Source organism: Pseudomonas sp. BF-R-26, assembly GCF_019947395.1.
Taxonomy (GTDB): Bacteria; Pseudomonadota; Gammaproteobacteria; order Pseudomonadales; family Pseudomonadaceae; genus Aquipseudomonas; species Aquipseudomonas farris.
In genome coordinates this window covers 1-111,073 of record NZ_JAGYGK010000016.1, presented here as the reverse complement: position 1 = coordinate 111,073, position 111,073 = coordinate 1, and the positions used below count along the sequence as shown (strand labels likewise).

General features: G+C 58.9%; 111 protein-coding genes, 2 tRNA genes and 1 riboswitch. Of the genes, 47 read left to right on the top strand and 66 right to left on the bottom strand.

Features of this window, described 5'->3' with window-relative positions:
- Nucleotides 1-10: 10 nt before the first annotated feature.
- From KGB18_RS23390 to KGB18_RS23375, 4 genes are all read right to left on the bottom strand, one after another.
- Entirely contained in the window at nucleotides 11-928 is a 918-nt protein-coding gene (locus KGB18_RS23390) for a biotin-dependent carboxyltransferase family protein (RefSeq protein ID WP_223570534.1), read from the bottom strand.
- A complete protein-coding gene (gene pxpB, locus KGB18_RS23385; protein ID WP_223570533.1) occupies nucleotides 925-1,629 on the bottom strand; it encodes a 5-oxoprolinase subunit PxpB in 705 nt (234 codons plus the stop codon). Before pxpB ends, KGB18_RS23390 begins: the two co-directional genes overlap by 4 nt.
- Nucleotides 1,626-2,378 (bottom strand): 5-oxoprolinase subunit PxpA, encoded by a 753-nt coding sequence (locus tag KGB18_RS23380; RefSeq protein WP_052966466.1) that lies wholly within the window; start codon nucleotides 2,376-2,378, stop codon nucleotides 1,626-1,628. The genes pxpB and KGB18_RS23380 overlap by 4 nt, the downstream gene beginning before the upstream one ends.
- Nucleotides 2,379-2,456: 78 nt before the next feature.
- Entirely contained in the window at nucleotides 2,457-3,740 is a 1,284-nt protein-coding gene (locus KGB18_RS23375) for an MFS transporter (RefSeq protein WP_223570532.1), read from the bottom strand.
- Nucleotides 3,741-3,913: 173 nt separating this feature from the next.
- On the opposite strand from KGB18_RS23375, the gene KGB18_RS23370 reads away from it, so the two are divergent.
- From KGB18_RS23370 to KGB18_RS23355, 4 genes are all read left to right on the top strand, one after another.
- The gene (locus KGB18_RS23370; RefSeq protein ID WP_123721916.1) at nucleotides 3,914-4,837 is read left to right on the top strand and encodes a LysR family transcriptional regulator; all 924 of its coding nucleotides are present in this window, start codon (nucleotides 3,914-3,916) and stop codon (nucleotides 4,835-4,837) included.
- Between the two features lie 117 nt (nucleotides 4,838-4,954).
- Nucleotides 4,955-6,877, top strand: coding sequence for an IucA/IucC family protein (locus KGB18_RS23365; protein ID WP_223570531.1), 1,923 nt, complete (start codon nucleotides 4,955-4,957; stop codon nucleotides 6,875-6,877).
- The gene (locus tag KGB18_RS23360; protein WP_123721918.1) at nucleotides 6,867-8,078 is read left to right on the top strand and encodes an MFS transporter; all 1,212 of its coding nucleotides are present in this window, start codon (nucleotides 6,867-6,869) and stop codon (nucleotides 8,076-8,078) included. The genes KGB18_RS23365 and KGB18_RS23360 overlap by 11 nt, the downstream gene beginning before the upstream one ends.
- A 14-nt stretch (nucleotides 8,079-8,092) precedes the next feature.
- On the top strand, nucleotides 8,093-10,204 hold the full coding sequence (locus KGB18_RS23355; RefSeq protein ID WP_223570530.1) for a TonB-dependent receptor: 2,112 nt from the start codon (nucleotides 8,093-8,095) through the stop codon (nucleotides 10,202-10,204).
- Nucleotides 10,205-10,284: 80 nt separating this feature from the next.
- On the opposite strand, the gene KGB18_RS23350 is transcribed toward KGB18_RS23355, so the two are convergent.
- The 3 genes from KGB18_RS23350 to KGB18_RS23340 are packed head-to-tail and all read right to left on the bottom strand — an operon-like array spanning nucleotide 10,285 to nucleotide 12,147.
- Nucleotides 10,285-10,827 (bottom strand): DUF2937 family protein, encoded by a 543-nt coding sequence (locus KGB18_RS23350; protein ID WP_008067554.1) that lies wholly within the window; start codon nucleotides 10,825-10,827, stop codon nucleotides 10,285-10,287.
- Nucleotides 10,828-10,840: 13 nt separating this feature from the next.
- The gene (locus KGB18_RS23345; protein WP_007898710.1) at nucleotides 10,841-11,617 is read right to left on the bottom strand and encodes a class II glutamine amidotransferase; all 777 of its coding nucleotides are present in this window, start codon (nucleotides 11,615-11,617) and stop codon (nucleotides 10,841-10,843) included.
- A gap of 32 nt (nucleotides 11,618-11,649) precedes the next feature.
- Complete coding sequence (locus KGB18_RS23340; protein ID WP_223570529.1) at nucleotides 11,650-12,147, bottom strand: MFS transporter; 498 nt, start codon at nucleotides 12,145-12,147, stop codon at nucleotides 11,650-11,652.
- 287 nt (nucleotides 12,148-12,434) lie between these two features.
- Here KGB18_RS23340 and KGB18_RS23335 point away from each other — a divergent pair, with 287 nt between their 5' ends.
- Nucleotides 12,435-14,489 carry a S9 family peptidase gene (locus tag KGB18_RS23335; protein WP_123721921.1) on the top strand — a complete coding sequence of 685 codons (2,055 nt, stop codon included), beginning with the start codon at nucleotides 12,435-12,437 and terminating at the stop codon, nucleotides 14,487-14,489.
- 222 nt (nucleotides 14,490-14,711) lie between these two features.
- Complete coding sequence (locus KGB18_RS23330; RefSeq protein WP_123721922.1) at nucleotides 14,712-15,185, top strand: cyclic nucleotide-binding domain-containing protein; 474 nt, start codon at nucleotides 14,712-14,714, stop codon at nucleotides 15,183-15,185.
- Nucleotides 15,186-15,221: 36 nt separating this feature from the next.
- Here the strand turns inward: KGB18_RS23330 and KGB18_RS23325 are convergent, their stop codons facing one another.
- Nucleotides 15,222-15,512 carry a hypothetical protein gene (locus KGB18_RS23325; RefSeq protein ID WP_095920352.1) on the bottom strand — a complete coding sequence of 97 codons (291 nt, stop codon included), beginning with the start codon at nucleotides 15,510-15,512 and terminating at the stop codon, nucleotides 15,222-15,224.
- Between the two features lie 96 nt (nucleotides 15,513-15,608).
- On the opposite strand from KGB18_RS23325, the gene KGB18_RS23320 reads away from it, so the two are divergent.
- The 4 genes from KGB18_RS23320 (at nucleotide 15,609) to KGB18_RS23305 (ending at nucleotide 18,131) form a co-directional block, all read left to right on the top strand.
- Entirely contained in the window at nucleotides 15,609-16,295 is a 687-nt protein-coding gene (locus KGB18_RS23320; RefSeq protein ID WP_007898703.1) for a spermidine synthase, read from the top strand.
- A 315-nt stretch (nucleotides 16,296-16,610) separates the two neighbouring features.
- The gene (locus tag KGB18_RS23315) at nucleotides 16,611-16,982 is read left to right on the top strand and encodes a YajD family HNH nuclease (protein WP_007898702.1); all 372 of its coding nucleotides are present in this window, start codon (nucleotides 16,611-16,613) and stop codon (nucleotides 16,980-16,982) included.
- 208 nt (nucleotides 16,983-17,190) lie between these two features.
- Nucleotides 17,191-17,661 carry an RNA methyltransferase gene (locus KGB18_RS23310; RefSeq protein WP_123721923.1) on the top strand — a complete coding sequence of 157 codons (471 nt, stop codon included), beginning with the start codon at nucleotides 17,191-17,193 and terminating at the stop codon, nucleotides 17,659-17,661.
- A 92-nt stretch (nucleotides 17,662-17,753) separates the two neighbouring features.
- Nucleotides 17,754-18,131, top strand: coding sequence for a DUF2892 domain-containing protein (locus KGB18_RS23305; protein ID WP_123360401.1), 378 nt, complete (start codon nucleotides 17,754-17,756; stop codon nucleotides 18,129-18,131).
- Between the two features lie 231 nt (nucleotides 18,132-18,362).
- Here KGB18_RS23305 and KGB18_RS23300 read toward each other — a convergent pair whose 3' ends face one another.
- Both KGB18_RS23300 and KGB18_RS23295 read right to left on the bottom strand, forming a co-directional pair.
- Nucleotides 18,363-19,592 carry a hypothetical protein gene (locus KGB18_RS23300; RefSeq protein WP_223570528.1) on the bottom strand — a complete coding sequence of 410 codons (1,230 nt, stop codon included), beginning with the start codon at nucleotides 19,590-19,592 and terminating at the stop codon, nucleotides 18,363-18,365.
- 56 nt (nucleotides 19,593-19,648) lie between these two features.
- Nucleotides 19,649-20,098 carry a YcgN family cysteine cluster protein gene (locus KGB18_RS23295; protein WP_038979355.1) on the bottom strand — a complete coding sequence of 150 codons (450 nt, stop codon included), beginning with the start codon at nucleotides 20,096-20,098 and terminating at the stop codon, nucleotides 19,649-19,651.
- Between the two features lie 278 nt (nucleotides 20,099-20,376).
- Here KGB18_RS23295 and KGB18_RS23290 point away from each other — a divergent pair, with 278 nt between their 5' ends.
- Entirely contained in the window at nucleotides 20,377-20,970 is a 594-nt protein-coding gene (locus KGB18_RS23290; RefSeq protein ID WP_123721925.1) for a nitroreductase family protein, read from the top strand.
- A 175-nt stretch (nucleotides 20,971-21,145) separates the two neighbouring features.
- On the opposite strand, the gene KGB18_RS23285 is transcribed toward KGB18_RS23290, so the two are convergent.
- The 6 genes from KGB18_RS23285 to KGB18_RS23260 form a co-directional block, all read right to left on the bottom strand.
- The gene (locus tag KGB18_RS23285) at nucleotides 21,146-22,078 is read right to left on the bottom strand and encodes a D-2-hydroxyacid dehydrogenase (RefSeq protein WP_123721926.1); all 933 of its coding nucleotides are present in this window, start codon (nucleotides 22,076-22,078) and stop codon (nucleotides 21,146-21,148) included.
- Between the two features lie 120 nt (nucleotides 22,079-22,198).
- Nucleotides 22,199-22,492 carry a YcgL domain-containing protein gene (locus tag KGB18_RS23280; RefSeq protein ID WP_007898694.1) on the bottom strand — a complete coding sequence of 98 codons (294 nt, stop codon included), beginning with the start codon at nucleotides 22,490-22,492 and terminating at the stop codon, nucleotides 22,199-22,201.
- On the bottom strand, nucleotides 22,489-23,622 hold the full coding sequence (gene rnd / locus KGB18_RS23275; RefSeq protein WP_123721927.1) for a ribonuclease D: 1,134 nt from the start codon (nucleotides 23,620-23,622) through the stop codon (nucleotides 22,489-22,491). The genes KGB18_RS23280 and rnd overlap by 4 nt, the downstream gene beginning before the upstream one ends.
- Nucleotides 23,623-23,745: 123 nt before the next feature.
- The gene (locus KGB18_RS23270) at nucleotides 23,746-24,408 is read right to left on the bottom strand and encodes a class I SAM-dependent methyltransferase (protein WP_123721928.1); all 663 of its coding nucleotides are present in this window, start codon (nucleotides 24,406-24,408) and stop codon (nucleotides 23,746-23,748) included.
- Nucleotides 24,409-24,480: 72 nt separating this feature from the next.
- The gene (locus tag KGB18_RS23265) at nucleotides 24,481-26,130 is read right to left on the bottom strand and encodes a phosphoethanolamine transferase (RefSeq protein WP_223570527.1); all 1,650 of its coding nucleotides are present in this window, start codon (nucleotides 26,128-26,130) and stop codon (nucleotides 24,481-24,483) included.
- A gap of 167 nt (nucleotides 26,131-26,297) precedes the next feature.
- A complete protein-coding gene (locus KGB18_RS23260) occupies nucleotides 26,298-27,680 on the bottom strand; it encodes a glutamine synthetase family protein (RefSeq protein WP_223570526.1) in 1,383 nt (460 codons plus the stop codon).
- A 476-nt stretch (nucleotides 27,681-28,156) separates the two neighbouring features.
- Between KGB18_RS23260 and KGB18_RS23255 the strand changes: the two genes are divergently transcribed.
- Together KGB18_RS23255 and KGB18_RS23250 are read left to right on the top strand one after the other, a co-directional pair.
- A complete protein-coding gene (locus KGB18_RS23255; protein WP_052966445.1) occupies nucleotides 28,157-29,344 on the top strand; it encodes a cyanate transporter in 1,188 nt (395 codons plus the stop codon).
- A 114-nt stretch (nucleotides 29,345-29,458) separates the two neighbouring features.
- A complete protein-coding gene (locus KGB18_RS23250) occupies nucleotides 29,459-30,370 on the top strand; it encodes a DMT family transporter (RefSeq protein ID WP_123721932.1) in 912 nt (303 codons plus the stop codon).
- Nucleotides 30,371-30,376: 6 nt separating this feature from the next.
- On the opposite strand, the gene KGB18_RS23245 is transcribed toward KGB18_RS23250, so the two are convergent.
- The 6 genes from KGB18_RS23245 to KGB18_RS23220 are packed head-to-tail and all read right to left on the bottom strand — an operon-like array spanning nucleotide 30,377 to nucleotide 37,288.
- Nucleotides 30,377-31,792, bottom strand: a complete 1,416-nt coding sequence (locus KGB18_RS23245) for an amidase (RefSeq protein WP_223570525.1) — start codon at nucleotides 31,790-31,792, stop codon at nucleotides 30,377-30,379.
- A gap of 2 nt (nucleotides 31,793-31,794) precedes the next feature.
- Nucleotides 31,795-33,135, bottom strand: coding sequence for an aspartate aminotransferase family protein (locus KGB18_RS23240; protein WP_201059766.1), 1,341 nt, complete (start codon nucleotides 33,133-33,135; stop codon nucleotides 31,795-31,797).
- A complete protein-coding gene (locus KGB18_RS23235; RefSeq protein ID WP_123721935.1) occupies nucleotides 33,113-34,240 on the bottom strand; it encodes an aminotransferase class III-fold pyridoxal phosphate-dependent enzyme in 1,128 nt (375 codons plus the stop codon). Before KGB18_RS23235 ends, KGB18_RS23240 begins: the two co-directional genes overlap by 23 nt.
- A 9-nt stretch (nucleotides 34,241-34,249) precedes the next feature.
- Nucleotides 34,250-35,131, bottom strand: a complete 882-nt coding sequence (locus tag KGB18_RS23230; RefSeq protein ID WP_201059768.1) for a TauD/TfdA family dioxygenase — start codon at nucleotides 35,129-35,131, stop codon at nucleotides 34,250-34,252.
- Complete coding sequence (locus KGB18_RS23225; RefSeq protein ID WP_123721937.1) at nucleotides 35,106-36,674, bottom strand: AMP-binding protein; 1,569 nt, start codon at nucleotides 36,672-36,674, stop codon at nucleotides 35,106-35,108. Before KGB18_RS23225 ends, KGB18_RS23230 begins: the two co-directional genes overlap by 26 nt.
- Entirely contained in the window at nucleotides 36,671-37,288 is a 618-nt protein-coding gene (locus KGB18_RS23220) for a thermostable hemolysin (protein ID WP_007898678.1), read from the bottom strand. The genes KGB18_RS23225 and KGB18_RS23220 overlap by 4 nt, the downstream gene beginning before the upstream one ends.
- Before the next feature lie 174 nt (nucleotides 37,289-37,462).
- Between KGB18_RS23220 and KGB18_RS23215 the strand changes: the two genes are divergently transcribed.
- Nucleotides 37,463-38,398, top strand: coding sequence for a LysR family transcriptional regulator (locus KGB18_RS23215; RefSeq protein WP_123721938.1), 936 nt, complete (start codon nucleotides 37,463-37,465; stop codon nucleotides 38,396-38,398).
- Between the two features lie 308 nt (nucleotides 38,399-38,706).
- Nucleotides 38,707-39,621 carry a LysR family transcriptional regulator gene (locus KGB18_RS23210; RefSeq protein WP_123721995.1) on the top strand — a complete coding sequence of 305 codons (915 nt, stop codon included), beginning with the start codon at nucleotides 38,707-38,709 and terminating at the stop codon, nucleotides 39,619-39,621.
- 17 nt (nucleotides 39,622-39,638) lie between these two features.
- On the opposite strand, the gene KGB18_RS23205 is transcribed toward KGB18_RS23210, so the two are convergent.
- The 8 genes from KGB18_RS23205 to dapA all read right to left on the bottom strand — a co-directional run bounded on the left by KGB18_RS23205 (nucleotide 39,639) and on the right by dapA (nucleotide 45,360).
- Nucleotides 39,639-40,004, bottom strand: coding sequence for a 5-carboxymethyl-2-hydroxymuconate Delta-isomerase (locus KGB18_RS23205; protein ID WP_201059770.1), 366 nt, complete (start codon nucleotides 40,002-40,004; stop codon nucleotides 39,639-39,641).
- 57 nt (nucleotides 40,005-40,061) lie between these two features.
- Nucleotides 40,062-40,988, bottom strand: coding sequence for a LysR substrate-binding domain-containing protein (locus KGB18_RS23200; protein WP_223570524.1), 927 nt, complete (start codon nucleotides 40,986-40,988; stop codon nucleotides 40,062-40,064).
- 150 nt (nucleotides 40,989-41,138) lie between these two features.
- Nucleotides 41,139-41,330 (bottom strand): YegP family protein, encoded by a 192-nt coding sequence (locus KGB18_RS23195; RefSeq protein WP_008074435.1) that lies wholly within the window; start codon nucleotides 41,328-41,330, stop codon nucleotides 41,139-41,141.
- 340 nt (nucleotides 41,331-41,670) lie between these two features.
- Nucleotides 41,671-41,760: transfer RNA gene (locus KGB18_RS23190), tRNA-Ser, on the bottom strand.
- 83 nt (nucleotides 41,761-41,843) lie between these two features.
- A complete protein-coding gene (gene purC / locus KGB18_RS23185; protein ID WP_007898671.1) occupies nucleotides 41,844-42,557 on the bottom strand; it encodes a phosphoribosylaminoimidazolesuccinocarboxamide synthase in 714 nt (237 codons plus the stop codon).
- A gap of 28 nt (nucleotides 42,558-42,585) precedes the next feature.
- Complete coding sequence (locus tag KGB18_RS23180) at nucleotides 42,586-43,344, bottom strand: MBL fold metallo-hydrolase (protein ID WP_123721941.1); 759 nt, start codon at nucleotides 43,342-43,344, stop codon at nucleotides 42,586-42,588.
- A gap of 4 nt (nucleotides 43,345-43,348) precedes the next feature.
- Nucleotides 43,349-44,464, bottom strand: a complete 1,116-nt coding sequence (bamC, locus tag KGB18_RS23175) for an outer membrane protein assembly factor BamC (protein ID WP_123721942.1) — start codon at nucleotides 44,462-44,464, stop codon at nucleotides 43,349-43,351.
- A gap of 17 nt (nucleotides 44,465-44,481) precedes the next feature.
- Nucleotides 44,482-45,360: a 4-hydroxy-tetrahydrodipicolinate synthase gene (dapA, locus tag KGB18_RS23170; protein ID WP_048394063.1), complete on the bottom strand. Its 879-nt coding sequence runs from the start codon at nucleotides 45,358-45,360 to the stop codon at nucleotides 44,482-44,484.
- A 325-nt stretch (nucleotides 45,361-45,685) separates the two neighbouring features.
- Between dapA and KGB18_RS23165 the strand changes: the two genes are divergently transcribed.
- Both KGB18_RS23165 and KGB18_RS23160 read left to right on the top strand, forming a co-directional pair.
- A complete protein-coding gene (locus tag KGB18_RS23165; protein ID WP_007898662.1) occupies nucleotides 45,686-46,246 on the top strand; it encodes a glycine cleavage system protein R in 561 nt (186 codons plus the stop codon).
- A gap of 10 nt (nucleotides 46,247-46,256) precedes the next feature.
- Nucleotides 46,257-46,730: a peroxiredoxin gene (locus tag KGB18_RS23160; protein ID WP_038979335.1), complete on the top strand. Its 474-nt coding sequence runs from the start codon at nucleotides 46,257-46,259 to the stop codon at nucleotides 46,728-46,730.
- Nucleotides 46,731-46,856: 126 nt separating this feature from the next.
- On the opposite strand, the gene KGB18_RS23155 is transcribed toward KGB18_RS23160, so the two are convergent.
- Both KGB18_RS23155 and KGB18_RS23150 read right to left on the bottom strand, forming a co-directional pair.
- Nucleotides 46,857-47,927 carry an AI-2E family transporter gene (locus tag KGB18_RS23155; protein WP_223570523.1) on the bottom strand — a complete coding sequence of 357 codons (1,071 nt, stop codon included), beginning with the start codon at nucleotides 47,925-47,927 and terminating at the stop codon, nucleotides 46,857-46,859.
- Nucleotides 47,928-47,958: 31 nt separating this feature from the next.
- Nucleotides 47,959-48,198 (bottom strand): sulfurtransferase TusA family protein, encoded by a 240-nt coding sequence (locus tag KGB18_RS23150; protein WP_007898654.1) that lies wholly within the window; start codon nucleotides 48,196-48,198, stop codon nucleotides 47,959-47,961.
- Nucleotides 48,199-48,296: 98 nt separating this feature from the next.
- Between KGB18_RS23150 and KGB18_RS23145 the strand changes: the two genes are divergently transcribed.
- Nucleotides 48,297-49,730, top strand: a complete 1,434-nt coding sequence (locus tag KGB18_RS23145; protein ID WP_123721944.1) for a M48 family metalloprotease — start codon at nucleotides 48,297-48,299, stop codon at nucleotides 49,728-49,730.
- 89 nt (nucleotides 49,731-49,819) lie between these two features.
- Here KGB18_RS23145 and KGB18_RS23140 read toward each other — a convergent pair whose 3' ends face one another.
- The 4 genes from KGB18_RS23140 to rpoE form a co-directional block, all read right to left on the bottom strand.
- The gene (locus tag KGB18_RS23140) at nucleotides 49,820-51,250 is read right to left on the bottom strand and encodes a DegQ family serine endoprotease (RefSeq protein WP_008014849.1); all 1,431 of its coding nucleotides are present in this window, start codon (nucleotides 51,248-51,250) and stop codon (nucleotides 49,820-49,822) included.
- Between the two features lie 248 nt (nucleotides 51,251-51,498).
- Nucleotides 51,499-52,461: a MucB/RseB C-terminal domain-containing protein gene (locus KGB18_RS23135; protein WP_223570522.1), complete on the bottom strand. Its 963-nt coding sequence runs from the start codon at nucleotides 52,459-52,461 to the stop codon at nucleotides 51,499-51,501.
- A gap of 8 nt (nucleotides 52,462-52,469) precedes the next feature.
- The gene (locus KGB18_RS23130) at nucleotides 52,470-53,057 is read right to left on the bottom strand and encodes a sigma-E factor negative regulatory protein (RefSeq protein WP_007898648.1); all 588 of its coding nucleotides are present in this window, start codon (nucleotides 53,055-53,057) and stop codon (nucleotides 52,470-52,472) included.
- 30 nt (nucleotides 53,058-53,087) lie between these two features.
- Nucleotides 53,088-53,669: an RNA polymerase sigma factor RpoE gene (gene rpoE, locus KGB18_RS23125; RefSeq protein WP_003172477.1), complete on the bottom strand. Its 582-nt coding sequence runs from the start codon at nucleotides 53,667-53,669 to the stop codon at nucleotides 53,088-53,090.
- A 557-nt stretch (nucleotides 53,670-54,226) separates the two neighbouring features.
- On the opposite strand from rpoE, the gene nadB reads away from it, so the two are divergent.
- On the top strand, nucleotides 54,227-55,843 hold the full coding sequence (gene nadB / locus KGB18_RS23120) for an L-aspartate oxidase (RefSeq protein ID WP_123721946.1): 1,617 nt from the start codon (nucleotides 54,227-54,229) through the stop codon (nucleotides 55,841-55,843).
- Here the strand turns inward: nadB and KGB18_RS23115 are convergent.
- Nucleotides 55,812-56,264, bottom strand: coding sequence for a protein YgfX (locus KGB18_RS23115; protein ID WP_201059779.1), 453 nt, complete (start codon nucleotides 56,262-56,264; stop codon nucleotides 55,812-55,814). The two genes, nadB and KGB18_RS23115, sit on opposite strands and share 32 nt — an antisense overlap.
- Nucleotides 56,248-56,502: a succinate dehydrogenase assembly factor 2 gene (locus KGB18_RS23110; RefSeq protein WP_007898624.1), complete on the bottom strand. Its 255-nt coding sequence runs from the start codon at nucleotides 56,500-56,502 to the stop codon at nucleotides 56,248-56,250. The genes KGB18_RS23115 and KGB18_RS23110 overlap by 17 nt, the downstream gene beginning before the upstream one ends.
- Nucleotides 56,503-56,650: 148 nt before the next feature.
- Here KGB18_RS23110 and KGB18_RS23105 point away from each other — a divergent pair, with 148 nt between their 5' ends.
- A complete protein-coding gene (locus KGB18_RS23105; protein WP_223570521.1) occupies nucleotides 56,651-57,592 on the top strand; it encodes a YgfZ/GcvT domain-containing protein in 942 nt (313 codons plus the stop codon).
- Nucleotides 57,593-57,627: 35 nt separating this feature from the next.
- A complete protein-coding gene (locus tag KGB18_RS23100) occupies nucleotides 57,628-58,449 on the top strand; it encodes an HDOD domain-containing protein (RefSeq protein WP_123721949.1) in 822 nt (273 codons plus the stop codon).
- A 135-nt stretch (nucleotides 58,450-58,584) separates the two neighbouring features.
- On the opposite strand, the gene KGB18_RS23095 is transcribed toward KGB18_RS23100, so the two are convergent.
- Both KGB18_RS23095 and KGB18_RS23090 read right to left on the bottom strand, forming a co-directional pair.
- Nucleotides 58,585-59,973 (bottom strand): sensor histidine kinase, encoded by a 1,389-nt coding sequence (locus tag KGB18_RS23095; protein WP_123721950.1) that lies wholly within the window; start codon nucleotides 59,971-59,973, stop codon nucleotides 58,585-58,587.
- Nucleotides 59,966-60,637 carry a response regulator gene (locus KGB18_RS23090; RefSeq protein ID WP_007898613.1) on the bottom strand — a complete coding sequence of 224 codons (672 nt, stop codon included), beginning with the start codon at nucleotides 60,635-60,637 and terminating at the stop codon, nucleotides 59,966-59,968. Before KGB18_RS23090 ends, KGB18_RS23095 begins: the two co-directional genes overlap by 8 nt.
- A gap of 234 nt (nucleotides 60,638-60,871) precedes the next feature.
- Here KGB18_RS23090 and KGB18_RS23085 point away from each other — a divergent pair, with 234 nt between their 5' ends.
- The 5 genes from KGB18_RS23085 to KGB18_RS23065 are packed head-to-tail and all read left to right on the top strand — an operon-like array spanning nucleotide 60,872 to nucleotide 66,251.
- Entirely contained in the window at nucleotides 60,872-62,164 is a 1,293-nt protein-coding gene (locus tag KGB18_RS23085) for an OprD family porin (protein ID WP_223570520.1), read from the top strand.
- Between the two features lie 43 nt (nucleotides 62,165-62,207).
- Nucleotides 62,208-63,185: a Bug family tripartite tricarboxylate transporter substrate binding protein gene (locus tag KGB18_RS23080; protein ID WP_123721952.1), complete on the top strand. Its 978-nt coding sequence runs from the start codon at nucleotides 62,208-62,210 to the stop codon at nucleotides 63,183-63,185.
- Nucleotides 63,186-63,243: 58 nt separating this feature from the next.
- Entirely contained in the window at nucleotides 63,244-63,702 is a 459-nt protein-coding gene (locus KGB18_RS23075; RefSeq protein ID WP_123721953.1) for a tripartite tricarboxylate transporter TctB family protein, read from the top strand.
- 1 nt (nucleotide 63,703) lies between these two features.
- Complete coding sequence (locus KGB18_RS23070) at nucleotides 63,704-65,218, top strand: tripartite tricarboxylate transporter permease (protein WP_123721954.1); 1,515 nt, start codon at nucleotides 63,704-63,706, stop codon at nucleotides 65,216-65,218.
- Nucleotides 65,211-66,251, top strand: a complete 1,041-nt coding sequence (locus KGB18_RS23065) for an AbrB family transcriptional regulator (protein WP_223570519.1) — start codon at nucleotides 65,211-65,213, stop codon at nucleotides 66,249-66,251. Before KGB18_RS23070 ends, KGB18_RS23065 begins: the two co-directional genes overlap by 8 nt.
- A 130-nt stretch (nucleotides 66,252-66,381) precedes the next feature.
- On the opposite strand, the gene ung is transcribed toward KGB18_RS23065, so the two are convergent.
- Nucleotides 66,382-67,074 (bottom strand): uracil-DNA glycosylase, encoded by a 693-nt coding sequence (gene ung, locus KGB18_RS23060; RefSeq protein ID WP_008074486.1) that lies wholly within the window; start codon nucleotides 67,072-67,074, stop codon nucleotides 66,382-66,384.
- 132 nt (nucleotides 67,075-67,206) lie between these two features.
- On the opposite strand from ung, the gene KGB18_RS23055 reads away from it, so the two are divergent.
- The gene (locus tag KGB18_RS23055; RefSeq protein ID WP_123721956.1) at nucleotides 67,207-68,319 is read left to right on the top strand and encodes an enoyl-CoA hydratase/isomerase family protein; all 1,113 of its coding nucleotides are present in this window, start codon (nucleotides 67,207-67,209) and stop codon (nucleotides 68,317-68,319) included.
- 53 nt (nucleotides 68,320-68,372) lie between these two features.
- On the opposite strand, the gene KGB18_RS23050 is transcribed toward KGB18_RS23055, so the two are convergent.
- The gene (locus tag KGB18_RS23050) at nucleotides 68,373-68,852 is read right to left on the bottom strand and encodes a hypothetical protein (protein ID WP_123721957.1); all 480 of its coding nucleotides are present in this window, start codon (nucleotides 68,850-68,852) and stop codon (nucleotides 68,373-68,375) included.
- Nucleotides 68,853-69,061: 209 nt separating this feature from the next.
- Entirely contained in the window at nucleotides 69,062-69,295 is a 234-nt protein-coding gene (locus KGB18_RS23045; protein WP_123721958.1) for a hypothetical protein, read from the bottom strand.
- Nucleotides 69,296-69,588: 293 nt separating this feature from the next.
- Nucleotides 69,589-69,689: riboswitch (guanidine-I (ykkC/yxkD leader) on the top strand.
- 62 nt (nucleotides 69,690-69,751) lie between these two features.
- Here KGB18_RS23045 and KGB18_RS23040 point away from each other — a divergent pair.
- The 13 genes from KGB18_RS23040 (at nucleotide 69,752) to KGB18_RS22980 (ending at nucleotide 84,903) form a co-directional block, all read left to right on the top strand.
- Nucleotides 69,752-70,819 carry a putative urea ABC transporter substrate-binding protein gene (locus KGB18_RS23040; protein ID WP_123721959.1) on the top strand — a complete coding sequence of 356 codons (1,068 nt, stop codon included), beginning with the start codon at nucleotides 69,752-69,754 and terminating at the stop codon, nucleotides 70,817-70,819.
- A 17-nt stretch (nucleotides 70,820-70,836) separates the two neighbouring features.
- A complete protein-coding gene (locus KGB18_RS23035; protein WP_223570518.1) occupies nucleotides 70,837-71,652 on the top strand; it encodes an ABC transporter permease in 816 nt (271 codons plus the stop codon).
- 19 nt (nucleotides 71,653-71,671) lie between these two features.
- Nucleotides 71,672-72,460: an ABC transporter ATP-binding protein gene (locus tag KGB18_RS23030; RefSeq protein WP_223570517.1), complete on the top strand. Its 789-nt coding sequence runs from the start codon at nucleotides 71,672-71,674 to the stop codon at nucleotides 72,458-72,460.
- Between the two features lie 12 nt (nucleotides 72,461-72,472).
- A complete protein-coding gene (locus tag KGB18_RS23025; RefSeq protein ID WP_223570516.1) occupies nucleotides 72,473-73,198 on the top strand; it encodes an urea amidolyase associated protein UAAP1 in 726 nt (241 codons plus the stop codon).
- Between the two features lie 11 nt (nucleotides 73,199-73,209).
- On the top strand, nucleotides 73,210-73,863 hold the full coding sequence (locus KGB18_RS23020) for an urea amidolyase associated protein UAAP2 (protein ID WP_048394033.1): 654 nt from the start codon (nucleotides 73,210-73,212) through the stop codon (nucleotides 73,861-73,863).
- Nucleotides 73,864-74,166: 303 nt separating this feature from the next.
- Nucleotides 74,167-77,808 carry an urea carboxylase gene (gene uca / locus KGB18_RS23015; protein ID WP_223570515.1) on the top strand — a complete coding sequence of 1,214 codons (3,642 nt, stop codon included), beginning with the start codon at nucleotides 74,167-74,169 and terminating at the stop codon, nucleotides 77,806-77,808.
- Nucleotides 77,809-77,823: 15 nt separating this feature from the next.
- The gene (gene atzF / locus KGB18_RS23010) at nucleotides 77,824-79,602 is read left to right on the top strand and encodes an allophanate hydrolase (protein WP_223570514.1); all 1,779 of its coding nucleotides are present in this window, start codon (nucleotides 77,824-77,826) and stop codon (nucleotides 79,600-79,602) included.
- A 91-nt stretch (nucleotides 79,603-79,693) separates the two neighbouring features.
- On the top strand, nucleotides 79,694-79,912 hold the full coding sequence (locus KGB18_RS23005) for a cysteine-rich CWC family protein (RefSeq protein ID WP_123721966.1): 219 nt from the start codon (nucleotides 79,694-79,696) through the stop codon (nucleotides 79,910-79,912).
- Nucleotides 79,913-79,957: 45 nt separating this feature from the next.
- Nucleotides 79,958-80,650, top strand: coding sequence for a pseudouridine synthase (locus KGB18_RS23000; protein WP_123721967.1), 693 nt, complete (start codon nucleotides 79,958-79,960; stop codon nucleotides 80,648-80,650).
- Between the two features lie 315 nt (nucleotides 80,651-80,965).
- Entirely contained in the window at nucleotides 80,966-81,850 is an 885-nt protein-coding gene (locus tag KGB18_RS22995; RefSeq protein ID WP_223570513.1) for an alpha/beta fold hydrolase, read from the top strand.
- Nucleotides 81,851-82,031: 181 nt separating this feature from the next.
- A tRNA-Gly gene (locus KGB18_RS22990) sits at nucleotides 82,032-82,105 on the top strand.
- 329 nt (nucleotides 82,106-82,434) lie between these two features.
- Nucleotides 82,435-84,000: a Fic family protein gene (locus KGB18_RS22985; RefSeq protein WP_223570512.1), complete on the top strand. Its 1,566-nt coding sequence runs from the start codon at nucleotides 82,435-82,437 to the stop codon at nucleotides 83,998-84,000.
- A gap of 342 nt (nucleotides 84,001-84,342) precedes the next feature.
- A complete protein-coding gene (locus KGB18_RS22980; RefSeq protein ID WP_223570511.1) occupies nucleotides 84,343-84,903 on the top strand; it encodes a magnesium transporter in 561 nt (186 codons plus the stop codon).
- 30 nt (nucleotides 84,904-84,933) lie between these two features.
- Here the strand turns inward: KGB18_RS22980 and KGB18_RS22975 are convergent, their stop codons facing one another.
- The 5 genes from KGB18_RS22975 to KGB18_RS22955 are packed head-to-tail and all read right to left on the bottom strand — an operon-like array spanning nucleotide 84,934 to nucleotide 89,966.
- A complete protein-coding gene (locus KGB18_RS22975; RefSeq protein ID WP_030132679.1) occupies nucleotides 84,934-85,251 on the bottom strand; it encodes a cytochrome C oxidase subunit IV family protein in 318 nt (105 codons plus the stop codon).
- Between the two features lie 13 nt (nucleotides 85,252-85,264).
- On the bottom strand, nucleotides 85,265-85,978 hold the full coding sequence (locus KGB18_RS22970; RefSeq protein ID WP_223570510.1) for a heme-copper oxidase subunit III family protein: 714 nt from the start codon (nucleotides 85,976-85,978) through the stop codon (nucleotides 85,265-85,267).
- Nucleotides 85,979-85,984: 6 nt separating this feature from the next.
- Nucleotides 85,985-86,677, bottom strand: coding sequence for a cytochrome c oxidase subunit 3 (locus KGB18_RS22965; protein ID WP_123721972.1), 693 nt, complete (start codon nucleotides 86,675-86,677; stop codon nucleotides 85,985-85,987).
- On the bottom strand, nucleotides 86,674-88,449 hold the full coding sequence (gene ctaD / locus KGB18_RS22960) for a cytochrome c oxidase subunit I (RefSeq protein ID WP_123721973.1): 1,776 nt from the start codon (nucleotides 88,447-88,449) through the stop codon (nucleotides 86,674-86,676). The genes KGB18_RS22965 and ctaD overlap by 4 nt, the downstream gene beginning before the upstream one ends.
- A gap of 50 nt (nucleotides 88,450-88,499) precedes the next feature.
- Nucleotides 88,500-89,966: a c-type cytochrome gene (locus tag KGB18_RS22955; RefSeq protein WP_223570509.1), complete on the bottom strand. Its 1,467-nt coding sequence runs from the start codon at nucleotides 89,964-89,966 to the stop codon at nucleotides 88,500-88,502.
- Between the two features lie 341 nt (nucleotides 89,967-90,307).
- Between KGB18_RS22955 and KGB18_RS22950 the strand changes: the two genes are divergently transcribed.
- On the top strand, nucleotides 90,308-90,643 hold the full coding sequence (locus KGB18_RS22950; protein WP_201059800.1) for a hypothetical protein: 336 nt from the start codon (nucleotides 90,308-90,310) through the stop codon (nucleotides 90,641-90,643).
- A gap of 377 nt (nucleotides 90,644-91,020) precedes the next feature.
- A complete protein-coding gene (locus KGB18_RS22945; protein WP_223570508.1) occupies nucleotides 91,021-91,428 on the top strand; it encodes a type II toxin-antitoxin system HicB family antitoxin in 408 nt (135 codons plus the stop codon).
- A 56-nt stretch (nucleotides 91,429-91,484) separates the two neighbouring features.
- On the opposite strand, the gene tam is transcribed toward KGB18_RS22945, so the two are convergent.
- Both tam and KGB18_RS22935 read right to left on the bottom strand, forming a co-directional pair.
- Complete coding sequence (gene tam, locus KGB18_RS22940) at nucleotides 91,485-92,255, bottom strand: trans-aconitate 2-methyltransferase (RefSeq protein ID WP_123721975.1); 771 nt, start codon at nucleotides 92,253-92,255, stop codon at nucleotides 91,485-91,487.
- 66 nt (nucleotides 92,256-92,321) lie between these two features.
- A complete protein-coding gene (locus KGB18_RS22935; RefSeq protein WP_123721976.1) occupies nucleotides 92,322-92,651 on the bottom strand; it encodes a YXWGXW repeat-containing protein in 330 nt (109 codons plus the stop codon).
- A 445-nt stretch (nucleotides 92,652-93,096) separates the two neighbouring features.
- Here KGB18_RS22935 and KGB18_RS22930 point away from each other — a divergent pair, with 445 nt between their 5' ends.
- Together KGB18_RS22930 and KGB18_RS22925 are read left to right on the top strand one after the other, a co-directional pair.
- Nucleotides 93,097-93,600: an inclusion body family protein gene (locus KGB18_RS22930; protein WP_007903283.1), complete on the top strand. Its 504-nt coding sequence runs from the start codon at nucleotides 93,097-93,099 to the stop codon at nucleotides 93,598-93,600.
- Between the two features lie 124 nt (nucleotides 93,601-93,724).
- Nucleotides 93,725-94,264: an AidA/PixA family protein gene (locus KGB18_RS22925; protein WP_201121234.1), complete on the top strand. Its 540-nt coding sequence runs from the start codon at nucleotides 93,725-93,727 to the stop codon at nucleotides 94,262-94,264.
- A 180-nt stretch (nucleotides 94,265-94,444) separates the two neighbouring features.
- On the opposite strand, the gene KGB18_RS22920 is transcribed toward KGB18_RS22925, so the two are convergent.
- The gene (locus KGB18_RS22920; protein WP_008074520.1) at nucleotides 94,445-94,591 is read right to left on the bottom strand and encodes a hypothetical protein; all 147 of its coding nucleotides are present in this window, start codon (nucleotides 94,589-94,591) and stop codon (nucleotides 94,445-94,447) included.
- A gap of 198 nt (nucleotides 94,592-94,789) precedes the next feature.
- Here KGB18_RS22920 and KGB18_RS22915 point away from each other — a divergent pair, with 198 nt between their 5' ends.
- Nucleotides 94,790-95,191 (top strand): low affinity iron permease family protein, encoded by a 402-nt coding sequence (locus KGB18_RS22915; RefSeq protein WP_123721979.1) that lies wholly within the window; start codon nucleotides 94,790-94,792, stop codon nucleotides 95,189-95,191.
- Nucleotides 95,192-95,243: 52 nt separating this feature from the next.
- Here the strand turns inward: KGB18_RS22915 and KGB18_RS22910 are convergent, their stop codons facing one another.
- From KGB18_RS22910 to yiaY, 10 genes are all read right to left on the bottom strand, one after another.
- A complete protein-coding gene (locus tag KGB18_RS22910; RefSeq protein WP_123721980.1) occupies nucleotides 95,244-95,735 on the bottom strand; it encodes a DUF4142 domain-containing protein in 492 nt (163 codons plus the stop codon).
- Nucleotides 95,736-95,808: 73 nt separating this feature from the next.
- Nucleotides 95,809-95,964 (bottom strand): KGG domain-containing protein, encoded by a 156-nt coding sequence (locus KGB18_RS29925; protein WP_008014777.1) that lies wholly within the window; start codon nucleotides 95,962-95,964, stop codon nucleotides 95,809-95,811.
- A gap of 116 nt (nucleotides 95,965-96,080) precedes the next feature.
- The gene (locus tag KGB18_RS22905) at nucleotides 96,081-97,433 is read right to left on the bottom strand and encodes a diguanylate cyclase domain-containing protein (protein WP_123721996.1); all 1,353 of its coding nucleotides are present in this window, start codon (nucleotides 97,431-97,433) and stop codon (nucleotides 96,081-96,083) included.
- Nucleotides 97,434-97,536: 103 nt separating this feature from the next.
- Complete coding sequence (locus tag KGB18_RS22900; protein ID WP_052964797.1) at nucleotides 97,537-98,175, bottom strand: LysE family translocator; 639 nt, start codon at nucleotides 98,173-98,175, stop codon at nucleotides 97,537-97,539.
- 64 nt (nucleotides 98,176-98,239) lie between these two features.
- The gene (gene fos, locus KGB18_RS22895) at nucleotides 98,240-98,656 is read right to left on the bottom strand and encodes a fosfomycin resistance glutathione transferase (protein WP_123721981.1); all 417 of its coding nucleotides are present in this window, start codon (nucleotides 98,654-98,656) and stop codon (nucleotides 98,240-98,242) included.
- A gap of 201 nt (nucleotides 98,657-98,857) precedes the next feature.
- Entirely contained in the window at nucleotides 98,858-100,189 is a 1,332-nt protein-coding gene (locus KGB18_RS22890) for an MFS transporter (RefSeq protein ID WP_123721982.1), read from the bottom strand.
- 186 nt (nucleotides 100,190-100,375) lie between these two features.
- A complete protein-coding gene (locus tag KGB18_RS22885; protein ID WP_223570507.1) occupies nucleotides 100,376-101,302 on the bottom strand; it encodes a hydroxymethylglutaryl-CoA lyase in 927 nt (308 codons plus the stop codon).
- A complete protein-coding gene (locus KGB18_RS22880; protein WP_123721984.1) occupies nucleotides 101,299-102,492 on the bottom strand; it encodes a CaiB/BaiF CoA transferase family protein in 1,194 nt (397 codons plus the stop codon). Before KGB18_RS22880 ends, KGB18_RS22885 begins: the two co-directional genes overlap by 4 nt.
- A gap of 234 nt (nucleotides 102,493-102,726) precedes the next feature.
- A complete protein-coding gene (locus KGB18_RS22875) occupies nucleotides 102,727-103,635 on the bottom strand; it encodes a LysR family transcriptional regulator (RefSeq protein ID WP_223570506.1) in 909 nt (302 codons plus the stop codon).
- Nucleotides 103,636-103,705: 70 nt separating this feature from the next.
- The gene (gene yiaY, locus KGB18_RS22870) at nucleotides 103,706-104,854 is read right to left on the bottom strand and encodes an L-threonine dehydrogenase (RefSeq protein ID WP_123721987.1); all 1,149 of its coding nucleotides are present in this window, start codon (nucleotides 104,852-104,854) and stop codon (nucleotides 103,706-103,708) included.
- A gap of 156 nt (nucleotides 104,855-105,010) precedes the next feature.
- Here yiaY and KGB18_RS22865 point away from each other — a divergent pair, with 156 nt between their 5' ends.
- Complete coding sequence (locus KGB18_RS22865) at nucleotides 105,011-106,030, top strand: DUF4917 family protein (protein WP_223570505.1); 1,020 nt, start codon at nucleotides 105,011-105,013, stop codon at nucleotides 106,028-106,030.
- Nucleotides 106,031-106,203: 173 nt separating this feature from the next.
- On the opposite strand, the gene KGB18_RS22860 is transcribed toward KGB18_RS22865, so the two are convergent.
- The 3 genes from KGB18_RS22860 to KGB18_RS22850 form a co-directional block, all read right to left on the bottom strand.
- A complete protein-coding gene (locus KGB18_RS22860) occupies nucleotides 106,204-106,548 on the bottom strand; it encodes a YegP family protein (protein ID WP_008010829.1) in 345 nt (114 codons plus the stop codon).
- 200 nt (nucleotides 106,549-106,748) lie between these two features.
- Nucleotides 106,749-107,054, bottom strand: coding sequence for a ribbon-helix-helix domain-containing protein (locus KGB18_RS22855; protein ID WP_007903755.1), 306 nt, complete (start codon nucleotides 107,052-107,054; stop codon nucleotides 106,749-106,751).
- A gap of 14 nt (nucleotides 107,055-107,068) precedes the next feature.
- Entirely contained in the window at nucleotides 107,069-107,650 is a 582-nt protein-coding gene (locus KGB18_RS22850) for a DJ-1/PfpI family protein (protein WP_123721989.1), read from the bottom strand.
- Nucleotides 107,651-107,953: 303 nt separating this feature from the next.
- Between KGB18_RS22850 and KGB18_RS22845 the strand changes: the two genes are divergently transcribed.
- Complete coding sequence (locus tag KGB18_RS22845; protein WP_201059810.1) at nucleotides 107,954-108,844, top strand: DMT family transporter; 891 nt, start codon at nucleotides 107,954-107,956, stop codon at nucleotides 108,842-108,844.
- 151 nt (nucleotides 108,845-108,995) lie between these two features.
- Here the strand turns inward: KGB18_RS22845 and KGB18_RS22840 are convergent, their stop codons facing one another.
- Both KGB18_RS22840 and KGB18_RS22835 read right to left on the bottom strand, forming a co-directional pair.
- Nucleotides 108,996-110,210: a class I SAM-dependent methyltransferase gene (locus tag KGB18_RS22840; protein WP_223570504.1), complete on the bottom strand. Its 1,215-nt coding sequence runs from the start codon at nucleotides 110,208-110,210 to the stop codon at nucleotides 108,996-108,998.
- A 179-nt stretch (nucleotides 110,211-110,389) separates the two neighbouring features.
- Nucleotides 110,390-111,007 (bottom strand): TPM domain-containing protein, encoded by a 618-nt coding sequence (locus KGB18_RS22835; RefSeq protein WP_123721991.1) that lies wholly within the window; start codon nucleotides 111,005-111,007, stop codon nucleotides 110,390-110,392.
- Between the last annotated feature and the right edge of the window lie 66 nt (nucleotides 111,008-111,073).

Here is a 111,073-nt window from a genome sequence, read left to right as displayed (position 1 = left end):
CTCGCCACAGTTAAAACCGCCGAAAATACTCAACGTGTTCCCGATGCGCGACGTCCTGCACCACCGGCTTCAACCGCACCTTCGCCCCCGGCAGACACTGCGCCAATCGCGCCAATGCCAACGGCGTCAACGCCCCCAACCGCGGATAACCGCCAATGGTCTGCCGATCATTGAGCAGCACAATCGGCTGCCCGTCCGGTGGCACCTGGACTGCGCCCAGCGGGATGCCTTCGGAAATCATCGGCTTGCCCTGATACTGCAGCGCCGTTCCCAGCAAGCGGATGCCCATCCGGTCGGCGCGGCTGTCGAGGGTCCAGACGCTGTTGAACGCATCGAACAGACTCTGCCCGCTGAACTCGCCGATCTGTGCACCGAGCACCAAGTCCAGCGGCGCATTGAGTTTGAAATTCGGCACTTGTTCGGGCGCCAGCGCCCGCAGCAGTAACAGCGAGCTCCCCGAATAGCTCAACTGCGCATCTTTGGCCAACGCCCGACCCATGCCATCCAGCCCACCGAGCTCCTCACGGAGCACCGTTGCGCTACTGCCCAACACCTTTGGCGCATCAAATCCGCCGGGGGCCGCCAAATAAGCCCGAGCGCCAAGCAGCGGTTGAGTGAATTGCAATTGCTGACCCTTGTTCAGCCTGAAACTGCGCCACGGTGCCAATGCCTCGCCATCCACCTGCGCCCCCAGATCCGCTCCGGCCAACGCCAGCACGCAATCTTCCTGGGCAACGACCGTAAACCCGCCGAGAGTGATTTCGATCACCGATGCATCCAGCCCATTGCCCAGCAACCAATTGGCCCACGACATCGATCGCCAATCCGCCGCCCCGCCCTGGGTCACGCCCAGATGCCGCACGCCAAATCGCCCGGCGTCCTGCAACAGGCACAGCGGTGTACTTGCTTCAATCGTCAGTCGGCTCATGCCAGGGCCTCCAACGGCGTGTCATCACCGCCCAGATTGATGAACTCGGCATGGCTGACCGCTTCGAAGCGCACGGTGTCGCCCGGTTGCATAAGGCTGTAGCCGTCGCGCTCGCGGTCGAACAATTTGGCCGGGGTGCGGCCGATCAGGTTCCAGCCGCCGGGGGACACCACCGGATAAGCCGCCGTCTGGCGTTCGGCGATACCAACACTGCCGGCAGCCACTTTTTTACGCGGAGTATTCATACGCGGTGCAGCCAATATTTCCTCTACCAATCCCATGAAGGCAAACCCCGGCGCGAAGCCTAACGCGAACACTTGGTACTCGCGACCGCTGTGGCGGTGGATCACCTCTTCCACCGTTAATCCACTGCGCTGAGACAGCAACGTCAGTTCCGGACCGACACTCAGGTCATACCAGACCGGCAACTCATGGCATTTACCACTAGTGCGAGCGTTGGGGGACAGATCGATCAAGGCTTCAGCGATCAATTCCCGCGCCTGGGCCGGATTCAGCGCCATCAAATCGTAATGCACCATCAACGTCGTATAGGACGGCACCAGATCGATCAAATGGCTGGCGAACGCCTCTCGCAGACGCTCGCTGGCGGCGAGCATCCACGGCATGTTGGCTTCGCTGATTTCATCGAACAGACGCACCATCAGGCAATCCAGCGCCACCACTTCCACCCGTGGTTTCATGATGCACTCTGCTGATTCAAGGCTTCGCGAATGCGCTGCACGGCGGCCACCGAACTGGCGTTATCGCCGTGTACGCACAAGGTGTTGGCCTGCAGATGCAAGGCGCTGCCATCGCTGGCCGTAAGATTGTCACCGCGAGCAATGATCAACGCCTGTTCGATGATTTTCTCGGGATCGTGATGCACGGCTCCCGGCAGTTGCCGCGAAACCAGCCTGCCTGCGCTGTCGTAAGCGCGATCGGCGAAGGCTTCAAACCACAATGTCACGCCATATTCATCGCCAAGTTGCTGCGCGGCACTGTTGTCGCGGGTCGCCATCAGCATCAACGGCAAGCTCCGATCATAGGCTGCCACGGCCTGAATCACCGCGCGCAGTTGCGCCGGGTTGGCCATCATGTCGTTGTACATCGCGCCGTGGGGTTTGACGTAACTCACCCGCCCGCCCTGAGCCCGGCAAATGCCGTCGAGGGCGCCGATCTGGTAATGCAACAGGTCCTGCAGTTCCTGGGCGGTGTAAGCCATGGATCGGCGACCGAACCCCACCAGATCCTGATAGGCCGGATGAGCACCAATCTGCACGCCGTGGCCCAGAGCCAGGCTGACGGTCTTGCGCATGATGCTCGGGTCGCCGGCGTGGAAGCCACAAGCGATGTTGGCGCAGTCGATGAAGGGCATGACCTCGGCGTCCAGACCCATGGTCCAGTTACCGAAACTCTCGCCGATGTCGCAGTTCAATAGCAGGCGGTTCACGGTGAACACTCCTGTAGGCTTTTATCTTCTTAGCTGAAGGACATATGCCCCTCAGATTATCAGTTACCGGATATTCGGTTATTGAGCGTCGAGTTGCTTGCCACGGGTTTCCGGCAGGCTCAGGGCCGCCAGGATCACTACCCCGTAGGACACCGCCGCGAAGGCCCCGATTCCCACACTCAGTGGCACCTTCTGGCTGAGCAAGCCGATCAACAGCGGGAACAACGCCGCCAATGCCCGACCGATGTTGTAGCAAAAACCTTGGCCCGAGCCACGTATCCGCGTCGGAAACAGCTCAGTCAAAAACGCGCCCATGCCGCTGAAGATCCCCGAAGCGAAGAAGCCCAGGGGGAAACCCAGCCAGAGCATCACGCCGTTGCTGACCGGCAATTGGGTGTACAGCAGAACAATGGTGAACGAGCCGACCGCGAACAGAATGAAATTCTTTTTACGACCGAGGATGTCAGTCAAATACGCGCTGATCACGTACCCGATGTAGGACCCGACGATCACCATCGCCAGATAACCACCGGTGCCGAGTACGCTCAAGCCCCGTTCGTTTTTCAGAAACGTCGGCAGCCAGGAAGTGATCGCGTAGTAACCGCCGAGCGCGCCGGTGGTCAGGATCGAAGCGCGGATCGTGGTGAAAAGGATGCCCGGGGCAAAAATCTCGTAGAACTTGGCCGGGTTGCTTGGCTCTTCCTTGGCTTTGGCTTCGCGGTAGATTTCCGGGTCCTTGACCAGGCGACGGACGAAGATCACAAAAATCGCCGGCACGATGCCAAGGATGAACAATGCTCGCCAGGCGTCTTCCGGCGGCAAAACCGAAAATAGCAGCGCATACAGAATCGCTGTCAGCCCCCAACCCAACGCCCAACCCGATTGCACCATGCCAACAGCTTTGCCACGGTCCTTGGCACGAATCACTTCGCCCATCAACACCGCGCCAGCGGTCCATTCACCGCCGAAACCAAAGCCCATCAACGTGCGGCTGATCAACAGTTGTTCGTAGTTCTGGGCAAAGCCGCAGAGGAAGGTGAAGAAGGCGAACCAGAGCACCGTCAGTTGCAGGGTGCGCACCCGGCCGATGCGGTCAGAGAGAATCCCCGCCACCCAGCCACCGATAGCCGAAGCGATCAGGGTGCTGGTGTGAATCAGCCCGGCTTCGCCAGTGGTGATGCCCCACATGGCAATCAGGGTCGGCACCACGAAGCTGAGCATCTGGGTGTCCATGCCGTCCAGGCCATAGCCGATCTTGCAGCTCCAGAACGTACGACGTTCCTGCTTATTGATGTTGTGGTACCAATCGAAGGGTCCCGGGCGAGCCGTGGCTTTTGAAACGAGGGTGTCGGGCGCACTCATGGCAAGTCTCCGTGCAAATTTTATTGGTATTGTTCTGAGCCCCGACGACGCCTATCGTGGGAACCGGATGTGCCGATTTTTGGGCTGCTGGCCCTGCTGCGTCCAACTAATAAAAACCCGCCCTAGACATAAGAAAACCTTATCCGACGGGCTAAGCCCCAAGAGCTGATCCCATGAACCTGAAGTTTCTCGAGACCTTTGTCTGGGTCGCCCGCCTCAAGAGTTTCCGCCTGACGGCAGACAAACTCTTCACCACCCAGGCGTCGATTTCCAGCCGTATCGCCGTGCTCGAAGGCGAGCTCGGGGTGAAGCTGTTCCTGCGTGATTCTCGCGGCGTGAGCCTGACGCCCGAAGGCCTGAAGGTGCTCGAATATGCCGAGCAGATGATGGACACAATGCAGGCGCTCAAGCAGTCGATCGAGACGCGTTCGAGTAAGGTCGGGCGGGTCCGGATCGGCGTCATGGATACCGTGATCCACACCTGGCTCAGCCCGTTGGTGGCGCAGATGATGGATCACTACCCGCTAGTGGAAATCGAACTGGTGGCCGATACCGCGCTCAACCTCTGCGATCAGCTGCAAAAAGGCTTTCTCGATCTGATCCTGCAAACCGACCTGCTGCGCCAGGAAAGCGTACGTAGTCTGGAGCTGGCCAGTCATCCGATGGGCTGGATCGTCGCCAGCAATTCCATCTACAACCGCGAGTATTCAGGTGTCGCCGATCTGGCGCGGGAGCGGATCATCACCTATTCGAAAAACTCCCATCCTCATCAGGATATCTTGAGCCTGATGCAGGCCAACGGGGTCATGGCGCCACGGCTGAACTGTGTGAATTCAGTGTCGGCGATTACCCGATTGCTGAGGGACGGTTTCGGCATTGGCGCGCTACCGCCGGTGCTGGTGGCCGAAGAATTGGCGCGTGGGGAATTGACCTTGCTGGCCATCGATCAGCGGCCGCCGAACTTGCAGGTGGTGGTTTCGTGGCGGGTTGGCGTGGAATGGGTCGAAGAAATCGTGGCGTTGTGTCAGCAAGTCGTGGAGCGCTATGCGCAGAAAGTGGGCGAGCAGTACATCGTCTTGAGCAAACCACAGGCCTGAGTCTGAAGGATACCCCCCAAATTCTAAATATGAACCACTATCATTTGCATTATTTTTTCAAGCCGGTATTCTCAGCGCGCTTTCAGCTAATCAATTGTCCAGAAGGAGTCGGACCTGATGCGCGGCTATACGCAAAAACAGCAACAATTGCTCGCTCACTGGAGCGAAGCTCTTGGCACTCAGGCTTTCCAGTCCCACCGCATCACTCTCGATCATTTGAGCAACGCGCTGGAGCCCGCCGCCCAACGCTGTTTCCAACGCCTGATCCAGGCGCTGTTTCGTGAAGATCTGATCAACCCTGACACCTGCGAATACGACGACTCTAGCCGCTGCTGGCTGCCACTTGGCGATGGCGCGCATCTTTGCTTCGAGCACTTGTCCGGCGGCAGAATGAACAGCTGGGACGTACGCGGCAGCATCGTCCTGCACACTCCCGACAGACTGCCCCAAAAAATCCAGTTGCCCAGCGAACTGCTCGCACACCTCAGCACTCAGCTCAACCCGCCAGCCTCCCCGCAAGTACTGGAACGTCTGGCCCGGGAGCTGGATGACAGCTTCAGCAACGACACCCTGTGCCTGGCGTTTCACCATGGATGGACCGAGCGCCTGAGAGAGCAGATCGATACCGAGTACGACGACAATCTGCTCGCTTGGCTCAAAGCCGGCCCCAGCCACCAGAACCCTACGTCATTGCTCGAACAGTGGGGCACTCTCGGCCATCCGTGGCACCCGAACTACAAGACCAAACTGGGCTTGAGCGCCGCTCAGGTCATCGCTTTCTCGCCAGAATTCGAAGCGAGTTTTCCGATCGTGCTGTGCGCCCTGCACCGCCAGTACGCACACGTCGAAGCGCTGGCTGGCACCACCGACTACTGGGACTGGTGGCAAGGTCACTTCCCTCAGGCTGCCGAACAATTGCAACGCCATTTGCAGCAACTGGGCCTGGATGCAAAGGACTACCTCCCGCTCCCGTCGCACCCATGGCAAGCCCATGAAGAGCTGCCACATTCGTTCGCCAACGAGATCGCTGACAACCTGCTGATCGTCACTGACATCGTGGCTTTTACCGGCCACCCGACCATGTCTTTCCGCACGGTCCTGCCGCAGGCCAGTCGCGTGGCGCCGATGGTCAAACTTCCGGTGGCTTTGCGACTGACCAGCGTGCAGCGCACCGTGTCGCCGCGCTCCGCCCGGATGGGTCCGCGCATCAGCCAACTGGTATTGGATATTCTCGATCAGGAGCCGCAGATTCAGCGTCTGCTGAACATCGTTCCCGAGCGCATCGGCGTGCATTACGCACCACTGCCGGTCGATGACGAGCGCTCCCGGCATGTTGCTGTGCTGTATCGCGATAACCCGCTTACCCTCCTGCAAGAAGGCGAATTGGCGGTGCCGGTCGGCAGCCTGTTCGCCGTCAACGAATTCGAACAACCGCTGCTGCGTGATTGGGTAAGACTGGCTCAGGGCAGCGACGACAGCGAGGCCATGTTGGCGTTCTTCGATGATTACCTGTCGATTGCCGTACCGAGTCTGCTGGGCATTTACCTGATGTATGGCGTGGCGTTCGAAGCGCATCAGCAAAACAGTTTCATGGTGATGGGTGCTGACGGGCAGTTGAATCGGCTGCTATTACGTGATTTCGGCGACGTTCGTATCGATCGCAAAACCCTGCACGCCAAGGGTCTGGATATCCAGTTGCACGATCCGAAAATGACCCTGTATGACGACTCCGGCTTTGTCCGTGACAAACTCCTGCACACCACCTTCATGTGCCATCTCGGTGAGCTGACGTTGCTCTGTGCCCGCCACTGGAATGTGTCGGAGAGCATCCTTTGGGAGCGATTGGCATCGCACGTTGCGCAGTGCTTCGAGACCTTGCGCGAGCACGTTGAACCGGCACGTTGGGAAAGCGAGCGCCGGGCCTTGCTGGAACAGGATTGGCCCGCCAAATCGTTCATGCGCATGCGCTTGCTAGACAGTCATGCCGACATCGTTGGACGCCTGAGTAACCCGCTGCGACCCAATATCCATGCTCGCTGACGGTCGCGCTTTGCGACTGCTGATCGTCATCCAGTTTGTCTCCATGGGCGCAATGGAAATGAGCGGTCCGTTCTGGCCCTTGCAGATCCAGCATCTGCTCGGGCCGGAGGGCGCCGGCTACACAGCGCTGTTATCGGCGATGGTCTATGCCGGTCCGATGCTGGCGGCCATGCTCCTGACGCCCATGTGGGGCCGGTTGGGGGATCGCACCGGACACAAACCGATGATTGTTCGGGCGTTGTTGGCACTCGCGCTGTGCCAAGGGTTGGCGGCGATCACCCTCGACCCGTGGCTGCTGGTGGGTATTCGCGTGATGCAAGGCGCATTGGCCGGTTTTCTCGCTGCCGCGCAAGCCTATGCCTTGGCCTGCTGCGACAGTTCCAGACGTGGTCACACCCTGGCGCGCCTGCAATCGGCCACCGCCGTCGGCTCATTGATCGGCCCAGTACTGGGTGGCTGGCTGATGGACGTCTCGGGGTTTGCCCTGCTCTGTTATGGCGCGACGGCGATTTGCCTGCTGTGCGCACTGGGGAGTTTTTTCCTGCCGGCCGACAAGGCTCGGACCTCGAAGAAAAAAGCTGTTGAACCGGTCGCCCTGCCCAAAGGCTGGCTCGGTGGAATCCTGTTGGTGATCGTCTTGATTCAGGCCGCGAAGATGATGCCGCAGTCGTTCTACGCGCTGTACGTCGCGAGCATTCTGCATGCCCCAAGCTGGCTGATCGGCGCCACCTACGCGGCGAGCGCCGCGACCCTGGCCATTTCCGCACCGCTGTGGGGACGCCTGTTCGACCGCTGGCAGCCGGCCCACACCTTGCGCGTCATCGAAGGCGTGGCCTGGCTGTGTGCCCTGACGCTGGCGGCCACGGCATTGGCCAACGAATGGCTGGGGTTTCTCGTCAGTCGCCTCGTCTGGGGCCTCTGGCAAGGCGCCCTGCTGCCCGTCGCCTATGCACTGATCGCCAACACCATTTCCGAAAACCAGCAGGGCTTCGCGCTCGGCCTGGGCAACAGCGCGGCAAAGGCTGGCGCTCTGCTCGGTGTCGTCCTTGGCGGGATCGGCATGGGCCTGGTCGGCCTGGCTCACAGCTTCTGGCTGGTGGCGCTGACTTACGCCATCGCCGCCATCGGGATCCGCTGGGTACGCTCGTTCAACGCCACGCCTGACCGCTCGACCTTATCTCCCCACACTTATCACAACTAAAAAAAGACCACGTCATGATCCGAACCAAGCTCTCCCTTCTGATCCCGCTGCTCGGTACCTTCAGCGCCCAGACCTGGGCCGAGGATACCGAGCAGCAGCCCGGCACCTTGAACATGCAAGCCACCGTCGTCTCCGCTACTCGCAGTGAAGCGAGCATTGCTTCGATTCCGGGCTCGGTCCAGGTGATCGACGAACAGCAGGTCCGTGAGCAGAGCGGCGCGGGCCGCCGGGTCTCCGACATCCTCGGGCAATTGGTCCCCGGCCTTGCGCCGTCCAGCGGCGGGATGAGCAACTTCGGTCAGACCCTGCGCGGGCGCAACATGCTGGTGTTGATCGACGGCGTATCGCAGAACGCCACGCGCGATAACTACCGCCAGCTCAACAGCATCGCCCCGGCCAGCATCGAACGCATCGAAGTGATTTCCGGCGCCAGCAGCATCTACGGTGCCGGTGCTTCAGGCGGCATCATCAACATCATCACCAAGCGCAATCAGGGCCAGGATATTGCCTACAGCAGCAAACTGGGCCTGACCAGCGGCAACAACCTCAACCGAAAAGGCTTCGCCTACGAAGCCTTTCAGAGTGCGACGGGGCGCAAGGATGCCCTGGACTGGTACGTCTCCGCCGACCTGACTCAGCGTAACGATCAGTTCGATGGCAACGGCAATCGCATCCCTCAGGACACTTCCCAGGGCAGCAACATGGACACCGAAACCTATGACCTGCAAGGTCGTTTCGGTTACGAACTGGATGCCGACAAAAAACTTAGCCTGTCGCTGCAGGACTACAAGGACCAGCAGGACACTGGCTACACAAAAGACCCGACAAACCGGCAGGAAGCCGTGGCGGTCAAAGGGCTGAAACTCGACGACCAGCCCTATACCCATAACCAGGCGGTCAACCTCAACTACACCGACAAGGACTTCTACGGTCAGGGCCTGCAACTGGAAAGCTACTGGCGCCGCGCCGATGCGTTGTTCTTTCCGGACCTGTCGCGAGGCAGGGCCGGGATCTCCGACAACAACAGTGTGCAGGATGTCTACGGCCTGCGCGCGGCCATCGACACGCCGCTGCCGGCGATCGGGAGTGCCACGGGCAATCTGGTCTGGGGCGCCGACTATGATAATGAGCGCTCTCGCCAACGAGGTGATCAATACAGGCTCAATGGCCTGAACTACACCAAGACCGGCACCACCTACGAGCTGGGCCCGGACATCGAAACCACCACCAAGTCGCTGTTCGGGCAGATGTCCTGGGACATCGGTGACTGGACCTTGCGCGGCGGTGTGCGCCGCGAATGGATTGAAAGCGACGTCTCCGACAGCATTGCTTATGGTCAGATCGTCCAGACCGGCGTACGCGCAACCCTGCCCGGCGACACCCTCAAATACGATGCGACTCTGTACAACCTGGGGGCGGTCTACCACCTGAGTGAAAACCAGGATGTCTTCGCCAATTACAGCCAGGGGTTTTCGCTACCGGATATCCAGCGCTTCATGCGTGATGTCAGCAGCACCTTCGACATCCAGAGTCTCAACGCCCAGGCCATCAAGGTCGACAGTTACGAGCTGGGCTGGCGCGGTAACTGGGACCAGTGGCAGGCCGACGTCACCGTGTACGAAAACACCTCGGACGTGACCCAGTTCTACGATGCCAATGATCGCGTATTGTGCCTGATCAACCAGAAAGAGCGGGTTCGCGGCATCGAAAACAGCCTGACCTACCGCGCCACCGATCGCTGGTCGGTGGGTGGCACTTATGCCTGGGCCAAAGGCGAGACCGAACAGAACGGCAAATGGATCGATCTGCCGGCTACGCGCATCTCACCGGCCAAGACCACACTGTTCGTTGGCTACACCGAAGACGACTACACCCTGCGCCTGCAAGGCATGCATTTGTCCAGTTACGACGCCGCCGCCAAGGACAACAACGGGCGCGAGATCGAAGGCTATACGCTGGTGGACCTGCTCGGGTCCGTGCAACTGCCGGTCGGTCGTCTTGAAGGCGGCGTGTACAACCTGACCAACCGCACGTACCAGAACCTGTTCACCCAGGCCAACGCCAGAGCGCCGTATGCCAACGCCGAAGGCCGTACGCTGAGCATGAGCTACTCGGTGGATTGGTAAAAACAGGAGCCAGCTTGCCAGCGATGCGATCTGCCAGGCATTCGTGTCGCGGCAATCGCCGGCAAGTTGGCTCTACAGGGTTACAGCCCCCGCACATCCCGGTCTTCAATCGGCCGGCTCTGGCGCAAACGCTTGCCGCCCAGCACCACCCAGTCGATCAGTCGGAACAGGCATTCAATGCCGAACGACAGCAGCAACGCGCCGCTCATGCCCCAGATCATCGCTTCCGGCGTCAGCAGGATCTGGTAGCTGTAGCCGTTCCAGGTTTCCTTGCGAATATCCGGGTCGGCGGCCAAGGCCACTTGCAGGACGCGGATGTACCACGGGCCCTGCATGGCCTGGAATTGCTTGTCGAGGGCCAGTTGACGGGTGAGCAAGGTGCTCAGGCTGTCGGCATCGCTGCGAAAGATCGGGTCTTCGCTGGCACGGTAATGGGCCACGAGCGCCTGCATGTCACCCTTGAAAAACTGATTGGCAGTGCCCTGAAAACCGCTCAAACCGGTCTGCGCCTCAATCAGATGCGCCTCGACCCGCTTGGCATAGTCACTGATGAACCCAGGCACCTGGACACCGATCAACAGGCCCGCCGCGAACAACACCAGCCGTAGATAACTGAGCAACATGGGGGAGAGATCCTTATTCGGTCTTGCCCTGGCTGACGCATTCACCGCGTCGCCAGAGGCTCCATTGGCCCGGTTCGTAGCGGGTCCAGGTTTCGTTTTCGGTCAAGGGTTCGGTGGCAATCACCGTGACCACATCGTTGGGCGTGGTTTCGGCCTGGAAGTCGACGATCACATCGACGTCCTTCAAACGCGCCGGGCCAAACGGTGCACGGCGGGTGATCTGCGCCAGTTTGCTCGAGCAGTAGCAGAACAGCCAGTCGCCGTCGCTGAGCAAGCAGTTGAACACACCTTTGCTGCGGTACTCGGCGCAGGCGGCCACCAGGTCTGGCAACAGTGCTTCGATCTCTACCGGCTCGGGGAACGCTGCACGCACCCGGTTGAGTAAATCGCAAAACGCCGCTTCGCTGTCGGTATCGCCAACGGGGCGGTAAAAACTGGCGGTCGGGTTGAAATCGGCCAACTGGCCGTTGTGGGCGAAACACCAGTTGCGCCCCCACAACTCGCGCACAAACGGGTGGGTATTGGACAGGCACACTTTGCCGACGTTGGCCTGGCGGATGTGGCCGATCACCACTTCGCTTTTGATCGGATAGCGCTGCACCAGGTTCGCCACTTCCGACTCGCTGCTCGCCGCCGGGTCCTGGAACAGCCGCAGGCCACGGCCTTCATAAAAAGCGATGCCCCAACCGTCACGGTGCGGCCCGGTGCGGCCGCCTCGCTGCATCAGCCCGGTGAAGCTGAACACGATATCGGTCGGGACATTGGCGCTCATGCCCAATAACTCACACATGCTCGGACTCTCGATTCAGTACAGGGGCACGGTTACAGACGCGGTTCGACCCGCGAACGCTGAGGGTTGCTCGGCACCGGTGGCCGGCCGTAACGATCATCGCCGGCACCGCCGAAAGGCTGATCGTCGTCAGGCTCGTCGGCCTGCGCCGCTGCCTTGGCGGCAGCCGCCTGTTCCTTGCGAGCGTTGGAGGCACGCTCGATGGGAAAACGGATGGCCACGAACACCAGGTAAATGCCGAAGACAATCATGCCGTACATGAACAGATCGGAAACCGCGCGCCAGGCGTTGTTGCCGACCTTGAACAGCAAGTCGAGGGCAGTAATGGCAATGGCCGGGGCGACCTTTTCTTTCACCGGGTCGATGATGGTCGGGCTGAACAGTAACACCGCGACCAGCAGCCGCAGCGGCTCACGCAGCCAACGCCACATCCAGCGGGTGATGCGCATCCACACCAACAGGCAGCCTAAAGCGGCAAAGGCGTAGAGGCCCCAAGCGATCAGATAGTCGTTCTCGGTCATGGTGTCCATGGCAAGGCAGGCAAAGAGGCGCTTATAGTAACGACTTTTCGCACGTCAGGCTTGTCCCAATACCAGTCGGGCAAGACACAGACCCTGTGGGAGCGAGCTTGTGTGGTGAGGAGGCTTGTCTGTGGCGAGGGGGCTTGCCCCCGTTGGGCTGCGAAGCGGCCCCAAAAAAGGAACTGCTGAGCAGTTCAACGGGGGCAAGCCCCCTCGCCACAGACAAGCCCCCTCACCATAAGCCCGCTCCCACAGGTTGCGAAGCCCCTATTCCGTACATTGTTCGAGAGCCATTCATGCCCCTATCCGCCAACGTCACCAGCGCTCCGATTGCCCACAAGGCCGACGGTTCTGACCCGTATGCCTGGCTGCAGGAGCGCGACACCGACGCGGTGCTCGATTACCTGAAAGCTGAAAACCGCTATCAAGAGGCACAAACCGCCGATCAGGCCGGCCTGCGCGAAACCCTGTTCGAAGAGATCAAGGGGCGGATTCTCGAAACCGACCTGTCGCTGCCCTCGCCCTGGGGCCCGTACCTGTATTACACCCGCACCACTGCTGGCGACGAATACGCCCGCCACTACCGCTGCCCGCGTCCGGTCGATGGCAGCCTGCAGATCGACGAAAGCCAGGAACTGCTGCTGCTTGATCCGAACGTGCTGGCCAAGGGTGGCTTCTTTTCCCTGGGCGCGTTCAGTATCAGCCCGGACCACCAGCGTCTGGCCTATAGCATCGACTCCAGCGGCGAAGAGATTTACACGCTGTTCGTGAAGGAATTATCCAGCGGCCGCGTCAGCGAACTGGAATTCCAGGATTGCGACGGCAGCATGACCTGGGCCAACGACAGCCTGACGCTGTTTTTCGGCGAACTCGACGACACCCATCGCCCGCACAAACTGTTCCGCTATCGGCTGGACGGCACCGCGGCCGAAGAAGTGTTTCATGAGCCAGACGGCCGATTCTTCCTGCATTGCTACCGCTCAAGCTCCGAACGGCAACTGCTGTTGTCGCTGGGCAGTAAGACCACCAGCGAAGTCTGGGTGCTCGATGCTTCGCTGCCACATCAGGCCTTTACCTGCCTGGCGCCGCGGGTCGAAGATCATGAGTACGATGTCGACCACGGCAAACTCGATGGCGAGTGGACGTGGCTGATCCGCACCAACCGCGACGGTATCAACTTCGCCCTGTACCAGGCCGCCGATACCGGCGTCGCGCCGACCGAAGCCGACTGGCAGAACCTGATTCCCCACAGCGACACGGTGATGCTCGAAGGCATGAGCCTGAACGCCGAGGCCATGACCCTGAGCTTGCGCGAAGGTGGCCTGCCGATCATCGAAGTGCGCCCACGGGACTTGGTGCCCTATCGCGTGCAATTGCCGGACGCGGCCTACAGCCTGCACGTGCAGAACAGCCTGGAATTTGTCAGCGACCGGATCCGTCTGCGCTACGAAGCCTTGAACCGTCCGGCGCAGATCCGCCAACTGATTCTGACCACCGGCGAGCAACAAGTCCTCAAGGAAACCCCGGTGCTCGGCCTGTTCGACGCCGATGCGTATGTCAGCCAGCGGCTTTGGGCGACGGCACCGGACGGTACGCAAGTGCCGATCAGCCTTGTGGTCAAACGCGAGTTCCTCGGCAAGCCGACGCCGCTTTATCTGTACGGCTACGGCGCCTACGGCGAAAGCCTCGACCCATGGTTCTCCCACGCCCGCCTGAGCCTGCTGGATCGCGGCATGACCTTTGCCATCGCCCATGTACGCGGTGGCGGTGAGCTGGGCGAAGCCTGGTACCGCGCCGGCAAGCAGGAACACAAACACAACACCTTCAGCGACTTCATTGCCTGCGCCGAACACCTGATCGCTAACGGCTTCACTAGCCCATCGCAGCTGGCGATCAGCGGTGGCAGCGCCGGTGGTTTGCTGATCGGCGCGGTACTCAATCAGCGGCCAGAGCTGTTCGCTGCGGCGATTGCCGAAGTGCCGTTCGTCGACGTGCTCAACACCATGCTCGACCCGGAACTGCCGCTGACCGTCACGGAATACGACGAGTGGGGCAACCCGCAAGAACCGGATGTCTATGATCGGATCAAGGCCTACGCCCCGTACGAAAACGTCACTGCGCAAGCCTATCCGGCAACGCTGGTGATCGCCGGCTACAACGACAGTCGCGTGCAGTACTGGGAAGCGGCCAAGTGGGTGGCGAAATTGCGCGCGACCAAAACCGACACCAACGCCTTGTTGCTCAAGACTGAACTGGGTGCCGGCCATGGCGGGATGAGCGGTCGTTATCAGGGATTACGTGACGTAGCCCTCGAATACGCATTTGTTTTCAAGGTTTTGGGCATCGCCTGAGGAACTTGGCCCGGTGTACCGGTCTTAACACCAGACACCGGGGCCCGAGACAACACACATCTCCTGTGGGAGCGGGCTTGCCCGCGATGAGGCCATCACATTCAATATCAACATTGGCTGTGACATCGTCATCGCGGGCAAGCCCGCTCCCACAGGGGATGATGGGTGACTTAAGGCCTGAAACAGACACAGACACAGACACAAGAAAAAGACCGTGACGACATGTCAGAACCGACCTTACTGAACAACGAAATTCGCGACTGGCTGATGGACTGCGGCCTGTTCGATCAACTGTTGCCGGCAGACTTCGTGGCGGCTTCGGGTTACTTCAGCATCAGCACCATTCCCGAAGGCGAAGAGATTTTCCATGAGGGCGATGCCGGCAGTTTCATGTGCATCATCCACACCGGCCAGGTCGCGGTGCAGAAGACCAACAGCGACGGGCAACGGGTGACCATGGCCACCTTGCGCAGTGGTCGGGCGTTCGGCGAAATGGCTGTGCTCGACGGTGAACGGCGCTCAGCCAGTTGTGTGGCCGCGAGCAATTGCCAGTTGCTCAACCTGGGCAAGGACTCTCTGGAAAAGATGCTCAACGACGCGCCGAAAATCGCCGCCAAGATCATCCGCGCCCTCGCCGTCTCCCTTTCCAAACGCTTGCGCATGGCCGATGGGCAACTGCTCTCGCAGCAGATTTAGTGTCTTGTCTCACAGACAGTATTTGTAAAACAGACACTACCCGCCCGGCGTTTTGATTTTCGTCGTGCTTGGCTCAAGGCCCGGCAGGGTTTGATCCTTGGGTGGATTGGGCATTTCGATCGGCGGCAACAGCGGTGGCCCGCCACTACCGGAACCGGCCTTGGGCACACTGGTCGGGGTGATCTGCGGATACGGCGTCGGAGTGGCGGTGCCGGGTGAGCCGGGCATCGGCACGGGGCTGGTGGGGATGGTTTGCAGCTCCTGGGCCTGCACTGCAGTTATCGAGAGCGCGGCCAGGGCAATGACCGTTAGAATGGTGCGCTTCATCAATGGCTCCGTTGGCCTTGTTGTCTTTTTGCAGGCTACTCCCAACTGCGCGTGTTTGCCTTCCTCCGTATATCAATTTCTCCTCAAGAGAGCCCCATGAAACGTTTCGTTCTGCTCGACACCACCCCCATCCCTGAAAACGGCGGTGCCCTGTGCCTGTTCGAATACGGCGAGGACTTCGTCATCAAGATTCAGGGTGGCGACGGCGGGCAGTTGATGAACACCCGCATGCACGGCTCCGAAGATGCCCTGGCCGAAATCCCCTGCCGCAAGGTCGCGGGCCGGCCGAATTCGCGAGTATTGATCGGTGGCCTGGGCATGGGCTTCACCCTCGCCTCGGCGCTCAAGCACTTGGGCAAGACGGCTGAAGTGGTGGTCGCCGAATTGGTGCCCGGTGTGGTTGAGTGGAACCGCGGGCCGCTGGGCGAGAAAGCCGGCAACCCGCTGCTCGACCCGCGCACGGTGATCCGTATGGAAGATGTGGCCAAGGTGCTGCAAGCCGAGCCGCAAGGTTTCGACGCAATCATGCTCGACGTCGACAACGGCCCCGAAGGTCTGACCCAGAAGGCCAACAGCTGGCTCTATTCCGCTGGAGGCCTGAGCGCCTGCGCCAAGGCCCTGCGGCCAAAAGGTGTGCTGGCGGTGTGGTCGGCCAGCGCCGACCGGCAGTTTTCCGACAAGCTGAAAAAAGCCGGCTTCAAGGCCGAGGAAGTGCAAGTCTTCGCCCACGGCAACAAGGGCACCCGCCACACCATCTGGATTGCCGAGAAGCTCAAGGGCTGAGCGTGGGCCTGTCATCACTTATTTACTAGGCCGCGTTGCGCCTGAAAACGAGCCAGGCAAGGCGCAGTCCGCTGGTAATGGTCGCTCCCTTGCCAAGGACTGCAACGCAGCCTGGCTCGTTTTCAGGCACAACCCGAAGGGCCGGTCTGCTGTGGCGCAGGGCTGCGTTGCTCGGAGCTCGTTTGGAATGACCAAACCACGCTCCTCGCGCCTTGCCCTGCGCCACAGCAGACCCGGCGCGGCCTAGTAAATAAGTGATGACAGGCCCTACACTCACGTCATAACCGTCACTAGTCTTTTTACAAAGGTGAACCCATGAGTTCGTCCACCCCAACCAACACATCGAAGCTGGACCGCATCCTCGCCGACAACCAGCGCGACAAGGAAATGGGTTACCGCGACAAGGCCCTGAAGATGTACCCGCACGTGTGCGGCCGCTGCGCCCGTGAGTTCTCCGGCAAGCGCCTGAGCGAACTGACCGTGCATCACCGCGACCACAACCACGACAACAATCCTCAGGATGGCTCGAATTGGGAGCTGTTGTGCCTGTATTGCCACGACAATGAACACTCGCGTTATACCGATCAGCAGTATTTCGATGAAGGTTCGCTGAGTACGCCGAAGATTGCCAAAGCGACACACAATCCGTTTGCGGCGTTGGCGGGGTTGATGAAGAAAGAAGACTGAAGACCTTCAGCGCCTGCACCGGCCCCATCGCGGGCAAGCCCGCTCCCACAGTGATTGGCGGTGAGTACAGATGTTGTGTACGCCGCAGCCCCCTGTGGGAGCGGGCTTGCCCGCGATAGCATTTGTCCGGGCACCACCAATCTACAACCTGACCACCCTCCCCCAATCCCCGTATAATCGCCGTTTTTTCCCCGAAGGCACCCCGCTCGTGGCAGATAAACGGTACAGCTGCATTGGTTTGTATAACCCCAAATCACCGGAGAACGTCGGTTCGGTGATGCGCGCCGCCGGCTGCTATGGCGTGGCGTCGGTGTTTTACACTGGCAAGCGCTATGAACGCGCCGCCGATTTCGTCACCGACACCAAGAAGGTCCACTGCGACATTCCGCTGATCGGCATCGACGACCTGAAAAAAATCCTGCCCCTGGGCTGCGTCCCGGTTGCCGTGGAACTGGTCGATGGCGCCCGCTCGCTGCCGGAATACACGCACCCGGATCGCGCGCTCTACATCTTCGGCCCCGAAGACGGTTCGCTGGATAAAGAAATCCGTGACTGGTGCGAAGACGTGGTCTACATCCCGACCACCGGCTGCATGAATCTGGCGGCCACCGTCAACGTTGTGCTGTACGACCGCATGGCCAAGGGCAACAACACCCGCTCCGGGCCGAAATTCCGCTGAATTGCCGCATATTCGATGGAACGAGCCGCGCGCCCAGGCAGTCAGCTAAATATCTATTGCTGAAGCAACCCTTCCCTGCCTGGAGACAGATCATGCGCGAGTTCAATCCTGTAGAACGTATCGAAACCACCCCGTTCCAGAGCCCTTCCGTACAGAACGTTCATGGTTGGGAACGCGCCGGTTCCCTGGCGGGTGGCGTGGTCATGCTGAGCAAGGGCCTGCGACGCGGCGGCGTGTTCGGATTGATTGAAATAGCCATCGGCGGCATGGCCCTGGCCCGGGGAATCACTGGGCATTGCTCAGCGAAAAGGCTGTTGGAAAAGAACCGTCAGGACATGAAAAACGCACGCGCGAGAATCGAGCGCGCCGGGGATGAGCTGGCCCGAATGAAAGCCAATGCTGAAGCAGCGACCAGCACGGCGACCGTGACGGGAAATGATTCGTTGAACTCGCCGAAGGCTGGGGTTTGATCCGAAATCAATGCAGAGGTTTAGGGCCTCTTCGCGGGCAAGCCCGCTCCCACAGGGTTATGCGGTGTACACAACATTTTTGATCACCGCCAGTTACTGTGGGAGCGGGCTTGCCCGCGATGACGGCAGCACATTCACCATTGATGTGTCAGATAGGTCGCTATCGCGGGCAAGCCACGCTCCCACAGGTTCTGATCTGACTGGCATCGAGGTTTTCCCGCGATGGCGGTGCTACTGAAGCAACCCGGTATCAAGCACCTTGGAAGACTCGCCAATAACGCTTTCCGCGAGCTGAATGAATTCCTTGGTATCCACACTTTCCAAATGCATCGCCCCACGCATCACATCATCGAGCGAGCGCTTGTTGCGGGTTTTCAGGCGAATCTCGCGATCCAGTTCCTGTAGCAACACCACCGCTTTGGCCACCTGCGCCGGGTTGATCTGCTCACCGCGCAACGTGCTGACCTTCTGGCTGTCCTTGACCAACTTGCTGTGTAGGCTTTCATACCGCTCATCACTCATGCCGCCTGCGCGGCGCACCAGTTCGATGGCGTAATACTCGGCAAACCCTTCGCTGATCCAGTCGCTGCGCTGGCTGTCGTTGATCCGCCCGAACACCTGAGCCAATTCACGCACCAAGGCACTGCTGCCGCTTTCGCTGACCAGCGGCAGACGCGTGTTCAGATAGATCGATTCATGCGCGGCCGAGCTGCCGCGCCACATCGGGTCGTTGGCGCCGACAATCAGCAACTTGCTGGGATGACGCGGAAAAGTTTCCTGCACTTGCGGCCAGACAAAGGTCAGCAGCGTCAGCACGTCCATGCGGCGCATGCCCTGCCCCTGTGGCGAGGCGACGGTGACTTCGGTTTCCCCCAGCCGCGTGCGACGGCTGCCTAGATGGCCGGCGAGCATCCAGCCAGTGGGGCGGTCGAACAGACGCGAGACGTTATCGATCCGGAACTTGTTCTTGCCGATCCGCGGCCAGGCGGTTTCGACGCTTTTCCAACCGGTGGGCAATTCGAATTCAAGGCGTGAAACCAGTTCGATGCCGTCCTGCTGATCGAGTTTGGCCGCGGGCACCAGGTCATCGCCGCGCATCAGCGCCCAGTTCGGCGTCATTCGGGTGTCGAAGCTGCCGCTCTTGCGCCCATGGCTGATGCGCACGCGGTAGGTCAGGCTGGCCTTTTCGGCGGTCGGACGCCAGACACCACGGGCCTGTTTGCCCGGTGTGAGCTGCCATTGGCCATCGGCCTTGAAATCACTGTAATGACTGCCATCGCCCAAGTCGAAATCCAGACTGCGCACCGCCGAGCCCTGGGCCAGGGTCAGCCGCACTTCGGCCTGATCGCTTTGCGGCAACAGGCGCACGTGATAATCCAGATCGACTTTCTTCGCCGCCCACACGGGCGAACTCAGGGCCAGCAGCCCGACAACCAACGCCCGCCGCACTCCCACAGCCATACACACTCCTGGTGTGGCGAGCGAGCAACCTCCCTCACCACCATAAGCAATGGGAATCAACCCGCGCGAAAAATCAGATGGTCTTCCCAATCGTCTTCGGCCACGCTGCCTTCGGCGAGCATGCGCCCGGACTGGGAAATACGTTCGTGATGCACCGCCTCGCGATCACCGCACACCAGATGATGCCAGAGCGGCAAATCCTTGCCTTCGCTGACCAGTCGATAACCGCAGGTCGGTGGCAGCCATTTGAACTCATCGGCCTTGCCCGGCGTGAGCTGGATGCAATCGGGCACAAAGTCGCGGCGGTTGGGGTAATCGGTGCACTGACAGGTTTTGAGGTCCAGCAGTTTGCAGGCGATACGCGTGTAGTAGACGGAGTTGTCGTCTTCGTCCTCGAGTTTTTGCAGGCAGCACAGGCCACAGCCATCGCACAGCGATTCCCATTCCTCTTGATCGAGTTGATCGAGGGTTTTGCGTATCCAGAACGGTTCGACTTTGGCGGCCATGGTTCAAGCATCAACATCAGGTGGTGAAAAGGCCGCCAGTCTAGTGCCAAGGCACCGGCGGGCCAAGCATTGGCGACTGCCGGTACACGGCACTTGTGAGTTTTTGCGCCGCTCGGTAGCTTTGCCAGTCGCAAAGAGCCCTAGCCACGTGCCATTAACGCTCAACCGCGTTGCATTCAGGTGAACGGCCCAGGCTCTCGGAAAACCCCATCGCTCAGCTCAACTGCGCTCGCCGGTTTTTAGACGACCCTCACTTTCAAACGTAAAGGAATCTCTTGATGAGTGCTAACCCACGCGTTGCCGATTACGCCATTCACCCTCAGTTCACCGATCGCTGGTCGCCCCGTGCCTTCACCGGCGAAACCATTGCCGAAGAGACCCTGCTGAGCTTCTTCGAAGCCGCACGCTGGGCACCATCGGCGTACAACTCGCAACCTTGGCGGTTTCTCTATGCGCGTCGCGACACGCCGAACTGGGAGCGTTACCTGGGTCTGCTGAACGAGTTCAATCGCAGCTGGGCCCAGCATGCCTCGGCGCTGGTGATCGTGGTCTCGAAAACCACCTTTGCGATACCTGGCGCCACCGAAGAAACACCGGCGCTGTCGCACACCTTCGACACTGGTTCGGCCTGGGGCCACCTGGCGCTGCAAGCGAGTATCAGTGGCTGGCACACCCACGGCATGGCCGGTTTCGATCAGGAACTGACCCGCAAAGAGCTGAATATTCCTGAGGGCTATGCGCTGCACGCGGCGGTGGCGATCGGCAAGCTGGGCGACAAGGCGACGCTGGCCGAGTACCTGCAAGCGCGCGAAGAGCCAAGCCCGCGTCGTCCGCTGAGCGAGTTGGCGGCTGAAGGTGATTTCACCCTCTAAGCCACAATGAAGACCTAATGTGGGAGCAAGCCTGTGGCGAGGGGGCTTGCCCCCGTTGGGATGCGAAGCAGCCCCAAAATCTCTGGTGTACCAAAGATCTTATGAGTGCTACGCACTCAAACGGGGGCAAGCCCCCTCGCCACAGGCCAGCTCCCACATTTTGATCGGGGTGAATTCAATACCCGCGCGAGAAATCCACTTCCCCACGCAACGCTTCGCCCGCCTGATACGCCCGCAGGTTTTCGACGAACAACTTCACCATCATCGGTGGCGAAGTCGGTGCCGAACTGTGGCCAGTCAGCAGCAGGCCCCACGCGGTCCAGAATGGATGGCGTTGCGGCAGCGGTTCCTGACGGCAAACGTCGATCACGGCCCCGGCCAGATGGCCTTCCTTCAAGGCTTCCACCAGATCCGCATCGACCACCGCCACGCCGCGCCCGACGTTGATGAACAACCCCGTCGGCTTGAACTGCTTGAACAGTGCGGCGTCGTACAGGTCGTGAGTATTCGGGGTGTTCGGCAGCAGATTGATCACGTAATCCACTTCACCGACCAGACGCGGCAGATCAGCCAGGCTTCCAACTTCGACAAACGGCGTCTGCTCGCGGGCTTCGCTGGCGATGCCATACAACTCGACGCCAAATGGCACAAGGAACTGCGCCACGGTCTGGCCGATGTCACCGGTGCCGACGATCAACACCTTGCGCCCGGCCAGGCTTTGACCCTGGCGATTGTCCCATTTGCGCTCGACCTGGCTGACCAGTCGCGCCAGTACTTCGCGCTCGTGACCGAGCATGTAGGTCAGCACGTATTCGGCCATGACCTGACCGAAAATCCCCACCGCCCGGGTCAGGCGATAGTGCCGAGGCAAGCCGTCGGCCAGCAACGGCGTGATGCCGGCCCAGGTCGACTGCAGCCATGCCGGCATGTGGCCTTGACGCAACAGCGTCGCCAGCAGGTCCGGCTGACCGAGCCAGACCTGGCATTCGGCGGCCTGACGGGCCAGTTCGGCGGAGTCGCCGCTGGTCAGTACTTCCAGATCAGGCGCTGCCTGACGCAACAATTGGGCATACACAGGGTGGTCGTGTTCAGCAATCAGAACGCGCATGGTTCAAACCTTTCAAAAACAGTGCAGACAGCCGCCGACGGAGTATCACTCCATCGCCCTGGCCATCGCCAAAATCATTCCAGTGTTTCATAAAGGCTCTGAACAGAGCCTGTCTGCCGATTACATCGGGTCGTTGCGTCGCAGCAATTCTTCCGGCAAATGCTCGATGTATTCGTCTTCGGCCGGCGGCATTTGCAGGTGGTAACCCTGCTTCTCGAGGTTTTCCAGCACCACAGTGATGTCTTCGCGCGACAGCTTGCGCTCGGGTGTCAGCACCAGATCGAAAGCGTGATGCGGTTTGCCGAAGGCCGCCATCAGACTTTCCGGAACGCGCTCCAGTGCATCGCTTTTGAGCACATAGAGGTACATCTCGTTTTTCTTCAGGCTTCGATAGATGGAGCAAATACGTTTCAAGGCTGTTCTCCGGCGGTGGCCAGGCTGTCGAGCAGCGCCTGGCCCATCAATTCGCGGCGCCAGCCACGCAGCGAATCAGGCAATTGGTAAGGACCATTGGGGAAGCCGCTCTTGAGCAGCGCTTCCAGGGTTTTCTTGCGCAGCATCAGCTCCGGCGCGATGTTCAGGCGCTCGGCTTCGGCCTGGCCGATGGCGCGCAGCTGTTTGACCAGCGCAGCGGCGTCCACCGGCAACGGCTCCGGCACCGCAGGTGGCCATTGATCAGGCGACACACTGCCAGAGCGCTTGATCAGATCAAGCAGAAATTCGCCGTCCTGACGCACGGTACGCGGGTGCATGTCTTCGATTTTCGCCAGCGCGCCAAGGTTGTCCGGTTGCGTGCGAGCCAACGGCCACAGGGAATGTTCACGGACGATGCGGTTGCGCGGCAGATCACGGGCACGGGCCTGCGTCTCACGCCAGGCGCAAAGTTCACGCAACACGGCGAGTTGGGCACGGGACAGTTTCCAGGCCAGTTTGGCGTCGCGATAGACCTCATACGGGTCGACCTCGCGACGCAGATTGGCCACCAACTCGGCACCGTCTTCCAAAACCCAGGCGTATTTGTCGTCAGAAAGCTTCGGACGCAGCTGTACGAAAACTTCCGCCAGATGCAAGGCATCTTCGGCGGCGTAGCTGATCTGGGTGTCGGACAGCGGACGTTGCAGCCAGTCGGAACGGGTTTCGCCTTTGGGCAGGTCAATGCCGAGCACTTCCTGCACCAGCCGCGAATAGCCCATGGAAAAACCGAGGTTCAGGTAAGCGGCGGCCAATTGGGTATCGAACAGCGGCGCCGGCAGACTGCCGGTCAGGCGCAGCAGAACTTCGAGGTCTTCGCTGCACGCATGCACGACTTTGACCACGGCCGGGTTTTCCAGCAATGCGGCCAACGGCTGCCAATTGTCGATGGTCAGCGGATCAATCAGGTAAGCGCGTACGCCATCGCCGATCTGCAGCAGGCCTGCGATCGGGTAAAAGGTGTCGACCCGCATGAATTCGGTGTCGAGGGCAACGAATGGCAGCTGCTGCCACTCGGCACAAAACTGACCGAGGCTATCGTTGTCGCGAATCCAGTGAATATCGATGGCCACACGGCTCTCCCTTGAAGAATGGCGCGCAGTATATATCGCCCCCGGCGATTTCCGCGCATCCACTGAACAAGAGCTTTAGCGAAAATACCTGCTGGACCGCAAGAATAGTCTGACAGAAGGAGACTAGCCGCCCTTACGCAGCACGTAGACGCGCATCCGCGCGCAACCCGGCAGGAAGTCCTGATGGCTGAGCAAGTGGAAACCCGCTTGCCTGAACTCGGCCTCAAGCTCGGCCTTGCTCGCCTGTGGCTGGGCCTGTGGGCCTTCCACACCCGATCGGTGCAGCTTGAAATGCGCATCAGCCCGCACCGCCACGATCACCGTGTCGCGACTGACCCGATGGAACTCGCCCAGCATGGCCAACCGATGCTCAGGACTGGCGATGTGTTGAAACAGTTGCATGCAAAAAATGCAATCAACCGCGTTCGCCGACAAACCGATGGTGAAGGCTGAACTCTGAAAGGTCTTGATCCGCTCCAGCAGGTGTGGCGGATGGTGGGTGCGGGCATGATCGAGCATGTCCTGAGACGGATCGGCGGCAAGAATCACCCGGTTCGCATGCTCGGCCAGTATCGACCAGAAGCGCCCGACACCGCAGGCCACATCAAGAATCAATCCCGGTTCGCCTGCGACCTGAAGCGCGTTACGCACCAGTTGCTCGTCGCGCCAGTACGTCAAACGCCCCGCCAGGCCACGCGGTCGCGACTGAAGGCAGACGCGGGCGTGTTCCTGATCGTAGCGCCGGGCGAACTCGAGTTCGATGGCGGATGGGGGCAGCGCGGACATGTGCAATGGCTCTGTTGGAATATCGACTGGCGGCAGGTTAACGACTGGCGCGTGAAAAAAAGGTCGACGGACTCATTCTTTGGCCAGCACACCGTCAATCACCGCACCGCGGCAGCCGGCAAACATGTCCAGCCCCGGGTCGTAGACCTTGCTGTTGACCTCCAGCAGGCCAAGCATGGAATGGAACAGGTTGTCCTGGCTCAAGGGCTTTTCGCGACTCAGTTGCAGGCAATGGGTGTCCACCGAGAACGACTTTTGATAGCTGTCGGAGAACCACGCCAGCATCGCTACATGCTTCTGTTGTTCCGGCGCCAGCATGTAAGGCGTGCCATGAAGGAACAGGTTGTATTCGCCCAGAGATTCGCCGTGGTCCGACAGATAAAGCATCGCGGTATCGACTTTGTCCTGATTGCTGCGTAACAGGTCGATCAGGGTCGACAGTACATGGTCGGTGTACACCAATGTGTTGTCGTAGCCATTGACAATACTTTCGCGGCTGCAATTGTTCAGCGCATTGCTTTCACACACCGGGGTGAAGTGTTCGTACTCTTTCGGGTAGCGCTTGAAATACTCCGGACCGTGACTGCCCATTTGGTGCAGTACCAGCACGGTGTCTTTATCCAGCGTGTCTATGAAGTGCTGCAAACCTTGCAGGAGAATTTCATCGCGGCACTCGCTATTGGCACACAACGCCGGGTCTTTCAGATTACTCACGTCGTCGACAGTGACCCGATCGCAGGTACCTTTGCAGCCCGACTGATTATCGCGCCAGATCACCTCGAGGCCGGCGTGTTTGAGCACGTCCAGCAAACCTTCCTCGTTCTTTGCCTTGCTGGCGTTGTAATCCTTGCGACCCATGTTGGAGAACATGCAAGGCACCGACACGGCCGTTTCCGTGCCGCAAGAATGCACATCGGTAAAGGCAATCAGGCCGGTTTCCTTATCCAGTTGGGGGGTGGTGTCGCGGTCATAACCCAGGATGCCGAAGTTCTCGGCCCGGGCACTTTCGCCCACCACCAGTACCGTCAGGGATTTACGGCCGTGAGTCTGCCAGATCGGGTTTTTCCGAGCGTCTTCACCGATATTGATGAAGGGCTGCCGGGCAGAAACCACTTGCTCGCGCAGATAGCCGAGCGAGGCCCCGATGTAGTTGCTTGGCACCACCATCAGGCGCAATTCATGGTGATTGCGAAACAACGACGACAAGCCTTGATAGTTGACCAAGGCGACACCGCCGATCACCGCAACCGATGCGACACTCACCAGCACTTTACTTAATAACTCACGGTGCCAACGACGATAATTAACCGGCGCTTTCCACAACAGCCACGACGGTAAAACTCCGAGAAAAACAATATAAACAAACAACTTCACGGACAGTAAGTCGCGTACTTCTGTGGCATTGGTTTCTGCGAAGTTACGAAACATACCGGCGTCGATCAACACACCGTATTGGCTCATGAAATAGGCCACGCCGGCACTGACCAAAAAGATTAGCGTCAACACGGGTTTCATCACAGGCCGGAATGCCAGCAAGGTCAGCACAATGTTGAAGACCGTCAGGATCATCACCCCGAACGCGACACGCATGGCGATGCCTTGACCGTCTGCAGCGGTGATATCGAAGAGGTGTTGCCAGAGCACTGAATTGAACCCTGCCAATAAAAAGGTACTGGCAATCAACGTCACCCACTCGGGGCGCACGGCTTTGAACTTCCACATGATGAACGGCTGTTCCTGAAAAGAAGTGCCTGCGGTAAATGTGAAAATTTCATTTACCGCGACAACACAAATCTTAAGCAGCCAACCATCAATTTTTCGTGAAAAATAAGCCAACGATTAGTTGGCTCATGGCATTAGGCCCAAACTTTAAACAACGGAGGCTAGTTTCAAGCCTGATGCAGATACCAGCGCCAGTCCTGCTCACCGACTTCGCCCATGAACTGCCGGTATTCGGCACGCTTCACCGCCAGATACACGCCAAGAAACTCACTGCCGAAGGCCTCCCGCGCCCAGTTCGATGCCTCCAGCGCTCGCAACGTGGTCAACCAGTCGGTCGGTAACAATTCCGTGGCTTGGGCGTACCCGTTGCCTTCCACGGGTGCTCCAGGGTCAAGTTGCTCGCGGATGCCACGATGAATACCGGACAGGATCGCCGCAGCCGCCAGGTACGGGTTGGCGTCGGCACCACAGATGCGGTGCTCGATATGCCGGGAGAATGCCGGCCCGCCAGGCACCCGAAAACTCACGGTGCGGTTGTCCACGCCCCAGGTGGCCGCCAATGGTGCGTAGCTGTTGGTCTGGAAACGACGGTACGAGTTGGCGTTCGGACAGAACAGCAGCAATGAATCGAGCAACGTGTTGAGCATTCCGCCGACCGCTTGTTTAAGCAGCGGCGTGCCGTCCGGGGCTTCGCTGGCGAACAGGTTATTGCCGTCCTTGTCCGCCAGGCTGACGTGCATGTGCATGCCGGTGCCAGCCAGATCATCGAAAGGCTTGGCCATGAAACAGGCCGCCATCCCATGCTTGTGGGCCACGCCCTTGACCAGTCGTTTGTAGCGCACCGCTTCATCCATCGCCTGCAAAGCATCGGTGCGGTGTTCGAGGGTGATTTCCACCTGCCCCGGCGCGTATTCGGAGATTGCCGTGCGCGCCGGAATGCCCTGCAGCTTGCAGGCGCTGTAGAGGTCGGCCAGAAATGGCTCGATCTGCTCCAGCTCACGTAAGCCATAGACCTGCGTGGAGCGTGGCCGCCCGCCATCGACATCCCGCGCCGGCTGCGGCCGACCGTTGCTGTCGCGCTGCTGATCCAGCAAATAGAACTCCAGCTCCGCCGCCATCACCGGGTAATAACCGTCGGCCTGCAAGCCTTCGATGACTTTGGCCAGCAGGTGTCGTGGGTCGGCGATAGTTGCGGGCATGCCCTCTTTTGGATGCATGCTGACCTGCACCGCCGCCGTGGGAATCAATCGCCACGGCATACGCTGCAAACTGCCGCTGATCGGGTACGCCCGGCAATCGATATCACCGACGTCCCAGACCAGCCCGGAATTTTCCACGTCATCGCCATTGATGGTCAGGCCCAGAATGGTACTCGGCAGCGGCCGCCCACTCTCGTACACCGCCACCAGTTCATCGCGATGCAGCAGCTTGCCCCGTGGCACACCGTTGTTGTCGAGGATGAACAGCTCGAACATATCGATATCCGGATTGTGTTCCAGGAAGGACAGGGCTTCTTCTTTCGTGGCGAAGGATGTCGTGGCACAGCTCATGGGAATTCTCGTCTATCCGCGTCAGGCAAACGCACAGGCGCCGCCGGTTTGATCCCGGCACACAGCGCGGGACCTGTCAGAACAATCAACGGGACATGCAGGAATCCGGCGGGCGTGCGTGGCGGCAGTGCCACAGTGCCCAGAAGGCCAGCTCAGAAGGGAGTGCAGACAGGCTTGGCGCGCTGGCAGGCCTGTATAGACGACGTGGTTGAAGGCTTGAAGTGGCACCAGACGCCCCCTCGTGTTTGATGCCGATCAGCCAGACGTCCATGGAAAAGACCGCAGTAAACAGATGCAAAGCAGCGTCACACGGGCAGATAAGCCGTTAAATCCAGACTTGATGAACCTTGGTTGCAGATTGGCTAAACATTCCTCCCGGTAACCAACCTAATTTCTCGATAGTGCCAGCGACTTTTCAGTTTGCCCCTGCAGGCTTGGAGCGGCCTAATCACAACCTGCATATTTGGGGTTCCGTTATGGAAAACGTTCGTACTACAAGCTCCTATGCCGGATGGCTGATGGTCAGCGTGGTATTGGTGGCACTGAACCTGAGACCTTCGATGGCCGCTGTCGGGCCGTTGTTGTCGGCCATTCGGGGGGATGTCCCATTAAGTTTCAGTACCGCCTCGCTGCTGACCATGCTGCCCGTCATGGCGATGGGACTGGCGATGTTTCTGGGAATGCGCATCGCGCAACGGGTTGGTGAACACCGCACCATCATCCTGTCCTTGTTGATCATCGGTGTGGCCACGGTCTCGCGGCTGTACCTGGACAGCACCCTTGAGTTGATCCTGAGCGCGGTATTGGCCGGACTGGGGATCGCCCTCATTCAGGCGGTGATGCCGGCGCTGATCAAGTCACGCTTCAGCGACAACGTTTCGCTGTTCATGGGTTTGTATGTCACCTCGATCATGGGCGGAGCGGCGATTGCAGCATCGTTCTCGCCTTTCGTCCTGGCGCAAACCGGTAGTTGGCGGATGGGCCTGGCAATCTGGGCGCTACTGACGCTGGTTGCCCTGGTCTTCTGGCTTGCCCAGCGCTCGGCAATCGCGCCATTGCCGGCGGCGCCGATGGGGCGCCAGGAGTCCTTCGTCGGTAACTCACGGGCCTGGTTGCTGGCGATTTTCTTCGGTTTGGGCACGGCCTCCTACACCTGTGTACTGGCCTGGCTAGCCCCGTATTACGTGGAGAAAGGCTGGAGTGAACAGAATGCCGGCTTATTGCTGGGGTTTCTCACGGCCATGGAAGTTGTCTCCGGGCTGATAACACCCGCGATTGCCAACCGCAGCCAGGACAAGCGTCTGGTATTGGTCGTTCTGCTGGCCTTGATCATGGCCGGCTTCTGCGGCCTGATCCTCAGCCCGGAACGCTTTAGCCTGCTATGGCCGTGCCTGTTGGGCCTGGGCATTGGCGGTCTGTTCCCGATGAGCCTGATCGTGTCCCTTGATCATCTGGATAACCCGCGTCGTGCCGGCGGCCTGACGGCCTTTGTGCAAGGCGTCGGTTACCTGATCGCGGGCCTCTCGCCGCTGATTGCCGGGATGATTCGCGACCAATTGGGTAGCTTCGAATGGGCCTGGTGGTCACTCACAGCAGTGATGGCGGTGATGATTGTAATGGTGCTGCGCTTCAACCCAAGGCAATACGCGCAGCATATCCAATAGTCTGTTTTTCGTAGGAGCCAGGCTTGCCGGCGAAGGCGCTCTTAAGGGCGCCTTCGCCGGCAAGCCTGGCTCCTACATGTCCGGTTTACCGCTCAAACGCTGGGAAAGGAACTCATGAAACAAGTCGGTTTTGCAGAAGCTCACTGGGGCATGCTGATCTGGGCGATGCTGATCGCATCGTCTTTCTTTGCGGCGGCAGAGGTCAGCCAATCTATAGATCCAATACTGTTGACCGGGCTGCGTTTGTTGTTTTCAGCCTTGATGTTCTTGCCACTGCTGTTATTGAAAAACACGTCACCGATCTCGGCCAGAGGCTTGCTGGCGCATGCAGTTCTTGGGCTGCTGCTGGCAACGTATTTTGGTTCGCTGTTTGAAGCGCTGCGCTATACCACCGCGGTCAATACCGCGACGCTGTACACGCTGGTGCCACTGATGACGTTATTTTTTGAGGTATTACTGCTGCCGAACCCAAGCCTGAAGAGCCGCTTGTTGCCGATGTCGATTGCAGCGATCGGTGCCCTGCTGCTGACTCTCAAAGGGGCGGCTCCAGGCGAACTGCCTGCACTGTACCCGGTACTGCTCTTCGGCGTCGGCTGCCTGGCGATGGCGCTTTATTCGCCTCTGAGCCAGCGATTCAAGGTCAAGACCTTGAAGGGGCGTGACCCGGTGGCGATGACCTTCTGGAACATGCTTTTCGGCTCGCTGTTTCTGTTTGTGTTCTGTCTGTTTAACGGCGGTTGGCGCAGCGGTGCGCAGTTGTCATCGAGCGATATGTTCTGGCTTGTATACCTGGCACTGTTTGGCACCCTCGGGACATTCTGGCTGCTGCATCGGGCAATCGGGGTGATTTCACCGTCAACGGTGGTTTCCTACGTCTACCTGAACACCTTGTTTGTCACATTGTTTCACTGGTTCTGGCTCAGACAGCAACCGGTGCTGATAGAAGTCACCGGTGCCGTGCTGGTGGGTATCGGCATGCTGGCATTGGTGATCACCAGCCGTAACGCCAAAACCGTTACGGCTTGAGATCCTTCAGAGAGTGACTGCGTCCAACGGGGCCACCGGACTCCAGCGCTCCAGTTCGCGCTCAAGGAAATTGGCCACGGCCAGCAGCCGCTCTTCCTGCCAGTGCGGGCCGACTATCTGGATGCCGATCGGCATCCCGTTGGCCGGATCATGCCCGGCGCGAATGACCACCGCCGGTGAACCGGAGAGGCTGAACGGAAACACAAAGGAATAGCGATCACGATCCTGCAAAGACTCGCCATGAGCGAATGCCACGTCCGGGAACACCGGACAAATGAACAGATCGTGCTGATTGAAGAACTTCGCCAAGTGATAGCGAAACGTATCGATCAGAATCCAGTCGCGCTTCATTTCATCCACGCTCAACTCAACCTCTTCGCTCAAGCGAATCAACCCTGTGGTGGCGGGCGTATAGGTCTGTTTGTCCATGGACTGGAACAAACGCTTCCAGCCACGCCCGGCATCCCCACCCGTGATGAAAACCCGCCAGAGCACATCGCAGGCCTCGTCGAGCATCTGCGGAGCCGTCGGTGTAACCTGCGCCACCACACTGCTCAGGCAACTCTCGACCCGTTGCAGAACCTGCTTCACCGCCGGGCTCACCCGGGTTCTGGTGGATTCCCAGGACAGCGCGACACGCATTTGGTCCAGTGGCTTACTGCCAGCGAACGGCACATCGACGGTGTCCGGATCGTGACCGTCAGCGCCGCTGATCAGTTGCCCGAGTAACGCCAGATCGTCGACATAACGCCCCATCACGCCAAACGCCGACGTCAGATGAAACAGCCCGGAGCGATCACAGGGAAACTGGCCGGTCAACGGCACACGCCCCTGGGTCAGTTTCATGCCGCAGATACCGTTGAAATGCGCCGGAATCCGCACACTGCCGCCAGCATCCGAGGCCAGCCCGGCCGGCGAGCAACCGGCCGCGATGGCCGCCGCTTCACCGCCACTGCTACCGCCAGCGGAGCGCTGCCTGTCATAAGGATTGAGCGTGCGGCCATACAGCAGATTGTCGGTTTCAAACGCCATGCACAGCTCGGGAACATTAGTGATCCCAAGAATGATCGCCCCCGCCTGGCGAAGCCGGGCAACGACCGTGGCATCCTCCTGACTGGCCTCGCCCAGCAACTCCTTCAGGCCTCGCGACATTCGAAAGCCGCGCACATGGCAGACGTCCTTGATGGTCATGGGGATGCCGTGTAAAGGGCCACGAATCTTTCCGATGCGGGCCATCTCATCGGCCTCCCGGGCCTGTCGACGCAGTTCGTCGACAGACTCCAGTTGAATCAGGGCATTGATCTGCGGATTGCGTTCGGCAATACGCTGCAGGTAGAACTCCAGCAAGTTGACGCTGGTCAGCACGCCGCGACGCAGCAGACCGGCCATTTCGCGCAGGGTCAGAGTATCGGGATTGAACATACTCAGCGCTTCCCTTTGCTGCGCAGTAGTTTGTTGGGGATGTGGTACATGTTTCTGACCACCAGAGAAAACGCCTTGACCGCCAGCTTCGGACGCCGAGCGATCGCCTCAAGGGCTTCCTCGGTCATCGTCAGGACATGCCGAAGCGCTTCGGGTGTGATGTTCAGCGGTGGGTAAAACCGCAGAACCGGGTGCGCGGCTTTTTCATTCATGGAATGCCCGGCATGCACACCACGCTTGCCCAACTCCATGCTCATCAGCGCTTCGTAGACCGAACCGCGCAAGCGCAGGCCGGTCATCAGGCCGACACCGGGCACATCCTCGACAATCTGCGGATAACGCTGAGCCAGCCGTTGCAGGCCATGGCGCAGCAAACCGCCATTGATCCGTGATTGCTCGACCAGGTTGTGCTGCTCGATGTAATCGATAGCGGCCAGTGCCGAGGCGCACGCCACCGGATGCCCGCCATTGGTTCGCTGGTCAGGCTCGATCTCGCTCAGCGGGTATTGCGTGGTCAGTCGCCAGCTGTACATCGCGCAGGCAAACGAGGTGTAACCGCCCGTCAGGCCTTTAGAGAGAATCATGATGTCCGGCACGATGTCGTCATACTGCACGGCGAACCACTTGCCACAGCGGCCGAAACCGGTCTGGATTTCGTCGGCCACCAGCAAGGTCTCGGTGGCATCGCACAGGGCGCGGATGTTCGCCATGTAACCCACGGGCGGAACCTGTAAGTGGGCGCCCCCCAGAATCGGCTCGACATACACCGCACGCACACCCTCGCCTACCGCTCTCTGCAAGGCGGCGAAGTCACCGTACGGCACATAAGTCACTTCCGAGGCCGCGGTGCCGTAGCTGCGATGGTGCTGTTTCTGCCCAAGAATGCTCATCGCCGCCAGCGTCTTGCCGTGATAGGAATCACTCATTACCACGATTCCACGCCGGTGCGGCTGCACCTTGAGCACATACCGCATGCTCTGTTCGATGGCTTCGGCACCCGAGACCATAAACTGCACATCCCCCCAATTCCCCGGTACCAGATTCCGAAGGCGCTCGGACAATGCGCCTTGCAGCGGATGCACCCGCCCCTCCGGAATCCAGGCCATCTGGTTCAACTGGGTCTGCACCTGTTCCCGTACCATCGGATTACGATGGCCGACGATGAATACCCCATAACTGCATGCGCAATCGATAAAGCGCTTGCCCGCATGGTCGGTAACATAGATGCCATCGGCGTCCTTTTCGACGCTGGTTTTACCCAGACGATAGAGCTTGGCCGCCGAGGCACTCCAATGTTGCTGGCAATCATCCAGCAGTTGTTCATGCGATAGGGTTAAGGACATGGCTTAAAGTCTCCTTGAGGATCCGGGATGCGCGCTGGATGTGTTCGGCTCGTGCGGTGATAGGGCAACGCAGAATCAACTCGCGGCCACGGGGTGCACTGACATAGATGCCACGCTGATAAAGCTCCTCGCACAATTCGGCGGGCTTGAGGTCGGCTGGCAGCGGCAGGCTGACCCAGGCACCGCAGGCGACAGCACCGAATGAGGCGAGCGCTTGCGCCAGGATCTGGCCATTATTGAGACACTCCCTGGGCAAGTCGTGGGCCTGCACGTAATCCAGTGCCGCCATGGCGGCCACGCAGGCCATCGGATTGCCGGCCGTGGTGCTGCCATGTTTCGCCGGGCTGCTGCGACCATAGACTTGATAGGCCATCTGTTCGCTGCAGGTATAGGTGCCTATAGGAATCGCACTGCCGCCCAGTGGGCCGCCCAACACCACAATGTCCGGGGTATTGCGATAACGCTGAAAACCAAACAGCGTGCCCAGGCTCCCCAGACAACTTTGCACGTCGACCGCGATGACCGGCACCGACGCATTGGCCGCCGCGACATACAAGTGATCGAGTAGCACCTGCTCTATCAGGCGTAAGCGACCGTCTCCATCAATCACGGTGCTGGTGTGGCAAACCGCGAAGCAATCGTTCCAGTCCACTTTATCCAGGTCGCGGACATACCTGATCGTCACGAGCTCGAAGCCCAGGAAACGCTGCATCTGCAGATAGTTTTGCGGCGCGCTGAGGCAACGTCCGTAACTCAGCGAGCCATAATCGCCGCCCTGGACAACAACAATGGTGTTGCCCTTGGGCTTGAGGCCTTTGCACAGTTTCAAGGCGCCTTCGAATGCTTCATCGCCGGAGCTGCACACATAAGAGCTGACCAGCGGCTGCGGTAGCAGCTCGGCCAAGCGCCGGCACAAAGCGATCAGAGGGTCGGACATCAGCACTCGATTGGACAGCCCCATGCTTTGCGCCTGAAGGCTGACCGCGTCGATTACCGCCGGCACTTGAAAGCCAAACCCGCCGGCCAGATCGATTATCTGGCGACCGTCACCGTCGATATACGTCTCGTACTGACCTGAAATGATCTGCTTGTTATTGGTCTTCATGAATAGGTCTCAGCGGTAGCTCAGGGCGTTGAAGATACGGCGGCGCTCGTCAACGATGGCCTCACGACCATGCATTACCCGACGGTTGTCGATCATCACCATGTCATGGTCACGCCAGCCGACCGGGTAGGTGTATTGCGCGGAAACCTCGGCAATTTCGTGCAGGAATTCGCCGGGAATGGGCAGCCCGGAGGATGTATCGATCACTGGCACTTCATAGTTGAAGGACGGCCCGAGAATACTGTTGGCAAACGCCGGACGCTGACTGAATTCGGAGACCAGAATCGCCGGGGTACTGAAGGCGTAATGAATCGAATCATCAAACGCATTGAAGGAGATCTGTGTCTGCGGATCGTCGCCGATGATCTGCATCAGATCTTCGATCCTGACCGCCGCCGGGTCCGAGAGCGCTGGCGAATAGTGGCAAACCAGCCGACGCCATTTGTCGCCGGCAACGGTGCGGCTGTAGCGAATCGGGTTGTCCTCGAAAAATGTGCGGCAGGCGGATGACAGCTTCGCCAGTACTTTCTCACCGTCGCACAAGGTGGTTTGCGAGCCTGTGCGCGGCGCTTCCTGGCAATAGAACCAGGTGATGTCCGGCCAGAACGGTGAGTTACCATTTTCGCAATGCAGACCGATCGCCTGGCGGCCCGCATCCACCAACTGCGCGGCTCCACCGACCATGACGCGAGCCGGGTCAAGGCTCAACCGCGAGCTGTTCTGCTTTACATAGGCGCTGAAATCCTCGGCATTGTGGATGCAGTTACGTAACAGGACGACACCGTAATGCCCCAGCAAGTCGTACAGCTCGGCCTTGCCCAGGCTTGCGAAATGGCGCGGCTCAATAATGGATACGTCGGGGCTTTCACAGTGATAGGCAGGTGTGTTCATCAGATGCATTCCCTTGCAGATTGGCGAAAACAGTAGCGATATCGGCGCGTTTTGGACGGCCGGTGACGGTGTAGAGTTGCTCGAGCAATGGATCGTCCTTGGTCAGCAACCACAGGCGGCTCGGGCGCTCGATGTCGGAAAAGCGCCGGGCTGACCAGCTGGCCAGCTCATCGCGATCCGGTGCCGACTCAACACACAACAACGCCACCAGACCATGGGCCTCATCGAAAAACACAGCGGCATCGCGCACACCAGGATATTCGCGGTATTCCAGCTCGACCTGTTCCGGGCTGACGTTGCGGCCATTGGGCAGGCAGATCACATTTTTCTTGCGACCGCGAACATAGAGAAAGCCATCAGCATCCAGCTCCCCCAGATCCCCGGTGTCCATCCAGCCATCGTCGGACATCGAACAGGCGCTCGGGTCTTTGCCCGAGTAGCCGCTGAACAACGAACTGCTCTTGACCTCAATGGTCTGGTCGGCGCCGATGCGCACTTGAACATGCGGCAACGGCCTGCCCACACTGCCCAGACGTTGGTGCTGCAAGGTATTCATACTGACGACCGAGGCGTTCTCGGAGAGCCCGTAACCCTGGAACACCGCAATACCATCCTCGGCGAGGGCATGCAGGATATCGATGCTGACGGCAGCGCCGCCGCACGTGATATGCACCCCCGAATGCAGGTAACGAGACAGGCGCTCACCCTGGACGCCGCCTTCGGTCAATAGCTCGTGAAAGCGATTGAGCATCACCGGTGGTACCGTCAAGGCCGTCGGTTCGACCCGCAGGATCCACTCGATCAAACGCTGCGGTGACGTTCCCGGCTCCCCCAGCAACGCCTCGCCTTCAGGCAGGAAATGCACGATCCCACCGGCCAGCAGCGGTAAATACGCGGCGGTCACTTGTTCCAGCAGCAGGCTCAATGGCACCAGTGACAGGTAGCTGCGATGGGTATCGACCGGCATCCACTGGCGCAGGGAAGTCAACACCGCCCCCACCGCCGCCGTGCTCAGGCGCACGCCCTTGGGCCGACTGGTAGTCCCCGAGGTGTGAATGATTTTGCAGATCCACGCGCTATCGCCGTCCGGTTCTCGCAACAACGGCTGCTCCAGGGCAGGTTCGTCGATACGTCTGAGGCGGCTGTCGGGAAAATCCAGCCTCCACCGCTCAGCCAGCGTCCGCTCGCCTGCGGCATCCACCAGAAACCCGTCACAACGCTCGGCAAGGTGCTCGGCCTGGGACTGACTGAACGCCAGCGGTAAAGGCAATGCGGTAATTCCGGCAAACAGGCACGCCAGATCGGCAATCAACCAGTCACTGCTGTTACGCGTCGCAATCCCCAGCACAACGTGATCGCCATGAGCCGGCGTGTCGAAACGCCGCTGCAGTTCTGCCGCCAGATTCAGCGCCCGGGACTCCAGCTCGCCATAGGTCATGACAGCGGCGTGTTCCAGGCCGGTCGGAGCACAATCGATAGCGCAGACCTTCTGACGATTGATCTGTAATGCCAGCCGCAGGTCCGCAATGAAACGACCGCTCATGACTGCGCCCTCGTCGGCAAATTGTTCGGCAACTGGGTGAACAAAGTACCGAGGGTCATAGCGGCGAATCGCGAACGTTTCGGGTCCACGCGGATAAAACCGGTGACGGGTAATTTCGAGTAATAGGTACCCCAGTTCTTGCCACCATCGTCGGCCAGACGCTGAGGGTCGGCCGTGAGTAGTGGTTCGAAATCGATCTGGCAGCTTTCCATCATTTTCCGGACCCGGGGCGTAACGGTGCAGAGCAAATATTGAGCCCCCATGCACCAGGCCAACAACGGAACCATGTTGACCATGATCATTCCGGCCGTCAGATGATGAGAAATCAAACTGCCTATTTCAGCAATAACTGACCGATCAATCATCTTTTCAAAACGCTGGGACAGAATCGTTTCTATCGGTTGCGACAGGTATTGCTCCGAGAAAAGTGTGCGGTCATCCGCAAAAGTTATACCGGCGCAAGAAAGAATCCGTTCCTCACTGTCCTGGGTGACCGCAAAATACTGCGGGCTCGGTTCTACGGATGCCTTATAAGAGCTGCGAAACTTTTCTTTCACAACTTCAGTCGCCTGCATCCATAACGGCGTTTGACTTTCCGTGACGCGTACCAACACTTCGCCCTCCTATCCCTGCTCAGGGTTCTCTGTAAGTGGAACGAGAATATATTGAGGAAATTTCCCACAGACTATTTAAAAAACCAATTGCTTCCACTAATATATAAATAAATAACCTTGTCACAAAACACGACGTAACGTGACACACATGGATTTTCACCGAGATGGACCTTTATGCTTAATAGCAATCTGCTAAGAAAACTGGATATGCAGGACCTTATGGTTTTCGTGGCTGTGTATGAACAAAGAAGCGTCACCGAGGTCTCCGAAACCCTTTGCGTCAGCCAGTCCACGGTGAGCTACTGCTTGAAAAAGCTGCGCACGAGTTTCGACGACGAGCTCTTCATCAATACCCGCAATGGCATGTGGCCAACACACAAAGCCGCCACGATGTACAGCCATGTTCTCAAAATCCTGAAAACCATAAACATATGCCACTCCGGACTACACTCATTCGACCCAGCGCAAAAAGAGATCACTTTCAATATTTGCGCACCTGAATATTTTGAACTTCTTATACTTCCAAATTTATTGAAACGCTTTATCGGCAGTAGTTTTCCGGTCATTGTAAACATCCAGAAATTCCACAGAGACATCCCTAACGATGAACTTATGGATGGTCGTTTCGATCTGGTAATTTGTTTCGGCCCCAATTTTCATCGCAGTGCTAAAAACTTGAAATCACAAGTACTGCTGGAAGATGAACTGGTCTGCGTCGTCGATAAAGACTTTGCGCCTCCAGAGGGCGAGTTCAGCCTCGACACCTTTGTCGCACGCCAGCATATCTTCCCGACTCCATGGACTTCAGACACCAACATGGTGGATGGCTGGCTCAGCAAATGGGACTACACCCGCCAAATTGTTGCACGAGCTAATAGCTACGTTGCGGCACTCAACATGATCCCCGGAACCGATTTTGTTCTCACTCTACCTCGGCGCGTCCAGATGCTGATCAGTAATGAAGCCAGATTCAGCCATTGCAAACCACCGACGGGTTTACCGAACTTCACACTGGACATGTTGTGGAACGAGAAGCCAGGTCAAGACAGCGCCAATAACTGGTTTCGCGAACAAATTGTCAGCGTGTGTGCGCAAGACGGATTGCTGTAATAAGACTTCACTTTACTGACCGACCGCAGCCAAGTGTCTGGGCGTAACTTCAGCGCTTGGCCGGTGGGATATTCAGCGCCTGGCACTCGATACAGATCACCTTCGAGCAGTCCGCGCTGATCCAGAAAATCCCGGAAAGCCCCCTTCAGACCAGCGATTGAATGTGTAGGTCGTGTTACCTACACGTTGTGTCCCACATCTGACAATGAAGCTTCCTACAAGGCATTCTCCTGGCACTATCGTTCCGTTATCCTTTTATGGATAGATCGCGTTCAAAACAGAACAGGGAGTTCATCGGGATGGGGCAGATGCTTAACAGCAATTTACTTAGAAAGCTCGACATGCAGGACCTCATGGTGTTCGTCGCCGTGTATGAACAAAGCAGCGTCACCGCCGTCTCCGAAACCCTCGGGGTCAGCCAGTCCACCGTCAGCTATTCGCTGAAAAAGCTGCGCACCGGCTTCAAAGATGATTTGTTCATCAACACCCGATCAGGAATGCGTCCAACCTACAAAGCCACCACCATGCACGAGCATGTGCTGAAGATTCTGGAAGGCATCAACTTCTGCCATTCCGGAGCTCAAGCCTTTGATCCGACTCTAAAAGCCGTCACCTTCAACATTGGCGCGTCGGAATACTTCGAACTGCTGGTACTGCCGCGGCTGTTGAGGAACTTCGACTTCGCCAACCTGCCAGTGATCGTCAATGTGCAAAAACTCGATACCGCCCTGCCCGCCGATGAACTGCGCGATGGCAGTCTCGATCTGGTGATCTGCTTCGGTCACGACTTTCAACACAGCCACACTGACTTCAAATCCCGGAGGCTGGTTGAAGACGAGCTGGTTTACGTCTTCGATAAACGCGCAACCCCGCCGCAATTACGCCCAAGTTTGCGATCGTTCATTGAACATCGTCACGTGCTCTCTCCACACAAGACCTTCGACACCCACAGGGTCGATCACAAACGACAGCTTATCGCGCGATCCAACAGCTACAGGGCAGCCCTAAAGATGATCACCGGCACCGACCTCATCCTGACGCTACCGCGGCGCATTCAAACGTTGCTGGCCAATGACGCGGTATTCAGTCATTGCGAAGCACCAAAGGGCTTGCCAGGATTTACCCTCGACATGCAATGGAGCGAAGCCAGCGATCAGGACAGCGCCAATACCTGGCTTCGCGAACAAGTGGTCAAAGCCTGCGCAGAACAGGGTTTGCTCTGAACCCAAGACCTGGCCTGTCAGAGGCCGGTGGCAGTCTTGGTGTAGGACTCGCGATCAATATCCAGAATTTCCGCACACAACTGCACTTCTACGTTGGCCGGCCATTCGCACAAGTCCTGCAACACTGCCAACAGGCTTTGCGACAACTGCTTCTTGATCTCCGCCGAACGCCCGCTCAACAGTGCCAGCTTGATATGCACAAAAGCCCGCTCGCCCAATGCGGTGCCAACCTTGAAGCTCTCGACCTTCACTGCACGGCTCTTGATATCGAACTCGGCCGCAAACTGACCGGAAGCCATCAACGCATTGTTGAGTCGCATCAACGCCACGTCGGCATTCAGTTCGGGCAAGTTGGCGGTGTATTCCATGTGCAGGTGGGGCATAACGGGGCTCCTGAAGGTTGGTAGAAAGTTCGTACATATAACACAGCGCCGCCCTTATCACTGGGACGGCGGAAGAATCGCACGCTCACTCATGAACGCCTCCAGACGCGAGCGCAGCCAGCGTTCAGCCGGATCGCTGTCGACATGACTGAGCCAGACCATGGACAGGTCCAGGGTCGGCGTCTTGAACGGAAACGGCTCCTTGAACAGTTGGCCGGACGCGGCCATCGCTTTGGCCGTGTAATCCGGCAGGCTGGCGATCAGATCGGTGCCGGCGAGCAAGGCCGGCAACGAGCTGTATTGCGGCACCGAGAGCACCACATGACGAGTGCGGCCGATTTCCGCCAGCCACTCATCGGCGTAGCCACTGACATTGGCGGTGTGAGACACCAGCACGTGCGGCCGCGAGCAATATTCATCGAGGGTCAGCGGTGTGTCCGATGCGTCTGCACGCAAAATACTGGGCTGAATGTGTCGCAGCAATTTGCGCTTGGCGTTGGCCGGCAGGCCGCGGGTCTGGCTGATACCAACGGTGATATCACCAGACGCCAGCAGATCGGGAATGCGCCAATAGTCGACATGCTGAACCACGAACACCACCTTCGGTGCTTCCTGGCGCAACGCACGCAACAGCGGCGGCAACAGGCCGAACTCGACATCGTCCGACAGCCCGATGCGAAACGTCATGGTGCTGCTGAGCGGATCAAAATCATGGGTCAGGCTCAAGGCCACTGACAGCGAATCCAGCGCCGGTGACAGGTGCAGAATAATTTCCTCGGCCCGCGCCGTCGGCTCCATGCGATGGCCGACCCGAATGAACAGCGGATCATTGAACATCGTCCGCAAGCGGTTCAGCGCCGCACTGATAGTCGGCTGACCGAGGAACAGCTTCTCCGCCACCCGTGTGACGTTGCGTTCGAGCATCAATGTCTCGAACACCACCATCAGATTGATGTCGGCCTTGCGCAGTTCGTTGCGATTCATCCATTGCACCCCGATCCCCAAGACTTGGGTGACAGTTTAGGGAGGTGTCGTAATCGGCGTCTATGCAGGTTGGCAAATGACCCGATCCATAAAAACAGGGAGCCCGAAAAACGAAGCTGCTCTGACTGAGCAGCTTCACCGCCCTGGAGCTTATATCTCCTTGACCGGGGTCTGATCATGAGTCCCTTTGATCAAACTGATGGCATGCACGCAATCAGACTTGTTGACGTAAGCCTCCCCACTGGCAATCGTTTCATGATTCCCCGCCCGCAAACGCCAGCGCCATTGGCCCTTGCCGGTTTGTGCGATACCACGGGTTTGCCTGTAAATCTCAAAATACATTGATCGCTCCTTGCGACTGCTGATTACGACAGATCAGTGACCTGCGAAACCAGAGTAGATGAGGAATTTTTGAGGCAATGTCTTTCAATGTGAGGGGATATTTCGAAGAAAAACCCTTGATTCGCGGGACGATCAATAGATACGGGGGGCGGTAATTAAAGAGACTCGGCGGAGTCAGTTTTCTCGTAAATATGCATATTTTTCTTACGTTGTTGGTCTGATTTATCCGACACCAAAACTTGGGGTAAAAGTCGGGCGAACGCGGAATGGTCCAACGGAAAAAGCTGCACATACGAAAAAGCCCCGTAGCTTATTCAGCTACGGGGCTTTTTCTATGTAATGGCGGAGAGATAGGGATTCGAACCCTAGGTACCGGTGAAGGTACAACGGATTTCGAATCCGTCCCATTCGGCCACTCTGGCATCTCTCCAACGGCGCGCATCATAACAACACTTTTGCCGGAAGCGAACCCCCTAAGCAAAATTTTTCCGTGCTATCAGATGCTTGCGTCGATTACAGCGGTACGCCCAGACGATTGGCGACTTCTTCGTAGGCTTCGATGACGTCACCGAGGCCCTGACGGAAGCGGTCCTTGTCCATTTTCTTGCCGGTGGCCTTGTCCCACAGACGGCAGCCGTCCGGGCTGAACTCGTCGCCCAGGACGATGGAGCCGTCCGAGAAAACGCCGAATTCCAGTTTGAAGTCGACCAGCAACAGGCCAGCGTCGTCGAACAGTTTACTCAGGACTTCGTTGACCTTGAGCGACAGTTCTTTCATGCGAACCAGTTGCTCGGCAGTGCCCCAACCGAATGCCACGACGTGGGATTCGTTGATGAACGGGTCGCCCTTGGCGTCGTCCTTCAGGAACAGTTCGAAGGTGTAAGGGTTGAGCTTCATGCCTTCTTCGACGCCCAGACGCTTGACCAGGCTGCCGGCGGCGTAGTTACGCACGACGCACTCGACCGGAATCATGTCGAGCTTTTTCACCAGGCATTCGTTGTCGCCCAGCAGTTTGTCGAATTGAGTCGGCACGCCGGCTGCTTCGAGTTTCTGCATGATGAAGGCGTTGAACTTGTTGTTCACCATGCCTTTGCGGTCGAGCTGCTCGATGCGCTTGCCGTCGAACGCCGAAGTGTCGTTGCGAAACAGCAGGATCAAGCGGTCAGCGTCATCGGTCTTGTAAACCGATTTGGCTTTGCCGCGGTAGAGTTCTTCACGTTTTTCCATGATGGGCTCCGCTTGCTAAGTAGGTGGGCTAGGCGATGTGTCGCCAGTCGAGCCCTGAATCTTGATCGGCCAGTTGCAGCCAGTCCGGGTCGCACCCGAGGGTGTCGACAAAACATTGCCGGGCCAGCTGCGGCAGGTTGTTCTTGCTGCTCAGGTGGGCCAGGACCAGGTGTTGCAGGCCTTGCCAGCCCAACTCGGACACCAGGAATGCCGCCTGATGGTTGTTCAAATGTCCCAATTCACCGCCCACCCGCTGCTTGAGAAAGTACGGGTAGTGACCGCGAGCCAGCATGTCACGGCAATGGTTGGACTCGATCATCAATGCATCGAGGTCCCGGTAGCCGTCCAGCACTGTATTGCAATACGAGCCCAGGTCGGTCAACAGGCCGAAGCGCCGCTGACCGTCGCTGAAGACATACTGCGTCGGTTCCTGTGCATCATGCGCCACGGCAATGACGCCGATGCTCAGGTTGCCGATTTGCAGTTGCTCGCCGCCAGCCAGAAAGCCTGCGGGTTCAATCGGTTTGCGCATCCCGCGCAGGGTCCCGCGACTGAGGTAGACAGGCAGATTGTAACGCCGAGACAGCAAACCCACGCCATGCACGTGGTCGGCATGTTCGTGGGTCACGAGTATCGCGCTCAGCTGCGAAGGGTTCACACCCAGTCGCAGCAGGCGTTTTTCGGTTTCCCGCAGGGAGAAACCACAATCCACCAGTACATACGTGTCGTCGCTGGCTATCAGCGTGCCGTTCCCTTGGCTACCGCTGCCGAGAACGGCAAAACGCATGTGATCAGCCCAGGTTGTCCTGAATCACGCTCAACACTTTACGCGCCACGTCTGCTGGCGCCACGGTGTTGATGTTTTTCTCGACGGTGACTTGGACGTTCTCGCCAACCTTGCTCAGGCGAACCTGATAACGCTCGGCGCGAGCTTCAACTTCTTCCTTGCTCGGCGCGCTGCCGAACAGGCTGCTGAAGAAGCCAGGCTTATCGTCTTTCTTCTCGGCTTTTTCGGAGAGGTTGATGTAGTACAGGCCCAGGCTGCGGTTGATGTCTTCAACACGCCATTCGCCCTGTTCCAGCGCGCGACCGACGCTCGACCAGGCACGATCCAGGTCATTACCGACGTTGAGCACCGGGTTACCGCTGCCGTCTTCGGTCAGGCTGACACGACTTGGCGTATCGAAATCACGAGAGGCCAGCATGGAGACCGAACCGCCCTTCTCCGAGGTGCGGCTCATGCTCGCGAGCATGTCGTCGACCAGTGCTGCGTCCAGGCCAGTGTTGACCGAGCGATTGGTGAAATCCACATTGGCGGTGCTGCCGGCAGGACGCTCGGCGCTGACCACGTAGACTTCACTGGTGTTGCGCTGAACGCCTGGTTCGATACGCACCCGCACACGGCTTTCACTGTCGGCGCCGACACCGGCTGCGCTCAGGCGCTTGGCCATTGCTGCGGACAGTTCGTCGGAATGCTGCCAGGTGGTGGTGAATTCGCCGGTTTGCGGGCGTTGCTCGTCCAGACGGAAGCCGTTGTCCTGGAAGAACTGCACGGCCACGGGCCAGACTTCGGCCGGTGGGTGCTGGGCCATGACCCAACGCGAATCGCCGCTCTTCTGCAGGGTGTAGTCGCTGGCATCAGCCGCTGCCGACAGCGGCTGCGGACGAGGCACGATGTATTCGCCCTTGGCAGTGTCGTCGGCCACGTTGCGCGGGATCGGCAACAGCGGATCCAGACGCTTGGCGGTGCTGACCTCCGGTGGCAGTTGCATCGGTGCAGTCTGTTGCGCTTCCAGGTAGTCGCTACCACGGTCACGGAAATAACCTTCCGGGCCCCAGATCCATCCGCAGCCACTGGTGCTGGAGATAATCAAGGCAAGTGCGGAAAGTCCGGCCAATCGCTTCATGCGTAGTACTTCCTCAATTAAACCAGGACGCCGGACTGGCGCATGGCCTGCCGCAGCGGTTCGTGACAGGCAGCACTGAGCCAGGTGAGCGGCAGACGGATACCGTCCGGCATCAAGCCCATTTCATGCAGTGCCCATTTCACGGGGATAGGATTGGATTCGATAAACAGGGTTTTATTGAGCGGCATCAGCTTTTCGTGGATCGCCCGGGCTTTGACGGCATCACCGGCCATGGCCGCGGCACACAACTCGCTCATGGCGCGCGGTGCGACGTTGGCGGTTACCGAAATATTGCCCTTGCCGCCGAGCAGCATCAGCTCGACCGCGGTCGCGTCGTCACCGGAATAAACCAGGAAGTCGCTGCTCACGCCGGCCAGGATGTCCTTGGCGCGCTGCAGGTCACCCGTGGCTTCCTTGATACCGATGATGTTCTTCACGGTCGACAGGCGGATCACCGTCTCGGCCAGCATGTCGCATGCGGTACGGCCCGGCACGTTGTAGAGAATCTGCGGGATGTCGACGGCTTCGGCGATTGCCTTGAAGTGCTGGTACAGGCCTTCTTGCGTCGGCTTGTTGTAATAAGGGGTTACCAGCAGGCACGCGTCGGCGCCGGCGTTCTTCGCGTTGGTTGTCAGTTCGATCGCTTCGCGCGTCGAATTGGCGCCCGTACCGGCGATCACCGGAATACGCCCTGCAACCTGAGCAACCACGCGACGAATCACTTCAATGTGCTCGTTCACGTCAAGCGTGGCCGACTCACCTGTAGTGCCGACCGCCACGATGGCGTTGGTGCCCTCTTGCAGGTGGAAGTCCACCAGTTTGCTCAGGCTGTCCCAGTCGAGACGACCCTGTGCATCCATGGGTGTGACCAGTGCCACCATACTGCCCGCAATCATGCAACCGCTCCTGCCGGAAAAAGAGAGCGGTAATGGTACTGGCGCCAAGATGCTTGTACAAGCGAAGTACTGCGCTACTGCCATTCCCCTTGGCGCTGCTTTTCGCTACCCTTCAGACTTTGATCGGTACTGATAAGCTCGTACGCCGTGTTCCAGCCTCCATTTTCGGCATCACAAGCCCCGATCCAGCGTTGCCACCCCTCGCTCTCGCCACTCTGGAGCACGTTGCAACCTTCGGCCGGGTTTTCTGAATTCGCATCCGCAGGCTCGTCCCGGTAAAAAAGCGCATAAAAGTATCGACCGCTCATCGCTTTAGGAATGCTGCATGTCCACCCCCACAGTTCGCGAACAATTCCTTGTCATCAGTGCCCTCGGCGCCAACCCCATGGAGCTGACTAACGTCCTGTGCCGCGCCAGCCATGAAAACCGCTGCGCCGTGGTCACCTCTCGGCTGACGCGCCATGGCGAATGCAGTGCGTTGATCCTTGAAATCTCGGGCAGCTGGGACGCCCTGGCGCGCCTCGAAGGCAGCCTGCCAGTGCTGGCCAAACGGCACGCCTTCACCGTTAACGTGGTCCGCAGCGCTGCCCTGGAGAACCGTCCCCAGGCCCTGCCGTACGTTGCCTATGTCAGCTCGGCCTACCGCCCGGACATCATCAACGAACTGTGCCAGTTCTTCATGGATCACAACGTCGAGCTGGAGAACCTGACCTGCGACACCTATCAGGCCCCGCAGACCGGCGGCACCATGCTTAACGCCACGTTCACCGTGACCCTGCCGGCCGGCACCCAGATCAGCTGGTTGCGTGACCAGTTCCTGGATTTCGCCGATGCCATGAACCTGGACGCACTGATTGAACCGTGGCGCCCACAAAACCCAATGTAAGGAAGCTTTCATGGCCGTAGCCATCGACCAACCGGTTGCCGACTTCGAAGCACCCGCCACCAGCGGGCAATCCGTCAGCCTCGCGGGCCTAAAAGGCAAGCAAGTGGTGATTTACTTCTATCCGAAGGACAGCACGCCGGGCTGCACCACCCAGGGTCAGGGTTTTCGTGATCAGCTTGAAGCCTTTAAAGCCGCCAATACCGAAGTTTTCGGCGTATCTCGCGACAGCCTGAAATCCCATGAGAACTTCAAGGCCAAGCAGGCGTTCACCTTCGAGCTGATCAGCGACAAGGAAGAAGCGCTGTGCCAGCTGTTCGACGTGATCAAACTGAAAAAGCTCTACGGCAAGGAATATATGGGCGTTGATCGCAGCACATTCCTGATCGACAAGGATGGCGTGCTACGTCAGGAATGGCGCGGCGTGAAGGTGCCGGGGCATGTGGATGCGGTTTTGGCTGCTGCTCAGGCGCTGAACAAGGCCTGATTATTTGGGCGTCTGTTCGGACGCCTTAGCGGGCAAGCCTCGCTCCTACAGGATTTGCGCAATTCCTGTGGGACCGAGCCTGCTCGGGATGAGGCCATTAGCCTCACTGAAAATTCAGCCTGACAATTAAAGCAGTGGCGCCACCATCGGCTCTTTACGCGGCCAGGCATCCAGCACAGCCTTGAACAGCGTCGCCAGGGGAATCGCAAAGAACACGCCCCAAAAGCCCCACAACCCGCCAAACAGCAGCACCGCGCAAATGATCGCCACCGGGTGCAGGTTGACCGCTTCCGAGAACAGCAACGGCACCAGCACGTTGCCATCCAGCGTCTGGATGATCCCGTAGACCGCCATCAAATAGATGAACTGATCGCTCCAGCCCCACTGGAACAGTGCAATCAGCAGCACTGGCACTGTCACCACCACCGCCCCGACGTAAGGCACCACCACCGATACCCCCACCAGCAACGCCAGCAGCGCTGAATAGTTGAGCCCCAACGCCACGAAAGCGATGTAAGTCACACCACCGCAAATGAAGATTTCGATGACCTTGCCGCGAATGTAATTGGCGATCTGCCGGTTCATTTCCTGGGCAACCCGGGTGATCAGCGCCCGCTCGCGCGGCAGATAACCGCGCACCCACTGACCGATCATCTCCCGGTCCTTGAGAAAGAAGAACACCAGGATTGGCACCAACACCAGGTAGATCATGATGTTCACCAGCAGCGGCAGACTCGACAACGAGAATGTCAGCGCCCACTGACCGAACTTGCCGATCTCGCCCCGCGCCACTTCGATCGCCTGCAGCACTTGTTCATCCGACACCAGGTGCGGATAGCGCTCGGGCAGCAGCAACAGCAGCGACTGCCATTTGGAAAGCATGCCGGGCAATTCGTTGAACAACGTGATCAATTGGTGCCAGAGCAGTGGTACCACGATGATGATAAAGACCAGCAGCAACCCCATGAATAACGCGAAAACCAGCCCCACCGCCACGCCACCCGGCACACGCAGGCGCTCGAGGGTCACTACCAGCCCCTGCATCAGATACGCCAGCACCATACCGGCCAGTACCGGCGCGAGCATTCCACCCAGGGTGAGCACCGCGGTAAAAGCCAGAAACAGCAGCACCGCCAGCACCACAGCCTCTTCATCCGAGAAATAGCGCTGAATCCAGTCGCGTAACACCTTGAACATCAATAATCCTTAGAAACGAACGCAGCAGGTTTCAGGCTTTTTTCAACCAATAGCGGTAAACGCCCGCCTCATCTTCTTCACGAAGCAGCGTATGACCGGCCAATCGGGCAAAGGTGCGAAAGTCGCGCTGGGAACCCGCATCGGTAGCAATCACCTTGAGTACCGCACCGCTGGCCAGTCGGTTGAGTTCCAGTTTGGCTTTGAGCAACGGCAACGGGCAATTCAGACCGCTGGCGTCCAGCTCGGCATCGTGGGTTACAGCGTCAGTCATCGAATCACTCCGGGGCAGGGGGTTAAGCAGCTTAGAATATCTGGTCCCAAGCGTAGTGTCCGGCTACAGTAAGGTCTTTGTCGACTAAGGCTTTGTGCATGACTTTTTTGCGCCCTACCCTGCTGACGCTCGCTTGCCTGCTCGCCTCACCGGGCTTCGCCGACGACTTGCCGTCACTCGGTGACGCCAGTTCTGCCATCGTCTCGCCGCAACAGGAACACCAACTGGGCCGTGCGTGGCTGGCGCTGTTGCGCAGCCAGGTGTCGCAGCTCAACGATCCGCAGCTCAAGGATTACGTCGAATCCAGCGTCTACCGACTGGTGGAAACCAGCCAGGTCAATGACCGGCGCCTGGAGTTCATCCTGATCAACAGTCCGCAGCTCAACGCTTTTGCCGCGCCGGGCGGGATCGTTGGCGTCAACGGTGGCTTGTTCCTCAATGCCCAGACCGAAGGCGAATATGCCTCGGTACTGGCCCACGAACTGGCTCACTTGTCGCAGCGTCACTTCGCCCGCGGTGTCGAAGCGTCGCAACGTATGCAAGTGCCCATGATGGCTGCGCTGCTGGCTGGCATCGTGATTGCCGCGGCCGGTGCAGGCGATGCCGGGATCGCGGCCATTGCCGGTACTCAAGCGGCGGCGATTCAGGAACAACGACGCTTCTCGCGCCAGAATGAACAGGAAGCCGACCGTATCGGCATCATGAATCTGGAAAAGGCCGGTTACGATCCGCGCTCGATGCCGACCATGTTCGAACGGCTGATGCGCCAGTACCGCTTCGACGCCAAGCCACCAGAATTCCTGCTGACTCACCCGGTGACCGAATCGCGGATCGCCGACACCCGCAACCGCGCTGAACAAGCCAAACCAGGCGGCATCGAAGACAGCATGCGTTACCAGCTGATTCGGGCGCGCGTGCAGCTGATCTATGAAGAAACCCCAGGCCTGGGCGCCAAGCGCTTTCGGGCCCAACTCGATGAAAACCCGAAAAACGACGTCGCGCGCTATGGCCTTGCGATCGCCCAGATCAAGGGCGGCCAGCTGAATGAGGCTCGGGAGAACCTCAAGCTGCTGCTGGCCAAATCGCCGAACGAGATCATCTACAACCTGGCGCAGGTCGATCTCGACATCACCAATAATCGTCTGCCCGATGCTCAATCACGGGTCGACCGGATGCTCACTCAATACCCCGGCAACTACCCGCTGAATCAGGTGCGTGTCGACCTGCTACTCAAGCAGAATCGAGCGGCCGAAGCGGAAAAAGCGCTGGAGAACCTGCTCAAGAGCCGACCCGATGATCCGGACGTCTGGTACATGGTGGCCGAGACTCGCGGCCTGTCGGGCAACATCATCGGCCTGCATCAGGCTCGTGCGGAGTACTTTGCGCTGGTCGGCGATTATCGCCAGGCGATCCAGCAACTGGACTTCGCCAAGCGCAAGGCTGGCAGCAACTTCCCGCTGTCGTCGCGGATCGACGCACGGCAACGTGAGTTGATGGAGCAGGAACGCATGGTCAAGGACATGATGGGCTGACCTCTTCAGAAAAAAGCTCAGAAACAAAAAATCCAGGTACAAAAAAACCGCCTCTTTCGAGGCGGTTTTTTATTCAGCCGACAACCGGTTTATTCAGCCAGTTTGAAGGTGATGAAGCTGGCGCGACCTTGACGCAGAACCCGCATCGACACCGAGCGGTTCTTCGGCAGAGCCTTGGCAATGTCCGTGAACTCCTTGGAGGAGCCGATCGCCTGGTTGTTCAGGTGAGTGATCACATCGCCCGGCTGCAAGCCGATCAGGGCAGCAGGACCGTCCTGAACTTCCTTGATAACCACACCACCTTTGAGGTCGAGGGTTTTCTTCTGCTCTTCGGTCAACTCGGCCACCGAAACACCCAGGCGATTGCTGCTGCGCTCAACGCTGGATTTAGGCAGGGCTTCCAACTCTTTGCCTTCTTCGGGGATAGCGCCGACGGTCAGCTCGACGTTCTTGCGCTTGCCTTCGCGGATCACTTCAAGATCGGCTTTCGAGCCAGCCTTCAGCGCGCCCACCAAGTGCGGCAGATCAGCGGACATGACGATCGGTTGACCGTTCATGCTGAGGATCACGTCGCCCACTTGCAGGCCACCCTTGGCAGCCGGACCGTCATCCTGGATCTGAGCCACCAGCGCACCGGCCGGCTTCTCGAGACCGAACGACTCGGCCAGATCCTTGTTCACTTCCTGAATGACTACGCCCAACCAGCCACGACTGACTTTACCGCCGCTTTTCAGCTGATTGGAAACGTCCATCGCCACATCGATAGGGATCGCGAACGACACGCCCATGAAGCCGCCGGAACGGGTATAGATCTGCGAGTTGATGCCGACCACTTCACCGGCCAGGTTGAACAGCGGACCGCCGGAGTTGCCCGGGTTGATCGGCACGTCGGTCTGGATGAACGGCACATAGTTTTCGTTCGGCAGGCTACGGCCGATGGCGCTGACGATACCTTGGGTCACCGTGTGATCAAAGCCGAACGGCGAACCGATGGCCACGACCCACTGACCGGCTTTCAGATCCTGCGACTTGCCAAGCTTCAGAACCGGCAGGTCCTTGCCTTCGATTTTCAGCAAAGCAACGTCGGAGCGCGGATCGGTACCGATCAGCTTGGCCTTCAACTCACTGCGATCGGCGAGGCGCACGAGAATCTCGTCGGCATCGGCAATCACATGGTTGTTGGTCAGGATGTAGCCGTCGGACGAAATGATAAAGCCCGAGCCCAGGGATTGGGCTTCACGCTGACGATCGCCGCGGGGGGAACGTGGCTGCTGCGGCATGCCCCGCTCAAAGAACTCGCGCAGCATCGGCGGCAAGCCTTCGAGGTCAGGCATTTGCTCGCTGGACACTTTACGGTCCGGCAGCTTCTGGGTAGTACTAATGTTAACCACCGCGGGCGAGGCCTGCTCGACCAACTGCGTGAAGTCAGGCAACTCGACCGCTTGCGCAGCGACCGCCTGACCGAGCACCAGCACGGTGGCAAAAATGGAGAGATAAGACTTCAAGCGTGGTATCGACATACGGCTCCCGTTACGACGAGCATGGTTAAGCGATATGGAGCAAGGAACACCGGAAACGATACGCCGGTATTTTTGTTCCGGGAACAACAAACAAGGCCAGAGCCGAGGGGGCTCTGACCTATAAAAAATTTTCGGGATATTTGCAAATGAAAATGCTCGGCAAAACATTTCGAGGCATCAACGGCGGGATAGCCATGGTCGACCTCCCGCACCATCCAGACCCCGATTGGTGAGCATGGCTGATCTGCTTACTGCTTGCTGGTAGCCGCGGCATCGTTGCGCATGGACAGCGCAATCCGTTCGGCGGTGCCAATCGGTATTTCACCGACCACTGTCACCATCATCTCGCCTTGCGGTGTAGTCAATCGCCGGGAGACAGCAACGGTTGGCCCCAGTTGGGTGCGCGTATCGGTGACTGTCGCGCCATTCAACGGTTCAAGGAACACCGAGAATCGAGCCAGACCGTCGTCGAACATCAGACTGTTGACCTGGGCTTTGGTCTCCGGGTCCTTGTGAGAGGTACTGCTGGTCAGCTCGAAACCTGGCGGTAACCAGTCCGAATGCCAGACCTGCGCCGTTTTGACGGCGGAAGCCTTGTCACTGTCGAGGGTAATGGGTTTGCAATCAGAACCTGCCTGCAAATCGCTGTCGGAAGGCACCTCGGCAGTATCCAGTCGGGTGAACTGGAACCGCTCCAGCAGTTGCCCTTTGTCATTGAGCAACAATGACTTCAACGGCAAACCGGTTTCCTTGTCCAGATGCAATTCAAAACCGTAGCGATGCTGATCGCGAGGCGTCAACGACACAATCACTGCCGCACGCCCGGCCACACGCGACTTGCCAATGATGGCAAGGTCGTACCAATTCTTTAGCTTTTGTGGATCGAGTGCACGAGCGGTGGAGTTGGGTGAGTCCCCCAGCCCTGCTATCAGGGTGCCGCTTACGCATTGAGTATGCCCATCAATGCGCACGACTTCCTGCGCCGAGCCGTCGAGCTGGAGTAAACGCTCGCGGACCTTGCCATCCTGGACGCGATGCCAGATGTTGTGGGTAGAGAAACTACCGTTACGCTCGTAGACGAAAGTACCGTGAAAGCTCTGCGTTTGCTCCGCCTGTCCCAGACGCTTCAGCCAGTCCTGGGCTTCATCGGCGTGGGCTGGAACAACGAACCAGCCACTGAGCAGAAGCGTAAGTAGAGGTATGGCGCGCATGATCCTCCTTAGCGGTTTTCCAGGCTTGCTGCACGAGCGTAAGGCAGAGCGCTCTCAGTACCTTTCAGTGCAGCTTGTTGAGCATGTTGGCGCAAGTAACCTGGCAGACGCTGATCATGCCAGCCTGGTTGACCTTGCAATACGCCGTTGGCCATAGGGCCAGTGGCTTCCGAGCTCTCATTGTAGCCTGCCAATACAGCTGGACCCTTGACCTGAGGAGCGGTCAGACCCGGTTGACTGGATTGCTGGGCCAACTCGACACCGGCGATCTCGTCCTGATTGTACAGACGAACACCCGCCAACACGGCAACGGTCACCGAAGCAGCGACTGCCAGACGACCAAGGCTGCGCCATGGACCGCGAGAGGCTTTTGCCGGTACGGCTTCGTCAGCCAGCGCAGCAGAGACTGCCGCAGCGATGTCCAGACGAGGAAGCAACAAATCCTTGTGCATAACTGCCCGAGCGATCTGGTAACGAGCCCAAGTATCGCGGGTTTCAACATCGTCGAAGGCATTCAACACCCGACGCAATTCCAATTCGTCCGCTTCGTTATCCATCACTGCGGACAGCGATTCCTGCAGGGCTTCACGACTCATGGCGTTCCTCTCTTGGCTGTCGCCGCTGTCTCAGTTTTCCTGCAACAACGGCTGCAGGGCTTTATCGATGGCTTCCCGAGCGCGGAAAATCCGGGAGCGCACGGTACCCACCGGACACTGCATGACGCTGGCAATGTCCTCGTAACTCAGACCATCAAACTCACGTAAAGTTAAAGCCGTACGCAAATCTTCTGGCAGTTGCTGAATGGTTCGATGGACGGTGCCTTCGATCTCATCCCGCAGCAATGCACGTTCTGGCGACTCGAGATCCTTGAGGCCATGATCGCCATCGTAGAACTCTGCATCCTCGGAACTGACATCGCTATCCGGCGGCCGACGGCCGCGTGAAACCAGATAGTTTTTCGCCGTGTTGATGGCGATGCGGTAAAGCCACGTATAAAACGCGCTGTCTCCGCGAAAATTACCAAGTGCACGGTATGCCTTGATAAAGGCTTCCTGTGCGACATCCTGGGCTTCATGGGTGTCGTGCACGAACCGCACGATCAACCCGAGAATTTTGTGCTGGTATTTCAGCACTAGCAGATCGAAAGCTCGCTTGTCGCCGCGTTGAACGCGCTCGACCAGCTGCTGATCCTCTTCCTGGGTTAGCATGAACACTCCTCGATAAGCTCGAAGGAGGCTTGCATTACTGAACGACCAGACTTGCAAACATAGACTCGGGCTTTTCGCAAAAGTTCTCCCCCTTCAAGCAAGTTTCCTGCGCGCTCTGATTTGGCACGCACGAAAAGCGCAGCGCGGGATAACCCGGCTGCGCGAATAATCTTGTCATCGGATTCGTCAGCAAGGACCCAACCGCAAGTCCCGCACCGAAGCCGACACTGTCCCTTGTTTCAGGCAACCTTCTATTGATCTTGGGCCTTTGGCAAAAGTTCCATATTTATAGCTGCCCGAAACCGACATTGTGCAACTCTGAATAGAAAAAGACTGTTAAATCCACGATACAGTCGCCTTGTCGCCGAAGCCCTCAAAAAAACTTCCGACGAAGCGTCCAGCCTTTTCCGTCACAGTAGTTTCACAATGCCATGCTGGCCCGGCTATTGTGCCGATCCCCCCCTCTATATACTAGTGGGCTGTGTGGCTGTCTTGACTCGCCGACCCAGCTGTCTTGCGCCAACCCCGTCCCGGGTCGCTTTAAGCGGAATCCTGAAATGAGCCAACAGTTTCAACACGATGTTCTGGTAATTGGCAGCGGTGCTGCCGGCTTGAGCCTTGCGCTGACCTTGCCCGGTCATTTGCGCATCGCCGTATTGAGCAAAGGCGACCTCGCCAATGGTTCAACTTTCTGGGCCCAGGGTGGCGTCGCTGCCGTTCTGGATGACACTGATACTGTCGAATCCCATGTCGATGACACCCTCAACGCCGGTGGTGGCCTGTGCCATGAAGACGCAGTGCGCTTTACCGTCGAGCACAGCCGAGAGGCTATCCAATGGCTGATCGACCAAGGCGTGCCCTTTACCCGCGATGAACAGTCCGGCACCGAAGACGGTGGTTTCGAGTTTCACCTGACCCGGGAAGGCGGTCACAGCCATCGGCGTATCATCCACGCCGCCGACGCAACGGGCGCGGCGATCTTCAGAACCCTGCTCGATCAGGCCAAACAGCGTCCCAACATCGAACTGCTGGAGCAGCGAGTCGCGGTCGACCTGATCACCGAAAAACGCCTGGGCCTTGAAGGCGATCGTTGCCTCGGCGCCTATGTGCTCAACCGCAGCACCGGTGAAGTCGACACCTACGGCGCGCGTTTCGTGATCCTTGCATCGGGCGGCGCGGCAAAAGTCTACCTCTATACCAGCAACCCCGACGGTGCCTGCGGTGATGGCATCGCCATGGCCTGGCGTTCGGGCTGCCGGGTGGCGAACCTGGAATTCAACCAGTTCCACCCCACTTGCCTTTATCACCCGCAAGCCAAGAGTTTCCTGATCACCGAAGCCCTGCGCGGCGAAGGCGGACATCTGAAGCTGCCCAATGGTGAACGCTTCATGCAGCGCTTCGACCCACGGGCCGAGCTGGCACCACGGGACATCGTCGCCCGCGCCATCGACCATGAGATGAAGCGCCTGGGTATCGACTGCGTCTACCTGGACATCAGCCACAAGCCCGAAGACTTCATCAAGACGCACTTCCCGACGGTCTATGAACGCTGCCTGGAATTCTCCATCGACATCACTAAACAACCGATCCCGGTGGTGCCAGCGGCGCACTACACTTGCGGCGGCGTGATGGTCGATCAGCGGGGCCGCACCGACGTGCCGGGCTTGTATGCGATTGGTGAAACCAGCTTCACCGGCCTACATGGCGCCAACCGCATGGCCAGCAACTCGCTGCTGGAGTGTTTCGTTTACGCCCGCTCGGCTGCGGCAGACATTCTTGAGCAGTTGCCAGACGTGTCGATTCCGACCGCCCTGCCCGTTTGGGATGCGAGCCAGGTCACCGATTCCGACGAAGACGTGATCATTGCGCACAACTGGGACGAACTGCGGCGATTCATGTGGGACTACGTCGGCATCGTGCGCACCAACAAGCGCCTGCAACGGGCTCAGCACCGGGTGCGTCTGTTGCTGGACGAAATCGACGAGTTCTACAGCAACTACAAGGTCAGCCGGGATTTGATCGAGCTGCGTAACCTGGCGCAGGTAGCCGAGCTGATGATCCAGTCAGCCATGGAGCGCAAGGAAAGTCGCGGCCTGCATTACACCCTCGACTACCCGAACCTGCTGCCGGTCGCCCTGGACACTATTCTGGTGCCGCCCACCTACGCCGACTGAACTTGAGCCGAACCCGCAGGCGTCGGTGCACATCCGCCGCCTGCGAATCGCGCGGCACACAGATCGCCCTGACCCGTCGCTCATCGCGCAGACGAAAACGCAGTACCACGATCAGCGGCAACGCCAGACTGTCCGGCCGTAGCTGCACGGGCTGCCAACCCACTGCCTGATTCCACAACTGCCAGCCATCGGCATCGCGACGCAAGCCGCGAAACGCCTGTGGGTGTGTCAGTAGAATCTGTCGCGGCAATGCCCAGATGCCATGAGCCAGACAGCAAAAAGCGCCGAGCAAACTGGCCCAGACCGGTAGGGAAAGAAGAAACAACGAACCCAGCGCGAACAGCTGGGCCAGAAGATAGGCCGCCAGCAACTGCCGTGAGGCATGCCAGCGGCATTCGAACGCGTTACTTGGGCTGAACACGATCCAGGATCATGCGAACCATGCGCTGAAGCTCAGGATCTTCCGATTCGGCACGTTCCATGAACCAGCCGAACATGTCCTGATCTTCGCATTCGAGCAGCCTGACGTAGCATGCGCGATCAACCTCGTTGAGGTGCGGGTAAACCTCTTTCACAAACGGCACCAGCAACACGTCAAGCTCAAGCATGCCGCGGCGGCTGTGCCAGTAGAGGCGATTCAGTTCAACATCTTCGACCATGGAGCGCTCCTCAAATAGGCGGCAAGTATACAGCCCCCGGCCCGCTCGAACAGTCGGCTTTGGTCGCCCCCATCGATCCTTTGTGAACTACCCATTTCATGGGCGCCCCCTTATGATGTCCCTCGGACTCTTTACCCTGCGATGACCCATGGCCGATTCTGCTTTTTTCTGCACCCTGTCTCACGAAGGCGTTCTCGCGGTACGCGGCGCGGATGCCGGCAAATTCCTGCAAGGCCAATTGACTTGCAACCTTAATTACCTGAGCGACACCCAGGCCAGCCTTGGCGCGCGCTGCACGCAGAAAGGCCGGATGCAGTCGAGTTTCCGCATTCTGCTGGAAGGCGACGGTGTGCTCATGGCAATGGCCAGCGAACTGCTGGAGCCACAACTGGCGGACCTGAAAAAGTACGCGGTGTTCTCCAAATCGAAACTGACCGATGAAAGTGCCGGCTGGGTTCGCTTTGGCCTTGAGCATGGTGATGCGGCACTGACCAGCCTGGGCCTGGAACTACCGGCAGAAACCGACAGAGTGGTGCGCAATGACGGCCTGATCGCCCTTCGCGTCTCGACGGATCGCGCTGAACTCTGGGTTCGCGCCGATCAGGCCGACACCATCAAGGGCAAGCTGTCCGCTCTGTTGGCCGAAGGTGAATTGAATCAATGGCTGCTGGGCCAGATCCGCGCCGGGATCGGTCAGGTCATGCCGAGCACCCGCGAGCTGTTCATCCCGCAGATGCTCAATCTGCAAGCCGTCGGTGGTGTGAGTTTCAAGAAAGGTTGCTACACCGGCCAGGAAATCGTCGCGCGCATGCAATACCTTGGCAAACTCAAGCGCCGCCTGTATCGCCTGCAGCTGGAAGCCAGCGAATTGCCGGAGCCCGGCACCCAACTGTTTTCCCCGACCCACGGCAGTTCGATCGGTGAAGTGGTGCTGGCCGCCCGCACCGAGCAAAACATTGAACTCCTTGCGGTGCTGCAAGCCGAAGCGGCAGAAGATGGCAACCTGCACCTTGGCGCACTCGAAGGTCCGGGCCTGCATCTGCTTGACCTGCCTTACCAACTGGATCGTGATCGCGAAATCCAGCGTTAACAGCAGCATTTGTCGCAATACCCTAGAGAAAAGAAATGATCGAGCTGGCGGATAAGGTCCAACAGGATTTGGTTGAGGCCATCGATAACGATGACCTGGTTCTGCCAACGTTACCGGAAGTGGCCCTGCAGATTCGCAAGGCCGCTGAAGACCCGGAAATCAGTGTCAGCACACTCAGCAAAGTGATTGGCCGCGATACCGCGCTGTCGGCGCGCCTGATCAAAGTGGTCAATAGCCCGTTGCTGCGCGCGACCCAGGAAGTGACTGACCTGCACACGGCCATCACCCGGCTGGGCGTCAATTACAGCAGCAACCTGGCCATTGGCCTGGTGATGGAACAGATCTTCAACGCCCGTTCCGAAGTGGTGGAACAGAAAATGCGCGAGGTCTGGCGCAAAAGCCTGGAAATCGCCGGCGTCAGTTACGCGTTGTGCCGCAGTTATACGCAACTCAAACCTGATCAGGCGGCGCTCGGCGGGCTCGTGCATCAGATTGGTGTACTGCCGATCCTGACCTATGCCGAAGATCATTATGAATTGCTGTCTGACCCGATCAGCCTCAACCATGTGATCGACCGGATTCATCCGCTGCTCGGCGATAAATTGCTCAGGGTCTGGGAGTTTCCGGAAATGCTGGTGCAATTGCCGGGGCTGTATCTGGATTTCAAGCGGCAATCGGAACGGGTCGATTATGTCGATCTGGTGCAAGTGGCCAGCCTGTATTGCCACAAGGACACCGATCATCCACTGGCCCGTATCGACCCCTTCAGCGTACCGGCCTTCAAGAAGCTGGGGATCGATCCGGAGAACAAGGCGATGTGCAAGGATCTGGAAGAGTCGCGCTCGATGTTTTACTGATCACTGTGGCGAGGGGGCTTGCCCCCGTTGGAGCGCGAAGCGCTCCTCAGCGGTCTGTCTGGTAAGTCACCCATAACAGGTTTACGACTGCTGCGCAGCCGAACGGGGGCAAGCCCCCTCGCCACAGGGTTGTGTTCACTCTCCAGCAATAAAACTCACCCGCACCTTCAGCCCCGCCTGCTCGCCATCGTGCAGGCTGATCTGCGCCAGGTGGGCGCGGCAGATCTCGCCGACAATGGCCAACCCCAACCCCGATCCCGCCACCTGCTCGTTACGCCGATAAAAACGCTCGAACACCCGATCCCGCTCTTCAAGGGGAATTCCCGGGCCATCGTCTTCGACCTCCAGCACCGCTGGTGCCATGACCCGCAGGATCACATTGCCGCCCGGTGGTGTGTGGGCCAGTGCGTTGTCCACCAGATTGCTCAACAGTTCATTCAACAACGTCGGTTCGCCGCGCAGCCACACCGGTTCGTCGGCCTCCAGCGCCAGCGCCACACCACGTGCATGGGCCAGCGGTGCCATGGCCATGCCCAGTTCACGGGCCAACTGACTGAGGTCGAGCAACTGCGCACCGCCCTCGGCGATTGCTCGGGCGCCATTCTCGACCCGTGCCAGCGAGAGCAATTGATTGGCCAGGTGGGTCAGGCGATCTGTGCCTTGGGCCGCGGCTTCCAGGGTGCTGCGCCAGGTTTCGGGTTCGTTCGACCGCAAGCCCAGTTCGAGTCGTGCCTTGAGCGCCGCCAACGGGGTACGCAATTCGTGGGCGGCGTCGGCGATGAACTGCGCCTGGCGCTCGAACTGCCCGCGCAATCGCTCGGTAAAGTGATTGAGCGCACGCACCAGCGGCCCCAATTCGTGTTGCACTTCCACCAGCGGCAAGGGCCGCAAGTCATCGGGCTGACGCTCTTCCACCGCCGTGCGCAAGCGCTCCAGCGGACGCAGCGCCGCACTGACGGCAAACCACACCATCAGCAACGCACCGATCGCCAGCATGCCCAGACGCAATAACGTGTCGGCCATCAGGCTTCGAGCCATGCGGACCCGCGCCTCATCGGTTTCCGCCACGCGGATTTCCGCCATGCCGTTCATGTTCGGCTCGCTGACCGCTTTGAGCAGGCTGACCACCCGCACGTTCTGCCCTTGATAAGTGGCGTTATAGAAACGCGCCAGCGCCGGATAGTCATCGGTGCGCGGCGTTCCCGGTGGCGGCGGCGGCAGGTTTTCGTAGCCCGAGATCAGCTTCTGATTGATGTCATTGACCAGATAAAAAATCCGCCCGGCGCTGTCGTAGGCGAACGTATCGAGGGCCACGTAAGGCACGTTGGCGCTGAGACTGCCGTCGCGTTGGGACAGGCCCGCGGCGATGGTCCGCGCCGAAGCCAGCAAGGTCCGGTCATACGCAGTGTCGGCAGCTTCACGACCGTTCCAGTACGCGCTCAAACCACTGGCGAGCATCAACACCACAAGCAACAGCGCGAGGTTCCACAGCAACCGCCAACGCAGGCTGCTGAGCTTATGCATCGCGGCTTTCCAGCAGGTAGCCAAGGCCGCGGAAGGTCACGATGGCTACCGGTTGACCGTCGAGTTTCTTGCGCAAGCGGTGAACGTAAATTTCGATGGCATCGGGACTGGCCTCCTCGTCCAGACCGAAAACCTGGGCGGCCAGTTGCTCCTTACTCATCACCCGACCGGGACGGGCGATCAGGGCCTCGAGCACCGCCTGTTCGCGAGAGGTCAGGGTCAGCAATTCTTCGCCGAGGGTGAAGCGCCGGGTGTCCAGGTCATAAGCCAACACGCCACAACGCTGCTGGCGTTCACCGCCGAGCACACTGCGACGCAGCAAGGCTTTGACCCGGGCCTCGAGCTCTGTCAGCTCGAAGGGTTTGGCCAGGTAATCGTCAGCCCCAAGGTTCAGGCCGTGGACCCGATCCTTGACGTCGCTGCGGGCTGTCAGCATCAGCACTGGCAGGTTCTTGCCCCGGGCCCGCAAGCGCGCCAGCACTTCGAAGCCATCCATGCGCGGCAGGCCGACATCGAGGATCGCCACGGCGTATTCCTCGCTGCTCAAAGCCAGGTCGGCCGCCACACCGTCGTGCAGCACATCCACGGTCAGCCCGGTGCTCTTGAGTGCCTGAGCGACACTTTCGGCAAGCTGCAGATGGTCTTCAACGAGCAGAACACGCATGGATCTTTACCTCATTCAGGGATGGTCGACGCCATTCTTTGGCGCGGAGTTTACAGCCGCATCCGTCGCTGTGAAGCCCGAAAACCGTGAAAGTCAGCTGAAAGGTTAGCGAAAGGTTGGCCAGTTAGAGTCCAGCCACGGACAGTTTCGACTGCCGTTGCTAGTACCCATAGCAGTACGAGAAACGCCTCGAAGCGTTTTCGCCAATAAGAACAATAAACGGAGTACATCACCATGCTGTCGATGCAGCTTCAGGCTCGCCCGCCTGCTCGTTTTTCCCGCCTCAGCCACACCGCCCTTGCCAGTGCCGCCGCCCTCGCCGGCTTTTCGCCGTTGAGCCAGGCTGCCTTCTTCGAAGACAGTACGGCAACCTTCGAAACCCGCAACATGTATTTCAACCGCGACTTTCGCGACGGTACCAGCGCCCAGCAATCCAAGCGGGACGAATGGGCCCAAGGGTTCATGCTCAATCTGCAGTCGGGTTACACCGACGGCACCGTGGGGTTCGGTGTCGATGCACTGGGCATGCTGGGGGTAAAACTCGATTCAAGTCCGGACCGCACCGGCACCGGCCTGTTGCCGACCCATGACGACGGTCGCGCGGCGGATGAATATTCCAAGCTCGGCCTGACCGGCAAAGTGAAAATCTCCGCCACGGAACTGAAAATCGGCAGCCTGATTCCGGAATTGCCGATCCTCAAGCCCAACGACGGGCGCATTCTGCCGCAGACCTTTGAAGGCGGCCTGTTGACCTCCAAAGAGATCAAGAACCTGACCTTCACCGGCGGGCGTCTGGAGAAAGCCAAGGACCGCGACAGCACCGATTTCGAGGACATCGCCCTCAACAACAAGAACAGCCGCTTCGCCGGCACCGCGGCCGGTAAGCACTTTGACTTTGGCGGCATGGACTACAAGTTCACCGACAAGATCACCGGCAGCTACCACTTCGCCCAACTCGATGAAGTCTATAACCAGCACTTCCTCGGCATGGTGGCCTCGGAAAAATTCGGCCCCGGCACCTTCGGCACTGACTTGCGCCTGGCCATCAGTGATGACGAGGGCGCAGCCCGTGGCGGCCCAATCGACAACAAATCCCTGAACGGTCTGGTGAGCTACGCCTTGAACGGGCATAAACTCAGCGCCGGCTATCAACACATGTCCGGTGACAGTGCATTCCCCTACGTCGATGGCAGCGATCCGTACCTGGTCAACTTCGTGCAGATCAATGACTTTGCCGGCGCCGAAGAACGTTCCTGGCAGGCACGTTACGACTACGATTTCTCCAAACTCGGCATTCCCGGCCTGAGTTTCATGAGCCGTTACCTGAGCGGTGACAACATCAAGCTCAAGAACGGTGACGAAGGCAAAGAGTGGGAACGCAACACCGAGATCAAATACGTCGTACAAAGCGGCGCCCTGAAAGACGTCGCCGTACGCCTGCGCAATGCCACCTACCGTTCCAACTACTCCGCTCGCGATGCCGATGAAGTGCGTCTGCTGGTGAGCTATAGCGTTGCCCTTTGGTAAACATCACGTTCAATAACAATAATGAATGCCCGTGGAGACTCAAATGAACTTATCACTGCGTAAAGTTGCTCTAGCCGCCAGCTGTGTGCTGTTTGCCGGCCAATTGATGGCCGAACCGAAACGTCCGGAATGCATCGCCCCAGCCTCGCCAGGCGGCGGTTTCGACCTCACCTGCAAACTGGCGCAAAGCGCGCTGGTCAACGAAAAACTGCTGACCAAACCGATGCGCGTGACCTACATGCCCGGCGGTGTCGGCGCGGTGGCGTACAACGCGGTCGTCGCTCAACGCCCTGCCGATGCAGGCACGCTGGTGGCGTGGTCCAGCGGTTCGCTGCTGAACCTGGCGCAAGGCAAGTTCGGTCGCTTCGATGAAACCAACGTTCGTTGGCTGGCAGCTGTCGGCACAAGCTATGGCGCCATCGCGGTGAAAAGCGATTCGCCTTACAAGACCCTGGACGACCTGGTTCAGGCGCTGAAGAAAGATCCGAGCAAAGTGGTGATCGGTTCCGGCGGCACCGTCGGTAGCCAGGACTGGATGCAAACCGCACTGATCGCCAAAGCGGCCGGGATCAATCCGCGCGACCTGCGTTACGTCGCCCTCGAAGGCGGTGGTGAAATCGCCACCGCCCTGCTCGGTGGCCACATCCAGGTCGGCAGCACCGACATCTCCGACTCCATGCCACACATTCAGAGTGGCGACATGCGCCTGCTGGCGGTGTTCTCCGAGAAGCGTCTGGACGAGCCGGAAATGAAAGACATTCCGACCGCTAAAGAGCAAGGCTACGACATCGTCTGGCCAGTGGTTCGCGGTTTCTACCTTGGGCCAAAAGTCAGCGACGAAGACTACGCCTGGTGGAAAAACGCCTTCGACAAACTGCTGGCCTCCGAGGATTTCGCCAAGCTGCGCGATCAGCGTGAACTGTTCCCGTTCGCCATGACCGGCCCGGAGCTGGACACCTACGTGAAGAAGCAGGTCGCGGACTACAAAGTGCTGGCCAAAGAGTTCGGCCTGATCCAGTGATCGCCTCTGTCTAGCGGCCACGGCCCCGGTTCTCGGGGTCGTGGCCCAGGAGTTCCTCATGCTCATACAACGCATTTTCGCTTCGGTGCTGTTGCTGGCCTGTATCGGCCTGGCGCTGATGGCGTGGCCGTATCAAGCGGCTTTTTCCTACGAACCGGTCGGGCCTCGGGCCTTCCCACTGCTGATGCTCGGCCTGATGGGCCTGGCGTTGCTCTACATGGTGTTTCGACCGGCGCCGATCGTGCACAGCGACGATGACCCGAAACTGGACCGCGAAACCCTGACCAAAATCGGCATTTGCGTGCTGCTGTTGCTGGTGTTCGCCGGGACCTTCGAACCCCTTGGTTTCATCGTCGCCAGCATTCTGATCGGTGTCCCGATGGCGCGCCTGTATGGCGGCCGCTGGCTGCCCAGTACAGTGATCATCAGCCTGATGGCTATCGGTCTTTATCTGCTGTTCGACAAGTTGATGGACGTTCCACTGCCGCTGGGCGTGCTCGACGTTCTGGAGAACTGATATGGATACTCTTGGCTATTTGGGTCAGGGCTTCGGCGTCGCGCTGACCCCATACAATCTCGTGACCGCGTTGTGCGGCACCCTGATCGGCACCGTCGTCGGGCTGTTGCCGGGGCTGGGTCCGATCAACGGCGTGGCGTTGCTGATTCCGATCGCGTTCGCCCTTGGCCTGCCACCGGAGTCGGCGCTGATCTTGCTGGCGGCGGTGTACCTGGGTTGCGAATACGGTGGCCGGATCAGCTCGATCCTGCTGAACATTCCGGGTGAAGCCTCCACCGTCATGACCACCCTCGACGGTTACCCGATGGCCCGCAAAGGCCTGGCCGGTGTAGCGCTGTCGCTGTCGGCGTGGAGTTCGTTCATCGGTGCGTTCATCGCGACTTGCGGCATGGTGCTGTTCGCCCCGCTGCTGGCGAAATGGGCGATTGCCTTCGGGCCGGCGGAGTATTTCGTACTGATGGTATTTGCGATTGTCTGTCTCGGCGGCATGGCCGGCGACCGGCCGCTCAAGACCTTCATTGCGGCACTGATCGGTCTGTTTCTGTCGAGCGTCGGGATCGATGCCAACAGCGGCGTATACCGTTTCACCGGGGATAACATTCACCTGACGGACGGCATTCAGTTCGTCGTACTGGTACTGGGCCTGTTCTCCATCAGCGAAATCCTCCTGCTGCTGGAAAAAACCCATCGCGGCCAGGAAGCGGTGAAAGCCACCGGGCGCATGATGTTCAACTTCAAGGAAGCTTCGGCGGTGTTCGTGGTGAACATCCGTTGCGGTTTGCTGGGCTTCATCATGGGCGTGTTGCCGGGTGCCGGTGCGACGTTGGCCAGCGCTGTGGCCTACATGACCGAGAAACGTATTGCCGGCGCCAAGGGCACGTTCGGACAAGGCGACATGCGCGGCCTCGCGGCTCCGGAAACCGCCATCGGTGGCGCCGCCTGCGGTGCGCTCGTACCGATGCTGACCCTCGGCGTTCCGGGTTCGGGTACCACGGCGGTGATGATCGGCGCACTGTCGCTGTACAACATCACCCCGGGCCCGCTGTTGTTCCAGCAGCAACCGGACATCGTCTGGGGCCTGATCGCGTCGTTGTTCGTCGCCAACGTGATGCTGGTGATCCTCAACATTCCGATGATCCGCATCTTTACCCGCATCCTCGCCGTGCCAAACTGGGCGCTGGTGCCGGTGATCGCGATCATCACCGGGATCGGTGTCTACGCGGTGCATGCCACCACGTTCGACCTGTTCCTGATGATCGGCATCGGTATTTTCGGCTACATCCTGCGCAAGCTGGACTTCCCGCTGTCGCCAGTACTGCTGGGTTTCATCCTTGGTGGTCTGATGGAGCAAAACCTGCGTCGCGCGCTGTCGATTTCCAACGGTGCGCTGGAAATCCTCTGGTCGAGCCCGATCACATTCGGTTGCTGGGTACTGACTGCAATCATGTTGCTGATGCCGCTGCTGCGTATCTGGCGCAAACGTTCGGTCGCCCGGCGCGCTCTCGCCGATGTCTGATCGGCCCCCCTTCAAAAGCTGGTGGGGAACACCGCTGGTCGGTCTGCTGGGCGGTTACCTCGCCAGCCAGATCGGCTGGCCACTGCCGTGGATGGTCGGCTCGTTGCTGGCGATCATCCTGGTGCGCTGTCTGACTCCCTGGCAATTGGCGGAAATCCCTGGCGGCCGCAAGTGCGGCCAGTGGATCGTCGGCATCGGCATCGGCCTGCACTTCACCCCGGTGGTGATGGAGCAGGTGCTGAGCCACTTCAGTTTGATCTTCTTCGGTGCGCTGGTCACCAGCCTGTCCGCGGTGGTCGGGGTCTGGTTGATGCGGCGCACCGGGGAAGATCGCGCCACTGCATTCTTTTCCAGCATGCCCGGCGGCTCCGGGGAGATGGTTAACCTCGGCGCCCGCAACGGCGCGGTGCTCAGCCGGGTCGCGGCGGGGCAGAGTTTGCGGGTGTTGGTGGTGGTGCTGTGTGTACCGGCGGCGTTCAAGTATCTGTTAGGCGACGGTGCGCCGGTCTTGCATCCAACGACCGTCGACTGGTGGTGGCTGGCCATTCTGTTCCCGACGGGCGCCCTTGCCGCCTGGATCTGGGAGCGGCTGCGACAACCCAATCCCTGGCTGTTCGGACCGTTGCTGGTGACTGCTACGGTGAGCATTGCTTGGGACCTGCACATCGGTCTGCCCAACGGCGGTAGTCAGATTGGCCAGTGGTTGATTGGCAGCGGGTTGGGGTGTCACTTCAATCGACAGTTCTTCCGGCGGGCACCGTCCTTCATGGGCCGAACCCTGCTTGGCACGGTGTTGACCATGTTGATCGCAACTTTGGCGGCATTGGGGTTGAGTGCGCTGACCCATCTGGATCTGCGTTCGCTGACTTTGGGCATGATGCCCGGCGGAATTGCCGAAATGAGCCTGACGGCGGAGACCCTGCAATTGTCGGTGCCGTTGGTGACGGCGATGCAGGTGATGCGGCTGTTGTTCGTATTGTTTCTGGCGGAGCCGTTGTTTCGGTATTGGAACCGGGAGCCGGATTCTCCCTGATATGAGTCCTGTGGCGAGGGGGCTTGCCCCCGTTCGGCTGCGAAGCAGTCGTAAAATCTGAGGACTTCGGTGTGACTGGTTTTGGGGCCGCTGCGCGACCCAACGGGGGCAAGCCCCCTCGCCACAATCTTCAGACCGACGGCAATCGCCACTCGATCGGCGTCTCGCCATTCTGTTCCAGAAACTTGTTCGCCCGGCTGAAGTGCCCGCAGCCAAGGAAGCCGCGATAAGCGGACAGCGGCGACGGGTGGACCGAGGTCAGCACCAAGTGTTTGGTGGCGTCGATGAGTTTCTGCTTGCTCTGGGCATGCGCGCCCCACAGCAGGAACACCAAGTGCGGCTGATGCTCGCTGACCACTTCGATAATCCGGTCGGTAAAATATTGCCAGCCCTTGCCCGCATGAGCGTTGGCATTCGCGCGTTCCACGGTCATGGTGGTATTGAGCATCAACACGCCCTGCTCTGCCCAACTCTGCAGGTAGCCATGGTTGGGAATGTCGATGTTCAGGTCGCGCTTCAACTCTTTATAGATGTTCACCAGCGACGGCGGTGCCGGCACGCCCGGCTGCACCGAGAAGCACAACCCATGGGCCTGGCCCGGGCCGTGGTAAGGGTCTTGACCAAGGATCACCACTTTGACCTTGTCCAGCGGCGTGGAATTGAGCGCGTTGAAAATCATCGGTCCGGGTGGATAGATCTCTTTGCCCGCCGCGCGCTCCTGTTGCAGGAATGTGCGCAACTCTGCCATGTACGGCTGGTCGAATTCGGCACGTAGTGCCTCCTTCCAGCTCGGTTCGAGTTTGATACGGTCGTCAGCAGTCATGGTTACATCCGGCAAAAACAATGGGGCGAACCCTAGGAAACCCTATCTCCCTTGTCAATTGATCTGACGCAGATCCGGCACTTTCCTATAGAGCGATCATACTGAACGCTCAATTTCCCGATCGAGGTCACGATGAATCTGCACTTCGAAGAACTCACCGGCACCGACGGCGCACGCATCGGCATCGCCAGCCTGGATGCCGAAAAGTCCCTCAACGCCCTCTCCTTGCCGATGATCAACGCCCTGCGCGATCAACTGGACGCCTGGGCCAAGGAGCCACAGATCGTTTGCGTGCTGCTGCGCGGCAACGGCCCCAAGGCTTTTTGCGCCGGCGGTGAAGTACGCAGCCTGGTGGAAGCCTGTCGCGACCATCCCGGCGAAGTGCCGCCCTTGGCTGCAAACTTCTTTGCGGCAGAATATCGCCTCGACTTCAACCTGCACACCTACCCCAAACCGCTGATCTGCTGGGGTCATGGGTACGTGCTGGGCGGTGGCATGGGGCTGCTGCAAGGGGCGAGCATTCGGATTGTCACGCCGAGCAGCCGGTTGGCGATGCCGGAGATCGGCATCGGCTTGTACCCTGACGTCGGCGCCAGTTGGTTTCTGTCGCGGTTGCCCGGCAAGCTCGGATTGTTTCTCGGCCTGACCGGCGCCCAGATGAACGGTCGTGATGCAATCGATCTGGACCTCGCTGACCGCTTCCTGCGCGATGATCAACAGCATGAGCTGCTCGAAGGCTTGCTGCAATTGAACTGGCAGGAACAGACAGCCATGCAGCTCAACAGCCTGCTCAAGGCCTTGCAGCAGGAAGCGATCGCGCAGCTGCCCGAAGCGCAGTGGCTGCCTCGACGCGAGCAGATCGACGAACTATTGGATGTCAGCGACGTTCGATGCGCCTGGAAGGCCATCAGTACGCTGCGCGATCATTCCGACCCGCTGCTCGCTCGTGCCGCCAAAACCATGACTGAAGGTTCGCCCCTGACCGCCCATCTGGTGTGGGAACAGATCGTTCGCGCCCGGCATCTATCGTTGGCTCAAGTCTTTCAGATGGAATACACCATGAGCCTCAACTGCTGCCGTCATCCGGAATTCAGCGAAGGCGTGCGAGCGCGGTTGATCGACAAAGACCAGAAACCTCACTGGCACTGGCCGGACATCAACAATGTGCCGGAGGCGGCAGTGGAAGCGCATTTCCATAAGGTCTGGGAAGGCCGGCATCCTCTGGCTGATCTCTCGGAATACTAAAAATCAGGCACAAAAAAAGCGGCGCTTCATGCGCCGCTTTTTTATTGAGTGGTTTACCGGTGGTTGCCTCGGCCATCCCGATCGCCATCACGGTGATCGCCCCGACCGCCACGATTATCCGACCTATTGTGGCCTCGATGGTCATCGCCTCGACCGCCGCCGTGACGGCCATCCCAGCCGCCACGGTCACGACGGTCATGACGGTCCCATCCACGATTCTGATAGACCCGGTAGTCTGCTCGTGGCGCCGGCTGGTAATAGCGCGGTGCCGATTGATAAACCCGCGGCTGGTGGTAATAACGCGGCGATGGCTGGTAATACCGTGCAGGCGGTGAGTAATACCTGCGCGGGGCCGAGTAGTAACGGCTATCGGAGTAATAAGACCCGCCACCGGAGTAATACGGCGCTGGGGACGTGTAGACATCGGAGCGGTAGTAGCTGCCTCCTCCATCGGAATAGGGTACGCACGCACCAAGAAACAATCCCGATAGAGCAATCAGCAGAATTTGGTGGAGCTTTTTTTGACAGAGCATGGCGGCCTCCTGGACCGCGAGTGAGCCACACCAGCGACGCTGGCAGGCGACAGTCAATTGTTCACAACTGTCGAAAGATCAGACAGTGAATTCAGAATCTGGTGCGCTCCAGCAACACGTTGAAACAAGTAGCCGATGAAAGGTTTTTCATCTACCCAAAAGAAGCGGCGCGTCCGTAAGCCGGACGCGCCGCTGTCTTCGTGAGTTGGTTAACGGTGTCCGCGATGGCGGCCACCGTGGTAATGACGGGGTCCGTAGTAATAGTAGCGATAGCCCCCGTAAAAACGCGGGCCGCCGTAGTAGTAAGGAGAGTAGTAATAGCCAGGGTAGTAATAAGGTGTCGAATAAACGTCGGCACCCCCTACGTAGTAATAGCAGCCGGACAAGCCCAGACCCAAAAACACACAGAGCAGTATTCGGCGGAGCTGTTTTCGACAGAGCATGGCGGCCTCCTGGAAGACCCGCAACAGCAGTCGGCACAGGCCGGCTGACACCTGTTTTGACTTTCAAACCGGTACCGAGTGCCAGAGAGCTTCGGCCTTCAGATCAGCGGCCACTGCGTCCATCTACGGTGCATAGGCATGCGCCAACGCACCATGACAAGGCAGGGCATGCCGCTCGTTTATCTCCCCCCTTTCCTCTATGCCCCAAGCCAGAGGGCTCAAGCCGACTTGGCACGGCTCTCGCTTAACCAAAGACGTGCAGGAGTCATCACAGGTTCGCGGCACCACAATTTGCAATGGCTGACTAGGGTTCCGGCTCGCTTAGGCGAGTGGCTGGTCCGAGAGTTGGCGACCTCCAGTTGAGGTTACACGGCGGGACAAAAGCCCGGGAGACAAGCCACCGTTCGCGGTGCCGCTGCCTTCCTGTCCGCCCTTGATCAACTGGAGAACCATCCCATGTCCCGACTTCGTTTACCCGCCCTGCTCGCCGCTGCTTTTGCAGCCCTCGTGAGCGTCTCGTCCCAGGCCGCACAGAAAGACCATTTCAGCGTCTGCTGGACTATTTATGCCGGCTGGATGCCCTGGGAGTATGCCGGCAGCCAAGGCATCGTCGACAAATGGGCGAAAAAGTACGGCATCAAAATCGATGTGGTGCAGCTCAACGATTACGTCGAATCCATCAACCAATACACCGCCGGCCAGTTCGACGGCTGCACCATGACCAACATGGATGCGCTGACCATTCCGGCTGCCGGTGGCGTCGACAGCACGGCGCTGATAGTCAGCGACTTCTCCAATGGCAACGACGGGATCGTGCTCAAAGGCGAAGGCAAAAAAGTCGCCGACCTCAAGGGCATGGATATCAATCTGGTGGAGCTCTCGGTGTCCCACTACCTATTGGCCCGGGCACTCGATTCGGTGGACCTCACCGAGAAAGACCTGAAAGTGGTCAACACCTCCGACGCCGATATCTCGGCCGCCTTCAACACCGATCAGGTCAACGCCGTCACCACCTGGAACCCGATGCTTTCGGACATCAAGGCCAAACCCGGTGTGACCGAAGTCTTCAACTCCAGCCAGGTTCCCGGCGAAATCATGGACATGATGGTGGTCAACAGCGCCACCCTCAAAGACAACCCGGCCCTGGGCAAAGCCCTGACCGGCGCCTGGTTTGAGGTGGTGGAGTTGATGAACGCGAAAAATGCCGCCAGCAAAGCCGCCCTCGAACATATGGCCAAAGCCTCGGGCACCGACCTGGCCGGTTTCCAGGCGCAACTCGACACCACCAAATTGTTTGCCTCACCGAAAGAAGCGTTGGAATTCGCCACCAGCAAGCAACTGCCCGAGACCATGCGCAAGGTCGCCGAGTTCTCATTCCAGCACGGCTTGCTCGGTGAAGGCGCCAAGGACACCAGCGCTATCGGCATGGCCTTCGCCAATGGCGTGACCAGCGGCGACAAGACCAACCTCAAGCTGCGCTTCGACCCGAGCTACGTGCAGATGGCTGCCGACTCCACGTTGTAACAACGGAGGACTAGGCCATGCGCCTGATCAATCGCCACCCGGATCGCCCGAGTCGCCTGCTGTTGGTGATCCTGCCGTTCGCCCTGGTGTTGTTTGCCTACTTCATGGGCTCGGCCGATCGGCTGATGGACAACCCCAACGACAAACTGCTGCCCAGTGCCGTGCAGATGACTGACGCAGTGAAACGCCTGGCCTTCACCGCCGACACCCGCACCGGTGAATACCTGCTCTGGCAAGACAGCGCCGCCAGCCTGCGACGGCTGGCCATCGGCCTCGGCATCAGTGCATTGGCCGGGCTGTGCCTGGGCATCGCCGCCGGGACCCTGCCGCTGTTCGGCGCACCGTTGTCGCCGGTACTCACCGTGCTGTCGATGGTGCCGCCGTTGGCGATCCTGCCGATTCTGTTCATCGTGTTCGGGCTGGGGGAATTGTCGAAAGTGATGCTGATCGTGATCGGTATCACCCCGTGCCTAGCCCGGGACCTGGAGCAGCGCGCCCGGGAAATTCCCGTCGAGTTGCTGATCAAGGTGCAGACGCTTGGCGCTTCGACCTGGACCTTGATGCTGCGCGTGGTGCTGCCGCAATTGTTGCCGCGTTTGTTGATCTCGCTGCGACTGATGCTGGGGTCGGCGTGGTTGTTCCTGATCGCAGCCGAAGCCATCGCCTCCACCGATGGTCTCGGCTACCGGATCTTCCTGGTGCGCCGCTACCTGGCAATGGATGTGATCCTGCCCTACGTGGTCTGGATCACCCTGCTTGCCTGGCTGATGGATTGGGGCCTGAAACGCCTGACCCAACGGGCGTTCCCTTGGCACCAAGGTGCCTCCAAATGAGTTATGAAGGGGCCCGCGCATGAGCTTCATCAAAGTGAAAAACGTCTGGCAGCAATACGCCGATCAGGTCGTGCTCGAAGGTCTGAACCTGAACGTCAACGAGGGCGAATTCTGCACCTTGGTGGGTGCGTCAGGTTGCGGCAAATCGACTTTCCTGCGGCTACTGCTGGGCCAGGAACGCGCCAGTCGCGGCGAGATTCTGTTGGACGGCCAGGCCCTGGCCAGCGAACCGGATGCCAGCCGTGGCGTGGTATTCCAACGCTACTCGGTGTTCCCGCACCTGAGCGTGCTAGACAACGTTGCCCTCGGCCTCGAACTGCCGCGCTCGCCCCTGCTGGGTCGGTTGTTCGGCAGCGCGAAACGCGAGGCGCGGGAACAGGCTTCAGTGCTGCTGCACAAAGTCGGCCTCGGTCACTCGCTGGACAAGTACCCGGCGCAGCTTTCCGGCGGTATGCAACAACGCCTGGCGATTGCCCAAGCGCTGATCATGAAACCGCGCGTGTTGCTGCTCGACGAACCGTTCGGCGCGCTCGATCCGGGCATCCGCAAAGACATGCACGGCTTGCTGCTGGAACTGTGGCGCGAGACGCAGCTAACGGTGTTCATGGTCACCCATGACCTGTCCGAAGGTTTCAGCCTCGGCACCCGTTTGCTGGTGTTCGACAAGGTCCGCATCGACCCGCACGCCCCCGGCGCCTATGGCGCACGCATCACCTACGACATCCCTTTGAACAGCGACCGCCGTGCCAATCGCGCCGCCGTCGACGCCCTGCCGGCTCAGCTGGCAGGTTCGCTTCGCATCGCTTAGAGGAATTTACACATGACTGATTCGACCCAACTATTTCCGCCCTTCGCCGAAGAAATGCTCCCCGGCGGCGGCCATCGTTCTTTCGTTCTGAAACGCGGCCAATTACTGCGTCTGACCGACCTGCGCGGCGGTGCCAACGTCAGCCTGACGCTGCTCAATTCGCATGAAAAAACCGAACGCCTGAACCTGCCCGACAGCCTCAAATGCCAACACACCGCCAAGCTCACCACTGGCCATTGCCTGTACTCGGACATGGGCCGCGTATTGGCGGCAATCACTGCCGACACGTGCGGCTGGAGCGACAGCCTCGGCGGCGTGCTGTGCGCTGAAGAGGTCGCGCAGAAGTACGGCGCGGGTCGCTATCAGGAACTGCGCAATGGCTTCTTCCGCAATGGCACCGACAACCTGTTGGTGGAACTGGGCAAGTGGGGTTTGGGCCTGTCCGACCTGTTGATGACCCTCAACCTGTTCAGCCGCGTGAACGTCGATGAGGCCGGGCGTTTCCACTTCGTCGAAGGCAATTCCAGGGCCGGTGATTACATCGAGTTGTACGCGCCGATGGACACCTTGGTGGTGCTCACCGCGCTGCAACATCCGATGGATCCCGCGCCTGAGTACGCACCCAAACCGCTGAAGCTCAGCTGGATGAACGCCGATGCGAGTGTCGCCGAACACTGCCGCACCTCGCGCCCGGAAAACGAGCGCGGCTTCATCAACACCGACCGTCTGTTCGCCTGAGGATCGCTGCCATGTCACTCGCTATCACCACCGCTGCCGTTACTACAAACAGGCAGCCAGAAACCGCGGTGTACCGCGCCACCATCCCCGCCGGCGAACCCTGGCTGATGGAGGTCAAGGCCGGCCAGACCTTGCGCATCCTCGACCTGGAAGGCAATCAGGCCGTCGACACTTTGTTCTACAGCCTCGCCAATCCCAAGGAGCGCTATGACGTACAGCGCACGTTGCGTCGGCAGAACAGCGTCTACCTGAGCACCGGCAGCGTGCTCTATTCCAACCTCGGCAAACCGATGCTGACCATCGTCGCCGACACTTGCGGGCGTCACGACACCCTCGGCGGTGCCTGCGCCCAAGAGAGCAACACCGTGCGTTATGCGCTGGAGAAACGCTACATGCACAGCTGCCGCGACAACTACCTGCGCGCCTGTGCCCACGATGGTCGGCTGGGCAAGGGAGACATCGGGCCGAACATCAACTTCTTCATGAACGTGCCGGTGACGGCCGACGGTGGCCTGACCTTCGAAGACGGGATTTCGGCGCCGGGCAAATACGTCGACCTGCGGGCCGAGATGGACGTGATCGTGCTGATCTCCAACTGCCCGCAACTGAACAACCCCTGCAACGCCTACAACCCGACTCCTGCGGAGCTGCTGGTATGGAACTGAAATTTTCGCGTTTGCGGCGGTGGTTGTTTGCCCTCTGCCAGGCCCGTTCCGGCCAGTGCCTAAAAAAGTAAAAACACCACCAAACCTGTGGGAGCGGGCTTGCCCGCGATAGCGGTGTGTCAGTCGACATCATTGTTGAATGTGCTGGCCCCATCGCGGGCAAGCCCGCTCCCACAGGGTCAGCGGTGGTTTCAAGCTTAATAATTCTGCCACCGGGGACGACCTCGGTGCCTATCGAAAAACTGCGGGACGGCCCGCATCCCAGGTCGAGGCTGATGCGTTATCGCCTCCGGGGGTTATGCCATGTTCGAAAAAGTCCTCATTGCCAACCGCGGCGCCATTGCCTGTCGCATCTTGCGTACCCTGGATGAATTGCAGGTCAAGGGCGTTGCCGTTTACTCCGAAGCCGATGCCGCCAGCCTGCACATCCTGCAAGCCTTTGAGTCCCACAGCCTCGGTGAAGGCGCTGCCGCTGGCACTTATCTGGCGGTCGATAAAATCCTCGCCATCGCAAAAGCCACCGGCGCCACCGCGATCCATCCCGGCTACGGCTTTCTCTCGGAAAATGCTGCATTCGCCCAAGCCTGCGAAGCGGCCGACATCGCCTTCATCGGCCCCACACCGGAGCAATTGCGGGTGTTCGGCCTCAAGCACACCGCCCGCGCACTGGCCAAGCAACACGGCGTGCCAATGCTCGAAGGTACCGAGCTGCTCGATAGCCTCGATGCAGCGTTGATAGCAGGCGAACAGGTCGGTTACCCGGTGATGCTCAAAAGCACCGCCGGCGGGGGCGGCATCGGTATGCGCGTGTGTCGCAGCACCAACGAATTGAGCGAATCATTCGAAGCCGTCAAACGCCTCGGTCAGAACAATTTCAGCGACGCCGGCGTGTTCATCGAGAAGTACATCCAGCGCGCCCGGCATCTGGAAGTGCAGGTCTTCGGCGACGGCCAGGGCGAGGTGCTTGCCCTCGGCGTGCGCGACTGCTCAGTGCAGCGACGCAACCAGAAAGTCCTCGAAGAAACCCCGGCACCGAACCTGCCCGAGGGCATGGCCGAGGAACTCTGTGCAGCAGCAATCAAACTGGCCAAAGCGGTGAATTACCGCAGCGCGGGCACTGTTGAGTTCGTCTTCGACAGCGATGCCCAGCGTTTCTATTTTCTTGAGGTGAATACCCGTTTGCAGGTGGAGCACGGCGTCACCGAACAAGTGTGGGGCGTCGATCTGGTGCGCTGGATGGTGGAACTGGCGGCCGGTGATTTGCCGCCGCTGCGCGAGTTGAGCCAGGGATTGAAAGCCAACGGTCATGCGATTCAGGCACGACTCTATGCCGAAGATCCGGGTCGGGATTTCCAGCCGAGCCCCGGTCTGCTCACTGCCGTCAATTTCCCGGTTACCGATGGCCAACACCTGCGCATCGACACTTGGGTCGAGGCCGGTTGCGAGATCCCGCCGTACTTCGATCCGATGATCGCCAAGGTCATCAGCTGGGCACCGACTCGCGAAGCAGCGCGCGTCGATCTGCATCAGGCTCTGGGTGACAGCCTGCTGTACGGGGTGGAAACCAACCGCGATTACTTGCGGCAGATTCTGCTCGATACGCCCTTTGCCAGCGGCCAGCCGTGGACCCGTTGCCTGGAAGGTCTGGTCTATCAAGCCAACACCTTTGAAGTGCTCAGCGCCGGCACGCAGACCAGCGTTCAGGACTATCCGGGACGCCTCGGTTACTGGGCGGTGGGCGTGCCGCCGTCGGGACCGATGGACAGCCGGGCGCTGCGTCTGGGCAATCGCTTGCTGGGTAACGATGAAGGTGCAGCAGCGCTGGAAATCACCATGAGCGGGCCGCTGCTGCGTTTCAATTGTGAGGCGGTGGTGGCCGTCACGGGTGCAGTGATTCCTTTGATGCTGAACGGTGAAGCGGTGCCGATGAATACCGCGCTGTTGATTCCCGCCGGTGCCACTTTGAGTCTCGGCACCATTGGCGGTGCAGGCGCGCGCAGCTATCTGTGTCTGCGCGGCGGCGTGCAAGTGCCGGACTATCAGGGCAGCAAAAGTACCTTCACGCTGGGTCAGTTTGGTGGGCATGGCGGTCGTGCGCTGCGAGCGGGTGACGTGTTGCATGTGCCTGCTTTGATCGACCGTAGCGGCGGTCAGCAACTGGCTGAAGAACAGGTCACCGAGTTGCCTGCCTTACGCCAGATCAGGGTGATCTACGGCCCCCACGGCGCCCCGGAATATTTCACCGAAAACTACATCGGCACCTTCTTCGCGACCCAGTGGGAAGTGCACTTCAACTCCAGTCGCACCGGTGTGCGGCTGATCGGGCCGAAGCCTGAATGGGTGCGGGCCGACGGCGGTGAAGCGGGATTGCATCCGTCGAATATTCATGACAATCCGTACGCGATTGGCGCGGTGGATTTCACCGGTGACATGCCAGTAATTCTGGGGCCGGATGGCCCGAGCTTGGGCGGCTTTGTCTGCCCGGTGACGGTGATCGAGGCGGACCTTTGGCTGCTGGGGCAACTCAAGGCTGGGGACAAGGTTCGGTTCGTCCCGGTCGATCTCAAGACCGCGCGCACTCTCGCCTTGAAATGGGATTCCTGTGGGAGCTGGCTTGCCTGCGATGAGGCCCGACCAGACACCGCATCAACTTCATCGCAGGCAAGCCAGCTCCCACAAAGGGTTGCGTCGCCTGTGGTGTTGGATATTGGTCAGGGGGATACGCGGCTGGTTGCACGTCTGTCGGGCGACACTCATTTGTTACTGGAAATCGGTGCCCCCGAGCTGGACCTGGTCCTGCGCTTTCGTGCTCACGCGTTGATGCAGGCATTGGAAAGCAAACACCTGCACGGCGTGATCGACCTGACGCCGGGCATCCGCTCGCTGCAGGTGCATTACCAACCGGAGCAACTGCCGCTGGCCGATCTGCTGGGCATTGTCGCCGGTGAATGGGACGCCGTGTGCGCCGCCAAGGACCTGCAAGTGCCCTCGCGCATCGTCCATCTGCCACTGTCCTGGGATGACCCGGCCTGCCAGTTGGCGATCGAAAAATACATGACCACCGTGCGTAAAGACGCGCCCTGGTGCCCGAGCAATCTGGAGTTCATCCGCCGCATCAACGATCTGCCGAACCTCGACGAAGTGCAGCGCACAGTGTTCGACGCCAGCTATTTGGTGATGGGCCTGGGCGACGTCTACCTCGGCGCACCGGTCGCCACCCCGCTCGACCCTCGGCATCGCCTGGTGACCACCAAGTACAACCCGGCCCGCACCTGGACCGCGGAAAACTCGGTAGGCATCGGCGGTGCCTACATGTGCGTATACGGCATGGAAGGCCCCGGTGGTTATCAGTTTGTCGGACGCACGCTGCAGATGTGGAATCGCTACCGCGAAGTCGTCGCGTTCGACGGCAAGCCGTGGCTGCTGCGCTTCTTCGACCAGATCCGGTTCTACCCGGTGAGCGCCGATGAACTGCTGCGCATTCGTCGGGATTTCCCGCTTGGGCGCTTTGATCTGAACATCGAACACAGCCAGCTGAATCTGGCGGATTACCAGGCGTTTTTGGCGAAAGAAGCCCAGAGCATCGCGGCATTTCGGGATCAACAAAAAAGCGCATTCAACGCCGAACGCGAACGCTGGATCGCCAGCGGCCAGGCACATTTCGACAGCGAAGAGCTGGCCCCGGAAATTACCGAAGATGCGCCGTTAGCCGACGGCCAGCAGAGCATCGACAGCCACATCGCCGGCAACCTCTGGCAGGTTCAGGTGCAGGCTGGCAGCCGGGTCGCGGCGGGGGATGTGCTGGTGATTCTGGAGTCGATGAAGATGGAAATCCCGCTACTCGCGCCCATGGCGGGCGTGGTGCGCGAGATTCGTGTGCAACCGGGTTCGGCGGTGCGTGCCGGGCAACGTGTGGTGGTGCTGGAACTCGATTCAAGCCATTAAAAAAGGATTAACGCCATGAACATCAATCTGCAACTCGACGCCCTGCGCAACGCTTACCGTGACGGCAGCACTACGCCTCGGCAACTGCTGCTGAGCCTGCGTGAAAAAGCCGCGGCACTGAACCCGGACTATCACCTGTTCATCCATTTGCTCAGCGCCCTGGAACTGGAACCGTACCTCGCCGCACTCGACGATCGTGACCCTGGCAGCCTGCCGCTGTACGGCGTGCCGTTCGCGATCAAGGACAACATCGACCTGGTGGGCATTCCCACCACGGCGGCGTGTCCGGCGTTTGCTTATGTGCCGGAACGCTCGGCAACCATCGTCGAGCAACTGCTGGCGCTGGGTGCGATTCCGTTGGGCAAGACCAATCTCGACCAGTTCGCCACTGGCCTCAATGGCAGCCGCTCGCCGTATGGCGCTTGCCCGAACAGCGTGTTGCCGGAATATCCGTCGGGCGGTTCCAGCGCCGGGTCATCACTGGCGGTGGCGCTCGGCGTGGCGAGCTTTTCCCTGGGCACGGACACGGCAGGCTCCGGTCGCGTGCCGGCGGCATTGAATAATCTGGTCGGTTTGAAAGCCAGCAAAGGGCTGATCTCCACTGCGGGTGTGGTTCCGGCCTGTCGAACGCTCGATTGCGTCACGACCTTCACGGCCACGGCCCGGGAAGCCAGTCAGTTGCTCGCGCTCACCGCTCATCTCGATCCACAGGACGAATACAGCCGCAGTAATCCGCTGTGGAATGACGGTTCGGCCTTCGGCACACCACGTCCATTCCGTTTCGGCGTACCCCGTGCGCAGGATCTGGCGTTCTTCGGCTGTCCTGAAGGCCCGTTGCTGTTCGGCGACGCCATCGACCAGCTCAAAGCCATGGGCGGCGAAGCGGTCGAACTGGATTTGTCGCCGTTTCTCGAAGCAGCGCGGTTGCTCTACGAAGGGCCGTGGGTGGCGGAGCGTTACAGCGTGGCCGGCGAGTTGATGGAGCAACATCCTCAAGCCGTGCTGCCGGTGATTCGCGCCGTATTGGCCAAGGCTCCAGCGGTGACCGGCGTGCAAACCTTCCGCGCCCAATACCGTCTGCAGGCTTTGAAAGCGCTGTGCGACAAAGCCCTGGAAGGCCTTGATTGCGTGGTCACGCCAACCATCGGCCGCCCGGTGACACTCGCGGAGCTTGCGGCCGAACCGGTGCTGCGCAACTCGGAACTGGGCTACTACACCAACTTCATGAACCTGCTCGATTACGCCGCCGTCGCCGTGCCCAGCGGATTCATGGGCAATGGTTTGCCATGGGGCGTGACGTTGTTCGGCCGGGCGTTTACCGATCAGTATCTGCTGAGCGTGGCGGATGCCTTACAACGTCAGCAAGGGTTGGCCGCGTCTGCGCCGACGAATAGTGCGCGCAATGATCGCGCACGGCTGGTGGTCTGCGGTGCGCACCTGGATGGGCTGGCGCTGAACTGGCAACTCAAGCAGCGTGGAGCCCGTTTGCTCGAAGCCACTCACAGTTCCCCCGACTATCGGCTGTATGCCCTGGCCGGTGGCCCACCCTATCGCCCTGGCATGGTCCGAGTGAACGAAGGTGGCGCCGCGATTGCGGTGGAAGTATGGGAGTTGCCAAGCAGTGAGTTGGGTTCGTTCCTGACCGCTATTCCGGCACCGCTGGGGTTGGGCAAGGTACAACTGGCGGATGGGCGTTGGGAGAGCGGGTTTATCTGTGAGCCCTATGGGCTGGAGGGGGCGGTGGACATCAGTCATTTGGGCGGGTGGCGGGCGTATCTGCAAGATCGGCGTTGATTTCCAGGGTCACCGGCTTGCGCAGGAGTGCTTGCCGGCCGATCATGCGCGGTCTTGGGCCAGACAAACCGGCCGTAATCGAATGCTCCTCATGAATAAACCTGACCTCTGCCCGGCTTGCGGCGCCTCCAACGACTGCAGCCTGGCTGACCCGCGAACCGTCGATCGTGCCTGCTGGTGCTACGGCGTCAGCATCGATCCGGCGGTGCTCCAGGCATTGCCCGCCGAGCTGCGCGACAAGTCCTGCCTGTGCCCGGCCTGCGCCCAGGTCGAGATGCAGTTGCAAGCAGTCGCTTGGCCGATCACGTAAGATGCGCGGTGCTCTCCCACCGAATCCTCCCACCGAACCCTAGCCATGCGCGTTGACCGCTTCCTCAGCAACCTGCCCCGCTTCAACCGTAAGCAGGTACGCCTGTTGCTGGTGGAAAAGCGCGTCAGGGTCGACGGAGAAGTCGTCAGCGACCCTCACGCCGAGGTACTCGAGTTCAGCCGCGTGGAAGTCGACGACGAGGTGCTGCAAGTTGGCAAGCCGGCCCGCTACTTCATGCTGCACAAACCACCCGGCTGCGTCAGTGCCACTCGCGACCCGCAACACCCGACCGTACTCGACCTGATCGATGAACCGGACAAGGAGGACCTGCACATCGCCGGTCGCCTGGACTTCAACACCACCGGCCTGATGCTGATCACCAACGATGGCAGCTGGTCGCGACGCCTGACCCAACCGCAGACCAAACTGCCAAAGGTCTACTACGTCGAGACGGAGCAGGACATCACTGCCGAATACGCGATCACCTTCGCCAAAGGGCTGTATTTCGCCTTCGAAGACCTCACCACACAACCGGCCGAACTGGTCGTACTCGGGCCAAAATCTGCGCGCTTGAGCATCGTCGAGGGCCGCTATCATCAGGTCAAACGGATGTTCGGCCACTTCGACAACAAGGTGTTGCGCCTGCACCGCGAATGCATGGGTCCGCTGGTGCTCGACGACATGTTGAAGCCCGGCGAATACCGGTCGTTGAGCAGCGATGAGATCCGAATGATCTAAGCAGGCGACCGCTCAGCAGAAGCCGCTGAAAATTTTACGAAAGATACTTGCGCGATGACGTGACCCCTGCTTGAATCAGGACGTCGGCGCGAAATGTGACCGGCGAGTCACCAAAACTACTCTAAGAAACTTTTTGCCGGCAGAGAACCCTCAGGTTCCGCCTTCCCCCGGCAAACTGCCCGCTTATAACAATACCCGTCGACCGGCTTTCAATGGATCGACATGGGCCTCCAAAATTCCAGGCGTATGCCTACCTGTCACAAAGCTCGTGCAATCTGATTTGCGCGCATACCCGCTTGCCAGGAGTCTTATGACATGAGGCCAGAAATCGCTGTGCTGGATATACAAGGGCAGTATCGGGTTTACACGGAGTTCTATCGCGCAGACGCCGCAGAAAAGACCATCATTCTGGTCAACGGCTCGATGTCCACGACTGCGTCGTTTGCCCAAACCGTGAAAAACCTTTATCCGCAGTTCAATGTGGTGTGCTACGACCAGCCCTACGCGGGCAAGTCAAAAGCCCACAACCTGCATGAGAAAATGCTCACCAAGGAAATCGAAGGGCAGATCCTCCTTGAGTTGATCGAACACTTCGCCGCCGAACACGTGCTGTCGTTTTCCTTTGGTGGCGCAGCCACTCTGGTCGCCCTCGCCCAACGGCCACGGCGCATCGAAAAGGCCGTGATCAGCTCGTTCTCGCCAGTGGTCAACGAGCACATGCTTGACTACCTTGAGCGCGGTGTCGATTATCTCGGCAGCCGTGACGGGAACCGGGTCGGTGACTTGGTGAACAGCACCATCGGCAAACACCTGCCCTCGCTGTTCAAGCGCTTCAACTACCGTCACGTCAGTTCGTTGGCCGAACATGAATACGGGCAGATGCATTTTCACATCAGCGACGTGCTCAACAGCGACCGCCAGTGCTACCTGAACGCGGCGAAGAAAATCAACGTGCCAGTGCTGTTCATGAACGGCGAATGGGACGAGTACACCGCCGCCGCCGATGCCAAGCTATTCGCCGGCCACGTGCAGCACAGCACCTTCAGCACCCTTCAGGCCACCGGCCACTTTCTCGACATGGAGCACAAAGCTGCCTGCCGAGACAGCCGCAACGCACTGCTGGGCTTCCTGAAACCGGCGCAACACGAAAGCCGGCCGCGTTACCACTACGTCCAGGACCACCATGCATTGGCAATCTGAAACAGAGTCATCGCGAGCAAGCTCAGCCCTGCAGCGTTAAACGCATTCCTGTAGGAGCGAGGCTTGCCCGCGAATGACCGCTACGCGGTCGATGCTTTCGTTTCACCCGTGCTAAAGCCATCGCGCGCAAAGAAAAACTTCATTTTCACGCCCACATCTGGTACAAAGTCAGCCGCTCTGAGCGGGTGTCGTATAATGGCATTACTCCAGCTTCCCAAGCTGATAACGAGGGTTCGATTCCCTTCACCCGCTCCAATCAGATTTCAGTCTTACGTCGTTTTTTGACGGGAGATGCAGGAACAGAAAAAACCGGCCTTGATGGCCGGTTTTTTTGTGTCTGGGGTTTGGTGGAAACGGGCTCTGAGACATCCCCCAATTTTCGTCCATTATCCGCTGATCGATGAGTAAGTGCTCTCGGGGCGTTAGCGACTACCCTGAAGTCTGTTAGCGTTTTTTTCGAAAAGCACGGATTTATTATCAAATTTCATCAAACGTTAATGTTTTCACATCTACTGAAATTAGCGTTTTCGCATATGATCGATCTTCTGTTAGCGTTTTTCTTGCCCCAGTAAAGGATTTCGTCAATGCAAGTCGGTTTCAAGACCCTCGCGAACCGTTACGACATCGCGCTGGCACAGCCTCTACGAGTCGACTCGATGATCGGCACTGTACGTGTCAGTCGCGAAAGTGCCGGAAATGTGGAGAACCGGTATCCGGCAAGCTATCGGCCCGCAGACGATTTCGCAGGACACTTCGAATTCGGCCTCAAGTACGAAGAGATCCATCTCGAGTTCTTCGCCCGCCTGTTTGCGGCCATTGGTCCGCAGCCTGTCGAAGACTGGTGCCGACGGGAGCCATTCGGCCAGTACGCCCGTCGCACGGGGTTCCTCTACGAATGGCTGACAGGGGAACGTCTGGATGTGCCAGACGTGACCAATGGCGGCTATGTTGATGTACTTTCGCCACAAGATTACCTGACTCGTCGCGAAGCACTGCGAACGCGGCGCTGGCGAATCAATAACAATCTGCCGGGGACGGCTGAGTTCTGCCCCTTGGTTCGTCGTACGGCGCCAGTGCAGGACGCTCTGCAATTCGATCTGCGTGAGGCACTGGATGAATTGGATCAGGCCTTTGGCCCCGACATCCTGATGCGTACCGCCAGTTGGCTGACGTTCAAGGAATCGCGCGCGAGCTTTCTCATCGAAAAGGAAGCCGACCAGGCTGATCGCATCCAGCGGTTTGCCCATGTCATCGCCCAGTACTGCGGACATATCGAAGACCCGTTGAGCAACGACAGCCTGCACTCCCTGCAAGCCGGCATTCTGGGGCGTGACGCCATTGGACTGGGCTTGCGGCGCTCCCCTGTGTTTGTGGGGCAGGCCACGATGCGCGAGGACATCGTGCATTACATTGCCCCCCATTTCGCGGATCTTGCGCAGCTATTGGCAGGACTCAACGAGTTTGAGGTCGCAACGCGGGGTGCGGAGTCAGTGGCACGTGCCGCTGTGTTGGCATTTGGCTTCGTGTTCATCCATCCCATGCGCGATGGCAACGGCCGGATTCATCGCTTCCTTATTAACGACACCCTGATTCGGGATAAGGCAGTGCCCGACGGCGTAATACTGCCGGTGTCAGCCACAATCACGAGTTCGATCGACTTCAGGGCCGGCTACGACCGTACGCTAGAAGTGTTCTCGCGACCGTTCATCCGACGTTACGCAGCGGCCTATCGGTTCGGCGAACTCGTGACCTACGAGGACGGGACTCGCAGCAACTTCATCTTCGATGAATACGAGGACGCACGCTTTGCCTGGAGGTATCCCGATCTGACCGAACACGTCCTATACACCGCACGCGTCGTCGAACACACGATTCGAAAGGAAATGGCGGATGAAGCCAGAGTACTGGTGATCTTTCAGCGAGCTCAGGAGCAGCTGAAAGAGGTACTGGAAATGCCAGACCTGGATGCGAACCGCATCATCCGTTCCATCAAGGAGAACAGCTGGGTGGTGTCCGGTAAGCTAAAGAAAGGGTACCCGCAGCTTGAAGATGAGCGCATGGCGGGACGCGTCGTGGAGGCCGTGCGTTCTGCGTTTGAGGATCGAGAGATGGGTGCAGGCGAAGAAGGATCTTTCGGCGAATCTGGATAAGGCGCTGGGGTGGATTAGAAAAAAAGGTTTGATGCCGGTTTTTTTGTGTCTGGGGGTTTAGGGCTTGCAGCGACTGCTTTGAATATCCGCCCCCTGCTTCCGCCCTCGTTGAGCGAATTTACTCATAGCACTTCGACACAGAATTCGTCGGGCTACGCCAGGCCCTGCTACTACCTTTCAGATCTTGACGTTGCCCACCCCGCATGCTAGCGAATGCTATACTTCCTACGAATTGCATCAAGTGTGCAACGTTCCCCACGGGTACAGATACCGACTGCAAATCTCAGTTAGCGGCTGCAGGACAGAGGGGGTCTACAGCCAACACGAGATGGGAGGTGTGGCATGAATCGGCACTATTACATCAGTGACAATCTCGACGATCTCGAAGCCGTTGAAAATGAACTGGAAGCCAATGGCATCAACACCGAACAAATTCATGTGCTCAGTGAACAAGTGGCTGATGTTGAAGAACATCACCTCCACGAGGTTAACTCGTTGATGAAACAGGATGTTGTTCACTCTGGCGAGATTGGTGCGTTGGTCGGTGTGCCACTCGCGGCGCTGGTTCTTGGCGGCGCCTATTGGCTGGGCTGGACCGAATCCGCCGCAGGCTGGATGCCTTTTATCTTCCTGGCCATCGTTATATTTGGCTTCTGCATCTGGGAAGGCGGTTTTTTTGGCATCCAGGTGCCGAACGCTCACTTCCGTAATTTTAAACAGATGGTAGAAGAGGGAAAACATGTCTTCTTCGTGGATGTTGAACCGAATCAGGAATCGGTATTGGACCGGGTAATCGAACATCATCCAACGCTGACGATTGCCGGCACGGGAACGGCAGCCCCCCACTGGACAGTGGCCTGGCAGCACAAATGGCATCAGTTCAAGCGAGTGATATCGGGTTAGCCCTGGAGACTCAAGGCCACCGGAAGCCGCTTATTGGCCGAAGGAAATGACGCGACTGAGGAAAACATAGTCTGCCTCGGTGGCCATCAGTCCGACGAGCACCAGTAAACATAAAGGTGGCAACAATATGGCGTAGACCATGGTCAACCGTTCCCAGGCCATGTGCATGAAGATGGAGACAATTAAACCTGCCTTCAACAACATGAAAGTGATAATCAGGGACCACCGAAGGTAGCCATGGAAGTGGAAATAGTCGACAAGGTACGACAGCGTGCTGAGGACGAATAACAGCCCCCAGATTTTAAGGTACAAACTGATTGGATGTTGCTGACCCTGAGCATGTGCCATCACCCGTGCTCCTCTACCATAAATAGAAGAAAGCAAAAATAAACACCCACACCAAATCCACGAAGTGCCAGTAGAGCCCGGCTATCTCGACGTTCTGATAGTTTCCGGAGCGCTCATAATCTCCCCGCATTACTTTCAGCGCCACAATACCGAGGTAGAGGGCGCCGATTGACACATGCAGTCCGTGGAAACCGGTGATCATGAAAAAGCTCGCACCAAATTGCGCCGCCCCCATGGGGTTCCCCCAGGGACGCACTCCTTCCGCGATGAGCTTGGTCCATTCAAATGCCTGCATGCCGACGAAGGTCACCCCCAAGGCAGCGGTCGCCAGCATCAGGGCAGCGGTTTTCGCACGATCACGGCGATAGGCGAAATTAACGGCCATGGCCATGGTACCGCTGCTGCTGATCAGCACAAAAGTCATGATGGCGATCAAAATAAGCGGGATTTTTTGACCGGCAATCGTCAATGCGAACACTTCACTGGGGTTCGGCCAGGCGGTGGTGATGGTCATGCGTACCGACATGTAGCCGGTTAAAAAACAGGTGAATATAAAAGTATCGCTGAGCAGGAATATCCACATCATCGCCTTGCCCCAAGGGACCTGCTTGAAGACCTCTTTATCCGAGGCCCAGTCGCTGGCGATGCCCTGCCATCCCGGTGCAGGCGGTGAGTCTGGTGGATTGGATGAACTGGATTCGCCTGGGGCAAGTGGATGCGATGCCATGGCTTTTCACCTCAGGCCGCAGAATCTGGCGATGGCTTCATAGGTTTGCGGCGTGCTGGCCAGCAAAGCGAATAGCACGAACCAAAGACCCAGTAAGTAGTGCCAATAGGTGGTACAGAGCTCTACGCTGACGCTGAGTTGCGGCAACGGCACGCGACGCAGGAATTTAGCGACGATTATTCCCCAGGCTATCAGCCCGCCCAGCAGGTGGAGCCCATGCAGGCCGGTCAACAGGTAGAAGAAGCTGTTGGCCGGATTGCTGGCGACAAAGTAGCCCCACGCGACAAACTGCTGCCAGACCCAGAATTGCCCCACCAGAAAGGCAATGGCAAATACGCCCCCCAATGCAAAACCAATGACCGTTGCGCCCAGTCGAGCCTGTCGGGCGGCCATACGCGACCACTGCAGTGCTATGCAACTCAATACCAGAAAAGCCGAATTCAGCCATAGCTGCCAGAGATTGGCTAACGGCGCCAAGGGGTCTGTCAGGGGGAGCCAGTCGGCCATTTGTGAACGGGCAATAAAGGCGAACAGGAAGAGAAAGAATAACGAACTCACCACGACCAGAAACAAGCGCAGGCCCGTTTTTGCGATTTGGCTTCTATCGGCACCCTCGGTGGTGTGAATACCCCCAGGGTCGCGACTCCAACTGCCGCCGGGGTCAGCACCGTCGGCGTTTCTCAATAGCAGCCTTTTCATGTTTTAACGTCCGCTATCTTGGTTCCGGCACTCAGTTGCCGCATTTGCTCCAACTCCTCGGCGGAGACCGTTTGCGGAACGAAATCCTGCTCTATCCCCGGCACACTGTAGTCATAGGCCCAGCGATGCACGACCGGCAGCTTCGCTCCCCAGTTACCGTGTATCGGCGGGGTGTTCGGCGTTTGCCATTCCAGACTGGCCGCGCCCCAGGGATTACTACCTGCGGGCTTGCCCTTGAATGCACTCCAGGCCAGGTTGAACAGGAACAGCAGTTGCGAAACGCCGACGGTCAATGCGATCACCGTAATGAAGGCATTCAACTCTTGCGCCGACTGCGGGATGAACGCGTAGTTTTCATAGGCGTAGTAGCGGCGAGGCATGCCCTGGAAACCCAGGTAGTGCATGGGGAAGAAGATGGCGTAGGTGCCCAGAAAGGTAATCCAGAAGTGCAGCTTGCCCAGGGTGTCGTTCAACATGCGCCCGGTTACTTTCGGGAACCAATGATAAATGCCGCCGAACACCACCAAAACCGGTGCGACCCCCATGACCATATGAAAATGGGCGACGACGAAATAGGTGTCCGAGAGCGGAATATCCACGATCACATTGCCGAGAAACAACCCGGTCAGACCGCCGACCAGGAAGGTGACGATAAAGGCCAGGGCAAACAGCATCGGCACGGTCAGATGGATATCGCCCTGCCACAGGGTCAGCACCCAGTTGTAGACTTTCAGTGCGGTCGGCACTGCGATGATCAAGGTGGTGACGGCGAAGAAAAAGCCAAAGTACGGGTTCATTCCGCTGACATACATATGGTGCGCCCAGACCACAAAGCTGAGTACGCCAATCGCAATAATGGCCCACACCATCATTCGGTAGCCGAAGATATTTTTACGCGCATGCGTGCTGATCAAGTCGGAGACCAGGCCAAACGCAGGGAGAGCAACGATGTAGACCTCCGGGTGGCCGAAGAACCAGAACAGGTGCTGGAATAATATTGGGCTGCCACCCTGGTGATCGATCTGCTGCCCTAGCGAGATCATCGCCGGCATAAAGAAGCTGGTGCCCAACAGCTTGTCAAACAGCATCATGACCGCACTGACGAACAACGCAGGGAAAGCCAGCAAGGCCATAATCGAGGCCATGAAGATTCCCCATACGGAGAGCGGCATGCGAAACAATGTCATGCCGTGCGTGCGCGCCTGCAACACCGTGGTGACGTAGTTCAACCCGCCCATTGTGGCTGCGACAATAAAAATCGCCAGTGAGACGAGCATCAGGACGATGCCCCACTCAACCCCCGGTGTTCCCTGAGAAATGGACTGTGGCGGATAGAGCGTCCAGCCCGAACCTGTGGGGCCGCCGGGGACAAAGAAACTGGAGAGCAACACCACTACCGCTAGCAGGTAGAACCAGTAACTCAGCATGTTGACATAGGGGAAGACCATGTCGCGGGCGCCCACCATCAGCGGGATCAGATAGTTACCGAAGCCACCCAGAAACAAGGCCGTCAGCAAGTAAATGACCATGATCATGCCGTGCATGGTCATCGCCTGATAGTAAGCACTTGCGTCCATGAACTCCAAAGCGCCGGGGAAGCCAAGCTGTATGCGCATCAAGCCGGACAACACCACGGCGATAACGCCCACGAATATAGCCGTCAAGGAATATTGAATGGCTATGACCTTGTGGTCCTGACTCCAGATATATTTGGTCAGGAAACTTTTGGGTTCGTGTAGTGCTTCTGTTTCGGCTTGCTCCGCATAGGCCATCACGTCATCCTCCTGTTCGAAGTTTCGGTGCATTCCTGGCTGCTTTACGGCTACTTCCCTGGCTCCGCCTTGCTCGCATCAGCGTCGGCTTTCGCTTTGGATTTGATAAAAGCGATCAGTGCGTTCAACTCCTGATCACTCGGAGCAAAGGCCGGCATGACGGCTGCGTAGCCTTTGACGATTTTGGCGCCGGGATTAAGAATCGAATCCTTTATATAGCCCTCGTCGGCCTTGATACTCGTACCGTCGGCAAGGGTTACGGTCTCGCCATAGAGGCCCTGCCAGCTGGGGCCGACACCCTTGCTGCCATCGACACTGTGGCAGGCCAGACAACCGAGCGACTCGGCCACCCGCTGCCCCTGCGTCGCCAAGTCGTCACCTCTGTCCAACTTTTCGCTGGCAGAAGGTTCTTGCTCCGCGGCACCCAGTGATTTGATAAGGGCGACGACAGCACCCAGTTCATCTTCAGTGAGAGTATAGGCCACCATGACTGGCGGGTAGCCCTGTACCAGTCGGGCCTTCGGATCGAGGATCGACTCTTTCAGGTAGGCCTCATCGACCAGCGCACTGGTGCCATCGGCAAACTGTTCAGTGCGGCCGTACAGCCCCTTCCATCCCGGGCCGAGACTGGTACTGCCATCCTGGCTATGGCAGGCACCGCAGCCGTATTTTTCGACCAACAAGCGACCTTTTTCCAGCACGCTGTCCTGACTGGGTTTGGCAGCTGTCGCTAACGTCTGCGCAAAAGTCGGTTGGCTGCTCAGCCATTGATCGAAGGCGCCCTGCTCTTCCACGATCATATGGCCGCGCATGTTGTAATGACCTACACCACAATATTCAGCACAAAGGATTTCATATTTCCCGGTTTTAGTCGGCGTAAACCAAAAGTACGACACCATCCCCGGCACCATGTCCATCTTGCTGCGAATTTGCGGGATATAGAAATTGTGCAGTACATCTTTAGAACGCAGTAAAACTTTCACTGGCTGATCGAGCGGAAGGCGAACTTCATTGTTTTTTATAAGCACATCGTCCTGCCCAACAGGATCTTTGGGATCAAGGCCGAGGGGATTGGTGAAATCAACAAACTTAATATCCGACTTGCCCAGCTTCCCGTCCTGGCCGGCAAAACGAAAGGCCCACTGCCACTGCTGGGCGACCACTTCAAGTTCATAAGCATTTTTCGGCACCCGGATGAAGTCACTGTAAACCACCAGGCCTGGCGCCAACATCGCGGCAATACCTACCGAGGTCACGATAATCAACCATGTTTCCAGTTTTTTACTTTCTGGCTGATAGTGCGCCCTGGCACCCTCCTTGTGACGATAACGCATGACGGCTCCCGCCATAAATACCGTGATGGCGATGAAAAATATTCCGCTAATGATCAGGGTGATGAACAGGGTGGTGTCTATGGACCCCCAATTGGAAGCTGCCGGTGTCGCATGCCAAGGCGCTAGTATGTGGAACAACACTGATGCAATAACGATTAGTATCAAGATAATTGCTATTGCCATTTTCTGTTCATCCTATTCCTGTTGTTCACTGGTTATGCAACAGCATCGCCACTGACGTCCAAGCAGGGCAGACAAGTACCATCCATTCCGACGGTAAAGTCAGCACAAAGTATAGTGCAGGGACGGAACAAGCGCTTTTTCTGAAAAATCTGCTGGCCAGATATTCCAATTCGAACATTAAGTTAATCGTTTAAAGCTATTCGCTACATATAACTATGGATATCAGCATTACGTCTCTCGGGACTAAATGGGCAAGCAAGACCGGGTTGCCAGCTATACTCAATCCTGATGAGAAGAGACAAGAGCTACAGAGTCCAGCAGTCCACGACGGAGGCTTCGTCATGAGTAACCTGACGATCGAAGGCTGGTGCAAACCCAGCGGCGCCCAAAAGTCCACCCCGGTGGGTGAGATCAGCTTTGATGTCGATGGCCCCCTCCATCTGCGTCTGGAGCAAGCTGAAGAACGCCTACAGAAGACCCATGAGCCTGAAGCCATGGTTGATGTCGACATGAGCTCAATGGATTTGATCCTGCCAGAGGGATACGGCCCCTTGTCCGACTGCCAAATGCGCGTCTACTTGCAGCACACGCGAGGTCAGTTCCATTTGGTCGGGCATCGAGCGAGCGATGGAAGCTTGATCTATACCAATGCGGTTTTGATTGATCAGCTGATTTAGAAGCTACTACTCAATCTCAGTCAGTTAAGCGAGCAACCCCTTTTCGTAGGAGCCAGGCTTGCCGGCGAAAGCGCTCTTAAGGACGCCTTCGCCGGCAAGCCTGGCTCCTACATGTCCGATTCGCCCAACTCACTGACATTGATCCGAAGTGGCCGGTTTTTTATGCATGAAATTTGATCTCCCTCGCTCTCCAGCGCCTCGGCAAAACCCTGCAATACAGAAAGCCGGCCTTGCCCAAGTCATCGCCAAATACCCTCCTAGATTCATTTCATGTCGCTAACACATCGGTGCTCAGGATGCATTGGTGGTTATAGTGTTGATTAGTGAATTTCAGTAGGTATAGTAACCACAAGCAGCACCTTCGGAGGATGACGAACATGCTTTACCCGATTGCGATTTCAATGGGCGACGACGAACACGCCTGGGGTGTTGAAGTACCGGATATTCCGGGTTGTTTCTCCGCCGGGGAGGATCTGGATGACGCCATGGCCATGGCGCGCGAAGCCATCGAAGGCCATTTCGAAATATTGGCCGAATACGGATCACCGATTCCGCCCGCCAACAAAGTGACCCTGCATGCGGCCAATCCACAGTACGCAGGGTGTACGTGGGCCGTGGTGGACATCGATGTCACCAAGTACCTGGGCAAGGCCCAGAAACTCAACATCACCCTGCCCGGCTACCTGCTCAACCGCATCGATGAGTACGTACTGCATCATCCGGAAGAGAAGAGTCGCTCCGGGTTTCTGGCCTCGGCGGCACTCAAGGTTTTGCAGCAAGGCTAATGGTTCGAAGATTGGTAAACCAAAGGGACAAACAACCTTGTATGTCCCTCAGTACGTCAGCGCGTCGCCACCATGAACAACCGCGGAAACGGCAACAGCACTGAACCATCGCTCAGAGCCGGATAGGCCTGCTCGATCGCCGTCAGATACTGCTTGAGATACTGCACCCGCTCCGCTTCATTCAGCGGCTCAAGGAAAGGCCGTAAACCGCTGCCCTTGAACCACTCGACCACGCCCGATGCGCCGTCCGCGAGTGGATGGTAGTAAGTGGTGCGCCATACATCGACGCGGGTGCAATGGGCACGCAGCATCGAGTAGTAACCACCCGCATCCCCCATTTCCGTTCGCAGGCCAGCGGCTCTTGCCAGTTTGTCAGCCCAAGGGCCGTTCGCTGCGACCTCGCGCATCAACCTGTGCGACGGTTCGTTGAGGTTGTCGGGCATCTGAATCGCCAGGCTACCGCCGGGCACAAGCCTGGCCACCAATGACGGCAACAACCGGGCGTGATCGGGCAACCACTGCAACACCGCGTTGGCGAAAATCACGTCGAACGGGCCGCTCTCGTTCCAGGTATCAATGTCAGCAGTGTCGAAACGCAGGTGAGGCAAGCGCTTGCGAGCGGCCTCGATCATATCGGGTGAACTGTCCACTCCTCGCACCGCGGCATTGGGAAAGCGCTGCACCAGCAACTCGGTGGAATTTCCCGGGCCGCAACCGATGTCGATTGCCGATTGAACGTCCATTGTGGGGATGGCGGCCAGCAAGTCACGCGCCGGGCGCGTTCGCTCATCTTCAAAAGCTACATATTGTTTGGCGGACCAGCTCATATCGCTCTCCTGTCGGTGGTTGTAGCCAGAGGCAGACAACCGGTTCGCTACGATACATTGACTTCGTCAGTTAACCCACGCCCCCACCCGCCAATGCCAGCCATCGTTACGTTGCTCCCAGTGCGGATGCACATAACGATACCCCGGCCGTTCCGGGACCCAATGGCCATGAACCGCGACATAACGCCCACCTTCCCAACGCCAGTACCCTCTGGACCAGAGATAACCCGGTCGCCCCGCAGGCTCTACCTCAACAACGCGTTCCGGTGGCGGCTGCGGTGCGATGATTTCAACATATTCACGCTGCACCGGACGCCGGTCATGAACAACCCGTTCCTGCACACAACCCGCAGCGGTAACCACCACCGCCAGCAACACCATGTAACGTAACAACATGCCGCCTCCTCAGGCTTGAAAGCCAAATCGAGTGAACCAGCAAAAAAACAGCCCCCTTTTCCAACCATGCTCCTGCCTGGTTCATTACTCTTTTAACAGGCCTTGTCTGTCTATTGCCTGAACCCGGATCACTTGACGATTGAAAAACACAGGGGATCTGAATGAGCCTTTTCTTATCGCAAAATCATTGAAAGTCATAACCAAAAGAACCGTTCGTCGACCGAAAGGCAAAGCGATTTTGACAGTATAAAAATGGCATCTATAGTCCTTACGCGGCCTGTTGGAAGGAACCCAACCCGTCATTTCAAGGCAAGGAGCAAGGCCAGCTCGTACCCCGTGATCGAGTGGGTTCCCCAGTAGTGTGTTCGCAACGGCCGCAAGGCAAACAAACGTTGTCGTACCTGGTAGGTAGCCAGGTAATCACTATGTTCAAAGGAGCTTTACTATGTCTCGAGTCACGGATGTACTTGTTTCCATCGACACTGAAACCATTCTGAAAAACTACCCGAACATCAGCAAAAATCCTGCTGCGCCGACGATGATCGACGTCAATCATGTGTACATGGTGACCAATCAGAACAACGTGGTAAGTGGCCAGGCCGGTGGCGAGCTCAATCTGAAAGCCCAGGTAGGCGATCTGATTCGCTGGCGTGAAGCCAGCCTGTCGCTGGGCTTCGAGCAAGCAGTGATTTTCTACAAGTTCGTCGGTAACGCAGGCAACGAGTTGATCTCTACGCCCACGCCACGCAAGGCTACCGCCTCCTTTGCAGTCCCTAACACCAGCAATCCGTCGGTGCCCAGCTGCCAGAAGGTCGATAACCATTACTGGTCTTCGGAAACCCTTGCCTGCGGCAGCGTGACCTATCACTTCCAGTTTCTGATCGTGAATCGCGACTGCCAGATCATCGGCTGCTGCACATGGGATCCGTTCATTACCATCCGTAACTGATGCTGGGCCGGGCCCCTTGGCAACGAGGGGCCTACCGGGCTCGTTGCCGCCTCGGCTGGAACAGGATGTCTCGCTTGAACCGAAGCGGTTACCGTTTTGCGTCAACATCATGAAAGGATCCATGATGACTTCCGAACCGATTACCTCCCCTTCGGCGGGCGCCGTGATAGCCAGTAGCGTGCTTCTGATTGTCGATGCCGAATCGTTGCTTTCACGCTATCCGCAACCCAGTCTTGAATCGCAGAACCCGACTGTGATTGAAGATGGTTTCATCTTCCCCGTGAGTAGTAGCACGACGACACAAAGTGCTGAAAATGACAGCAAAATAACACTGACAGCCAGCAACGGAAAGATCTTCCATATTCGCGGCAGGACCGTCAGCCTGCTGGCCGAACATACGGTGGTATTTCACGACCTGACGGTGGACGATGCCGGGGTCCTTTCCCCGCCCAAACTGATCGTTCATAGCGACCAGACAGTCCCCGCCCCCGACCCCGCCAACCCGACCCAGCCTGGCAGCCACAGCGCCGATGATCATTATTGGGAGTGTTCGCAACTGAGCACGGGCGTGACAGCCTGCGAACTGAACTTCATGCTGATCAACCAGCGCTGTGAAGTGTTGGGGTACTTCAGCTGGAAGGCTGAGGTGACGCTGTCGGCGTGAATAGATAGATACAAAAAAACCAATGCCCGTTCAGGCGCGGAACCTGTGGGAGCGGGCTTGCTCGCGAATGCGGTGTGTCAGGCGACATCAATATTGACTATGCCGACGTCTTCGCGAGCAAGCCCGCTCCCACATGGATTCGCACTTTTCTTAGGGTGCAACGGTAACAGCGACTCACCGCTATTTACTGTCAGCCCCCTTCTCCTGCATCTGCACCGAAGACTTGGTGCCATCAGTATTGTCTTTGGTCTCGTTATCCGAGTTATCGAAGCAACCCTGCAACGCAAGCAGGCAGCAACAAAGGTAAAACGTGCGGGCGAGGTTCATGTTGTTCTCCAGTTTCAGGGGCTTGAAGTAGTGACCCCATGTCGGTGGAAATGGTTGCGACTTTCTCGGCCCCGAACGATGAGCACTGACAGAGGGGGTCAGCGCACCGGCTTTTCATCCCGCAGGCAATATTCAGCAGAATTTTCGTTATGCCCGTGCTGTCTGAAAATCAGGCGTATCCCTATAAGGAACACGGCAATGAAATTCGCAAAAATTGCACAGAAACTTTCCCTGTGGGCCGGCCTGCCCCGGACATTTCTGGGGGCGATCGTTCTGATTATCCTGTGGGGTTTGAGCGGGCCGATTTTCCATTTCAACGATACCTGGCAGCTGATCATCAACACCTCGACCACCATCATCACCTTCCTGATGGTGTTCCTGATCCAGAACACCCAGAACCGCGACACGGACATTTTGCACTTGAAGATCGATGAGTTATTGCGAGTAACGAAAGATGCGCAGAACGCGATGCTGGGGCTCGAATCGCTGGATCTCAAACAGTTGGAAGAATTGAGAAAGAAATATCGCCACCTCGGCGAGGGCGAAACGATTTCCCTGGACGGCACTGTCGTCCCGGAAACAAAGAAACAGGATGAATGAATGCTGATCCATGCCCCGCGGGTGACCGGCGACGTCACCCGCGCCATTGGTGCTAGCGACTGGCTTGCAGGGCCCTGGCCATTTGCAGATGGTTTTGCAGTTTGGGCAGGGTTTCTTCAGCGAACGCCTTGATTTGCGGCACGTCCGTGGTCTGCGCTTGTTGTTGAAGCTGCTCGATGGTCTCTTGGGTGGTTTTCACCTGACTGGCGGCATACGCCGCATCGTCCTTCACCTCCGGAATCAAGGCTTTGGCCTTATCCATCACCTCTTCGCGTGGTGCGACCGGCAAATCGAGTTGCTTGGCAATTTTCGCCAGATGCTGGTTGGCGGTGGTGAGGTCGTTGATCACCACGATGGTGTAATCCTTGACTTCTTTGGACTCAGTCTTCTGGTGCGCCAGGCGACTGGCTTCGATGTCGGCCATGCCTTTGGCCGATGCTTCGTTGATGAATTCAGCGGCTGACTGGGCAAAGGCACTGTTGGCAAACAGGCCCAGTAACGTGACAAAACTGGCATTGCGTAAACGGGTGGCCATCCGGCTCATGGTCGCGCCCTCCTTCTTTGAAAATTCCAACGGGGGCTTTCGCCCCCGTCTTTTAATAAAACCATCTTCACTATTACCGGGATTTCTGACCACCTTTGCGGCCCATGCCGCCTTTCGCGGAGTCTTTATCAACGGTCGTCGTGGTGGTTTTCCCACCTTTGCGACCGGCTTCAGACGCCTTCGTTCGATCATGGGCACTACCCGGACTCGGATTTTTTGAAGTAGGCATGGTTTTCATCCTCTTGATGATGAGAGCAGCGAGCAGCCGCCCGCATAGAATAAGAATTTCCATCGCCAAAAAGGTTTAGAAAAACTGGCAACGCTGCGACGAACGGTGACGGGCTTTCAGGCCCCGAGACGCAGATGATGCTGGCGCTTGGCGCTGTACATCGCCTCATCGGCATGCCTGAAAAGCTGGTTCTCTTCAGTGCCATGCTCGGGGTATCGCGCGACACCGATACTCGGCTGGATGTTCAGGCTATGCCCGTCCAGGCGCAGGGGCTGAACCAGTACCTGGCGGATTTTTCCCGCCACATTCTCGGCGTCTTCCGCGGCGTGGATGCTGTGCAACAACACGACAAATTCATCACCGCCGATACGCGCTACGGTGTCGGTTTCGCGCACGCAGCCCTTGAGCCGATTGGCGACCGCTTGCAGCAGCATGTCGCCGACCGCATGACCAAGGGTGTCGTTGACTTGCTTGAAGCGGTCGAGATCGACGTAGAGCAACGCCATTCGACCGGAGTCTTCCCGGGCCAGCGCCAGTGAGGCCTTGAGGCGTTCGCGCAGCAACTCGCGATTGGGTAACTGAGTCAGTTGGTCGTACTGGGCCATGCGCTGGAGCCGGGCATGCAATTGCTTGCGCTCGATAGCGGTCGCGACCTGAGCGCAAACATACTGCAGCAGTTCCTTGTCTTGCTCGGTGTAACGCTCGCCGCCCGGTACGCTTTTAACGATCAAGGCGCCAATGGTGCCGTTGTTCTGCGAACTCAATGGCACGCCCAGCCAGCAGGGCGAATCCTGGCCCGCGACCAGCGCCGCAAAACCGGCCGGCGGATCGTCCTGATCCGGGGTCAACAGAATCGGCAAGCCGCTGCGAATTACTTCACTGCAAAGACGCCCGGTCACAGTCCCGGGCTCCTCGGGTTGCGGTTCACGGTCGTCGACGTGATAGGGAAAATTCAGCTGCGCGCAGTGTTCGTCATACAGCGCCACGGAGAAATTCAACGCCGGGAGCCATTCGCCGATGATCGAATGGACGCGTTTGAACAGCGCCAGCAGATCTTCCGCCGCGTGGGCCGCCTCGGAGATTGCGTACAGCGCCGCTTGCCGGGACTCGGCCTGTTTGCGCTCGGTGATGTCGCGCGCCACGGCAATGCGCAGCTGATCGACCTCCGACCAGCGCGCCGACCAGAGAATGTGCACCACCCGGCCGTCCTTGCGCAGGTAACGGTTTTCAAAGTTAAGCTTTGGCTCGCCCCCCATGATCTCCCGTGCGGCGTCGATGGTGCGCTGTCGGTCGGCGGGATGCACCAAGTCGATCATCGGCTGGCCGATCAGCTCGTCGGGGGTGTAACCGAAAATGCGCTCGCAGGCCGCGCTGACAAATACGAAGCGGCCTTGTTTGTCCACCGCACAGACGGCGTCCAGCAAGAGGTCAATGTAGCTGGCCAGTGGTGCGGAATTTCTGGTTTCCATGATGCCGAGAGCGTGTCCGGACAATGCAACATTGAACAACCCTCCCTGACCGGTCATACGCCCGAGCGATGACTGTGCAGCTGACGCTTCCTTGCGATCAGCCTCAAGCCTTGTTCGTCACCAGCCCCGGCAGTGCATGCACCAGGGCATTAATGGCAAAACCGATGAACATTACCCCGCACAACCGCGTGATCGCCAGTTCATGGCGCTGATACAACGTGCGCACCTGACGCGCACCGACGATGCCTATGAGGATAGCGTAGGCCATAAGGCCACCAATGAAGCTGAGGACGATCAACCACGGCAGCATCGACCAATGCAGCAATTCTGCACGGCTGGACAGCAGCGCAGTAAAGGTCGCCACCGCCACCGGGTATGCCTTGGGGTTGGTCAGACCGAACATGATGCCGTGCCAGAACGGCTGCCGCGCCGGGCCTTGAGGAGCTTCAGCACTGCCACGGCGAGCCCGAACCGCGCGCAGCCCCAGCCAGAACAAGTAGAGCCCACTGAATACGCCCAGCACATCGAACGCGGTGCTGCCGATTTCCCGCGCACCGACAATCGCGATCAGCGCGGTGCTGCACCAGACCACGTCGCCCAGCAAATGCCCGCACAGAAACCCCGCTCCGGCCCGCCGCCCGCGCGCCGCGCCGATGCCAAACACCGCCAGCACACCCGGCCCCGGCGTGATGCCATAAATGAAGCCCGAGGCGAGAACGGCCATTAGCAGCGATGGAGTCATGGGAATTCCTGTTGAAACGCCGGATGAATGGACGCAAGTCTATCTCAGGACCCCGAGCATCGACTCACTGATCGTCGAAGAACTTCATCCCCGCATACGGCCGTTGCCGACATGACGCCAGCCGCGACGCCAGATCCCCGACATGCGCCTCAAGCTTGTGCCCGTCCGGGTCGAGAAAATAGAACGACGCACCTTCGCTGCGGTTGTCTCGCCATTCCGGCACCTTGGCGGATCGCAGGTGTTCGACGAACAACGGAAAGTCCGTAGCGCCGATACTGAAGGCGTAATGGGTATAGTCAGCGGCGGGCGCGGACTTGCGCAGCGGATCGAGAGAAAGGCACAGCCATAGACCGGGTAATGAGAGATAGGCACCGGTGTCCCACGTGGCTTCAAGCTGAAGTTGCAGCAGATCGCGATAGAACGCCACGCTGCGGTTCAGGTCGGTGACGGCGAGGGTCAGGTGGTTGAGGCCGGTTAGCATGGGTTTAGTAACCTTGAGGCTGGGTCCGACCGGAGCGTACAACTTAAATGTCCTTGAGCGTATAGCCGCCGGGGGTTTGTTGCTGTGAGTCAGTCTTCGCGAGCAAGCCCGCTCCCACATTTAACCGTGTCCAACTTTGGAATTCGGTCAAGTGTGGGAGCGGGCTTGCTCGCGAAAGCGATTTTCCTGACGCCGTAAATTTCAGAACTTATCAAGCGTGCGCAACTTCTGCGGCAACCCCCACAGCAACAACGCAGCAGCAATCAGCGCAGCAACTCCGATAACGTACAGGGCCGGGGTAGTACTGCCGGTCAGGTCCTTGATCCGCCCGACCATGACCGGGCTGACGATCCCACCGAACTGGCCAAGGGTGTTGATCACCGCGATCCCGCCGGCGGCACCTGCGCCGGCACCAGCCAGCAGTTTTGGCGGCAGGGTCCAGAAGCTGGGGATGGAGGCGATGATCCCGGCACCGAGCAAGCCCAGGGCGACAATCAGGAAAGTCGTATGGTTAGCGAAGATCCCTGCGCTGAAGAACCCCACCGCGCCCACCGCCACCAGACCTGCGACAAACTTGCGCCGCTCGCCGGTGGCATCGGACAACCGCCCGATCACCACCATGCTGATGGCGCCGCAGACATAAGGAATGGCGGTCAGCAAACCGATCATCACCGGGCTCTCGGTGCCCGCACTGCGGATCAGTTGCGGTGCCCAGAAATTCAAGCCGTAGGACGCCACCTGAATCAGAAAGTAAATCAGCCCCAGCATCAGGAAACCTGGAATTCGCAAGGCTGCCAGCAAGGAACCGCCGCTCTTGTGGGGTTCGTGGTGAGCGATACGGCTGGCGAGCAGTGTCTTTTCCGACGACGTCAGCCAATGGGCGTCTTCGATGCGGTCCTTGAGCAAGGTCAGCACCAACAAACCGAGGCCGATGCAAGGCACGCCACCGAGCAGAAACAGCCAATGCCAGCCGCGCATATCAAGGAAGCCATCAAGGTGTTGCAGCACCAGCCCGGAGAACGGTGCGCCAACCAGCCCGGCAAACGCCGACGCGAGGAACAGCATCGAGGTGATGCGCCCGCGATAGTGTTGCGGGAACCACAGTGTCAGGTAATACAGCACGCCGGGGGCGAAACCCGCTTCCATCGCGCCGATCACAAAGCGCAGAGCGTAGAACTGCCATTCGCTGTTGACGAAGACCATAGCTGCCGTGGCGACACCCCAGGACATCATGATCCGGGCAATCCAGCGCCGCGCACCGACCTTGTAGAGCATCATGTTGCTCGGCACTTCGAAGATCACGTAACCGACCACAAACAGCCCGGCGCCGAGGCCGTAAGCGGTGTCGCTCAGGCTCAGGTCGGTCTGCAACTGGAACTTGGCGAAGCTGATGTTGATGCGGTCGAAAAACGCGAACAGGTAGCAGACCATGATCAGCGGCATCAGTCGCCAGGCGACTTTGCGGACCAGGGCTTTTTCGGCGTCGTGGCTAACGGACGGGCTCGCGCCCGCCTCCAGTACATTGAGGCTCATAGTGTTTCTCCAGATGGACTTCACGAGGGAGTCCCGATTGTTTTTGTTGTCTGGTTTAAGTGATCTGTGTAGATGCTTTTCTGTGGGAGCGGGCTTGCCCGCGATTGCGGTGCACCAGTCGACATCTCTGTTGAATGTGACTCAGTCATCGCGGGCAAGCCCGCTCCCACAGGGTGTTCGGTGGGTTCAGGTAGGTGTCGGGTGCAGGTCGCAATTGCGCCCGGCCTTGGCGAGTTGCCCGGGCACTTCGTGGCCCAACAATGCGGGTAACCCTCGGGACAACTTCAGCACCAACGGCAGATCGATGCCGGTGTGAATACCGATTTCATCGCACAGGTTGACCAGATCTTCAGTGCAGATATTGCCCGAAGCACCCGGCGCAAACGGGCAACCGCCAAGGCCGCCGAGGGCCGCATCGAAACGACGGGCACCGGCCTCGTAGGCGGCCAGGACGTTGCACAAACCGAGGCCGCGAGTGTTGTGAAAATGCAGGGTCAGATCTGCCGACGAAACCCGCTGCAAGACTTTGCGCACCAGCCGATCGACCTGACGCGGATTGGCCATGCCGGTGGTGTCGGCCAAGGTAATGCCCTGAATCCCGAGCTCCTGATAAGCGTCGACGATTTGCAGCACTCGGTCCTCATCGATCCTGCCCTCGAACGGGCAGCCGAAGGTCGTGGCGATGCTGCCGTTGAGCCGCACCTGGGTGCCGCGAACGAATTCGACGATCTCGCCAAACGCCGCCAATGACGCCTCGCAGCGCATCCGCATATTCGCCAGGTTGTGAGTCTGGCTGGCGGACATCACCAGATTCAGCTCATCAGCCCCCGCGTCCAGCGCTCGTTGTGCGCCTTTGAGGTTGGGGATCAATGCGACATAGATCACGCCTGGCCGTCGGGCGATGCCCTTGAACACTTGCTCGCCATCACGCAGCGCTGGAATGGCCTTGGGCGAAACGAACGAGCCTGCTTCGATACGGCTGAACCCCGCCAGCGACAACTGATCGATCAGCGCAATCTTGTCGACGGTTTCGACCCAGGTCGGCTCGATCTGTAAGCCATCACGAGGGGAGACTTCCTGAACAATCAAGGTCTCGGAATAATCAGTGATCATTGCACCACCCCTTCAGCTTTCAGCCGTTCGATGTCCTGGTCATTCAGGCCCAGTCCCGCGAGGATGCCGTCGGTGTGCTGACCCAGACTCGGTCCCGACCAGTTCACGCCGCCGGGGGTCTCGGACATTTTCGGTACGATGCCCGGCATCTTCACCGTGGCGCCGCCGGGCAGTTCGGCGCTGAGCAGCATGCCCCGCGCCTGGTAGTGAGGATCGGCGACGATATCAGCCACCGAATAGATGCGCCCGGCCGGGACTTCGGCAGCTTCCAACGCCGACAGCACTTCGTCGATAGGCAGGCTGCTGGTCCAGTGAGTGATGGCGGCGTCGAGCACATTACTTTTGGCGGCGCGGCCATCGTTATGCGCAAACTCCGGCGCTTCGGCCAGATCGACCCGGCCGATCACCGCCATCAGGCGCTTATAGATCGGGTCACTGTTGCCGGCGATCACCACGTAGGCGCCGTCGGCAGTCAGGTAAGTATTGGATGGCGCGATGCCCGGCAACGCCCCGCCGCTGCGCTCACGAACATGACCCAGCATGTCGTATTCCGGCACCAGACTTTCCATCACGTTGAACACGCTTTCGGCCAAAGACACATCGACCACCTGCCCGCCGCCCTGCCCTGTCTTGACTCGCAGCAGCGACATCAATGCGCCGATCACCGCATGCAGCGAAGCCAGCGAATCGCCGAGACTCACACCCACTCGGGCGGGCGGTGAACCGGGGGTGCCGGTGGTGTAGCGAATCCCGCCCATGGCCTCGCCGATCGCACCGAAACCCGGACGATCACGGTACGGGCCGGTCTGGCCATAACCGGAAATACGCACCAGCGTCAGGTTGGGATTGAGGGCATGCAACACGTCCCAGCCCAGGCCGAGTTTCTCCAGGGCGCCGGGGCGCAGGTTTTCGATCAGCACATCAGCGTCGGTCGCCAGTTGCTTGACCAGCTCGATGCCTTCGGGGGATTTCAGATTCAGCGCCAGCGACTTCTTGTTTCGCGATTGCAGGTACCACCACAGCGAAGTGCCCTCGTGCAGCTTGCGCCATTTGCGCAAAGGGTCTCCCTGGCCCATGGCTTCGATCTTGATCACTTCGGCGCCGAACTCGGCGAGCATGCGTGCCGCGAACGGCGCGGCGATCAGTGTGCCAATCTCGATTACTTTGATTGCACTCAAGGGGGCAGTCATCGCGGGGTACCTCTTGTTCTTGGAATATGAGCCAAGGCTAGAGGACCGAGGGGCAAGGAATCCAACCTTCAGTTGGCAACGACCGTTCGCGAAACGCGAATGCTCGGCGAGTTCACCACGATCTCAGGTCAGCCATCGCGGGCAAGCCCGCTCCCACAGGGATTTGTGAACGCCGCAGATCAATGTGGGAGCGGGCTTGCCCGCGATGAGGCCAGCCTATCCAATAGAGAACTGTCAGGCCTGACCGCGCAACTGCTCAAACAACATCCGGCTCACCGGCGACAGCCTCGCTTCATCGCGCACCACCAGAATCAACGCACGATCCGACCAGTCATCCGTCAGCGGCACCGCGTGTAAACCCAACGCCCGGCCAAACAGTTCGTAAGCCTTTTGCGGCAGGATGCCGATGCCCATGTTGGCCTGGACCATCCGGCACATGGCATCGAAACCCGGCACATGAATCCGCAGCCTCAGCACCTTGCCGGCCTTGCGCGCAGCCGCATGGGTGCGCATGTTGATGGAACTGGCGGCGTGCAAGCCAACGTAATCGCTGTCCAGCGTGTCGGCAAAAGCCAGGGTCGAACGACTCGCCAATGGATGATCGGACGGCATCAACACCATCAGTTTGTCCCGGCGATAAAAAACACTGTGCAGGCCTTTGACGTCACTGTCGCTGGAACAAATCCCGAGGTCTGCCACGCCATCGAGCACACCCTGAATCACCCCACTGCTGGGGCGTTCTTCGAGGTCGGTCTTGACCTGAGGATGGCGCTCGGAAAAATCTCGAAGGTCTTCGGGCAGGAACTGAATGATTGCCGACAGGTTGGCGAGCATCCGCACATAACCCCGTACACCGTGGCTATGCTCGCCCAGTTCGAGGCCCATTTTCTCGACGTTGAACAGCATCTGCCGGGCGTGGTGCAACAGGGTTTCACCGGCCGGCGTCAAGGTCATGCCCTTGGCCTGGCGCACGAACAGGCTGATGCCCAGAGCCACCTCCAACTCCATCAAGCGCTTGCTGGCCGCCGACACCGCGATCGCTTCGCGAGCAGCGGCACGGGTCAAGGTGCCCTCTTCATGGACGGCCACAAACAGTTGGAGAGTGATCAGGTCGAGGCGGCGGATCAGGCTTTTTTGCAGCATCAGGCACTCGGCAATGTCGGCTCGGACGAGATCGCAGCATAGCGTTCTTTGCGTCCGAACCGTGCCCTGGTTAAAACGCGCTGCGGAAAATCTCCTCGATCTGCCGCTGATCCGCCTTCCGTGGATTGGTCAGTCCACAGGCGTCTTTCATGGCATTGCCGGCAAGCACCGGAATGTCGTTGAGCCGGGCACCGAGCTCGCGTAAACCGGCGGGAATTTCCACATCCTTGGCCAGGTTGCGAATGGCCGCGATGGCTGCCTGAGCGCCCTCTTCCGGGCTGAACCCGCGAACGTCGGCGCCCATCGCGCGGGCAACATCGGTCAGGCGGTCGGCGCAGACCAGCGCGTTGAAGCTTTGCACATGAGGCAGCAACACCGCATTGCACACGCCATGGGGCAAGTCGTAGAACCCGCCCAACTGGTGGGCCATTGCGTGGACATATCCCAAGGACGCATTGTTGAACGCCATACCTGCGAGGAACTGCGCGTAAGCCATGTTTTCCCGCGCGATCATGTCACTGCCGTCGCGTACGGCCAGACGCAGGTTATTGCTGATCAAGGTGATGGCTTTCAGCGCACAGGCATCGGTAATCGGGTTGGCGGCCGTGGAGACGTAGGCTTCGATGGCGTGGGTCAGTGCGTCCATGCCAGTGGCGGCAGTCAGGCCCTTGGGCATGGCGACCATCAACGCCGGATCGTTGACTGACAGCAGCGGCGTGACGTTGCGATCGACGATGGCCATTTTCACGTGACGGGATTCGTCGGTGATGATGCAAAAACGGGTCATCTCGCTGGCAGTACCGGCGGTGGTGTTGATCGCGATCAACGGCATTTGCGGTTTGGCCGACTGATCGACACCTTCGTAGTCACGAATCGTCCCACCGTTTGTGGCGCACAACGCGATGCCCTTGGCGCAGTCGTGAGGCGAACCGCCGCCCAGCGACACCACGAAATCACAGCGACTTTCCTTGAGCAGGCCCAAGCCAAGTTCGACGTTGGCGATGCTCGGATTCGGCTTCGCGCCGTCGAAGATCACCGAGTCGATGTCCTGGATCGCCAGTTTCTCGGCAATCATCTTCGCCACGCCAGCCTTGGCCAGCCCGGTGTCGGTGACGATCAGCGCCTTGCGAAATCCATACTTGCGAATGGCGTCCATGGCTTCGTCGAGGCAACCAGTGCCCATGATGTTCACAGCGGGGATGAAAAACGTACTGCTCATGCGCGAGTCTCCTGGCTGAAGCCGAATAAACAGCACCGATCCGGCGGGTGCGCACAGGATCGGCCCATTAGTCGTGCGGTAACTTGATCTGGCTCAAGACCGGGTCGTGATAAAGTCGCCGTCCATCAGACCTTTTGCTTTGAGACAACGAACGCAATGACCGATTTCCAGGATGTCGATGCCCAACTTGAAGACTGGAACGCCTTGCGCACCACCGCCTCTTTCGGCGGCCTGCTGGTGGGTAACGGTGCCAGTCGTGCGGTATGGGACGACTTCGGCTATGACTCGCTGTTCGAAAACGCCCGCACGGTTGAAGAAAAGCCTCTGAGCCAATCCGAATTGAGTGTGTTCGACGCGATGCAGACGCGTAGTTTCGAGCAGGTTCTCAGCGCGCTGAAAACCACCAGCCGGGTCAACAAGGCGTTGGCCGTCAGCTCTGCCGCGCCGCGCAATCGCTATTACGCGATCAAGGAAGCGCTGATCAACACCGTGCATGCGGTGCACATCCCTTGGCGGTTGGTGGTGCCCTCGACGCTGGCGACGATCAATCAGGAACTGGGCAGCTATCGAACGGTGTTCACCACCAATTACGACTTGCTCAATTACTGGGCGATCCAGCACCGGCCTGACGTTATTACCGATCTGTTCCAGGGCACCGAGCCGCGTTTTGATTTGAGCCTCACCGCGACAGACAAAACCCGGCTGCTGTACCTGCACGGCGGCCTGCATCTGGTGCGCAATCAGGACGGCACGGCGCGTAAATTGATGTCGACCGAGGGGACGTTGCTGGGCAGTTTCGCCATCAACAATACGATCAAGACCCTCGACGATGTACCGCTGTTCGTCACCGAAGGTCCGACCCAGGACAAGCTCAAAACCATTCGCAGCTCGGATTACCTGTCGTTCTGCTACGACCAGTTACTGGGCCATGGCGACGGGTTGTGCATCTTCGGGCATGCCCTTGGCGAGCAGGACAGTCACATCATTCATGCATTGCGCCAGGCAAAGCCGAAGACAGCGGCGATCTCGATTTACCCGCGCAGTAAAGCGTTCATCCAGCATCAGAAGCGGCATTACACGAAGGTGTTTGAGGGGACGGGAGTGGAGCTGCGGTTTTTTGATTCGAAGACGCATGCGCTCGGTAGTCCCAAGCTGACCGTACCGGTCGAGGTTTAGCTGCGCCTAGGCCGGCCCTTTCGCGGGCAAGCCCGCTCCCACAGGGATTGAATGCCGCCGAACCAATGTGGGGGCGAGCCTGCTCGCGATAGCGGTCTGACATTCAACATTTTTGTTGACTGTTATGGCCTCATCGCGAGCAGGCTCGCTCCCACATTAGGTATCCGGTGTGTTTAGAGCACCGGCAAGGTTTTGTCCTTGATCACCGTGGTCGGGCCGTTGGCTTTAACGCTGGCGATGCCTTTATCCCTCGCGGCATCCGATGAGTAGGATTCGCTGCTGCCGATGATCTGATGGTTGGCAGCCTTGAGGTTGAAGTAGGGATGACCGTCCTTGGTGGTTTTTTTCTCGTAGCGTTCGTCCAGCGGACTGTTGGCCTGAACCGAGGCGATACCGCTATCGGCCGCGCCGCGCGTGGTGTACAGCTCACTGGTCAGAATGGTTTCGGCGTTGGCCGCTTTCAATACAAACTTGAACTGACCGTTGCTGGTTTTGCTCACTTCGTACCATCCAGACATGCTTTTTCTCCTTGGCGATTGAGAGGTTTCGCGCTTCAGAGTAAAGACCAAGTCAGGATTTCTGTCGCCTGTACCAGCCCCTTCGCGGGCAAGCCTCGCTCCTACAGGTTTTGGGCCGGACGCAAAAATTCGCGGTCAACCGAATCCTGTGGGAGCGAGGCTTGCCCGCGAAGGCGTCCTCAAAACCGACACAAACCGCCCTACTTCACCGCAGCCCGCACCACCGACAACTCAGGTGTCTGCACCCGTCTCTGGCTCAGGTAGCGCATGCAGCTGACCCGCAAGAACGAGGCGAAATTCACCACTTCGCCGCGGTAGTCCATCACCTCTTCATACAGCTTGGCGATCAACTGATTGGTGGTCATGCCATCGACCTCGGCGATTTCGCTGAGGATGTCCCAGAACTGATTCTCCAGCCGCAGGGTGGTGACCACCCCGCAGATGCGCAGCGAGCGGGAGCGCGACTCGTAGAGAATCGGATCGGCCTTGACGTAGAGCTCGCACATGGACAGGTCCCTCGTTACAGCGTGATTTTGGTGCCCAGCAACCCAAGGAAACCGGCCAGCCAGCTCGGATGTGCCGGCCAAGCCGGTGCAGTGGCCAGATTGCCTTGAACATGACCTTCCGTCACCGGGATATCGATGAACGTGCCGCCAGCCAGGCGCACTTCCGGAGCACATGCCGGGTAGGCGCTGCACTCGCGGCCTTCAAGAATGCCTGCCGCGGCCAACAGTTGCGCACCGTGACACACGGCGGCGATCGGTTTGCCGGCCTTGTCGAACGCTCGCACCAGGTCCAGGACTTTTTCGTTCAGGCGCAGGTACTCCGGCGCACGACCGCCCGGCACCAGCAGCGCGTCGTAATCCGCCGCGTCTACCTTGGCGAAATCGAAGTTCAGGGCAAACAGGTGACCGGGTTTTTCGCTGTAGGTCTGGTCGCCTTCGAAGTCATGGATTGCTGTGCGCACGGTCTGGCCGGCGGCTTTGTCCGGGCAAACGGCATGCACCGTGTGGCCGACCATCAGCAGTGCCTGGAATGGCACCATCACTTCATAGTCTTCGACGTAATCGCCGACCAGCATCAGAATTTTTTTAGCAGCCATGGGGAGGACTCCTCTGGAAAATGCGTGGGCATGCAGGAGTATTCAAGGTAGTCCTTATCTGGCGGGGCGGGTAATAACCGGTTACTACCTGATGGACCGCGTTATCGTTCATCGCGGGCAAGCCACGCTCCCACAGGTTTTGCATCGGCCGCAAGAACGGCACAAGACCTGTGGGAGCGGGCTTGCCCGCGAAAGCGTCCGCAAACTGTACGCCTATCTTTGCGCCTAGCTGTAACAGCGGCATACCCAGCGTTTGTGGCTAGATGAAGACTCTTCCCGCCACCCTCGATTCTGGTTGCCATCATGTCCTCGCGCGAAAACACCGGCATGGCCCTCGGCCTGCTCGGCGTCGTTATCTTCAGCCTGACCCTGCCCTTCACACGGATCGTCGTGCAGGAACTTCATCCGCTGCTCAACGGCCTCGGCCGTGCGCTGTTCGCGGCGATTCCGGCGGCGCTGCTGTTGCTGTGGCACCGGGAAAAATGGCCCACCTGGAAGCAGGTCAAAGGCCTGACGCTGGTGATCGCCGGGGTCATCCTTGGTTTCCCGGTGTTGTCGGCCTGGGCCATGCAGACGTTGCCCGCTTCCCATGGTGCACTGGTCAACGGCTTGCAACCGCTGTGTGTGGCGCTGTATGCCGCGTGGCTGTCCCATGAGCGTCCGTCGAAAGCCTTCTGGGCCTGCGCCGCGTTGGGCAGTGCGTTGGTGCTCGGTTATGCGCTGATCAGCGGCGCGGGCAGCATTCAGGCCGGTGATTTGCTGATGCTCGGCGCGATTGCCGTGGGTGGGCTGGGTTATGCCGAAGGCGGCCGGTTGGCCAAGGAGATGGGCGGCTGGCAGGTGATCTGCTGGGCGCTGGTGTTGTCGACGCCGCTGCTGATCGGACCGGTGCTGTACCTGGCGCTGCAACATCAAGGCGAGATTTCAGCCAAAACCTGGTGGGCGTTTGGTTACGTCTCGCTGTTTTCGCAATTCATCGGGTTCTTTGCCTGGTACGCCGGGCTGGCCATGGGCGGCATTGCCCGGGTCAGCCAGATTCAGTTACTGCAGATCTTTTTCACGATCGCATTTTCGGCGTTGTTCTTCGGTGAGCATGTCGAGCCGATTACCTGGCTGTTCGCAGCCGGGGTGATCGTGACGGTGATGTTGGGCCGCAAGACGGCGGTGCAACCCGCGCGTGTTGCCACGGCATAAGGCAAGATCAAAAGATCGCAGCCTTCGGCAGCTCCTACAGGGACAGCATTAACAGTGGATTTCGGATCGATGCGATCGGTGTAGGAGCTGGCGAAGCCTGCGATCTTTTGGCGGTTCCGGAAATGCAAAAGATCGCAGTCTGCGGCTGCGCCTACAGGTAACCGTCAGCCCGCAGCAATGTTTCCAGGCAATGTTCGCTGATGTGATAGAAATCCTTCAGTTCCTGAATCTTCACCAACAGCTGAGCCGGGTCCACCGGTTCGGCGCGTTTGACCGCCAGGATCATCTTGTTCTTGTTGGTGTGGTCCAGTGAGATGAACTCAAAGACCTTGGTCTCGTAACCACAGGCTTCCAGAAACAACGCACGCAAACTGTCGGTAACCATTTCCGCCTGCTGACCTAAGTGCAGACCGTATTGCAACATCGGCTTGAGCAGCGCCGGGCTCTGGATCTGCAGGCGGATCTGCTTGTGGCAGCACGGTGAGCACATGATGATCGAAGCGCCGGAACGAATGCCGGTGTGAATCGCGTAGTCGGTGGCGATGTCGCAGGCATGCAACGCGATCATCACGTCCAGTTCGCTCGGCGCGACGCTGCGCACGTCACCGCATTTGAACACCAGCCCCGGGTGCTCCAGCTTCGCAGCCGCGGTGTTGCACAGGCTGACCATGTCTTCGCGCAGCTCGACGCCGGTCACCTCGCCCTCGGCCTTCAAAGTGTTGCGCAGGTAGTCGTGGATCGCGAACGTCAGGTAGCCCTTGCCCGAGCCGAAATCCGCCACTCGCACGGGTTTGTCCAGCGCCAGCGGCGACGAGGTCAGTGCATGGCTGAAGACTTCGATGAACTTGTTGATCTGCTTCCACTTGCGCGACATCGCCGGGATCAGCTCATGCTGCGCGTTGGTCACGCCAAGGTCTTTGAGAAACGGCCGGCTCAGGTCGAGAAAACGGCTTTTCTCGCGGTTATGCTCGGCGGACGGCACTTCGCGCAATTGCTGAGGTTTGCTCTTGAACAGCGAAGATTTGCCTTTTTTGCTGTATTCGAGCTGGGCTTCGTCGGTCAACGACAGTAAATGCGCATTTTTGAACGAGGCCGGCAACAGCGCAGCAATGGTCGCCACGCCTTCGGCAAGCGGCAGGTTCTTGGTGATGTCGCGGGTCTTGTAGCGATAGACGAAGGACAGGCATGGCTGATCCTTGACCGTCAGTTGCTTGATGATCAGTCGCTGCAAGTCCGCTTCGCCACCGACGTACTTGGCCAGCACCAGTTTGATGAAGGCGTTCTGATCGAGGCTGGTTTGCAGCAGGTCGATGAACTGGGCATGGTGATCCGGCGCGAGGCTGGCGGGAGTGGCGGTGACAGACATGGGAAAAAACGGCCTCGGGCGGTGCGGATCGGGGAATGGTGGGTATTTTAGGGGGGATGGCCGTTCGGGACACGCAGTTATTTGCCGAACGGTGCAGAATCAAAAGATCGCAGCCTTCGGCAGCTCCTACAGGGAACCGCGATCGGCGTAGGAGCTGCCGAAGGCTGCGATCTTTTGATTTAGCTCAACACCACCAACCGATTCGGCAACTCATTGCGCACATGGGTCACCGGTACATGCACCTTGAGCAACTCGCCGCATGCCTCGATGCACGTCACAAAGCCCTGCAACGTCTGCCCCTGTTTCACCTGCTGCGTAAACGCCGCCACAATCGCGTCCCAGTTCTTGTTGTCCAGCCGTTTGGAAATGCCTTCATCCACCAGAATCTCCACATAGCGCTCGGCCTCGGAGACGAAAATCAGCATGCCGGTGCTGCCCACGGTATGGTGCAGGTTTTGCTCCAGGAACTGCCGACGCGCCAGGTTCGACGCCCGCCAGTGACGAACCGTGCGCGGGATCAGGCGCGTGGTGACTTTGGGGATCCGGAACACCAGGCACAGCACAATGAAACTGAACCATTGCACCAGCAGCAGGCTGTGCATGGTCATCCAGCCCGTCAGGTAATGCACGATACCCGGCACCACCAGCGCCAGCAGACTGGCCCAGAGCAGCGGGATGTACGCGTAATCGTCGGCGCGGGCCGCAAGTACCGTCACCAGTTCGGCGTCGGTATCGCGCTCGACCCGGGCAATCGCCTCGGCGACTTTGCGTTGTTCGTGTTCAGTCAGTAATGCCATGTTTATGAATGCCTGCTCGCTATTGTTGTTTTTACCTGCAGTGTGATCACCAGCCGCCCGACGAAC

What these genes read in the sequence shown, in the direction of transcription:
- KGB18_RS22915 (WP_123721979.1), top strand. Translation starts at nt 94,790, where the DNA reads ATGAAATTCGCAAAAATTGCACAGAAACTTTCCCTGTGGGCCGGCCTG.
- KGB18_RS23300 (WP_223570528.1), bottom strand. Translation starts at nt 19,592, where the DNA reads ATGGCTGTGGGAGTGCGGCGGGCGTTGGTTGTCGGGCTGCTGGCCCTG.
- KGB18_RS23355 (WP_223570530.1), top strand. Translation starts at nt 8,093, where the DNA reads ATGATCCGAACCAAGCTCTCCCTTCTGATCCCGCTGCTCGGTACCTTC.
- KGB18_RS23200 (WP_223570524.1), bottom strand. Translation starts at nt 40,988, where the DNA reads ATGAATCGCAACGAACTGCGCAAGGCCGACATCAATCTGATGGTGGTG.
- KGB18_RS22925 (WP_201121234.1), top strand. Translation starts at nt 93,725, where the DNA reads ATGACTTCCGAACCGATTACCTCCCCTTCGGCGGGCGCCGTGATAGCC.
- KGB18_RS22950 (WP_201059800.1), top strand. Translation starts at nt 90,308, where the DNA reads ATGAGTAACCTGACGATCGAAGGCTGGTGCAAACCCAGCGGCGCCCAA.
- KGB18_RS23205 (WP_201059770.1), bottom strand. Translation starts at nt 40,004, where the DNA reads ATGCCCCACCTGCACATGGAATACACCGCCAACTTGCCCGAACTGAAT.
- KGB18_RS22840 (WP_223570504.1), bottom strand. Translation starts at nt 110,210, where the DNA reads ATGTCTGTCACCGCCACTCCCGCCAGCCTCGCGCCGGATCACCATGCC.
- ctaD (WP_123721973.1), bottom strand. Translation starts at nt 88,449, where the DNA reads ATGGCCTATGCGGAGCAAGCCGAAACAGAAGCACTACACGAACCCAAA.
- KGB18_RS22865 (WP_223570505.1), top strand. Translation starts at nt 105,011, where the DNA reads ATGACCGATTTCCAGGATGTCGATGCCCAACTTGAAGACTGGAACGCC.
- KGB18_RS23210 (WP_123721995.1), top strand. Translation starts at nt 38,707, where the DNA reads ATGCTTAACAGCAATTTACTTAGAAAGCTCGACATGCAGGACCTCATG.
- KGB18_RS22975 (WP_030132679.1), bottom strand. Translation starts at nt 85,251, where the DNA reads ATGGCACATGCTCAGGGTCAGCAACATCCAATCAGTTTGTACCTTAAA.
- KGB18_RS22875 (WP_223570506.1), bottom strand. Translation starts at nt 103,635, where the DNA reads ATGCTGCAAAAAAGCCTGATCCGCCGCCTCGACCTGATCACTCTCCAA.
- pxpB (WP_223570533.1), bottom strand. Translation starts at nt 1,629, where the DNA reads ATGAAACCACGGGTGGAAGTGGTGGCGCTGGATTGCCTGATGGTGCGT.
- KGB18_RS22985 (WP_223570512.1), top strand. Translation starts at nt 82,435, where the DNA reads ATGCAAGTCGGTTTCAAGACCCTCGCGAACCGTTACGACATCGCGCTG.
- bamC (WP_123721942.1), bottom strand. Translation starts at nt 44,464, where the DNA reads ATGAAGCGATTGGCCGGACTTTCCGCACTTGCCTTGATTATCTCCAGC.
- KGB18_RS23070 (WP_123721954.1), top strand. Translation starts at nt 63,704, where the DNA reads ATGGATACTCTTGGCTATTTGGGTCAGGGCTTCGGCGTCGCGCTGACC.
- KGB18_RS23065 (WP_223570519.1), top strand. Translation starts at nt 65,211, where the DNA reads ATGTCTGATCGGCCCCCCTTCAAAAGCTGGTGGGGAACACCGCTGGTC.
- KGB18_RS23375 (WP_223570532.1), bottom strand. Translation starts at nt 3,740, where the DNA reads ATGAGTGCGCCCGACACCCTCGTTTCAAAAGCCACGGCTCGCCCGGGA.
- ung (WP_008074486.1), bottom strand. Translation starts at nt 67,074, where the DNA reads ATGACTGCTGACGACCGTATCAAACTCGAACCGAGCTGGAAGGAGGCA.
- KGB18_RS23165 (WP_007898662.1), top strand. Translation starts at nt 45,686, where the DNA reads ATGTCCACCCCCACAGTTCGCGAACAATTCCTTGTCATCAGTGCCCTC.
- KGB18_RS23080 (WP_123721952.1), top strand. Translation starts at nt 62,208, where the DNA reads ATGAACTTATCACTGCGTAAAGTTGCTCTAGCCGCCAGCTGTGTGCTG.
- KGB18_RS23345 (WP_007898710.1), bottom strand. Translation starts at nt 11,617, where the DNA reads ATGTGTGAGTTATTGGGCATGAGCGCCAATGTCCCGACCGATATCGTG.
- KGB18_RS23085 (WP_223570520.1), top strand. Translation starts at nt 60,872, where the DNA reads ATGCTGTCGATGCAGCTTCAGGCTCGCCCGCCTGCTCGTTTTTCCCGC.
- KGB18_RS22955 (WP_223570509.1), bottom strand. Translation starts at nt 89,966, where the DNA reads ATGGCAATAGCAATTATCTTGATACTAATCGTTATTGCATCAGTGTTG.
- KGB18_RS23075 (WP_123721953.1), top strand. Translation starts at nt 63,244, where the DNA reads ATGCTCATACAACGCATTTTCGCTTCGGTGCTGTTGCTGGCCTGTATC.
- KGB18_RS22850 (WP_123721989.1), bottom strand. Translation starts at nt 107,650, where the DNA reads ATGGCTGCTAAAAAAATTCTGATGCTGGTCGGCGATTACGTCGAAGAC.
- KGB18_RS22890 (WP_123721982.1), bottom strand. Translation starts at nt 100,189, where the DNA reads ATGAGCCTCAATGTACTGGAGGCGGGCGCGAGCCCGTCCGTTAGCCAC.
- KGB18_RS22900 (WP_052964797.1), bottom strand. Translation starts at nt 98,175, where the DNA reads ATGACTCCATCGCTGCTAATGGCCGTTCTCGCCTCGGGCTTCATTTAT.
- KGB18_RS23370 (WP_123721916.1), top strand. Translation starts at nt 3,914, where the DNA reads ATGAACCTGAAGTTTCTCGAGACCTTTGTCTGGGTCGCCCGCCTCAAG.
- KGB18_RS23095 (WP_123721950.1), bottom strand. Translation starts at nt 59,973, where the DNA reads ATGCATAAGCTCAGCAGCCTGCGTTGGCGGTTGCTGTGGAACCTCGCG.
- KGB18_RS23050 (WP_123721957.1), bottom strand. Translation starts at nt 68,852, where the DNA reads ATGCTCTGTCAAAAAAAGCTCCACCAAATTCTGCTGATTGCTCTATCG.
- KGB18_RS23045 (WP_123721958.1), bottom strand. Translation starts at nt 69,295, where the DNA reads ATGCTCTGTCGAAAACAGCTCCGCCGAATACTGCTCTGTGTGTTTTTG.
- KGB18_RS23260 (WP_223570526.1), bottom strand. Translation starts at nt 27,680, where the DNA reads ATGAGCTGTGCCACGACATCCTTCGCCACGAAAGAAGAAGCCCTGTCC.
- KGB18_RS29925 (WP_008014777.1), bottom strand. Translation starts at nt 95,964, where the DNA reads ATGCCTACTTCAAAAAATCCGAGTCCGGGTAGTGCCCATGATCGAACG.
- KGB18_RS23055 (WP_123721956.1), top strand. Translation starts at nt 67,207, where the DNA reads ATGAATCTGCACTTCGAAGAACTCACCGGCACCGACGGCGCACGCATC.
- KGB18_RS23160 (WP_038979335.1), top strand. Translation starts at nt 46,257, where the DNA reads ATGGCCGTAGCCATCGACCAACCGGTTGCCGACTTCGAAGCACCCGCC.
- KGB18_RS22935 (WP_123721976.1), bottom strand. Translation starts at nt 92,651, where the DNA reads ATGTTGTTACGTTACATGGTGTTGCTGGCGGTGGTGGTTACCGCTGCG.
- KGB18_RS23140 (WP_008014849.1), bottom strand. Translation starts at nt 51,250, where the DNA reads ATGTCGATACCACGCTTGAAGTCTTATCTCTCCATTTTTGCCACCGTG.
- KGB18_RS23255 (WP_052966445.1), top strand. Translation starts at nt 28,157, where the DNA reads ATGGAAAACGTTCGTACTACAAGCTCCTATGCCGGATGGCTGATGGTC.
- KGB18_RS23295 (WP_038979355.1), bottom strand. Translation starts at nt 20,098, where the DNA reads ATGGCCGCCAAAGTCGAACCGTTCTGGATACGCAAAACCCTCGATCAA.
- KGB18_RS23000 (WP_123721967.1), top strand. Translation starts at nt 79,958, where the DNA reads ATGCGCGTTGACCGCTTCCTCAGCAACCTGCCCCGCTTCAACCGTAAG.
- KGB18_RS22920 (WP_008074520.1), bottom strand. Translation starts at nt 94,591, where the DNA reads ATGAACCTCGCCCGCACGTTTTACCTTTGTTGCTGCCTGCTTGCGTTG.
- KGB18_RS23225 (WP_123721937.1), bottom strand. Translation starts at nt 36,674, where the DNA reads ATGAGCGGTCGTTTCATTGCGGACCTGCGGCTGGCATTACAGATCAAT.
- KGB18_RS23290 (WP_123721925.1), top strand. Translation starts at nt 20,377, where the DNA reads ATGAGTGCTAACCCACGCGTTGCCGATTACGCCATTCACCCTCAGTTC.
- KGB18_RS23230 (WP_201059768.1), bottom strand. Translation starts at nt 35,131, where the DNA reads ATGAACACACCTGCCTATCACTGTGAAAGCCCCGACGTATCCATTATT.
- KGB18_RS22835 (WP_123721991.1), bottom strand. Translation starts at nt 111,007, where the DNA reads ATGGCATTACTGACTGAACACGAACAACGCAAAGTCGCCGAGGCGATT.
- KGB18_RS23145 (WP_123721944.1), top strand. Translation starts at nt 48,297, where the DNA reads ATGACTTTTTTGCGCCCTACCCTGCTGACGCTCGCTTGCCTGCTCGCC.
- KGB18_RS23325 (WP_095920352.1), bottom strand. Translation starts at nt 15,512, where the DNA reads ATGAAGCGCACCATTCTAACGGTCATTGCCCTGGCCGCGCTCTCGATA.
- KGB18_RS23250 (WP_123721932.1), top strand. Translation starts at nt 29,459, where the DNA reads ATGAAACAAGTCGGTTTTGCAGAAGCTCACTGGGGCATGCTGATCTGG.
- KGB18_RS23245 (WP_223570525.1), bottom strand. Translation starts at nt 31,792, where the DNA reads ATGTTCAATCCCGATACTCTGACCCTGCGCGAAATGGCCGGTCTGCTG.
- KGB18_RS23040 (WP_123721959.1), top strand. Translation starts at nt 69,752, where the DNA reads ATGTCCCGACTTCGTTTACCCGCCCTGCTCGCCGCTGCTTTTGCAGCC.
- KGB18_RS23350 (WP_008067554.1), bottom strand. Translation starts at nt 10,827, where the DNA reads ATGTTGCTCAGTTATCTACGGCTGGTGTTGTTCGCGGCGGGCCTGTTG.
- KGB18_RS23360 (WP_123721918.1), top strand. Translation starts at nt 6,867, where the DNA reads ATGCTCGCTGACGGTCGCGCTTTGCGACTGCTGATCGTCATCCAGTTT.
- KGB18_RS23090 (WP_007898613.1), bottom strand. Translation starts at nt 60,637, where the DNA reads ATGCGTGTTCTGCTCGTTGAAGACCATCTGCAGCTTGCCGAAAGTGTC.
- KGB18_RS22885 (WP_223570507.1), bottom strand. Translation starts at nt 101,302, where the DNA reads ATGATCACTGATTATTCCGAGACCTTGATTGTTCAGGAAGTCTCCCCT.
- KGB18_RS23320 (WP_007898703.1), top strand. Translation starts at nt 15,609, where the DNA reads ATGAAACGTTTCGTTCTGCTCGACACCACCCCCATCCCTGAAAACGGC.
- KGB18_RS22965 (WP_123721972.1), bottom strand. Translation starts at nt 86,677, where the DNA reads ATGAAAAGGCTGCTATTGAGAAACGCCGACGGTGCTGACCCCGGCGGC.
- KGB18_RS23150 (WP_007898654.1), bottom strand. Translation starts at nt 48,198, where the DNA reads ATGACTGACGCTGTAACCCACGATGCCGAGCTGGACGCCAGCGGTCTG.
- KGB18_RS23335 (WP_123721921.1), top strand. Translation starts at nt 12,435, where the DNA reads ATGCCCCTATCCGCCAACGTCACCAGCGCTCCGATTGCCCACAAGGCC.
- KGB18_RS23020 (WP_048394033.1), top strand. Translation starts at nt 73,210, where the DNA reads ATGTCACTCGCTATCACCACCGCTGCCGTTACTACAAACAGGCAGCCA.
- KGB18_RS23240 (WP_201059766.1), bottom strand. Translation starts at nt 33,135, where the DNA reads ATGTCCTTAACCCTATCGCATGAACAACTGCTGGATGATTGCCAGCAA.
- KGB18_RS22910 (WP_123721980.1), bottom strand. Translation starts at nt 95,735, where the DNA reads ATGAGCCGGATGGCCACCCGTTTACGCAATGCCAGTTTTGTCACGTTA.
- tam (WP_123721975.1), bottom strand. Translation starts at nt 92,255, where the DNA reads ATGAGCTGGTCCGCCAAACAATATGTAGCTTTTGAAGATGAGCGAACG.
- KGB18_RS23365 (WP_223570531.1), top strand. Translation starts at nt 4,955, where the DNA reads ATGCGCGGCTATACGCAAAAACAGCAACAATTGCTCGCTCACTGGAGC.
- KGB18_RS22855 (WP_007903755.1), bottom strand. Translation starts at nt 107,054, where the DNA reads ATGTGCGAGCTCTACGTCAAGGCCGATCCGATTCTCTACGAGTCGCGC.
- KGB18_RS23195 (WP_008074435.1), bottom strand. Translation starts at nt 41,330, where the DNA reads ATGTATTTTGAGATTTACAGGCAAACCCGTGGTATCGCACAAACCGGC.
- KGB18_RS23180 (WP_123721941.1), bottom strand. Translation starts at nt 43,344, where the DNA reads ATGCGTTTTGCCGTTCTCGGCAGCGGTAGCCAAGGGAACGGCACGCTG.
- KGB18_RS23285 (WP_123721926.1), bottom strand. Translation starts at nt 22,078, where the DNA reads ATGCGCGTTCTGATTGCTGAACACGACCACCCTGTGTATGCCCAATTG.
- KGB18_RS23270 (WP_123721928.1), bottom strand. Translation starts at nt 24,408, where the DNA reads ATGTCCGCGCTGCCCCCATCCGCCATCGAACTCGAGTTCGCCCGGCGC.
- KGB18_RS23215 (WP_123721938.1), top strand. Translation starts at nt 37,463, where the DNA reads ATGCTTAATAGCAATCTGCTAAGAAAACTGGATATGCAGGACCTTATG.
- KGB18_RS22860 (WP_008010829.1), bottom strand. Translation starts at nt 106,548, where the DNA reads ATGTCTGGATGGTACGAAGTGAGCAAAACCAGCAACGGTCAGTTCAAG.
- yiaY (WP_123721987.1), bottom strand. Translation starts at nt 104,854, where the DNA reads ATGAGCAGTACGTTTTTCATCCCCGCTGTGAACATCATGGGCACTGGT.
- KGB18_RS23265 (WP_223570527.1), bottom strand. Translation starts at nt 26,130, where the DNA reads ATGTGGAAGTTCAAAGCCGTGCGCCCCGAGTGGGTGACGTTGATTGCC.
- nadB (WP_123721946.1), top strand. Translation starts at nt 54,227, where the DNA reads ATGAGCCAACAGTTTCAACACGATGTTCTGGTAATTGGCAGCGGTGCT.
- KGB18_RS22980 (WP_223570511.1), top strand. Translation starts at nt 84,343, where the DNA reads ATGAATCGGCACTATTACATCAGTGACAATCTCGACGATCTCGAAGCC.
- KGB18_RS23305 (WP_123360401.1), top strand. Translation starts at nt 17,754, where the DNA reads ATGCGCGAGTTCAATCCTGTAGAACGTATCGAAACCACCCCGTTCCAG.
- KGB18_RS22995 (WP_223570513.1), top strand. Translation starts at nt 80,966, where the DNA reads ATGAGGCCAGAAATCGCTGTGCTGGATATACAAGGGCAGTATCGGGTT.
- purC (WP_007898671.1), bottom strand. Translation starts at nt 42,557, where the DNA reads ATGGAAAAACGTGAAGAACTCTACCGCGGCAAAGCCAAATCGGTTTAC.
- KGB18_RS23135 (WP_223570522.1), bottom strand. Translation starts at nt 52,461, where the DNA reads ATGCGCGCCATACCTCTACTTACGCTTCTGCTCAGTGGCTGGTTCGTT.
- KGB18_RS23315 (WP_007898702.1), top strand. Translation starts at nt 16,611, where the DNA reads ATGAGTTCGTCCACCCCAACCAACACATCGAAGCTGGACCGCATCCTC.
- KGB18_RS23330 (WP_123721922.1), top strand. Translation starts at nt 14,712, where the DNA reads ATGTCAGAACCGACCTTACTGAACAACGAAATTCGCGACTGGCTGATG.
- KGB18_RS22845 (WP_201059810.1), top strand. Translation starts at nt 107,954, where the DNA reads ATGTCCTCGCGCGAAAACACCGGCATGGCCCTCGGCCTGCTCGGCGTC.
- KGB18_RS23390 (WP_223570534.1), bottom strand. Translation starts at nt 928, where the DNA reads ATGAGCCGACTGACGATTGAAGCAAGTACACCGCTGTGCCTGTTGCAG.
- uca (WP_223570515.1), top strand. Translation starts at nt 74,167, where the DNA reads ATGTTCGAAAAAGTCCTCATTGCCAACCGCGGCGCCATTGCCTGTCGC.
- KGB18_RS23035 (WP_223570518.1), top strand. Translation starts at nt 70,837, where the DNA reads ATGCGCCTGATCAATCGCCACCCGGATCGCCCGAGTCGCCTGCTGTTG.
- KGB18_RS23100 (WP_123721949.1), top strand. Translation starts at nt 57,628, where the DNA reads ATGATCGAGCTGGCGGATAAGGTCCAACAGGATTTGGTTGAGGCCATC.
- KGB18_RS22905 (WP_123721996.1), bottom strand. Translation starts at nt 97,433, where the DNA reads ATGGAAACCAGAAATTCCGCACCACTGGCCAGCTACATTGACCTCTTG.
- KGB18_RS23110 (WP_007898624.1), bottom strand. Translation starts at nt 56,502, where the DNA reads ATGGTCGAAGATGTTGAACTGAATCGCCTCTACTGGCACAGCCGCCGC.
- KGB18_RS23030 (WP_223570517.1), top strand. Translation starts at nt 71,672, where the DNA reads ATGAGCTTCATCAAAGTGAAAAACGTCTGGCAGCAATACGCCGATCAG.
- atzF (WP_223570514.1), top strand. Translation starts at nt 77,824, where the DNA reads ATGAACATCAATCTGCAACTCGACGCCCTGCGCAACGCTTACCGTGAC.
- KGB18_RS22945 (WP_223570508.1), top strand. Translation starts at nt 91,021, where the DNA reads ATGCTTTACCCGATTGCGATTTCAATGGGCGACGACGAACACGCCTGG.
- KGB18_RS23130 (WP_007898648.1), bottom strand. Translation starts at nt 53,057, where the DNA reads ATGAGTCGTGAAGCCCTGCAGGAATCGCTGTCCGCAGTGATGGATAAC.
- KGB18_RS23155 (WP_223570523.1), bottom strand. Translation starts at nt 47,927, where the DNA reads ATGTTCAAGGTGTTACGCGACTGGATTCAGCGCTATTTCTCGGATGAA.
- KGB18_RS22880 (WP_123721984.1), bottom strand. Translation starts at nt 102,492, where the DNA reads ATGACTGCCCCCTTGAGTGCAATCAAAGTAATCGAGATTGGCACACTG.
- KGB18_RS22970 (WP_223570510.1), bottom strand. Translation starts at nt 85,978, where the DNA reads ATGGCATCGCATCCACTTGCCCCAGGCGAATCCAGTTCATCCAATCCA.
- rpoE (WP_003172477.1), bottom strand. Translation starts at nt 53,669, where the DNA reads ATGCTAACCCAGGAAGAGGATCAGCAGCTGGTCGAGCGCGTTCAACGC.
- KGB18_RS23340 (WP_223570529.1), bottom strand. Translation starts at nt 12,147, where the DNA reads ATGGACACCATGACCGAGAACGACTATCTGATCGCTTGGGGCCTCTAC.
- fos (WP_123721981.1), bottom strand. Translation starts at nt 98,656, where the DNA reads ATGCTAACCGGCCTCAACCACCTGACCCTCGCCGTCACCGACCTGAAC.
- KGB18_RS23025 (WP_223570516.1), top strand. Translation starts at nt 72,473, where the DNA reads ATGACTGATTCGACCCAACTATTTCCGCCCTTCGCCGAAGAAATGCTC.
- KGB18_RS22930 (WP_007903283.1), top strand. Translation starts at nt 93,097, where the DNA reads ATGTCTCGAGTCACGGATGTACTTGTTTCCATCGACACTGAAACCATT.
- KGB18_RS23235 (WP_123721935.1), bottom strand. Translation starts at nt 34,240, where the DNA reads ATGAAGACCAATAACAAGCAGATCATTTCAGGTCAGTACGAGACGTAT.
- KGB18_RS23005 (WP_123721966.1), top strand. Translation starts at nt 79,694, where the DNA reads ATGAATAAACCTGACCTCTGCCCGGCTTGCGGCGCCTCCAACGACTGC.
- dapA (WP_048394063.1), bottom strand. Translation starts at nt 45,360, where the DNA reads ATGATTGCGGGCAGTATGGTGGCACTGGTCACACCCATGGATGCACAG.
- KGB18_RS23105 (WP_223570521.1), top strand. Translation starts at nt 56,651, where the DNA reads ATGGCCGATTCTGCTTTTTTCTGCACCCTGTCTCACGAAGGCGTTCTC.